The sequence below is a fragment of the Nocardia arseniciresistens genome, from assembly GCF_046764875.1.
GTDB lineage: Bacteria > Actinomycetota > Actinomycetes > Mycobacteriales > Mycobacteriaceae > Nocardia > Nocardia arseniciresistens.
On record NZ_JBKORD010000015.1, the window covers coordinates 173,015 to 258,213 of the forward strand.

The 85,199-nt window shown below is 64.6% G+C and carries 80 protein-coding genes and 4 pseudogenes (1 of these 84 cut by a window edge); 38 read left to right on the forward strand and 46 right to left on the reverse strand.

Annotation, left to right across the window (positions count from 1 at the left end; all coding sequences use genetic code 11):
- Nucleotides 1-285: the 5' portion of an alpha/beta fold hydrolase gene (locus tag ACLMAJ_RS26780; protein WP_412016591.1), read on the reverse strand. 534 nt of this gene lie to the left of the window's left edge; 285 of the gene's 819 nt are visible here — the first part of the coding sequence; its start codon is at nucleotides 283-285; the stop codon falls past the left edge of the window.
- Nucleotides 286-364: 79 nt separating this feature from the next.
- Between ACLMAJ_RS26780 and ACLMAJ_RS26785 the strand changes: the two genes are divergently transcribed.
- The gene (locus tag ACLMAJ_RS26785) at nucleotides 365-1,189 is read left to right on the forward strand and encodes a helix-turn-helix domain-containing protein (protein ID WP_412016592.1); all 825 of its coding nucleotides are present in this window, start codon (nucleotides 365-367) and stop codon (nucleotides 1,187-1,189) included.
- Nucleotides 1,190-1,664: 475 nt separating this feature from the next.
- Here ACLMAJ_RS26785 and ACLMAJ_RS26790 read toward each other — a convergent pair whose 3' ends face one another.
- The 5 genes from ACLMAJ_RS26790 to ACLMAJ_RS26810 all read right to left on the reverse strand — a co-directional run bounded on the left by ACLMAJ_RS26790 (nucleotide 1,665) and on the right by ACLMAJ_RS26810 (nucleotide 6,550).
- On the reverse strand, nucleotides 1,665-2,789 hold the full coding sequence (locus tag ACLMAJ_RS26790) for an NAD(P)H-dependent flavin oxidoreductase (RefSeq protein ID WP_412016593.1): 1,125 nt from the start codon (nucleotides 2,787-2,789) through the stop codon (nucleotides 1,665-1,667).
- A gap of 168 nt (nucleotides 2,790-2,957) precedes the next feature.
- Nucleotides 2,958-4,319, reverse strand: a complete 1,362-nt coding sequence (locus ACLMAJ_RS26795; RefSeq protein ID WP_412016594.1) for a WS/DGAT/MGAT family O-acyltransferase — start codon at nucleotides 4,317-4,319, stop codon at nucleotides 2,958-2,960.
- Nucleotides 4,320-4,449: 130 nt separating this feature from the next.
- Nucleotides 4,450-5,094 carry a class I SAM-dependent methyltransferase gene (locus tag ACLMAJ_RS26800; RefSeq protein WP_412016595.1) on the reverse strand — a complete coding sequence of 215 codons (645 nt, stop codon included), beginning with the start codon at nucleotides 5,092-5,094 and terminating at the stop codon, nucleotides 4,450-4,452.
- Nucleotides 5,095-5,135: 41 nt separating this feature from the next.
- Entirely contained in the window at nucleotides 5,136-5,564 is a 429-nt protein-coding gene (locus ACLMAJ_RS26805) for a nuclear transport factor 2 family protein (protein ID WP_412016596.1), read from the reverse strand.
- Between the two features lie 77 nt (nucleotides 5,565-5,641).
- Nucleotides 5,642-6,550, reverse strand: a complete 909-nt coding sequence (locus tag ACLMAJ_RS26810; RefSeq protein WP_412016597.1) for a DMT family transporter — start codon at nucleotides 6,548-6,550, stop codon at nucleotides 5,642-5,644.
- Nucleotides 6,551-6,828: 278 nt separating this feature from the next.
- Between ACLMAJ_RS26810 and ACLMAJ_RS26815 the strand changes: the two genes are divergently transcribed.
- Both ACLMAJ_RS26815 and ACLMAJ_RS26820 read left to right on the forward strand, forming a co-directional pair.
- Nucleotides 6,829-8,100 carry an SGNH/GDSL hydrolase family protein gene (locus ACLMAJ_RS26815; RefSeq protein WP_412016598.1) on the forward strand — a complete coding sequence of 424 codons (1,272 nt, stop codon included), beginning with the start codon at nucleotides 6,829-6,831 and terminating at the stop codon, nucleotides 8,098-8,100.
- Between the two features lie 126 nt (nucleotides 8,101-8,226).
- Nucleotides 8,227-9,369, forward strand: a complete 1,143-nt coding sequence (locus ACLMAJ_RS26820) for a N(5)-(carboxyethyl)ornithine synthase (protein ID WP_412016599.1) — start codon at nucleotides 8,227-8,229, stop codon at nucleotides 9,367-9,369.
- A gap of 72 nt (nucleotides 9,370-9,441) precedes the next feature.
- Here ACLMAJ_RS26820 and ACLMAJ_RS26825 read toward each other — a convergent pair whose 3' ends face one another.
- Together ACLMAJ_RS26825 and ACLMAJ_RS26830 are read right to left on the reverse strand one after the other, a co-directional pair.
- Nucleotides 9,442-11,181 (reverse strand): cutinase family protein, encoded by a 1,740-nt coding sequence (locus tag ACLMAJ_RS26825; protein WP_412016600.1) that lies wholly within the window; start codon nucleotides 11,179-11,181, stop codon nucleotides 9,442-9,444.
- Between the two features lie 281 nt (nucleotides 11,182-11,462).
- Nucleotides 11,463-12,455: a helix-turn-helix transcriptional regulator gene (locus ACLMAJ_RS26830; protein ID WP_412016601.1), complete on the reverse strand. Its 993-nt coding sequence runs from the start codon at nucleotides 12,453-12,455 to the stop codon at nucleotides 11,463-11,465.
- A gap of 62 nt (nucleotides 12,456-12,517) precedes the next feature.
- Here ACLMAJ_RS26830 and ACLMAJ_RS26835 point away from each other — a divergent pair, with 62 nt between their 5' ends.
- Both ACLMAJ_RS26835 and ACLMAJ_RS26840 read left to right on the forward strand, forming a co-directional pair.
- Complete coding sequence (locus ACLMAJ_RS26835; RefSeq protein ID WP_412016602.1) at nucleotides 12,518-13,090, forward strand: DinB family protein; 573 nt, start codon at nucleotides 12,518-12,520, stop codon at nucleotides 13,088-13,090.
- Nucleotides 13,091-13,099: 9 nt separating this feature from the next.
- On the forward strand, nucleotides 13,100-13,492 hold the full coding sequence (locus tag ACLMAJ_RS26840) for a RidA family protein (protein WP_412016603.1): 393 nt from the start codon (nucleotides 13,100-13,102) through the stop codon (nucleotides 13,490-13,492).
- A 183-nt stretch (nucleotides 13,493-13,675) separates the two neighbouring features.
- Here ACLMAJ_RS26840 and ACLMAJ_RS26845 read toward each other — a convergent pair whose 3' ends face one another.
- The 4 genes from ACLMAJ_RS26845 to ACLMAJ_RS26860 form a co-directional block, all read right to left on the reverse strand.
- A complete protein-coding gene (locus ACLMAJ_RS26845; protein WP_412016604.1) occupies nucleotides 13,676-14,113 on the reverse strand; it encodes an NUDIX hydrolase in 438 nt (145 codons plus the stop codon).
- An 81-nt stretch (nucleotides 14,114-14,194) separates the two neighbouring features.
- On the reverse strand, nucleotides 14,195-14,725 hold the full coding sequence (locus tag ACLMAJ_RS26850) for a hypothetical protein (protein ID WP_412016605.1): 531 nt from the start codon (nucleotides 14,723-14,725) through the stop codon (nucleotides 14,195-14,197).
- Nucleotides 14,726-15,240: 515 nt separating this feature from the next.
- Nucleotides 15,241-15,867 carry a DUF3558 domain-containing protein gene (locus ACLMAJ_RS26855; protein ID WP_412016606.1) on the reverse strand — a complete coding sequence of 209 codons (627 nt, stop codon included), beginning with the start codon at nucleotides 15,865-15,867 and terminating at the stop codon, nucleotides 15,241-15,243.
- 699 nt (nucleotides 15,868-16,566) lie between these two features.
- On the reverse strand, nucleotides 16,567-16,863 hold the full coding sequence (locus ACLMAJ_RS26860) for a helix-turn-helix domain-containing protein (protein WP_412016607.1): 297 nt from the start codon (nucleotides 16,861-16,863) through the stop codon (nucleotides 16,567-16,569).
- 278 nt (nucleotides 16,864-17,141) lie between these two features.
- Here ACLMAJ_RS26860 and ACLMAJ_RS26865 point away from each other — a divergent pair, with 278 nt between their 5' ends.
- Nucleotides 17,142-18,047 carry a hypothetical protein gene (locus tag ACLMAJ_RS26865; RefSeq protein WP_412016608.1) on the forward strand — a complete coding sequence of 302 codons (906 nt, stop codon included), beginning with the start codon at nucleotides 17,142-17,144 and terminating at the stop codon, nucleotides 18,045-18,047.
- A gap of 418 nt (nucleotides 18,048-18,465) precedes the next feature.
- Here the strand turns inward: ACLMAJ_RS26865 and ACLMAJ_RS26870 are convergent, their stop codons facing one another.
- A complete protein-coding gene (locus ACLMAJ_RS26870) occupies nucleotides 18,466-18,864 on the reverse strand; it encodes a TniQ family protein (RefSeq protein WP_412016683.1) in 399 nt (132 codons plus the stop codon).
- A gap of 101 nt (nucleotides 18,865-18,965) precedes the next feature.
- Between ACLMAJ_RS26870 and ACLMAJ_RS26875 the strand changes: the two genes are divergently transcribed.
- Complete coding sequence (locus tag ACLMAJ_RS26875) at nucleotides 18,966-19,145, forward strand: hypothetical protein (protein ID WP_412016609.1); 180 nt, start codon at nucleotides 18,966-18,968, stop codon at nucleotides 19,143-19,145.
- 90 nt (nucleotides 19,146-19,235) lie between these two features.
- Here ACLMAJ_RS26875 and ACLMAJ_RS26880 read toward each other — a convergent pair whose 3' ends face one another.
- From ACLMAJ_RS26880 to ACLMAJ_RS26895, 4 genes are read right to left on the reverse strand one after another with little or no spacing between them, the layout of a single operon-like run.
- Nucleotides 19,236-19,472, reverse strand: coding sequence for a hypothetical protein (locus tag ACLMAJ_RS26880; RefSeq protein ID WP_412016610.1), 237 nt, complete (start codon nucleotides 19,470-19,472; stop codon nucleotides 19,236-19,238).
- 9 nt (nucleotides 19,473-19,481) lie between these two features.
- Entirely contained in the window at nucleotides 19,482-20,921 is a 1,440-nt protein-coding gene (locus ACLMAJ_RS26885) for an ADP-ribosyltransferase family protein (protein WP_412016611.1), read from the reverse strand.
- The gene (locus tag ACLMAJ_RS26890) at nucleotides 20,918-21,208 is read right to left on the reverse strand and encodes a WXG100 family type VII secretion target (protein WP_412016612.1); all 291 of its coding nucleotides are present in this window, start codon (nucleotides 21,206-21,208) and stop codon (nucleotides 20,918-20,920) included. Before ACLMAJ_RS26890 ends, ACLMAJ_RS26885 begins: the two co-directional genes overlap by 4 nt.
- A 5-nt stretch (nucleotides 21,209-21,213) precedes the next feature.
- Nucleotides 21,214-21,513 carry a WXG100 family type VII secretion target gene (locus tag ACLMAJ_RS26895; protein ID WP_412016613.1) on the reverse strand — a complete coding sequence of 100 codons (300 nt, stop codon included), beginning with the start codon at nucleotides 21,511-21,513 and terminating at the stop codon, nucleotides 21,214-21,216.
- Nucleotides 21,514-21,916: 403 nt separating this feature from the next.
- Here ACLMAJ_RS26895 and ACLMAJ_RS26900 point away from each other — a divergent pair, with 403 nt between their 5' ends.
- Nucleotides 21,917-22,144 (forward strand): helix-turn-helix domain-containing protein, encoded by a 228-nt coding sequence (locus tag ACLMAJ_RS26900; RefSeq protein ID WP_412016684.1) that lies wholly within the window; start codon nucleotides 21,917-21,919, stop codon nucleotides 22,142-22,144.
- 217 nt (nucleotides 22,145-22,361) lie between these two features.
- On the opposite strand, the pseudogene ACLMAJ_RS26905 reads toward ACLMAJ_RS26900, so the two are convergent.
- Nucleotides 22,362-22,511, reverse strand: a pseudogene (locus ACLMAJ_RS26905) (IS256 family transposase); the annotation flags it as partial.
- A 205-nt stretch (nucleotides 22,512-22,716) separates the two neighbouring features.
- On the opposite strand from ACLMAJ_RS26905, the gene ACLMAJ_RS26910 reads away from it, so the two are divergent.
- The 6 genes from ACLMAJ_RS26910 to ACLMAJ_RS26935 all read left to right on the forward strand — a co-directional run bounded on the left by ACLMAJ_RS26910 (nucleotide 22,717) and on the right by ACLMAJ_RS26935 (nucleotide 28,277).
- Nucleotides 22,717-23,028, forward strand: a complete 312-nt coding sequence (locus ACLMAJ_RS26910; protein WP_412016614.1) for a hypothetical protein — start codon at nucleotides 22,717-22,719, stop codon at nucleotides 23,026-23,028.
- Nucleotides 23,025-23,915 (forward strand): hypothetical protein, encoded by an 891-nt coding sequence (locus ACLMAJ_RS26915; RefSeq protein WP_412016615.1) that lies wholly within the window; start codon nucleotides 23,025-23,027, stop codon nucleotides 23,913-23,915. Before ACLMAJ_RS26910 ends, ACLMAJ_RS26915 begins: the two co-directional genes overlap by 4 nt.
- 1,146 nt (nucleotides 23,916-25,061) lie before the next feature.
- Entirely contained in the window at nucleotides 25,062-25,412 is a 351-nt protein-coding gene (locus ACLMAJ_RS26920) for a hypothetical protein (RefSeq protein WP_412016616.1), read from the forward strand.
- A gap of 132 nt (nucleotides 25,413-25,544) precedes the next feature.
- Complete coding sequence (locus ACLMAJ_RS26925) at nucleotides 25,545-25,991, forward strand: YbaB/EbfC family nucleoid-associated protein (RefSeq protein ID WP_412016617.1); 447 nt, start codon at nucleotides 25,545-25,547, stop codon at nucleotides 25,989-25,991.
- Nucleotides 25,992-26,075: 84 nt separating this feature from the next.
- Nucleotides 26,076-26,399: a WXG100 family type VII secretion target gene (locus ACLMAJ_RS26930; protein WP_412016618.1), complete on the forward strand. Its 324-nt coding sequence runs from the start codon at nucleotides 26,076-26,078 to the stop codon at nucleotides 26,397-26,399.
- 12 nt (nucleotides 26,400-26,411) lie between these two features.
- Entirely contained in the window at nucleotides 26,412-28,277 is a 1,866-nt protein-coding gene (locus ACLMAJ_RS26935) for a WXG100-like domain-containing protein (protein ID WP_412016619.1), read from the forward strand.
- A 302-nt stretch (nucleotides 28,278-28,579) separates the two neighbouring features.
- Here ACLMAJ_RS26935 and ACLMAJ_RS26940 read toward each other — a convergent pair whose 3' ends face one another.
- The gene (locus ACLMAJ_RS26940) at nucleotides 28,580-29,047 is read right to left on the reverse strand and encodes a hypothetical protein (RefSeq protein WP_412016687.1); all 468 of its coding nucleotides are present in this window, start codon (nucleotides 29,045-29,047) and stop codon (nucleotides 28,580-28,582) included.
- A gap of 225 nt (nucleotides 29,048-29,272) precedes the next feature.
- Between ACLMAJ_RS26940 and ACLMAJ_RS26945 the strand changes: the two are divergent.
- The 7 genes and pseudogenes from ACLMAJ_RS26945 to ACLMAJ_RS26975 all read left to right on the forward strand — a co-directional run.
- Nucleotides 29,273-29,803: pseudogene (locus ACLMAJ_RS26945) on the forward strand (toxin glutamine deamidase domain-containing protein); the annotation flags it as partial.
- 100 nt (nucleotides 29,804-29,903) lie between these two features.
- Entirely contained in the window at nucleotides 29,904-30,434 is a 531-nt protein-coding gene (locus ACLMAJ_RS26950; RefSeq protein ID WP_412016688.1) for a hypothetical protein, read from the forward strand.
- A 431-nt stretch (nucleotides 30,435-30,865) separates the two neighbouring features.
- The gene (locus ACLMAJ_RS26955; RefSeq protein ID WP_412016689.1) at nucleotides 30,866-33,082 is read left to right on the forward strand and encodes a hypothetical protein; all 2,217 of its coding nucleotides are present in this window, start codon (nucleotides 30,866-30,868) and stop codon (nucleotides 33,080-33,082) included.
- 107 nt (nucleotides 33,083-33,189) lie between these two features.
- Nucleotides 33,190-33,663 carry a DUF6301 family protein gene (locus ACLMAJ_RS26960; RefSeq protein ID WP_412016620.1) on the forward strand — a complete coding sequence of 158 codons (474 nt, stop codon included), beginning with the start codon at nucleotides 33,190-33,192 and terminating at the stop codon, nucleotides 33,661-33,663.
- Complete coding sequence (locus ACLMAJ_RS26965; RefSeq protein ID WP_412016621.1) at nucleotides 33,663-34,109, forward strand: TY-Chap domain-containing protein; 447 nt, start codon at nucleotides 33,663-33,665, stop codon at nucleotides 34,107-34,109. The genes ACLMAJ_RS26960 and ACLMAJ_RS26965 overlap by 1 nt, the downstream gene beginning before the upstream one ends.
- Before the next feature lie 35 nt (nucleotides 34,110-34,144).
- On the forward strand, nucleotides 34,145-34,381 hold the full coding sequence (locus tag ACLMAJ_RS26970; RefSeq protein ID WP_412016622.1) for a hypothetical protein: 237 nt from the start codon (nucleotides 34,145-34,147) through the stop codon (nucleotides 34,379-34,381).
- Complete coding sequence (locus ACLMAJ_RS26975; protein ID WP_412016623.1) at nucleotides 34,378-35,475, forward strand: DUF6301 family protein; 1,098 nt, start codon at nucleotides 34,378-34,380, stop codon at nucleotides 35,473-35,475. The genes ACLMAJ_RS26970 and ACLMAJ_RS26975 overlap by 4 nt, the downstream gene beginning before the upstream one ends.
- Before the next feature lie 394 nt (nucleotides 35,476-35,869).
- Here ACLMAJ_RS26975 and ACLMAJ_RS26980 read toward each other — a convergent pair whose 3' ends face one another.
- The 4 genes from ACLMAJ_RS26980 to ACLMAJ_RS26995 form a co-directional block, all read right to left on the reverse strand.
- The gene (locus tag ACLMAJ_RS26980) at nucleotides 35,870-36,586 is read right to left on the reverse strand and encodes an ESX secretion-associated protein EspG (RefSeq protein ID WP_412016624.1); all 717 of its coding nucleotides are present in this window, start codon (nucleotides 36,584-36,586) and stop codon (nucleotides 35,870-35,872) included.
- A 1,321-nt stretch (nucleotides 36,587-37,907) separates the two neighbouring features.
- Nucleotides 37,908-38,588, reverse strand: a complete 681-nt coding sequence (locus tag ACLMAJ_RS26985) for a DUF3558 domain-containing protein (RefSeq protein ID WP_412016625.1) — start codon at nucleotides 38,586-38,588, stop codon at nucleotides 37,908-37,910.
- Nucleotides 38,585-38,968, reverse strand: a complete 384-nt coding sequence (locus tag ACLMAJ_RS26990; RefSeq protein ID WP_412016626.1) for a hypothetical protein — start codon at nucleotides 38,966-38,968, stop codon at nucleotides 38,585-38,587. Before ACLMAJ_RS26990 ends, ACLMAJ_RS26985 begins: the two co-directional genes overlap by 4 nt.
- Nucleotides 38,969-39,103: 135 nt before the next feature.
- Nucleotides 39,104-39,595 (reverse strand): DUF3558 domain-containing protein, encoded by a 492-nt coding sequence (locus tag ACLMAJ_RS26995; protein ID WP_412016627.1) that lies wholly within the window; start codon nucleotides 39,593-39,595, stop codon nucleotides 39,104-39,106.
- A gap of 178 nt (nucleotides 39,596-39,773) precedes the next feature.
- On the opposite strand from ACLMAJ_RS26995, the gene ACLMAJ_RS27000 reads away from it, so the two are divergent.
- Nucleotides 39,774-40,070, forward strand: coding sequence for a helix-turn-helix domain-containing protein (locus ACLMAJ_RS27000; RefSeq protein ID WP_412016628.1), 297 nt, complete (start codon nucleotides 39,774-39,776; stop codon nucleotides 40,068-40,070).
- Nucleotides 40,071-40,197: 127 nt separating this feature from the next.
- Here ACLMAJ_RS27000 and ACLMAJ_RS27005 read toward each other — a convergent pair whose 3' ends face one another.
- The gene (locus ACLMAJ_RS27005) at nucleotides 40,198-41,259 is read right to left on the reverse strand and encodes an IS110 family RNA-guided transposase (RefSeq protein WP_412016629.1); all 1,062 of its coding nucleotides are present in this window, start codon (nucleotides 41,257-41,259) and stop codon (nucleotides 40,198-40,200) included.
- A gap of 143 nt (nucleotides 41,260-41,402) precedes the next feature.
- Between ACLMAJ_RS27005 and ACLMAJ_RS27010 the strand changes: the two genes are divergently transcribed.
- Nucleotides 41,403-42,407, forward strand: a complete 1,005-nt coding sequence (locus ACLMAJ_RS27010; RefSeq protein ID WP_412016630.1) for an IS3 family transposase — start codon at nucleotides 41,403-41,405, stop codon at nucleotides 42,405-42,407.
- A 1,007-nt stretch (nucleotides 42,408-43,414) separates the two neighbouring features.
- Here ACLMAJ_RS27010 and ACLMAJ_RS27015 read toward each other — a convergent pair.
- From ACLMAJ_RS27015 to rpsF, 6 genes and pseudogenes are all read right to left on the reverse strand, one after another.
- Nucleotides 43,415-43,845 (reverse strand): annotated as a pseudogene (locus ACLMAJ_RS27015) (Tn3 family transposase); the annotation flags it as partial.
- Nucleotides 43,846-44,278: 433 nt separating this feature from the next.
- Nucleotides 44,279-48,184: a replicative DNA helicase gene (locus ACLMAJ_RS27020; protein WP_412016631.1), complete on the reverse strand. Its 3,906-nt coding sequence runs from the start codon at nucleotides 48,182-48,184 to the stop codon at nucleotides 44,279-44,281.
- 634 nt (nucleotides 48,185-48,818) lie between these two features.
- A complete protein-coding gene (gene rplI / locus ACLMAJ_RS27025) occupies nucleotides 48,819-49,271 on the reverse strand; it encodes a 50S ribosomal protein L9 (RefSeq protein ID WP_412016632.1) in 453 nt (150 codons plus the stop codon).
- A 17-nt stretch (nucleotides 49,272-49,288) separates the two neighbouring features.
- Nucleotides 49,289-49,540: a 30S ribosomal protein S18 gene (gene rpsR / locus ACLMAJ_RS27030; RefSeq protein WP_328407495.1), complete on the reverse strand. Its 252-nt coding sequence runs from the start codon at nucleotides 49,538-49,540 to the stop codon at nucleotides 49,289-49,291.
- 56 nt (nucleotides 49,541-49,596) lie between these two features.
- Complete coding sequence (locus tag ACLMAJ_RS27035; protein WP_412016633.1) at nucleotides 49,597-50,139, reverse strand: single-stranded DNA-binding protein; 543 nt, start codon at nucleotides 50,137-50,139, stop codon at nucleotides 49,597-49,599.
- A gap of 83 nt (nucleotides 50,140-50,222) precedes the next feature.
- Nucleotides 50,223-50,510, reverse strand: coding sequence for a 30S ribosomal protein S6 (gene rpsF, locus ACLMAJ_RS27040; RefSeq protein WP_412016634.1), 288 nt, complete (start codon nucleotides 50,508-50,510; stop codon nucleotides 50,223-50,225).
- Between the two features lie 229 nt (nucleotides 50,511-50,739).
- Here rpsF and ACLMAJ_RS27045 point away from each other — a divergent pair, with 229 nt between their 5' ends.
- Complete coding sequence (locus tag ACLMAJ_RS27045; protein ID WP_412016635.1) at nucleotides 50,740-52,140, forward strand: glycosyltransferase family 87 protein; 1,401 nt, start codon at nucleotides 50,740-50,742, stop codon at nucleotides 52,138-52,140.
- Here ACLMAJ_RS27045 and ACLMAJ_RS27050 read toward each other — a convergent pair whose 3' ends face one another.
- Nucleotides 52,141-52,680: a CGNR zinc finger domain-containing protein gene (locus ACLMAJ_RS27050; RefSeq protein ID WP_412016636.1), complete on the reverse strand. Its 540-nt coding sequence runs from the start codon at nucleotides 52,678-52,680 to the stop codon at nucleotides 52,141-52,143.
- 83 nt (nucleotides 52,681-52,763) lie between these two features.
- Between ACLMAJ_RS27050 and ACLMAJ_RS27055 the strand changes: the two genes are divergently transcribed.
- Complete coding sequence (locus ACLMAJ_RS27055) at nucleotides 52,764-53,663, forward strand: DMT family transporter (RefSeq protein ID WP_412016637.1); 900 nt, start codon at nucleotides 52,764-52,766, stop codon at nucleotides 53,661-53,663.
- A gap of 76 nt (nucleotides 53,664-53,739) precedes the next feature.
- On the opposite strand, the gene ACLMAJ_RS27060 is transcribed toward ACLMAJ_RS27055, so the two are convergent.
- Both ACLMAJ_RS27060 and ACLMAJ_RS27065 read right to left on the reverse strand, forming a co-directional pair.
- Nucleotides 53,740-54,837, reverse strand: a complete 1,098-nt coding sequence (locus ACLMAJ_RS27060; protein ID WP_412016638.1) for a DUF475 domain-containing protein — start codon at nucleotides 54,835-54,837, stop codon at nucleotides 53,740-53,742.
- 193 nt (nucleotides 54,838-55,030) lie between these two features.
- On the reverse strand, nucleotides 55,031-55,606 hold the full coding sequence (locus tag ACLMAJ_RS27065) for a TerD family protein (RefSeq protein WP_412016639.1): 576 nt from the start codon (nucleotides 55,604-55,606) through the stop codon (nucleotides 55,031-55,033).
- Between the two features lie 205 nt (nucleotides 55,607-55,811).
- On the opposite strand from ACLMAJ_RS27065, the gene ACLMAJ_RS27070 reads away from it, so the two are divergent.
- From ACLMAJ_RS27070 to ACLMAJ_RS27085, 4 genes are read left to right on the forward strand one after another with little or no spacing between them, the layout of a single operon-like run.
- Complete coding sequence (locus ACLMAJ_RS27070) at nucleotides 55,812-57,023, forward strand: hypothetical protein (RefSeq protein WP_412016640.1); 1,212 nt, start codon at nucleotides 55,812-55,814, stop codon at nucleotides 57,021-57,023.
- Nucleotides 57,024-57,036: 13 nt separating this feature from the next.
- Nucleotides 57,037-58,248: an HpcH/HpaI aldolase/citrate lyase family protein gene (locus ACLMAJ_RS27075; protein ID WP_412016641.1), complete on the forward strand. Its 1,212-nt coding sequence runs from the start codon at nucleotides 57,037-57,039 to the stop codon at nucleotides 58,246-58,248.
- Nucleotides 58,245-60,764: a phosphoribosyltransferase gene (locus ACLMAJ_RS27080; protein WP_412016642.1), complete on the forward strand. Its 2,520-nt coding sequence runs from the start codon at nucleotides 58,245-58,247 to the stop codon at nucleotides 60,762-60,764. Before ACLMAJ_RS27075 ends, ACLMAJ_RS27080 begins: the two co-directional genes overlap by 4 nt.
- Before the next feature lie 2 nt (nucleotides 60,765-60,766).
- Nucleotides 60,767-61,612, forward strand: coding sequence for an HAD family hydrolase (locus tag ACLMAJ_RS27085; RefSeq protein ID WP_412016643.1), 846 nt, complete (start codon nucleotides 60,767-60,769; stop codon nucleotides 61,610-61,612).
- A gap of 59 nt (nucleotides 61,613-61,671) precedes the next feature.
- Here ACLMAJ_RS27085 and ptsP read toward each other — a convergent pair whose 3' ends face one another.
- Genes ptsP through ACLMAJ_RS27105 form a run of 4 tightly spaced genes read right to left on the reverse strand, consistent with a single transcriptional unit; the run spans nucleotide 61,672 to nucleotide 66,540 of the window.
- On the reverse strand, nucleotides 61,672-64,164 hold the full coding sequence (gene ptsP, locus ACLMAJ_RS27090; protein WP_412016644.1) for a phosphoenolpyruvate--protein phosphotransferase: 2,493 nt from the start codon (nucleotides 64,162-64,164) through the stop codon (nucleotides 61,672-61,674).
- On the reverse strand, nucleotides 64,161-64,775 hold the full coding sequence (dhaL, locus tag ACLMAJ_RS27095; protein WP_412016645.1) for a dihydroxyacetone kinase subunit DhaL: 615 nt from the start codon (nucleotides 64,773-64,775) through the stop codon (nucleotides 64,161-64,163). Before dhaL ends, ptsP begins: the two co-directional genes overlap by 4 nt.
- 2 nt (nucleotides 64,776-64,777) lie before the next feature.
- On the reverse strand, nucleotides 64,778-65,779 hold the full coding sequence (dhaK, locus tag ACLMAJ_RS27100; RefSeq protein WP_412016646.1) for a dihydroxyacetone kinase subunit DhaK: 1,002 nt from the start codon (nucleotides 65,777-65,779) through the stop codon (nucleotides 64,778-64,780).
- 11 nt (nucleotides 65,780-65,790) lie between these two features.
- The gene (locus ACLMAJ_RS27105) at nucleotides 65,791-66,540 is read right to left on the reverse strand and encodes an MIP/aquaporin family protein (protein ID WP_412016647.1); all 750 of its coding nucleotides are present in this window, start codon (nucleotides 66,538-66,540) and stop codon (nucleotides 65,791-65,793) included.
- A 211-nt stretch (nucleotides 66,541-66,751) separates the two neighbouring features.
- On the opposite strand from ACLMAJ_RS27105, the gene ACLMAJ_RS27110 reads away from it, so the two are divergent.
- Complete coding sequence (locus tag ACLMAJ_RS27110; protein ID WP_412016648.1) at nucleotides 66,752-67,498, forward strand: IclR family transcriptional regulator; 747 nt, start codon at nucleotides 66,752-66,754, stop codon at nucleotides 67,496-67,498.
- Between the two features lie 7 nt (nucleotides 67,499-67,505).
- Here the strand turns inward: ACLMAJ_RS27110 and ACLMAJ_RS27115 are convergent, their stop codons facing one another.
- The 3 genes from ACLMAJ_RS27115 to ACLMAJ_RS27125 all read right to left on the reverse strand — a co-directional run bounded on the left by ACLMAJ_RS27115 (nucleotide 67,506) and on the right by ACLMAJ_RS27125 (nucleotide 69,401).
- Nucleotides 67,506-68,387 (reverse strand): protein kinase family protein, encoded by an 882-nt coding sequence (locus tag ACLMAJ_RS27115; RefSeq protein WP_412016649.1) that lies wholly within the window; start codon nucleotides 68,385-68,387, stop codon nucleotides 67,506-67,508.
- Between the two features lie 9 nt (nucleotides 68,388-68,396).
- A complete protein-coding gene (locus tag ACLMAJ_RS27120; protein WP_412016650.1) occupies nucleotides 68,397-68,678 on the reverse strand; it encodes a hypothetical protein in 282 nt (93 codons plus the stop codon).
- Nucleotides 68,679-68,792: 114 nt separating this feature from the next.
- Nucleotides 68,793-69,401: a CGNR zinc finger domain-containing protein gene (locus ACLMAJ_RS27125; RefSeq protein ID WP_412016651.1), complete on the reverse strand. Its 609-nt coding sequence runs from the start codon at nucleotides 69,399-69,401 to the stop codon at nucleotides 68,793-68,795.
- A gap of 87 nt (nucleotides 69,402-69,488) precedes the next feature.
- On the opposite strand from ACLMAJ_RS27125, the gene ACLMAJ_RS27130 reads away from it, so the two are divergent.
- Both ACLMAJ_RS27130 and ACLMAJ_RS27135 read left to right on the forward strand, forming a co-directional pair.
- The gene (locus ACLMAJ_RS27130) at nucleotides 69,489-70,277 is read left to right on the forward strand and encodes an MBL fold metallo-hydrolase (protein WP_412016652.1); all 789 of its coding nucleotides are present in this window, start codon (nucleotides 69,489-69,491) and stop codon (nucleotides 70,275-70,277) included.
- A 125-nt stretch (nucleotides 70,278-70,402) separates the two neighbouring features.
- Nucleotides 70,403-71,668: an MFS transporter gene (locus ACLMAJ_RS27135; RefSeq protein WP_412016653.1), complete on the forward strand. Its 1,266-nt coding sequence runs from the start codon at nucleotides 70,403-70,405 to the stop codon at nucleotides 71,666-71,668.
- 45 nt (nucleotides 71,669-71,713) lie between these two features.
- Here ACLMAJ_RS27135 and ACLMAJ_RS27140 read toward each other — a convergent pair whose 3' ends face one another.
- Genes ACLMAJ_RS27140 through ACLMAJ_RS27150 form a run of 3 tightly spaced genes read right to left on the reverse strand, consistent with a single transcriptional unit; the run spans nucleotide 71,714 to nucleotide 73,817 of the window.
- Entirely contained in the window at nucleotides 71,714-72,478 is a 765-nt protein-coding gene (locus ACLMAJ_RS27140) for an AIM24 family protein (protein WP_412016654.1), read from the reverse strand.
- Between the two features lie 3 nt (nucleotides 72,479-72,481).
- Nucleotides 72,482-73,183: an AIM24 family protein gene (locus ACLMAJ_RS27145; protein WP_412016655.1), complete on the reverse strand. Its 702-nt coding sequence runs from the start codon at nucleotides 73,181-73,183 to the stop codon at nucleotides 72,482-72,484.
- A 10-nt stretch (nucleotides 73,184-73,193) separates the two neighbouring features.
- Nucleotides 73,194-73,817, reverse strand: coding sequence for an AIM24 family protein (locus ACLMAJ_RS27150; RefSeq protein ID WP_412016656.1), 624 nt, complete (start codon nucleotides 73,815-73,817; stop codon nucleotides 73,194-73,196).
- Between the two features lie 210 nt (nucleotides 73,818-74,027).
- On the opposite strand from ACLMAJ_RS27150, the gene ACLMAJ_RS27155 reads away from it, so the two are divergent.
- Both ACLMAJ_RS27155 and ACLMAJ_RS27160 read left to right on the forward strand, forming a co-directional pair.
- Nucleotides 74,028-75,371, forward strand: coding sequence for a TerD family protein (locus tag ACLMAJ_RS27155; protein ID WP_412016657.1), 1,344 nt, complete (start codon nucleotides 74,028-74,030; stop codon nucleotides 75,369-75,371).
- 63 nt (nucleotides 75,372-75,434) lie between these two features.
- Nucleotides 75,435-76,994: a TerD family protein gene (locus ACLMAJ_RS27160; RefSeq protein ID WP_412016658.1), complete on the forward strand. Its 1,560-nt coding sequence runs from the start codon at nucleotides 75,435-75,437 to the stop codon at nucleotides 76,992-76,994.
- Between the two features lie 26 nt (nucleotides 76,995-77,020).
- Here ACLMAJ_RS27160 and ACLMAJ_RS27165 read toward each other — a convergent pair whose 3' ends face one another.
- The 3 genes from ACLMAJ_RS27165 to ACLMAJ_RS27175 form a co-directional block, all read right to left on the reverse strand.
- On the reverse strand, nucleotides 77,021-78,742 hold the full coding sequence (locus ACLMAJ_RS27165) for a glycosyltransferase family 87 protein (RefSeq protein ID WP_412016685.1): 1,722 nt from the start codon (nucleotides 78,740-78,742) through the stop codon (nucleotides 77,021-77,023).
- Between the two features lie 215 nt (nucleotides 78,743-78,957).
- Nucleotides 78,958-81,165, reverse strand: coding sequence for a transglycosylase domain-containing protein (locus ACLMAJ_RS27170; RefSeq protein ID WP_412016686.1), 2,208 nt, complete (start codon nucleotides 81,163-81,165; stop codon nucleotides 78,958-78,960).
- Nucleotides 81,166-81,856: 691 nt separating this feature from the next.
- On the reverse strand, nucleotides 81,857-82,273 hold the full coding sequence (locus tag ACLMAJ_RS27175; RefSeq protein WP_412016659.1) for a DUF5318 domain-containing protein: 417 nt from the start codon (nucleotides 82,271-82,273) through the stop codon (nucleotides 81,857-81,859).
- Nucleotides 82,274-82,385: 112 nt separating this feature from the next.
- Between ACLMAJ_RS27175 and ACLMAJ_RS27180 the strand changes: the two genes are divergently transcribed.
- The 4 genes and pseudogenes from ACLMAJ_RS27180 to ACLMAJ_RS27195 all read left to right on the forward strand — a co-directional run.
- A complete protein-coding gene (locus ACLMAJ_RS27180) occupies nucleotides 82,386-83,522 on the forward strand; it encodes a DUF1707 SHOCT-like domain-containing protein (RefSeq protein ID WP_412016660.1) in 1,137 nt (378 codons plus the stop codon).
- A gap of 8 nt (nucleotides 83,523-83,530) precedes the next feature.
- Nucleotides 83,531-84,367, forward strand: coding sequence for a DUF1707 SHOCT-like domain-containing protein (locus ACLMAJ_RS27185; protein WP_412016661.1), 837 nt, complete (start codon nucleotides 83,531-83,533; stop codon nucleotides 84,365-84,367).
- A 125-nt stretch (nucleotides 84,368-84,492) separates the two neighbouring features.
- Nucleotides 84,493-85,053: a PadR family transcriptional regulator gene (locus ACLMAJ_RS27190; RefSeq protein WP_412016662.1), complete on the forward strand. Its 561-nt coding sequence runs from the start codon at nucleotides 84,493-84,495 to the stop codon at nucleotides 85,051-85,053.
- Nucleotides 85,046-85,199, forward strand: a pseudogene (locus ACLMAJ_RS27195) (inositol-3-phosphate synthase); the annotation flags it as partial. The gene ACLMAJ_RS27190 and the pseudogene ACLMAJ_RS27195, both read left to right, overlap by 8 nt.

The window sequence follows — 85,199 nt, forward strand, 5'->3', positions numbered from 1 at the left end:
CAGATTTCGGAGGCCGAGCTCGTCCAACACTGTCGCTGTCCGATCCGCCTGCTGCGCAACGGCGTACGTCGACGCCGGCTTGGACTGGCCGCATCCCGGAAGGTCGATCGTGATCACCCGATACTCCGTGACGAGCGACGGCACCACCGGTGCCCACATCGAGCCGGTTGCGCCCGAGCCGTGGATGAGTAACAGGGGCGGTGCCGCCGGGTTCCCGTCGATGACGACGTGCAACCCGCGGACTGTCGTGCCATCGCGTGTCTGGGTGGGACTCGATTCGCTCATACCCGACAGCTTCGTCGTGGACTCGTCACGCCGTATTGGACGAATGTCACGTTACGCCGCTCCGGCTAGCCTGGGATGCATGACCGCAACGGGCCGATTGGACTGGAGTCGGGTCGACGTTACCGTTCCGGACCGACTACCGACTCCGAGAGTCCAGATGGCGGGTTTCCGTTACCACGACGTTGCCCCCGTTGACATCACGATGATCCCGCATCCTTTGGTCACGCTCCTGCTCGATCTCAGCGAGCACGGAGTCGTCTACGACGTTCTCGGGCGCCCGGTCACGGGGAACGCGATCGTCGGCCTCCGTGCCGGCGCCTTACGCATCACCAGCGCAGGGGTCGGCGACGTCCTGCAGATCCGCGTGTCCCCCGTCATCGCCGCAGCGATTCTCCGAGACACCGACATCATCGGCGGCACCGTGACACCGCTGCTGGAACTGTGGGGCAGCTGCGCTGCCATCTTGACCGAGCGACTCCGTTCGACGCCGTCGTGGGACGACCGGTTCGCAATCGCAGCCGCGTTCCTTCGCAGCCGGGTACCTCGCGGATTCGGTGTAGCACCCGAGATCGCGTACGCCTGGGACCAGACCGTCCGCACCAGAGGCCGGCTCCGCATCGAGACCCTTGCCGCAGAGACCGGCTGGACCCGCCAGCGACTCTGGTCTCGCTTCCGGACCTATATCGGGGTCTCGCCCAAGCATGCGTCCGAACTCGTCCGCTTCGACCATGCCGCCCATCTCCTAGCGACTGGGCGCTCGCCTGCGGATGCCGCCGTCGAGGCCGGCTACGCCGACCAATCCCATCTTCACCGGCGAATCAAGGCGATTACCGATATGACCCCCACCGTCGTCGCGAGGGCACCGTGGCTCGCTATAGACGAAGTCGCTTGGCCGACAACCTGATCCCCGCAGCCGAACGAACATCGAGGGCCTATTTGACGGGCACATGAGGACCGGAGTGAGCACCACTCGTCCCGCGAGGTCATCCTGCGGTCCCGCTAGATCTGCTGGGTCGCGATTCCCGTTGCGGGCCGGTCTGCTTCGTTCAGACTGCGCTTCGTGCCGACGCCGCCCCAAGTGCGCGTATGGCCTCCGCGGTCTCCCGCTGGGCTTCCGCCTGTGCGAGGGCAGCATGCATCGGGCGATTCTCGCACCGTCGCCCCCGTCGTGGGCAATACACACGCGCATGCTCATCGGGAGTGCCCCCTCGAGCCGGCGGCAGACGGCTCGCACTCGCTAAGGGTGTTCGGACCAAATGCTGGCGGCCCCAACGTGTGTGATGCCGCCCAGCTGGTCTGCTGGGCGGCATCATCGATCCGACATCAGAGGAGAAGCACTCGCGGCCGGGATGATCGGAATGAGAGTCCCGCAGTGAATCTCAGAGTGTGTCGTTGAGCTTGTTGAGGCGGTCGCACGCCTCCACGTATTCCTGGATCAAGCGGCCGACCACGTCCGCGGAGCGCTCCACTTTGTTCATCAAGCCGACCACCTGGCCGACCGGGTTGAAGTTCACGTCCTTGGCCGCCTCGGGATAGCGGTGGCCGCGCTTGACGCCGTCGAGGGCCACCATCATCTGTAGCGGCATGGGCAGTGGGTCGGGGTTCTCGGTCTGCTCCCACGCCTCGGTCCAGTCGTTCTTCAGCATGCGGCACGGCTTGCCGGTCCAGGACCGCGAGCGGACGGTGTCGTGACTGGTGGCGTCGATGTAGGTCTGCATCTGCGCGGGGGGCACGTTTGCTTCCTCGACGGTCAGCCACAGCGACCCGGTCCAGGCGCCCGCGGCGCCCATCGCCATGGCCGCGGCGACCTGACGGCCGTTGCCGATGCCACCCGCCGCGAGCATCGGCATGTCACCGATGGCGTCGACGACCTGCGGCCACAGCACCATCGACGCGATCTCGCCGCAATGCCCGCCGCCCTCGGTGCCCTGGCAGACGACGAAATCCAGGCCCGCCTTCTTGTGGTTGAGCGCGTGCTTCACCGATCCGCAGAGTGCGCCGATCAGGCGGCCGGAGTCCTGGATCTGCCGCACCACATCCGGCGGCGGGGTACCGAGCGCGTTGGCGACCAGCTTGGCCTTGGGATGGCGCAGGATCACCTCGATCTGCGGTGCCACCGTGGTCGCGGTCCAGCCGAGCAGTTGATTGTGGTGCTCGCTCTCGGGTAGCGGCGGGACATTGTGGTCGGTGAGGAGCTTCTCGGCGAAATCGCGGTGCCGCTGCGGAACCAGTTCCGCCAGTTTGGCTTCCAGCTCGTCGGGACTCAGCCCGTCGATGTCCTTGCCCTCGTACTTGGACGGGATGACGAGGTCGACGCCATACGCGCCGTTCACGTGCTCATCGAGCCACGCCAGCTCTACTTCCAGCTCCTCGGCGGTGAAGCCGACCGCGCCGAGCACGCCGAGGCCGCCTGCGTTGCTGACCGCGGCCGCCACGTCGCGGCAATGGGTGAAGGCGAAGATGGGGAACTCGATCCCCAGCCGATCGCAGATTTCGGTACGCATGGCGTGCTGGTCTCCCTAGCTAGAACGGGTTACAGGAAGGTGCTTGCCTTCACCGGCCGAATGGGCCGCATACCGCGAGTATCGCCATAGCGCGGCTGCGGGCCCGTCGACTGGCGAGTGCACCATATTTCGACAGTAACACGTTCTAGTTTTGCTCGGATAGACCTTCTAGAGAGCGGCCTGCTCCAGGTCGCGGAGTGAGTCGTCCAGGTGATCGAGCAGGCGGTGCAGCTGCGGCACGCTACGGCGGCAACCGACGAGGCCGAAGTCGAGATTGCCTCCGTTGGTGGTGAGGGTGATGTTCACCGCCTGGCCGTCCATCGGAATCGACATCGGGTAGGTGGCGTCGAGGCGGGCGCCGTTCCAATACTGCGGCTCACGCGCGCCGGGAACATTCGAGATGACGATATTGAACGGCGGGTTGGTCCAGGAGACGATGCCGGGTAGCAGGGTCAGTGCGAGCGGGCTGAGCATCACCGCCGACAACGCCATCGCCTGGGTGCTCGAGAGCGAGTTGTAGACCTCCTTGCTGCGGCGCATCGACTCGCTGACCACCTGGAGTCGCTCGATCGGGTCCTCGACATCGGTGGCCAGGTTGCACAGGATCGCGCCGATCTTGTTGCCGTCGGCATCCTCGTCATCGTCTTCGGACCGAAGTGACACCGGTACCATCGCGACCAATGGCTTGTCCGGCAAGGCATTTCGCTCGAGCAGATAGGCGCGCAGCGCACCGGCGGACATGGTGAGCACGACATCGTTGATGGTCGAGCCGGTCGCCTTCTTCACCTGCTTGACCCGCTCCAGCGGCCAGGACCGGACCGCGCACCGGCGCGCACCCCCGATGGGCACATTGAACATCGAGCGCGGTGCGTCGAACGGCAGCGTCAGTTGCTGCTGAACAAGCGCGGCTCGGGCTACCCGTAGTGCCGTGGGCGCGGAAGTGGCCGCCGACAACAAGTTTCGTGCCGCATTTCCGAACGTGGATCCTGATGGCGCGGCCCTGTGTGTGCGCTTCGAGCGCGGCAGGTGCCACGGCACTCGTATCGCGGTGGAATTCGGATCATTGGTCAATGTCCGCGCGAGCACGCGTTGCGCGGCGACACCGTCGATCAGTGCGTGGTGCATTTTCGAATAGAGCGCCAAGCGACCGTCACCCAAGCCCTCGATCAGGTGGATCTCCCACAGCGGCCGGTGGCGGTCGAGCAGCGTGCTGTGCAGCCGGGAGGCCAGGTCGAGCAACTGGTCGAATCGCCCCGGGGCGGGCAAGGCCGCCCGTCGGAGGTGGTATTCGAGCTCGACATCGCCCTCTTGGGTCCAGCCGAGCTGCGGCGCACCGAGCCAGGTGGCGGGGCGCTTACGGAATGTCGGGTGAAAATCCCTGTCCGCCACCAGCTTTTCGTAGGTCAGCCGGGCGAAATCCGGACCGGCGTCCTCCGGTGCTTCGAATAATTGCAAGGAGCCGACATGCATCGGGTGCTCACGCGATTCGCCGAGTAGGAAGATGGCATCGATCGGTGAAATGAGTTCCATGGTGTTGCCCCCTACGGCATTGGTGCGGTGTGGGTATGAACCGACCACGTTGTCGTACGGGTTCGCGCGGCCATGAAATCCTGCGCGACGTCTCGAACTTACCTGGCCCGAGTGGCTTGCGTTCGCCGAATCATCGATCCTTGACTGCCAGCAGGCAGCCCTGCTGAAAACGCTCGCCGGGCTCCGGTTCCCTGACCAGCTGCGCGATCGTCAAGAACCCGGCCGTGCGCAGTAGTTCGGTGAGCCGTCGCGGTGACCAGCGGTAGGCGCGAATAACCTTGTGGTCGAACGCTTCCACCACATCCGAAGCATCCGTCGCGAAAAACCCCAGCAGCGCGTGCCCTTCGGGGGCGAGTACCCGATGAAACTCGGTCAACACCTCGGGCACCCGTTCCGGCGGCAGGTGGATGATCGAATACCAGGCCACGATTCCCGCGAGGCTGTCGTCATCCAACGCCAGATTGTCCATCGACCCTTCATCGAACCGCAGCTTCGGATAGGTCTGCCGCGCGATCCGAATCATCTCCGGCGACAGATCGACGCCGAACGCGTCTATCCCCAGGCTCGTCAGGTACTCGGTTATCCGGCCAGGTCCGCATCCGATATCGGCAACCACACCGGAATCCTCGACTCCCACCAGCTCCGCGAAAACCCCGAGCATGGCGCGATCGAACGGCATCACCGCGAGCTTGTCCTTGACGAATTCCGTGTAGAGCTCCGCGACATCGTCGTAGGCGGCACGGGTGGAGGCAGCTTCCGCATTCGAATCCAACACGCTGCGCAGCCTAATGGGCGCGACCGAATGCGCAGGTACGCCTAAGGGGCGAATGCCTTGGCGACCGCGAGGCTGTCTTCGTAGACGTGATGGCGGGTGATCAGACCGTGCTCGACGGTCAGGTGCAGCGCGAACCGTGAGCGGTACGGCCGACCGGTGGCGCGGGCGGTCTGCCGGATCTCACCGAACACCACCGCGTGCGCACCGTCGATCACAATCCGCTCTATTCGAGTATCGGCCTGCTCGGGCACATGATGCTCGGCGATCTCGCGAAAGTGGGCCGCGGCGTCCGCGCGGGTCGATCGGTGCCGAATCCAGGGCGTCGCGGTGCGGCCGTGCTCGTCCTGCGGCCAGTCCAGCTTCCAGTCGGCGTCGTCGGCGTACAACTCGGCGATCCGCTCGTGATCGCCGGACCCGATTCGCCCCAGCAAATCCTCCACCACCGCGCGAGTGGTCGTGACTGACGGCAACACAGCTCCTCCGATCCGCACCGCGTCCCAGCGACGGTAGCGACCACCATTCTGGTCAGTGCTGGGGATCCTGACGATTACCTGTCAGGTAAAGGCGAAGCCGACACAGCGGGTACGGGATCCGGCTCCTCCGATGTGCTGCGGGTACGTGCGGTGCCGAGCACGCAGCCGAGGATGACAAGGGGGAATCCGATGGCCATGCCAATGGTCAGCGGTTCATCGAGCAAGGTCACGCCGAGCAGGATGGCTATCGCTGGGTTGATGTAGGTGATGACCGTCGCCCTGGCCGGACCGACCTCACCGATCAGCGCGAAGAACACCAGGAACGCTGCGGCCGTGCAGATCACCGCGAGGCCGAGCACCGACCACGCGGCGTCCGAGGTGAGGTGTGTCGGCAAGCGCAGGCTCGCGAACGGCACGTAGATCACCGCCGCCAGGATCAGCGATGCGGTGACAACGCCGAGCGGCGGCAGGTCCGCGAGCGCGCGATTGATGATGATCGGGCCGATCGCGTAGCCGACGGTGGTCAGCGCGATCGCGCCGATCGCGGCAGGCTGCGAGAGGTCGACGTCCAGCCCGACAAGCGCGGCGACGCCCGCGAATCCGACGATCAGTCCGATGGTGCGGCGCGCGTCGAAGCGATCGTGGCCGAGCTTCGTCACGATCACCACCGCGATGAGTGGCACGGCGGCGATCAGCAGTCCGACGGTGGAGCTGTTCAATGTGGTCTCCGCGTACCCGATCAAGAACCACGGCCCGGTGATCTCGACCAGTGTGTACAGCAGCAGCGGTCGCCACCGTCGAAATACCGGAGCAAGAGTCTTGCTGTACAACGCGATAGGCAACAGGATCAACGCGCCGATGAACGTCCGGCCGAACGCCACCACCATCGGATCGAGATCACGTACCGCTACCCGGATCATCGCGTAGGGCACACCCCAGATGACGCCCATGGACAGGAAGAGCACCCACCCGCGCCTGGTCATCGTGCTACCGCTTCTCTATCGAGCATGCTCCGCATCACTTTCTGGCCGAACGGACCCTGTCGGGAAAATCTCATCATCCGACACCGATTCGTCCCGGGCTTCCCACGACCGGCCGGTCGGCAGCGCAGGTCGCTGATCGTCGGACGATCACGATGGCGCAAATCCTTTCGTGTACCTGCTGATTCCCAGTCTAATGGGACTGGGGTTTCATTAAAACTCTAACCGTGCTACGGTCTCCTGGTCTTAATGGAACGGCATTCCCGATAACGGAGTTCGACATGACGATCATCACCGCTTCGCTGCGTAACTGGAAGAAACTGCTGGCTGCCACGGCCGTCGGAATCGCCGTCGCGGGCGCCATCGGAGTCGCGCATTCCCGCGGCACCGCCGAAGCGCACGACTGGAGCGCCGCGTGGGCGGTGCCGATGCAGCTGCCCACCGCGGGGTTCGAACCGAACTGGTCCACCGACGGTTTCGCCGACCAGACGGTGCGGCAGGTGGTCAGGGTGACCGGCGGCGGCACCGAAGCGCGGATCACGCTGTCCAATCGCTACGGCGCGGACACGTTGCGGATCAACGCCGCGACCATCGCCCGCACCGGTCAGGCCGCTGCGGTGGCGCCGGAGACGCTGCGGTCGCTGCGATTCGACGGCGCGGAATCGGTAACGATCGCGCCGGGCGACACGGCAACCAGCGACGCGGCCGAATTACCTCTCGCGCCCTTCGAATCGGCGACGGTGACGCTGTACCTGCCCGCGCACACCGGACCGGCGACCTTCCATGCCCAGGGCTACGCGACCAGCTACCGCGCGGGCGGCGATCACGCGGGCGACACCGGCGGCGCTGCCTTCACCGAGTCCACCCATTCCTGGTACTACCTGTCGGACCTCCAGGTCGCCGGCGCAACGAAGCCCGCAGGCACGGTCGTAGCCTTCGGCGACTCCATCACCGACGGTTACGGTGCGGGCAACGACACCAACAGCCGCTACCCGGATCTGCTCGCCGACCGGCTGGCCGCCGCCGGTGTGCCCCGCGTCGTCCTCAACTCCGGAATCGGCGGCAACCTGGTCCGCAATGACTCCTCCTGGTTCGGTGAAAGCGCGCTGAAGCGGTTCGACCGAGATGTGATCGCCAAGCCGGACGTATCCTCGGTGATCATTCTGGCCGGACTCAACGACATCGGCTTCTCCGAAATCGATCTTCCGAGCTACAAGCCCAATCCGACTGTGTCGGTTGATCAACTGATCGACGGCTACCGCGACCTGATCGCCCGCGCGCATCAGTCGGGAATCTCCGTGATCGGTGCGACCCTGCTGCCGATGAAGGGCGCCGAGTACTACAACGACACCTCGGCCGCGAAGATCCGCCAGCTCAACGAATGGATTCGCACCAGCGGCGAATACGACGCCGTTGTCGACTTCAACGCCGCACTTGCGGACCCGACAGACCACGAACGCCTCGCCCCCACCTACGACTCGGGTGACCATAAGCACCCCAACCCCGCGGGCTACGCGGCGATGGCGGCAGCGATCGACCTGAAAACCCTTTAGTACGAATCGATACCGCGTGCGGGCCGAGCAACCAGCTCCGCCCGCACGCCTGTGTGCGGGCGCGTTTGTCAGAGCGGAGCTCGCTATCGGCCGCTGAGCTCGGGGTTGTCCGAGTAGGCTCGTTTGGTGAAGCAACTAACTGTCGGACTCGTGGCTACCTCCCGTAAAGAGGCCGAGCACCGGCTGGCGATCCACCCGGCGCACTTCGACCGGATCGACCCGGGGCTTCGCAACCGCGTGCTACTCGAGCGTGGCTACGGCGAGCGGTTCGGTTACACCGACGAGCACCTGGCGCCGCTGGTCGGCGGACATCGCACCCGCGAGGAACTGTTCGCCGAATGCGACGTGTTGCTGTTTCCCAAGCCGCTTGCCGAAGATCTCGAGAACCTGCGCCAAGGTCAGGTTGTGTGGGGGTGGCCGCACTGTGTGCAGGACACGCGACTGACCCAATTGGCCATCGACCGCGGCCTGACCCTGATCGCCTGGGAGGCGATGAACCACTGGACCAAGGAAGGCAACTTCAGCGTCCACGTGTTCCACAAGAACAACGAGCTGGCCGGTTACTGCTCGGTCCTGCACGCACTACAGCTGCGCGGGTCGAGCGGGGATTACGGACGGCGGATGCGCGCGGCCGTGATCAGCTTCGGTGCTACCGCCCGCGGGGCCGTGCGCGCCCTCAACGCGCTCGGGATCAGCGACGTGACGGTGCTGACGCAGCGCAGCGTCTCGGCGGTCGCCTCGCCGTTCGCGTCGGTGCGGATGCAGCATTTCGCGCGCGATCCGAGGAACCCGAGCAAGACTCTCGCGCTGAAGGCGCCGGAACCGGGACCCCTCGCCGAGATGCTTGCCCAGTACGACGTGGTCGTCAACTGCATCCTCCAGGACACCGACGAACCGCTGATGTTCGTGCTGAACGAGGACCTGGACCTGTTCGCGCGCGGCACGCTGTTCGTCGACGTCTCCTGCGACGAGGGCATGGGCTTCGAATGGGCCCGTCCGACCTCATTCGCCGAGCCGATGTTCATCGTCGGCGATGACCTGCACTACTACGGTGTCGACCACAGCCCCTCGTTCCTGTGGAACTCCGCCACCTGGGAGAACTCCGAAGCCCTTCTGGAGTACCTGCCGATCGTGATGGCAGGCCCCGACGCGTGGGACGGCAGCGAGACGATCCGCCGCGCGATCGAAATCCGCGCTGGCAAAGTCCAGAACCTCCGGATCCTCTCGTTCCAGGGCCGTGCTGCCGCCTACCCGTACGTGGTCGCCTGACCTCTCATCCGACAGACATAAAAAGGACCCTGCCCGACTCGATGAGAGTTGGGCAGGGTCCCTGAATTTCGGCTACCGGTTGGAACCGGCGGTCGGGGGCGCGCTGGTGGTGGTGGTCGGCGCCGCGGATTCCGTCGTCGTGTTGGTGGGTTCGATGGCGGTCGGCTTCGCGGTCTCGGTGGGCGCCGCGACCGAGGAACGGGCCGGTGGGGCTACCGCCTCAGGTGCAGTTGTCGTGCTCGAGGTTTCGGACGGCGTCGTAGTCGGTGACGCGGTAGTCGTCGGCACAGCCGTAGTCGTCGGCGCAGCGGTAGTCGCCGTGGCCTTCGGTGCGCCGCTGACATCGGTCTTGGGCGGGGCAGTACTGGTGGTTGTCGGTGCGGCGGTCGCGCTCTTGGTCGGTTCGCTCTTCGCCAGGGGGGTCTCCACCGCCTTGTATACGGCGGCGAGGTCCGCCGCTTGCGGCTTCGCGGTCGTGTCGACCGGCTCGCCCGCCTGCGCCTGCTGCGCCAGGTGTGTCAGCCAAGCGGCCGCATACTCGGCGGAGGTCAGTGGCCTGCCCTCGGAAGAGTCGGCGTTGCGCCAGTAGTCGAAGTGGTGACCGGTGTGGTTCGGCCCGAGCGTCAGCTGGTACGGGTCGCTCATGACCACGGGGATCGTGTTCTGGTTCGTCACGATGAGACCGACGATCTCGTTCAGCACCTTCTGCGGCAGATAGGCCAGCGGCGCCATGTTGTTGGTCGCGATCGACTGCGCTTTCGCCGGGGTCGTCGGTGCCGCACCGGGCTTGTATCCCGGATCCGACACCTTCAGCAGCACATCGAGGAAGGTCTCGTTGCTCTGCATCCAGTTCGGCTGCGACTGGATATCCGCGAATGCCGCGAGCGCGACCCGGCCGAGCACGACAGCGACATCCTGCCCTGTCGCAGGCGTGAGCCCCTCGCGTTCGAGTCCGTCGACATTCAACTGCGTGCCTACATTGGCCACCAGTTGCAGCAGCGAAATGTTCTCCGGTGCCGCACAGGTGAGATCGCCCTCGGAGCAGAACGAAGCGATCTTTCCGTTCAGTGCGCCGAAGTCACCGCTGGTGCCGGGCAGCGCACCCTTACCCGATACCGGTTTCACGCCGTTCTGATACTGCTGATCGAAGCCGTCGGGATTGCTGAACGGGTCTTTGGCGCCGATGAACGGTCCGTCGCCCGCCGAGCGACCGGCGTCGGCGAGGATGACGACACCGAGAACATCGGCCGGATCGACGATCCCGTAGCCACCGCCGTTGTCGGCCTCCTGGTGTCCGATCTTCGTCGCGACGCGGCGCACGACATCGGCGCCCTCGCTGTATCCGACGATCGAGAACTTGGTGTCGGGGCAGGCCCGCGTGATCTCCCGCATCACCTGTTCCGTATTCGCGGCACCGGTATCGACGGCGTCTTCGTAGCTGGCCATGTTCGCCGGATACGCGATGTACACCGCGGCATACGAGCCGGGATCGACCGCGCCGGCCGGTGCGTTGACGACCGGATCGACCCACTCGCTGCTGTGGTCACCCGACAGCGCGGCGGGCAATTCTTCGCCGTTGGCCCCGACCAGCAACTTCGTGGTTCCCGCGACGGGGGTGTCGCCGCGTCCCGCCACCGAGATGGTCACCATGTCGTGGCATTCGGTGACCGACGTCGTGAGCTGTGTATCCCTGGTCTGCGGCGTCGATGTCAGTCCCCACGAGGCGGCGACGATAGCTGCCACCCCCAGCGCCGCAGGTGCGGCAACGGCCGAAGCGATTCGATGCCGCGAAAAGAACTCGCGAAGAGCCATGTCCTGATCCTCAATCCAATTGCCGACAAGTGGACGGACAAGCCCCCCGATGGCCCATGCGTCTCCAAGAGAGTCGTGGCCGGGGGCGCGATCGTTACTGGACCGGTGACTTACACGGGTTATCGCAGTGTTGCGATCGTTGGACCGCAACCGTCACGCAACCCCTGGCCTCGCCGATCTCGAAATCACCGCACCCATCGCCGGGGACCGTCGGGTTGTCGGGCAGGGGGGCCGAAGAGCGCTTCGAGGTCACCCATCCACGGAGCTCCACGGCGTCGCGCTCATGACTTCTCCGTATCCGGAACCGGTGAGATCGCCGCACCGGCCGCCAGCAGTTTCTGTGCCAGTGTGTGGCAACGTTTCGCGAGCTCAGGAGGGTCGAGTACCTCGAAGTCGTGCCCGAGCAGGAGTACATGCATGAGCACGGCGTCGAGATTGCTCGCGCCACTGAGTACCTCGCATAGCTCGCCCTCTCGCCGTCGTACGACCGCCGCCGCCGCCGGAATCTGCGCGCGCACCGTGTCGGCCGACGCGTGCACGAGAAAACGCGCCTGGTGCGGGTAGACCCGACTCGCCACTCCCTCTTGCACATAGGTCGCCGCGTCGGGCGCCGCACGCGGGCGGAATCGCCAGGTCCGTGCGGACACCTGGGTCATCTTGTCGACGCGGAAGCTGCGCCAGTCATCACGATCGAGGTCGTAGGCGAGCAGGTACCAACGCCGGTCGGAGGCGACCAGGCGGTAGGGCTCGACCCGACGTCGCCGCACCTCGCTCCCGGAGGGGTAGTCGAACTCGGCCTCGACCTCGTCGCGGCAGGCTCTCGCCAGCGTCATGAGCACCCCGGGGTCGACCGGCGCGCGGCCGCCGTCGAAAGACTCCACCGCGCCGGAGAGCGCGCGCACCTCGTGCCGCAGCCGGGTCGGTAGCACTCGGTCGAGCTTGGTCAGCGCCCGCAGCGCGGCGTCACCGGCGCTCGCCACCGCGCCACCCGCGCCGACCAACAGCGAGACCGCTGTGACGATCGCCTCCTCGTCGTCGAGAAGCAGCGGCGGCAGGTCTTGCCCAGCACCGAGTTGGTAGCCGCCGCCGACACCCTGGCTGGCATGCACCGGATAGCCGAGGGTGCGTAACCGTTCGACATCACGCCGTACCGTGCGCGGCGTGACCCCGAGCCGCTCGGCAAGCTCGGGACCGGTCCAGACCTGGCGTTGCTGCAGCAGCCCGAGCAGGGTGAGCACCCGCTCCGTCGTACCCCGCTCGTCGCCGTCCGCCATGTCACCCACCCTGCCAGAAATAGCGGACCGATCCTGTCCGCTAGGGGTGCCATGGTGGCCGCATGGATACCGACGAACTCGACTGGAACCGGACGCTGCGCGAGCAGTGGGAGTTCCACTGGAACCATCAGATCCGAGCCCGGCTCGACGGCCTCACCGACGACGAGTACTTCTGGTCGCCGGTGCCGGACGCCTGGAATGTGCGCCCGCGCGGCAGCTCGACAGCGCCCGTGCAGGCCGGCGCCGGGGAATTCACGATCGAATATGCCTTCCCCACACCGGTTCCCGCGCCCTTCACCACGATCGCCTGGCGACTCGGCCACGTCATCGTCGGCGTGCTCGCCGCGCGCAACGCCGCACATTTCGGCGCGCCCACGGCGTCCTACGAGACCTGGAAATACGCAGGCGGCGCTGCCGAAGCACTCAACCAGCTCGAAGCACAACTCGATCTATGGCTTGCCGGTGTGCGCGGCCTCGGCCAGGCCGGTCTCCGAGTCTCGGTCGGGGATAAAGAGCCCTTCCCCGAGCTGTCCATGGCCGATCTGGTGCAGCACATCCACCGCGAGCTGATCCACCACCTATCCGAGGTCTGCCTGTTGCGCGACCTCTACGTGCACACGAAGTCCGACACCTAGGAGAGGCCCATGACCATAAAGACGACACACCTCGACCCTGAGGAACTCCACAACAACCCCGCCTTCACACAGGGCGTGATCGCACCCGCTGCCCAGACGCTCTATGTCGGTGGCCAGCTGGGCACCGACAGTACCGGAAAGCTGCTCGACGGCATCGAAGCGCAAACCAAGCAGGCAATGCGAAACGTGCTGACCGTGCTCGCTGCCGCCGGCACCGGTCCCGAACATGTCGTCAAAATCAACATCTACCTCGTCGACGGAGTCGACGCACAAGTGGGATACGCGGCGTCGCAATCAATCTGGGGCAATCACCGCACAGCCATCACGGTCGTTTCCACCACAGGACACGGCCGCCCCGGCGCGCTCGTGGAGATCGACGCGATAGCGATCATCCCCGAATAGGACAACCCCACCGATCAAGACCCCGCCGAAGCCAAAGCTTGCGCCGAGGCTTCGGCGGGATCCCGAGGCCACTGCCCCCGTGTCAGTGATCGGCGTGAACTACCTGTTCGAGCCAGGGCTCGTCGAGGTCGAGGCGTTCGCCGTGCTCGACTGAGACGTGCGGGCACCAGGCTCGGTAGCGCCTCAGTGCTGAATCAAACCGCCGATCGGTACGGGAGCGACATGGCCGGTTGCCGGAAGCGCCCGGGCCAGGGCGAGGCCGATATCCACGAGTGACGACCGGCGCAGGCAGTCGACATCGGGGATCGGGGTCCACGTCGGCTCGGCGGTCTGACCGTTCGGTTCAGGCCGGAGCTGGCCGCCGGTGACACGGACGCGATAGAAAATGCCGATATTCTGATGCTCGGCTCCGGTACGCGCGGCGGTCGCTGGGATCACCCTCGAGTCCACGCCGAGCAGGCGTTCGACAATCCCGTGACAGCCGGTTTCTTCAGCGAGCTCCCGGGTCACCGCAACAAACGGATCCTCTCCGTGCTCGACCCTGCCACCCGGAAGAGTCCAGCTGGTCTCGCCCCCTGCGGTACGTGCCGCGCGAGCAGCACCTTCCCGTCCTCGATGCATACGGCATACGCCGCCAGCCTGAACTCATTCCTATAACCTCCTGCGGGAGGCCGCCTTCGGGTAACCCCGCCCCCGCTACTGTCACCAAATATCGGCCCAGACTGGTCGTTTGGGAATGTCGAACAATGCGGAATTCTTGTGGACCACAACGGGAATCGAGGAGCCGACGCTCAGTCGCTCGGCCAGTGCTCGCGCTTTGGCCTCGCGGAATTGAGGATAGAAGTACTGCTTTTGCACGCGGGCATCCGCATCCGAGTCCGGGTGTGGGAATTGGGCTTCGATCTGTACCCGCCACAAATCGAAGTTGAGCGTGCCCGAACGGTACTTGTATCGCAGATCCGACTCGACCACTACCGCAGATATCGCGATCCCAGTCCGCCGCAAGTAGTTCCGGCGCAGCCGCCATGCGGCGGCTAGCACGAGCAACCACGCACCTATGCCGAGTAGTGCGCTCACTGGAAGAAACAGCGCCATGGCGACTTGCGAACCGGTCCACCGGACTATCACGACACCCAGGTTCAGCGCGCCCGCCATGAAGGCCACCGCCGCTACGGGGACACCCAGCGTCCACACCAGCGACATCGGGCCGATCATCCTCCCAGAACGCCCCACACCAACTCCTCGAGCAAACTGGCAGTAAGCCATCGACTGTAACGGCACCTAAAACGCGAAGTCACGGCGTAACGCATCTCAGCGCCAGCGCCGCTCATCGGGGTAATCCTCGAATTCGTCCGGCCAGTCGCTGGGGCCGACCACGGTGGGACGCGGTATCCATACCGGCGACCATCGAGATGAATTCCTCGGTCACCTCGGTGGGACCGTCGAAGAGTTCGTCAATGTCTATGTTGGCCAGGCGGACGTTGGCGGTGCGTCAGCGGATCGTATTCGATTCCTGCCGCGCGAGTGATGCTCTTGATGGACTCGTTCACCCTGCCGAGGATCGGGAAACAGACCAGCAATGTCGCTGGGATTCGCCGCGAATGTCTCAGCCATCCGTATAGTGCCCTAACTCTTTACTTTTCCCCGAAGTGGAGTCGAACACCGTTGCCCCACCGCCGGACTCGCCCGTCCGGACTCTAGGCGTGCGGGCATGCTCCGTCAACGGGCATGGTCCGCAACTGGAAGTACTAGTTGGTGCCGAGTGACTCGCTGAAGGTTTCGGTGATCTGACGGATCTGGTCACATGCCGACGGCACGGCGACCGGACCCGGGGGCACAATCAGGCCAACCGTGAAAGTCCCGTCGGATGACTTGATCGACCCCCAGCAACCGCCGTCAACCTGCGGCGTCCGGTACGACACAGCCTCGCGCCCGCCGATCGGGTCGGAGTTGAATATGTTGTAGCTCGGGCTCTTCCGGATATCGTCAAGAGTCAAATCGCTCGACGTCACCGACACCCCGCCAGTGGGGTACTTCTCGCCATCGACAAGGGTCTCACGCCAGAATTGGCAGCCGATAGTTGTGAGAAGCCCGGAAATGCCTTCGGCTGTGGATCTTTCGCGAGTCGCCGGGTCGAATCCGACCCTGGTCACCAAATCATCGCCCACACTCACGCATGGATCGAACCGAACCTGCGCGGCCCCGATCTGCACCGGCGCCGGTGGAACGCTTACCTGCACAGAGGCGGTCGCCCTGGCTGACGTCGCGGCCGAAACCGTTGTGTCCGCGCCCTGGTCAGTGGAGCTACCAGCACAGGCGACCAGCGTCGTCGCACTCACCACCAGACAACCAGCGGCGAAGCTTCTTCTCATCATCGAAACCCTGATCGTTGAGGTCGCCGCCCTATCCCAGCGGGACCAGGTGGTCACTAGTCATCCGTGAGCATCGCAGATGCAAGCGCTAGCTAGCTGTAGGGTCTCAAAAAGCATGGCCAGTGCCGACGCTCTGAACCGCGGTTTCTGAGTTTGTCTCACAACGTGGCCACTGTAATCTGTCTCAAAAAGATGGCCATTCTTCAGATGTGGTGAGGGGCAGCGAGATCGCGCTGGAGTCCGCCATCCATGGCGCTTCGGACGAGTGTTCCGGCCTCGTCATCGTATCGTCACGTGATGGATCCTTCAGGCTGCGGAAAATGATTGCCGCTGCCCACATGTTGACTGGCTCGGGTGTCAAGGTCGTCGACCCTTACCAGTGATCGGGATCGTAGCAGCCTAGATTCGGATCCAGTCATCGCGTGCGAAATCGCTTGCCGCATAGCCCATATGACCAGGGCTGGGCGAATCGGATGGGTGGCCCAGACGGGCAGTGACAAGCCCTACGGACCCATGGGCGACCGAAACACATTTCAGCACGTCTGATGTCGCCCCCGGGGTTGCGCTCCGCCGAGAAGATCACCCACATCGTCGACCGCCGCACTCGCGGAGCCCATCACCCCGTAACGGCTTGCACTCGTGACCGTAGAACACACCGCATGGCTGTCGAACGGCAAGTAGCGAGGCGCTGGAGTTCGCGAATCAGCGGTACCTTTTGATGGTCGGCGGCGACAGGTGCTGTTCGGCATCAGCGAGCAATGTAGACGGCGTGGTCGAAAGCGCCTCAGCAAGATCCCACAGCCGGTCTATCTGAATGCCGCTGGTGCCCAACTCAATACGGGCGATGCTGGGCCGTGATAGGCCAGAGGCCGCAGCGAGGTCGTCCTGATTCATACCCACTGATTCGCGGGCACGGCGTATAGCAGCTCCGACGGCGTCCCGCCTCATTTTGCGCACCCTCCTCTGCTGCGGAGACAGCGACGCTTCCGGCACCGGCATACCCGCATCATCGCACGCAGCATTCGGCCCACTTGTGTGTCCGTTGCCAGACGATCAATCTACGGCACCCAAAGTATATCGCATGCGATACAAAACGCATGTGAGGATACGTGACCGCTGGATGACGCCATACTATGCTCGACCCGATCGCCGCGTGCGACCCTCTCGACCGGACTATCCAGCGGTCCGTGCAACCCGCACTCGGCGAGCGGGGACCCGCAGTTGACCGACTCGCTTTCGAGTGAATGCCCACATCACACGAGATCGGAGCTCAAGCGTTGTCCATAGTGATCCTGAAAGGACGCCACGAGGGTGTCGACCACGGTGCGCAATCGTGGCTGGCCGCTACCGAACTAGCCGGAAATGCCGATGCGACGTTGCGGTTGTCGCGAGCGGTCAATCCGCTTCGCTACGGCTTCACCAATCGAGAGCCACTGGACTTGGCGCAGTGCACCGGGGAAGCCGCCGAACACGTCATCGAGTTGCTGATCGCTGGGCAGGTGCCCACACCTGGCGCGGTGAGCACCGCTGTGGCGAACCCACCGAACATGAAGGTGGCCGGGATACGGGAATTAGAGCGCGCCGCATCGAAGCAACTCAGGGCGCTCGTTCGCGGCGATTACGACACCCTGGGTGAGGAGTTGTCATCCTCTGTCGCGCTGCACTGGGCCAACTACGGATTCGGCCCCACGTGGCAAGAAGCGTGCCAGTCGGACGCCGTTGTGAACTGGTGGACCTTCGCACTAGGAGAAGTACCCGAGTTTCGACTGGCCCGGAATCCGATGTTCACGATCCTGGATCAGTCTGGATGGATCGCATCGAATCCCGCCCCGCGATCGCTCTGCGCCGGTCGACGGTTTCACAACCGCTTCTATGGCGACCATGTCTCGCCAGCCTCGGCTACGACCATCGGATACCTGGTCGCCCGGTATGTCGGAATCTACCGACGGCTCCACAACGACCGAAGCCCGACATGGGCCGAGGTCACAGCCTCGACAGCTGACCGAAAAGGGATTCCACTGTTCTTCAACGCAGGCGACGGTCAGGCGCAACAGCGATGGTTGGTAACCCAAGGATGGATTCGCATCGAAGACGACCAACTCCGCCGAGGCGAACGCGCCAAGTCCGAAACTCGCCGACGCACGGCCCTGAGAAAGGCTTCCGCCGCGACGCAAGCGGCCTGAAACCCGAACTTGATTCACTGCTGGCGGCCACGTCACTGTTATGTGGCCGCCAGCTCGATCCCCGTGGCGCCCGTTGCCAGAGGCAATTGGGTGCATGCCCCCTCTGACGCGGAAATGCTGCTTTCGACAACGTGATGTTCCGGATGTCTTATCGACCGCACATACACGACAGTGTCCGAGCCTCGACATCTGCCGGACCTGCGACAGCATCGCCCACTAGTGCATGCGCTGCGCCGCTGACTGAACCCGACCACGAGACTTCGACTGCAGCGCATCCATATCCAGCCTGCAGATCAGGGGATCACCTCCCGACGACCCGGTCGTTGCGCCGGATTCCAGCAATGGGGCCCTTCCTGGCATTCCGTACGTTTGGAAAACACGAGTCTGCCGCGCGGCATCGGAGGGCGGGTGGATGACGTCAGATTGAGCGCCGCCGCCCGTCAGTTTCAGCAACGCATCGCGGGCATGCTGCGCTGTGGCTGTTCTCGAACTGTGGAACACCGTTGTAGCGGTATCGTCCCCGACCTTCCATGAAACGCCGAGCCAGCCCCGACGCGGCGGTCATAGCAGTCAACTCAGCCGCGGTCAGCCCGGTCCGCGCCTCCAGGTTCGGCAAGTACTGATGGCCGAGGCGGGTGAGTTGACCGGCCAACGACTCGAAGCCCAGACCCATCTGCTTAGCAGTGTCTGTGGGGGAAAGGCCGAACACCGATCCTGCGCAGTCGATCCAGCTCGACAGTGACTCTCCGGGCAGCGGACGAGGACACAGTGCCAACCTTGGAGGACGTGCAAAGGGCCGCGATTCAGGTACCTGCATCACGGCTATAAATCCTTCCACGGCAAGCACATTGGTGATCTCAGTGAGGGCACACCCCCGAGAAGCCCTCTCGGCCAACGGTATTACTGCGGTGCACCTGTATGCATCAGCGAGTCAGCGAGACCTTCGTCGACGTGATGTGGGCGGGCACCGATATCGACATTGTCGACAAGCCCGCCCGCACCGTGAGGGTGGCGATCGTGGTTGTTGCCGGTGCGCGCTGCGGCGGCGTGCCAGTGCAATTCGTCATAGACGCCCCCAGTTCGCAGGCTGCACGCTGAGCAAAGGTCAGACGAACCCGGGGTTATCCTCTTACTCAAGGGGCGCGGGCCCGCTGAGGAGCCCGCGCTGCGGGGTGGAGGGGGTTGGGGCTACTGGTCTTGGTCGCGGTCCTGCTGTATTCGCGCTTCGGCGTCGAGGTAGGTCTGTTCGAACTCGGTGCCCAGCAGGTCATCCCGGAACCGCGGGGGAAGGTCGCCAGGGTCGTACTCCGGCTCCCGCGCGTTCAGCTCAGCGAAAGCGGCCATGGCCTTGGCCATCAGCTCAGGCGGGATCGGATTATCGGGGTCAGAAGGCCTGAAGATTTTTCCGCCAATGCGTTCTTCCATGCTCTACTCCTACTTTCCGCGCTCGATCATTTGAATGACGGTACGTCCGGTGTTCCAGTCGGTGTACCTGTTGACGACATCGAATGGGGTTCCGGACTTGAAAAGAATCTCCGGGTTTCCGGGTGCGGACAATTGGGTGATGTCCTTGCCGGTCTGGGAGAAGATCTGCATCTCGACGTTGCCCTCCCGCACCCCGCCGCCTGCCTTGGCAAGGGGTGACGCGCTGGTGAAGGCGGGCTCGGTGACCTCGAAACCCTTCTCGTATCTCGCGAGTTGCTCGGGTGTCAGTTGCACCACCCGGGTTACCTGACCTTCGAAATTTGGGAGCTTGTCGAGCCCGGCATTGAGGTTGTCGATGTAGCGCTGTTGCTCAGCCGTGATTTTGCCGGACCGTAACGGGACATTGGCGAACTGGTGGCCGCTGCCGGTGTAGTCGGTGATCGCCGTCACTTCCTCCGTCGAGAGCTTCGCCGGAGCGCGGGCCGCGCCGAGTTCGCGCAGCCGTTGCAGCTCTTTCTGATTTTTTGCGACGTCGGCGAGCGTGGTCACGCCCTCGCCGATCTTCTTCTCCCGCTGCCAACCCTCGATGATGACCCGCAGGGGCCGCCCGAATTTGGCGGCGATCTGCACTGCGCGAGCCGTCGCGACCGCGACACCGATACCGAAGGTGACGGCGGAGGCGGCTAGGCCGATGGCGTAGGTGATCGCGAGCTCGCGCAGCAGCTCTTCAGCGAGTAGCTCGAGCTCTTTTTTCAGGGCCTCGCGCAGTTCGTCGAGGGCGCTGCGGTGCTGGGTCGCCGAGGTAGATAGCTCTTCGGCGGCTTGGGTGACACCTTGGACGTCCTCACGGATGTGGCGCAGATCCTCGGTAATCATTGCGATTTCGGGGGCAGCGATGCCCTCGAAGCTGGTGGCGATGCGGTCAAGGGTGGCGGCGAACTGCTCGACGGCCGCGGCGGTGGCGATGTCGTGCCACGTGTTGGCCATGTTCGTGAGCTTGGTGGCGTTGCCGTCCGGCACGGTGATGCCGATCTTCTCGCACAGCGACAGCGCTTCGAGCAGGCCACCGCCGCCACCGGCTGAGGGCAGCGGCGCCCGGCACAGGTAGGCGGGTGGGGGCAGTGGCGTGGGCACTGGCGGTGGGTCCCCGGCGCCCATGGTCGCGCGGTGTTCGGCGAGGTCGTAGTTGTAGCCCACGCGTTGCAAGATGGTCGCGTAATTGCCCGCGGCCTCGGCAATCAACGTCACCGATTGCAGAACCTTTTCGTTGCGTGCGTCGTAGCTCGCCGCCCACTTACGTGCTTCCTCATACGATCCGCACATCTCGCCACACTCCTGCAGTGCGGGCCATTTCGCGTCGACCGCTGCGAAGAAATCGTGGGCTGCGGTCGAGAGCGCGGTCGCGGCACCGTAGTAGGTCTGCACGTCGATATCCAGCGCTGTGGTCATTGTCCCAACATCCGCAGGTTGGCGGCGATACCGTCGCTGTAGGCACCGTGCGCGGCCACGGCGGCTTTGCGCATGAGCTCGATACCGTCGCGGGCATCCGCAGCGCCGGTTGCCCATTCGCGATGAGCTTCGGCGTGCTGGTCCGCCGCCGCCCCGCTCCAGGTGAGGTGCATCGCTGCCATCCGCTGATCCACACCGGATAGGGATTCCTCGAGGAACCCGCTCAGGCCCGCGATGCGGGCGGTGACGTTGTCGAGGTGGTCGAGGTCGACCCGAAACTCCGTCATGGCCCTCAGCTCAGATCCAGTGAGAACGTAGCCGACTTCGTGATGTCGGCGTGCGCCTGGTCGAGGTCGAGCACCGTCGTCACGCTCACCCCGAGTAAATCGCCCATATCGTGAAGTGCTTCAAGCACGCTGATCGCGCCGCGGCGGGTTTCTTCCCAGCCCGCCAGATAGGTATCGGCGGCGGTGCCCTGCCAGGACGCCATGAGCCCGGCGACTTCGGCGTCGGCGGAGCGGATGCCGTTGATGAGTGCTTGCGCGGTGTCCTGCACGTACCGGCCCGCGTCGGTCACCTCCGTGGGGACCAAACTGAAATCCTGCGCTGCAAGAGAAGTCGCAGGGGAATTCGTGGCTGTAGCCACTGTGTCTACCGTCCTCTCGCCCCCCCCGGGTTGAACTTGAATTGTTGGTCTCAATCACTTCGACGCGCCGCATGCCCGTTCGGTTCCACTGAAATCGAAACTCGCGCGGGAGGGCGCTACATGTCGGCCTGATACTCGAACCGCGTGAACCTTACGGCGTAGCCGAGCACCCCCGGTCAACCGGAGCATCACGGCATCGCGCCGGATACCGTTCACCGGCCGCTTCTGCCCCTTACCAGGCGTCGTGGCGGCCAATGAGTCCCCGCGGCAACGTCGCGGGTCCGCGCTGGACGTTTGTGGTTGGTTTCGTATGTCCGGCCCCGGCAAGCCTCCGCGCAATCCGACCGCTATGGCGTTCGGAGCGCGAGTGCGTGCCCGGCGCACCCAACTCAGCTGGAGCCAGGAAGCCGCTGCCCACGAATGTGGCGTTCACTGGACCTATCTCGGCCAAGTCGAGCGTGGTCGGCGCAGTCCACGGGTGGAAAACATCATGAGGTTCGCCGCAGGTTTGCAGACGACGCCGGGCCAACTGATGGACGGCCTACCTATGCCGTCAGCACCAGGAGATCCTGCCTGAACATATGTCGGCGTTGCCGTCGCGGTCATCACCAGCCGTCGGCCCCGGCCCGGGCATTCACTCGAGTCCGGTTCTGATGCCTAATCGGTGTCGATCGGATCGTCGGCCACGGCCTCAAGTTCGGTGGCGTCGACACCATGTGGCACGTCGACATAAGCCTACGTTCAGCTGCCGCAAGGAGTTTCGAATTAACGGTGGATCCGGGGCTCAGTGTTGGCTAGTTTCCGGACAGGGCGATGGCGAAGGCGTTCAACGCCGGTTTCGATCGCATCGCCCATCGTGCCCGACCGTGCCCGGTGGAGTCCAGCGATCGGGTCAACAGATATAGGCCGCGCTGAAAGCGCCAGTTCGCTGGGAAATGGTGGCGCTCAACGCCCGAGGAGTGCCATCCCCGGTGACGGCGGGTGATCTCGCACACCGAAGCCAGCACTGCTGCCATGCACAGGTAAAGACATTGCCAAGCAACGTCTTTCAAATCGAGGCGTTCCTTTCGGCTGTGTCATTCTCATGAAGCTGAGCGGTCTCGATGGGTTAGCCTTCCGTGGGGGGACATCGGAAGATGAGGAGAGGCAATGCTTTTCACCCCAGAGTCGGTGCATGGTATGGCAAGCACCATTGAACCGGCGGTTGATGCCACCCAGGGGCACGCGACACGGATCGCGGGAGCTGGTTTTGAGGCAGCTCATGCCGGGCAGGACTATTCGGAGCAGGGGAAGAAACTCGCGGCGGGAGTCGAGGGGATCGTCACGATGCTGCAGTCATGGTCCGAGGCTTCCGGCGCGACGGTGGAGGTTCTGCGGCAGGCGGTGACCACGACAGTGACCACCGATCAGGAGCATCGTGCCCAGATTGCCGCAGCCGAGGACGAGCTGGGAACGGCATGACGACTCCCCAACAGTATGAGCGGCAGTATCAAGCCAACCTGGACAAGGCGCAGCAGGACCTTGCGCGCTTCCTCAAGGAAGACGGCAACAGCGTCTTCGATAAGGCGATCTGGAACGACAAGCCGAAACTCACTGATTCCGACGTCAACAAACTGCTGGATCAGGCTGCTCCTGGGCTCGAGTGGTTCCGGTTGGCGCTCGTGCGCTACCACCGTGTGTGGGATGTGTTGAAGCTACCGGGATTCGACAGCATCGTCGTCGAGCCGCTGACTGTCGACGGTACGGCGGTCGGCGGTGAGCGCGTCGACACCATCAAGGATCCGAACGACGAGATGCGCCGCCTGGAGGGGACGTACTACGACCAACAACGCAGCATGAAGCTCGATAGCCTGCGGAGCCTGGCTACAGCGCTCGACGGTGCCTCCTCAGGGACTGATTCTCATCCCAGCACTACGGATATCACGACCGACCTGGCCGGCGTGAAGGATGCGGTGCCTGAGGCATGGAAGGGAAACGCCGGCGGAGCCGCCCAGGATTATTTGGCCGGATTGCATGCGCATGCCGATCAACAGAGCCAGTACTTGCAGGCGGTTGCGGCAGCTGTGAATGGGCTGCCAGACGTACTTCTGCAGATCGTGAGGGACAAGGCGGATTTCGTCGCCGCGTTCGACAGCTCCCAATGCCCGGTCGCTGGGCACGCCATGCGCCTCGGCGGTAGCGAAGACCCTGTAAGCACGATTATTTCCGTGGCGTCGGAAAGCACCACCTGGGGCTACCTTTACGGCGAGACGAACCAAAAGGCCGCAGACCAGTTTCACATGACCAACGTCGGTGCCGGTACCAGCGACGCTCCCAGAAGATCCGGGATGCGTGCAAACAATGGCTGACCGGTCATTTCGGTCCGGCGGTGCGGGAGGCTTTCAAGGCTTTTGTGCATCAATGCGCGCTGGCCGACTACTACATCCGCCGCGCCTATCAGCCGGTGATGGACCTGCCAAGCCGTTTCCCAAGCCGCAGGACCAGCAGACGACAACGCCCACATCGCAGACCGGCGCGGCGAGCACCGGCGTCCAGACGGCGGGGGCCAGTCCGACCACACCGGCGATGACGACCCAACCGACGTCACAAACCCCTACCTCGGCCACACCGACCACACCGCAAACGAATCCGCTGCAGACGATATTGACGAGCCTTGCCAGCCAGGCCGGACAGACAATGCAGCAGGGACTCAGCCAGCTCGGGACCGCCGTCCAACAGGGACCGACCGGCCTCGGCGGAACCCCGACCGGTCCAGGTTCAGCGATTGCCGGCACCGGCGAGCCATCCGCACCGAAGACGCTGGCGAACTTCACTCTCGCCGGCCAAAGTGTGGCGGTGACACAGACGCCGGATGGCACAGTCACCGCGACGATCACCGGTCCTGACGGCAAGTCGCAGCAGTACTCAATGGGGATCAAGGACGGCGTGCCGTTCTTTGCTCCGGTCGGAGAATCAACGACAACGCCCACGACAGCCCCCGACTCCGGGGCCCCCGCTGCCGGAGCCATAGCAGATAGCGGGGCAACAGAGCGGGTAGAGGCGCCGACGGCAGGACTGGCTGCGCCGATAACGCAGTCGGGAACGCCGATGGAGCTGACACCAGACAACGCGGTAACGAATTCCATGTCCGGCTCGCCCGTGATGGGACCGCAGGCAGCCGCGGGTCCGATGACAAGCGGGATGCCTGGAAGTAGCGCGGCCGGAGGCAAGAACGCAGGGGGCGGCGAACGCAGCTCCACCGGATTAGCGCTACCACAACCGATGTGGAACACCTCTCTGGGTTTCGGCGGGGTACTCGAAAGCCCTCTCGAGTCTGACGGCGCAACGCCACCGGCCCCTGTGTCGGCAACGGCCGAGTCACTGGACAGCGGATCGCAGGTGGTGGCTTCCGATACCGAAGCGCCTACTGTCCCGGCGTCGTTACCCGAGCCTGAGCCCGAGCCCGCCCCACGAAACGACGGCGTGAGGATCGAGATCGAGATGGGCGATAGGCGATGAACTACTCGGCCGAGATGGACCGAATCATCGCCGAATACACGGCGGCTTCGCGCACGGTTCTCAACCGGTTCCTAGACGCTGACGAGCGGACAGCTCGTGGCGGTGCCGAGGTCTTCGACGACGTCCGCCAAGAGCTGATCAGGCACGAACAACAGCACCAAGAGACCCCGGAAGAACGAGCGGCTGACGAGGCCTGTGCCGAGCGCGATCGACTGTTACGCGAAGCCGCCGACCGAGCTAGGGCTGCGGCCGATCACAAGAACAGCAGGGACAACTACGTGCTGCCGACTGATTGGACCGATGAGGATGAGGAAGGCTATGGCCCACCGAAGTCCTGGTTAGTCTAGCGATCTCTGAGCGAGCGGCTCTATTCAACTGCGCGCCAAGGTGTGTGGTTTTCGGGAGATGAAGTTGCGAGTTGATCTGGCCGGAACGTCCAAGTGCGTTCATCTCGGTTCGAACGAGTGATAGGGGCGGCAGTGGAGCCGAGCGACCGGGACCAGATTCGGTCGGCCAACGCTGAGCTGCGCTCGGCATTGGATGCGATCAACCACGAGTTCGATCGTGAGATCGATGAGTTGGGCGAGATCCAGCGCAAGCTGGCCGCGATGAAGGTGCATGCGACGACACCGAACAATCTCGCGCGAGTGACTGTGAATGCGTCCGGGGTGGTGACAGAGATAACGATCGCCGATGACGCCTACCGTCGCAGCACACCGCAGCAATTGACCCAGGACCTCAATGCCGCGATCCGTGGTGCAGTCGAGGCAGCGGCCACGGCCCGTGCAGAGGTGCTGTCGCCCATCAAGTCGGTCGTCGACGGTATTGCCGATCTCACTGAAATGGTGCCGGGCGCACCGAGTTTGCGGGAATTGCAGGCGACGCTGGCACGGACATCCCCCAGGCCGCGCGGGCAATCACGTTGAGTTGAACAAAATCATGGAACCAATGGCACCGCTGCTGCGTCAAAGATCAGAGACTGGCCCGAAACCTGATGAGGGAGTGCGACTGTGACCAAACTGTGGGCTGATCCGGACCGGCTACGTGCAGTATCGCCGCAGTTCGAGCAGTTGGGCGATGATGTGAATTCGGCCTTGGAGACTCTGCGGCAGGGCATTGAGTCCGAGGGGCGTTGCTGGGGTGAGGACAAGCCCGGAGAGCAGTTCGAGCAGAACTACCCCCAAGGCGACGGCCAGGGCAGCGTCGGGGAATGCCTTGCTGCGCTGGCGAACCTGGCGAACAAGCTGAAGACAACCGGTGATCACATCACCACCACCGCCAACGGCCTCCAGGCCCAAGATCAACATAACGCCGACCAGACCCGGGCGCTGTAGGGACAGACATCCATGACTCTGTGGTTCCCACATCTTCCAGGCCCGTTGGGATGGCTGGAGGACTTCCTTATCGGCCATTGGCCCGAGGGCGACGAAGACGCCATGCGCCGAACAGCCGAACACTGGTCGAATATGGCCAATGCCCTGCGGGAACTGGAGCGTCCTGCCGATCAAGCGATGAACACGGCCTTGTCCGCCATCGACGGCAAGATCCACGATGCTATGTCCACGTACTGGCAGGATGTCGCCGGCGGGGACGGCAGCGATCTGCAGGGCCTAATCAATGCCTGCGACAGCTTCGCCAAACAGCTCGAACACGGCGCCACCGATATCGAATACGCCAAGCTGTCCATCTACTTCTCGTTGGCCGCGATGCTGGCGATAGCCTTCGTGCCGGGTATCGGCGGGCTCGTCGACGCCGCCGCTGCCAAGGCCGTACAGCTCGTCATCCGAAAGACGGTGCAACAGCTGATCGACAAGCTCGCTGTTAAGGGAGCGGCGTTTCTCGCTGAGCGGGTCGGTGTGGAAGCAGCCAGCCGGTTGGGCGCGAATGCGGCGTCGGAACTGGCTTTCAAGGTTGGTACGGAAGCTGCCGGTGGCGCGGCTTTCGGCTCGGCTTTCGGTGCGGGCACGGATCTGGCCGCTCAGGGTGTCCAGATCGCTGAAGGCAATCGCGACGGCGTCGACTTGGGCTCAGTTGGCAGGGCCGCTGGCGCCGGGGCCGTTGCTGGTGCGGTGGCCGGGCCGATCGCGGCGAAGGCTGGCCAGAGTCTGGCCAGTACGTTGGGCACCGACCTCGGTTCGAATTCGCTGAGCGGAGTGCTGACCCGCGCAGTGGGTGCAGTACCCGGCAACGTCGCCGGCAACACCGCTGCCGCTGCCGCAGAGTCGGGGGGACACGTCGATTTCAGCACCGTTGCCGACGGTGCAGGTGCCGGATTCGGTCGTGCCAAACCGCATGAAGTTGTTCCGACGCATGCCGAGACCGGATCATTGGCCGGCACCCACATCGAGTCCCCCCCGACAGCCTCCGCATCCACACCGGCGACCCAAACCCCCACCGACACGGCACCCTCGTCCAACACAACACCCTCAGAGGCGAGCACCTCGTCGGCTGGCGCGACCACAACAGAAGTCCAGGACACCCCTGGTCCGACTTCCGCTTCGGCGGCTAGCCAAAACAATCCGACTGCGCCCCAACCCAATTCCACAAGTGCCGGCAATTCCGTCGATGCCCGTTTCCTTTCCTCTGACTCATCTGCTGCGCCCTCTGGTAGCACCGGAGGACATTCGACACTCGACCGTGCCCCTGTAGGCCAGGCACCGTCCGCGGCAACAACACCCGCGCCGGACCGACAAATCGTGCAAGGACCAGGGGCACCTGCGTCCAACGCGGCTCCTCTCGGCGGTGACCGTCCGGTACCAGCAAATACGGCTCGGACATCCACCGACATCCCTCAGCGTCCGGAGGGCGCACCCCGATCAGAGACGCCTGCCCCTACCGATCGCGGCCCGACCTCGCATCGCCCCACCGAAACCTCTCGTTCGCCCAGCGGCCTCGACACCCCGGAGCGGACGTCGGCAACACCCCCCGCACGCGAAACCACCAGCAACACCACACGTCTCGATTCCAGCCGCATCAGCCCACTGACCGGATATCTGCCAACGGGACCGGTGACCGGTCACCGCACCCGAACCCAGCAGCCAGCGGACCTGATAGTCACCTGCAGGGTCCGCGTGACACCGCCTCCCTGCCACGAGAGACCGCAAACTCGGAGTATTCGCGCAGCGAGGACGCGGGACAACGCGGCGGGACAGATCATGCTCCGGGCCAAATGCGAGAAAACGTGGCCCCAGAACGGGGTAGTCGCCTCCTAACCGACGTCGGGGAGCGCCGCGACACATCGATCCCCGAACCGATTGGTCATTCACCTCAGCCCCGAGTGCCCGGCCGAGGTGAGTCCGTCTTCCCCGACCCCGGCTCCCCCGAGCCGGCGGCGGGCCGCCGCCACCCATCAGGTCCTGAGATCCCGAGTGCTGGAGGCGATCCAGCGGCGCGAGTGCCCGAGTCGCATACGCCGGTCCCGGCTATGCCGCTACGACATGCGGGTCCCGCGGACCACTCACCGCCGCACCCGGATTCACGTGCACCGCAGCAGCGTGGCCCGCACGTGCCCATCTCAGATGAACCCCCGCATCTGAGCAGAGTGCTGAGGACGGATCAACCGGGCCCACACCAGGATCCGCGAACCCAACACCACGGTGACAATGTGCCGCGACGCCCGTCGCCCCAGGAGTTGCAGCAGGCACATCAGGTGCGCCAGGCACGTGAGTGGTACCGCCAGCAGCTGCCCGAGGGCGGCCATGCCACTCCGATGCTCACCGAGCATGGGTCGACTGCCAAGCCCGCCTACGATTTCCGGCGCTACCCCGATGCGCAGGAAGGCCCCATCGTGGTAGCTGGTATCAAGGTGCATGTCACCGCGGACCGCAGTGTGTCCCCGGAACAGGTGGCGCACCTGTGGGAGACAGCGCAGCTGGCAACGGATCTGACCTTTAATCATGGTCAGCGGTTGTTGTCCGGCGATCGGGTACTGATCGACTTGGTGCACACACCGGATCCGGCGGCGGCGAACCTCCACATCCATGTCAGTGAGACCTCCGGCCCCTGGCATCCCGACAGCCACACCGACGCGGTCGTCCAGCAGTTGCGCGAACATCTCGGTCTGCAGTCAGAGCCAGGCCAACGCGGACATAGGCTGGGCGCGGACGAGATTCGCCAGCTCAGCAACGACATCGCCAAGGCCAACACTCCATTTACACGAGTACCGCTCCCAAGCACACGAGAGATCGGCGGAGGCCGGCTGCAGCATGTGGAGGACGCTGCCTACCAGCATGCAGTCGAAGACGCGTTGCGCGATGGCAACAGATTCCTCGTCGGTGCCGACCCACGCACCAACCCCTATGGGCAGCTGATCAACGATGGCGGCCCGACCAAACCCGGTCGTGGCAACGACTGCAACGACAATGCGTTGGCCGCATTGTCATCGTTCAACGGTCGCCCCCAGGTAGCAGCAGCGCGATGGCCCGATCGCTTACCCGATGGCACTATCGATCACCGCAGCGGCGAACAAGGCGGCCCGCAGCGTGCCGAAGCGTGGATCGGTGACACCTGGCAGCATTTCCCTGACGGCAGGTCAGTTCGCGATCAATTCCAAGATTTGCACGACTGGATCGACAACTTAGGCCCTGGCTCGTCAGCCTATGTGTACAACACCTGGCACGCCCGTGACGCGGGTACGGGGGCCTTCCTCTACAACCCGGACGGTACCCCGAAGGTCGACGGAGCACACGCGACCGTCATCGTCTATCCGCACGGGTCGGCTGGACCCATATGGTGGGACCCGCAGCAACGGACCTTCTCCGAGTCACCGCCGGTCAATCTTGCCCACGGCTCGACCTCGTTGTCGTTCATGACCGTCGACCCTCACGGAGGATCCCGTAGTGCCACAACAGTTCCAAACCAAGGAACAGGTCCAGCAGTATCTGGCCCGCATCTTTCCGAGCCAGCAGTTCGAAGCGATCACTCCGATCGAGCACGGATGGATATGCCGCCCGAAACTCACCTCGGAGGAGATAGCGCGCGGTCAGGATTTGGGCCTGAGCACCTACATAGTGAACAAACAGACCGGAGTGGTCACCACGCACCCGAGTCTGCCCCCGTTCACGATCGGCCAGATGTACGACGAGGCGATCCGGACGGGCGATCCGGTCCAGGGCGGCCAGATCTACCCACCCCTGTGGCGGGTGAACATCCGACGCACGCGAGAGGATTCGCAGACGATCCAGTATCACGTGCTGGCACAGTCGATGGCGCAACCACCGGAACCGACCGCGGAATACCAGCTGACGATCGACAAGAACACCTTCGCTCATCAGCCGGCAGCGTCGATGGCAATGAACGTCGTCTCGTGGACGGAATGGCGCAGCCGTCAGGACGGAACCTGGCCGATGGAGGGGACCTTCGAGGAGTAGGCCCCGACTCACACCTCGACGGTCGACGTCCGGTGCCAGGCCAAAGTGGCGCTGAAATGCAACTGCCGGGCGGACACGAACCCAGTAATCCGTCAGAGAGGGAGAATACTGGGCGAACCACCGGCAACGCCGGCTTCGAGGTCCCTCGAAATCACATCACTGGTCCCGGTGAATCCTCGAGCGCCAGAACATCCGGTGCACGGGACCAAGCCCCCGCGTCCCCCGAGTCTCAGCGCTCGCGCAGTCATATCGAGCCCGCGGAAGGGACTCGGGATCAGCAGAACACCGCGAACACACAGCCCCTAGAATCGACCAACAGTCCGTACCAGATTCCGGGAGAAACCAACAACCGTCCCGACCCGGCAATACCGGAGCGGGACAATCTGCCGCCACCAGCGGGCATGTATCGCGGAGACGACGGGTGCCTGCGCGTGCAGGGAGACCCTTCCCATTCCTGGCGCGATCGCGAAAAAGGCAGATTACACGACTTTAGCGACCCGCCGGGCGTGTTCCGCAATAAGAACTATGTTCGGCACGACGAAAACGGGTTTGCCAGAAATCCCGACATAGAAAACGATAGTAAGCCCGTCTTTTTCGCAATCCCGGAAGGCCCCAAAGAGTCCTACCAGGTGAAAGACCAAGCGATTGCAGACAAGATTAAACTGGAGTCCGCGGAACGCCTGAAACAGCAGGCCACCCGCGATCCGGCCGGGCAAGAACTCGCCAGGCTCATCCCGAAGTTCAAGGATTTCGGAATATCAGAGGTTCGTCAACTCAAGGACAGTGAACTCGATAACGGCGTGATAGGTACCCTGGAACAACATATTCGCGAACATCCGAGCCTCAGCCCAAAGGAAAAGCTGGAGCGGTTGGCGGATGCTCGGGATCTCGAGGAAAACGCCAGGATTTGGAATGCCCAGGGCATTGAAATGGTAAATACCTCCAAGGGGTTGGGCGACCTGGGTGGTGACGCATATTTTCACGACAAAGAGATATTTCCGGAAGGTGTGCAGATTACACCTTTCGAGGGCGCTGCCGATGGCAGGGATATGGCCGACAGACTCTTGCTCGTGCCCAAGACCGACGCAACACCAACCAAGCTCATCAATGGCGAGCATAAGGGCGTCGGCTCTGAACTTGGTGCTGCGAATACTGATCATGGCCGTGCTCAGCAGATGTCTCCGGAGCATACGGCGAGAACATTGGCCCTCGACCGGAATCTCATTACAATTTTCAATGAGACCCCCGCGCAGATGAAGGCTCGCGGTCTCGATCCGAACAGTCCTGAGGGCGTCGCGTATGTAAAAGCCCGAGATGAATTGATCCAGGCGCACCGAGACGGCTCTCTGGTAATCGAGAACCATAAAGTTCATGTTGATATCAATGGCAATGTATCAGTAACCAAATACAGTCAATTCCGCGATGGCGACTTGGTTCCTGTGCCAATCCTCGGCGGTATCGAACGACCGCGAGTCCGCCTTCCCGAGCTCGTAGTCGAAGTGGAACGCGATCTGGCTCGAGAATATGCCCGGGAGATGGATCGCGCACTTGAGGGCATGCCTCCACGCGAACGGAAGGTTACCGAACTAGTTATAGATTTGGCGCGCGACACTCGAATATTGGATCCTCGAGCGGCAGAACTGCAGCGTCAGATACGCGAGTCGCTAACGACCATAAATAAAGCAGAAGAAAGAGGACTATCACTTGAGGAAAGAAGTCGGATTGTTGAGACTACGAAAGTCCGAATGATTCGGCTGCAGGAATTGGACATTGCGCGCAACGCCGAGCTTGTCCAACGTCTGAATTACGGCTCCGATTCCAAAAACATCGAGAAGATCTTGCAAATAGACACTTTATCGCAAGATGTGTCGGCGATAGCAAATATCGAAGCCGCCAACCGGGAGATCATCAAAGAGGCGCAGGCCTTGGTTTTGGAATACCGGGATGCGCAAACGAAAGAGCGCTCACGGTTCGTTGCCAACGTCCTCAAGCAGGCCCGCGAGATGGATCGGGCCTTCGCACAGGGCGGTGAGCCAGACCTGGCAAAGGTCCGCGCGAACCACGAGCGTGTTCAACACGCGATTGAGGTCGAACGAGCAAAAGAAGCTAATGCGCTCAAAGGACTGGGACTGGCCCCCTCTCATGCCCAACAGGTCACTGAATCGATCGAGGCTGCGCGCGCACGTGAGCTGGGTCTGGCACGCGATGAATTCGCACGAGAAATACTTCGGCAGGAACATAATCGCACGGTCAGAGAAAGCCACCTTTTACAGTTAACTCGTGAGCGGGCGCGGACTATGGATGTCCAGACGTATACGCTTTGCCTCAAACTCGAACCAACCGCTTACGATGCGCAATCGAGGTGTTTCACCTACGAGCCGGCCGGACAACCACCCGTGCGAGTTCCCTACGACTCCATGGAGCGCCGTCAGGCAGAGGCTATTAAGTCCATCGAGCGCGGCCGACCCATCCAAGCAGTCGAAGTCCAGTATCTGGTCGGGACCGGCCAAGCCGTGATCGCGTCGGAATCCGTGAGCGCACGCGAGTATGAGCGACAAGTCGAGCAACGAAACATTGAGAGGGTGCGGGCTGAACGCGAACGCGACCAAGCCCGTGCGCGAGCGAAGCTGGGCAGAGCACCGTCCTGAACGGGAAACATGTGCAGAGTCACATCGCGATCACCGTTCCGTCGAGGACGGATCCGAACGAAATCCGGCGATAGGAATAGGGTGAATCCATGACGGGATGGCGTGCGATGACCGACGACGAGATAGTCGAGTTGGCTACTGGCTTGCGGTCGTTGGACTGGTCGTGGCTGTTGCGAGATGTGCCCGCGATAGCGGCGAGGTTCGACTGGCAGGTGTTGATGGCCCGATCGAATTGGGTCATGCTCGACTGCGGTTTCGGGTTGAGCAGCGGTGGGGTACAAGGCCGCAGCGGGGAAGCCGAGTCCATCGAGTTGATGGTGACCGACTCCGCAAGCGAGGACGCGCCAGGCCGAGCAATGGTGCGTGATGCGTTCGTCAGGATGGCCGACGCCATAACCGGCGCCCTCGGCGAACCAACTGCCCGCATACCAGGCGAGTTCGCGCAAATCCGCTGGGCTTTCCCAAAAACAACATTGCGCCTGAAGAATCTCGCACATACTGTTCAACTGACGTATCAAACGAATGCCTCGTTGGCCGCTCTTGATAGATCCATAGAATTCGAAAAGCAGGACCTTACGTGATGGATTGGATAGAATTCACCGAGCGACTGTCCGAGCAGTTAGCTGTACTGCCCGCAGGAGCGATTGTGAAGATAGCAGAAGCGGGGCTCCCCACGGGCCGCCAGCGGTTCGCGCAGTTCGCGCAGACCGACAGCGAGCTGTTGGCCGAACTGGTAGGCGACGAGTTCCTCGAACCCACCGCACAGCCTGACGAAACGGGACATCGCCTGATCACCGAGGCAGGCTGGCAGGAACCCGATGCCGACCACGGCCCCTACTGGTGGATCGAACTGCCGTGGCCGGTCAATTCGGCCATATACCGCCAGTTGGCAGCAATGGTGGTGACCGGACTCCGTGACGCATTCCGAATCACCGACCTGGGGTCCTTGACCTACACCGCATGGAACAGGAACGAGGACGAACGCGACCTTCACCTGCCGCTGCTCGGGCTGGCACGTCAGGTTTGATCGGTTGTCATCGGAGCGTTCGGGACAAGAAGGGTATGACGTTGGCGCTGTATGCAGAGATCGAGAAGGTTGACGAGGACGAGGAGCGTGTTCGATACCGGTACACGGATATACAGGGCAGTCAGTACACTTTGGTCCTGAACAAGGCCACCGAGGTAATCGCGTCGGAGAACGGCGAGGACGATATGCTCTATCGGGCCGTTGCGAGAAAGATCGCAGCTGCGTGGCTGGATAGCGAAGCAACGCCCGAGCGTCTCGTAGTGCAGTCGTGAAGGCATCATCCGGCGGATTCGAATTGAAACTGATTCGGCGGTTTCGCCTGGTCGTAAGTGGTCGGCTCGATCAAGCCCAACTCGAGGAACTTCGAGCGGTCATCGGGCTTACCCCATCGGGTACTGCGGACGATCCAGTAGGCAGTGAATTGGGGTGCCGAACCCGAAACCACCCGCGATACACGTTAATTCACGCATCCACTATCACGCTGCTGCGCACCGGTGCCGATGAATGGTCCATCACCATTGATGCCATCCCCTATTTCGACATCGCGACATTGATCGGGCTCGTCGAAGTCGGCTGCCGCGCAGCAGGACTGACTGTCATCGGTCGGCATCTGACAGCGGGCGAAGCGCCCATCGACACAACGCCCAGCGCTGCCTCGCTGGAGCGTGCACGCAAAAAACTGGAAGAAACCGGGATGCGACTGTGGGACACGACCCTCACATTCGCCACCACACCCTCAGTCGAGGCACCGCAAGCCCGTATCACTTCCGAAGACGACGTGACATTCGACTACGCGGCGGCCACCGAATCGATGTTGACGCGCGACGTAGCCCGACCCGCGCCGAAACCCCTCTTCGTCGCCGACGACATACCCGTGGCGCAGCCCACGCCGCGACCAATCGGATGGCAGGGATTGTCCGACAACGAGATCGCCGATCTCGCCGAGAAACTGCGCACGCTGGTCTGGTCATGGCGGATGGACGATCTGCTGCGCTTGACGATCGTGTTCGGTTGGCGAGAAGTCGAGATCCACTCGGCGGACTGGGTTCAGTACGACACCGGTCCCGGCTCGGACACCGTCGATATCATCGGCCTCGATGGTGACGCGTTACGTGTCGAAGTCACCGTCAGCGCCGAGGCGGCTGATACGCCGGAGGGCCGCAGTAACACATTGGCGACTTATGCCCGGATGGCGGAGGTATTGACCGGTTCCATCGGCGAACCAACCGGTCGCTTCGATGACAGGGTTTCCGAATTCCGCTGGGCCGGTCCCCGAACAACCCTGCGGCTGATCGATTTTTACGACACGGTCCGGCTACAGGTGGTAACCAACGACTGGCTCAGCGCCCTCGACCAGGGGGATTGACAACTTGTCGACTAGCCAGCGTTGGTCGTCCCACATGCGGGCTTTCCCGTTGCCGATGTCGAGCAGCTCATCTGTGAATGGTGTCAAAGCCATGCTAATCATGATCACGTCCAGCAGAGGCGTCGGCCCGCCGCTGAGGTGGAGTCACCCGACCATCCCAAGCCGGCCCTCCAAGCTTGACCCGTTCAAGCCGTTCATCGACGAGGTGCTGCGGGAAGACCTGCGAGCGCCGAGCTCTGCGGAGTTGAACGATCGCCCCCGGGTGCTCGCCGTATGGACCCCGCCGGACCCCCTGGCATGCTGTTCGCCTACCGACGGGGTCACATCTAGGCTGTTCCAGCCCGTTTCGTGACCCTGGGTGCCAGTGATGGCGAGGTGAGTCTGTTGGGGCCGGTCAGCGGATTTGCGCCAGATGGGTGATCTGTTGAGCGAGCTCACTGTCGCCGACGGGGGTGAGGGTCATGTCGTGACCGATGGTGAGCAGATAACGGCCATCGTTGGTGAAGTCGAGCCATGTGCGGTGTCGTGGTGGCGGTGACATGGGGTCTGCTGGATCCACCGTGACGGTGAGGTAGCCGCGGGCGTCGATGGGGCGGCGTAGCACTTTCCGAAACCGTTTGGCGCTGCGGCTGTTCTCGGTTTCCTGCCACTGCCCGGGATCTGGAAACAACACTGTCTGCCGAGGCTCGCACATCGCGTCGAAGGTGCCCACGGGTGCCGAGCCGATCGCGGTGATCAGGTGTTTGGCGACGTTACGGGCGTGACAGGACACCACTGTTGCCGTATCGCTGGTCACGATGACGGCCGCGCCCCAGTCGGAGAAAGCGGCCCCGAAGGCCAGGATCGGGTTGGGTAGACGCTCACCGTCGGCGAAGCGGTCACCGAACATGGCGATGGTCGTGACGTCGGTACGGGCAAGAAACGTCAACGTCCCGGTCAGGTCCGGATCGCTGTTGGGCGGGAACCGCTCGGCGAGTTTCAATGCGGCCCTTGCGCTTTCGGTGCCGACCGTGCCTCGAGGTCCGAGGTTGATCGGATAGGGACGGCGATCGCGCCTGGCCTCGCCCGCCCAGACGTGAGTGAATTCGTCCGGGGTGAATACCCACCGCACTACTCATCCCCTCGCGGCGTGTTCTCGGTTTTTTTCGGTGAGAGGAGTTCATCATCGGTTGCGCCCCAACCGATCACAGCGGGCAATGCCGGATCGACCTGGTCGAGCTCCCGGTACTTGCGCCGCAAGTAGTCGGGGCTTCCCTTGGCGCGGTCGGAATCTGAACTTTGCCCACGCCCGGCTCCCGGCATACCGCCCATCGGTGCAGGCGAGCTGCTCGTCGTCGGGCGGACATTGGTTGGGTTGGTTCCGGGAGCTGACTGCGGTTGCCCTGGAACCGATGTTCCCGGTCCTCCCGGACGGCTATCGGGCGATCCTGGGGCGCCGGTGGGGACCCGAGGTGAGCTCGGTACGCCGGAGCCGGACGAGCCGGGGGTGGAAGGCACCACGCTCGCAGGTGATGGCTGCAGTTTGTCGGCAGGGGTGGTGCCTGTCGGGGGCGCCGGTGTGTTCGAGGTCGACGACGGTGTCGTTGCGGCGGGGTCGTCGAGTGACGACGACTTCGTCTGCGTAGGCGTCGATTGGCCGTCTGGTTGCGGATTTTCGCCAGTTGACGGCTCATCCGGCTTCCCGTCGGCGGGTTCACCATTCGTGCTGGACTCGCCGGGATTAGCGTCACCGTCGGCTTGAGGAGGGTCACCACCTGGCTGCTGACTGGCATCACTGGGGCTGTCCCCGCCGGGGCCGGGGGGCATCGGTACGAACCGCGGAACGCTGTCACCTGATGCAGGCAAGGTCGGGTTGTACACGAAGTTCATCGTGTCCTGAGCGGTCGCCGCGTCCGCGGCGACCGCTACGTTGTACGCCGTGCGTCGGTCCGCCCCGTTCGCGGCTTCCATCGCCGGATCGGTATCTTCCTGATAGGGCGGGGGTGGTGGCGGGATCGCGGCTTTGACCGTTTGTGCGGCGCTGGAATTCAGGTCCATCAGGCGCTGAACGGTCAGGGCTGTGTCATGCTGTTCGCCTCCGGCGGCTACGAACGCGTCGGTCGACTGTTGGGCGGTCGAGGCGAATGTTCCTGACCAGGAAGCGAATTCGCTCTGCACGTCTCGGGAGAATGTATCGAAGAGCTCGTGAAGCTTGGCGGCTCGTTTGCTCCACTCGCTTGCGATCTGTCCCATCGCACCGGGGTCTAGCTTCTCGTGCACCAGATCCCAGATCTGTTGGTGCCCATAGCTATCGAACGACTCCCGATCGGGAACATAGGCCGGATCGACCCCAGACGCTCCGAACCCACTCACATGAGCAAGCTGGCTCTGGTGCTGGCTGATGTCGTCAGCGATCTCTTTACTCGTCCGTCTACCCACGACGCCCTCTCGATTCAGCTGTCCCCGATACGCGGAATGATCCCACGCACCAAATCGACTATCCCCGAACATCTTTCGGGTGCCGGTCCGGTGAGGTGATCCGCGAAGATGATGCGGTCGAAGCCGATGTACCCCACCTTGGTCTGCAACAGAACAGTGCATCCGGTGCTGGGCATCTGCGGCCGTACGATCAACGCAGCGTGACCGTCGATCGTCGTGTCCTGGATCTGAGCACTGTCGTTGGTGAACTTCGCACGGCCCTCGTCCAAGGTGCGGTTGCCCGACAGGATGCCGAGGGTGTAGGCCTTGTCGGGCGACTTAAATGCACAGCCCAGGAACGTGTACTCGGCGTGGATGTCGGTCGACCGTTTGCGTGAGCGCGGATCATATCCGAGATGGCTGATCGTGTCGTCATCGATCCAGGTGCAGGGGTCGAACGCGACGTCCGGGCGGTTCTGGTTCTGCTGCTTCGGTGGCTGCAGGTCGGGCGCGGTCAACGTCGGAAACGGTGGCCGGCCTGCCGTGCTCGCCGCGGTCGAGCCTGATCCGGAGGCCGTCGCGGCAGTGGAACTGGCCACCGGGTTTCCAACTCCTGTCGAGGAGCATCCAGCTGCCATCAACGCGCCCAAGGCCAGAATCGAGGCAGCCGAAAAACGGCGGAAAATCTTGGGCCGCAACGCTTTTACTACTGTCACGCGGGATCCTCGAGTTGGTCGGCCGCGACTTTGATCGCTGCGCGGTTCGCGGCGTCGGCGTCTTCGAACTGTTTTCCGGCCGCCAAATAGGCTGCCTTGTACCGCAAGACCGTCTCCCGGAACGCGGTCAACGCGTCGATGTACTCGCGCCCTTTCGCGCTGAACCCCTTCGCCAACGCATGTCCGGACGGAAGATCGGGAAAGCCTGTCACGTTGGCCAGACTCCAGGCCGCCGCGATCTCGTCTTGCAATTCATCCGCTAGCGTGTCGCAGGAGGCTGCGAGCCGTTTGGCGCCGTCCTCGGGTATCTGAAACAGTTCGGCCTTGGCGGCATCGTAGGCCGCTTGGGCGTTCTTCTGCCCTTTGTCCGGTAGTGCCATGACCGCACCCCCCCCTCCGCTCTCGACGCCGGGGATGGCTAACCCAGCTTCGGTGGGAAAAGCGTATCAGTGCGCGCGTGCCGACATTCGGCGCTGACCTACCGCCCTGGTCGGGCTAGTTACTCATTTTCGTACTCAGCGCGGCAGCAGTGGGACAACGACGTTCGCGACCTCGATAGCGCGGTCGTGGGGGGCGACACGGCTTCGTGGCTCCAATCGCAGCACCTCAATGCTGAACGAGCCCAGGATGGAGGCGAAGATCAGGTTGCAGCGATCGCCGGCCCTGTCGGATGCCCGACGGTATCGCAGGCCGGGGCGGCCCGCGATCGTGATCGGGACAAACTCTGCACCGGATTCCTTGTGTGTGAAGTCGTCGACTGTGTAGACCTGCGACCACACATCGACCGAGTAGATCCGCGGATGTCCGTGACCCCCACGTCGTCTGAACCCGTCGATCCGGCCGATACCGCCGATGTCTGAGCTGAGTGTGGACGGATCGACGCCGATCTGCCGCCAGACGTCGTCGCCGATCAGGGTCGGATCCCACAGTGCATCGGCGGCTGCCTGTCTGTCGGTAGCACTGCCGCGGACGACGAGGACTGTGCTGGCATCTGCTTTGTCCTGCACGCCGTGCCTCCTAAGTACCGCCAGCCGGGGAAGGTGGCGCTCCCATGGACTCTCGGCGAGAATATGCATTCTAACGTGCCTCTTGTATCGCATGCGATATGTTTGCGCTATCATACATATGCCGTGCCGCACAGCGAGCTCACGGGATTGGTCAGGTGAGGCGTGCGATGATGCGGCCATGCCGGTGCCGGAAGCCTCGCTGTCCCCACAACAGCGGAGGGTGCGCAAGATGAGGCGGGACGCGGTCGGCGCCGCCATTCGTCGCGTCCGTGAGTCAGATGGGATGACCCGAGACGATCTGGCGAAGCTGTCCGGCGTATCGCAACCAGCTCTCGCTCGCATCGAGCTGGGAACCAGCAGCGTCCAGATCGACCGGTTGTGGGATCTCGCCGAGGCATTGTCCACAACGCCCTCGGCACTACTGGCCGACGCAGAGAAGCACCTGTCACCGACCACAACGACTGGGCGCCGCTGATTCTGCCCGGATAATCTGCGTGGCGACGCACCCTCGGCCGCCGCGAATACCAGCTCCCGACAAACGTTCTCGCCGTAGCGATATCGTCAACGACGATCAGCTTTCAGGACTGACGCTCCTATAGATGTCAAGCGGTCATGGCCTGGTAGTCGGAGCGTAAGGCGCGGAAGACTTCTCGCGCGAAATAACGCTTGAGGCAGCGCAAGATTTCCGGTGTCGTCTTGCCGTCGCGCTTGCGCCGGGCGGCGTATGTTTTGGTGTTCTCGTGGTAGCGCATGCGGACGATAACTGCGGTGTGCAGGGCCTGGTTGGCTTGCCGGTCGCCGCCGCGGTGCAGCCGGTGGCGGGTGGTTTTGCCTGATGAGGCGGGGATCGGCGCGACGCCGCAGAGGCGGGCGAACGCGGCTTCGGAGGTGAGACGATCAGGGTTGTCGCCGATCGAAATGACGAGGGCCGCAGCGGTATCCGGGCCGAGTGCGAACACGCCCATGGTGTTCGGTGCGACCTGTTCGAGGGCCTTTCCCAGCTGCTGTTTGAGCCGGTCTGCGTGGGCTCGCGAGTCGTTGATGCGCTCGGCGAGTGAACGCAGCGCGAGTTTGGTGGCCTCGATCGGATCGGTCAGGCGGTGCAGGTCAGGGTCGAATGCGGTGCAGGTGGCGATCAGCCGGGCGCGGGGCATCTTGCGCAGCTGGCCGCGAAGTTCTTCCGGGCTGGTGGTGATCAGGGCGCGCAGTGCGTTGAGGGCGATCGACATGGCCTTGACAGCATTGTTGCGGGCCACGCGCATCGCCCGGACGGCTTCGATGGCGCCATCTCGGTTCTTCGGAGCGGTGATGTCGGATCCATCGAGCAAGCGCCGCGCGGCGGCGTAGGCATCTATCGCGTCGGATTTGCCCTGGGCGCGGCGCAGCCGCCGGTTCGGGCGAGGCACCTCGGCGACGTTGTAGCCGTGCCGGCGCAAGTGCCGTGCCAGTTCCACCCCATATGAGCCGGTGCCTTCGATTCCGACTTGCGCGATCTGGCCGTAAGTGTTGATCCATTGCTCGATTGCTTCGTAACCGCTTGCTGTCGTCTGGAATTCGCGATCGGCGAGTCGTCTGCCGTGTTCGTTGACAATGGCGACGTGATGAGTGTCGGCGTGAGTGTCGACTCCGGCGAAGACAGTCTGCGCGGTGGGATTCGTTAACATGTATCAGTCCTTCCTGGCGCTGTTCGGCGGCGGTTTCCCGATGCCGGCAGCGGAGGTCGGACAGGCCAGTCAGGGGACGCGATCTCGACGCGGCATGCTCCTATCAGGTCACTCCCTCCACGGCAGGACCCCGGGGATTCTGCGTGGTCGGCGGGCCGCCATCGGCGCCAGCGGATCGACGGGTCCCTCGAAAGACACGGTCCGGAGACCGGTCAGGAAAATTCAGAGTCAGATCCGCCGGGCCGCTGGCGACCCGCCCTCATGATCATGCCTGGAAAATTCTGAGCCCAGCGGCCAAGCGTCGAGCTGTCGGCATGCTCCAGCAGGTCAAGGGCATGTCGGAACGGTTCGCGTGCAAGGTGGTTGGGCTGCACAGGTCCACGTATCGGCGGCTGCCGGCCGCGCAAACCCCCGCCGACCCCGACGCCGGGGTGCGGGCGTGGCTGCGTTCCTACGCCGCCAAGAATCCGTGCCACGGGTTTCGGCGGGCATGGGCGGCGTTGCGGTTCGATGAGGGCCATCCGGTGAACAAGAAACGCATCCACCGGCTCTGGCGTGAAGAAGGTTTGCAGGTCCGCGCGCACTCGCCACGGAAACGGGCCGGGCAGTCATCGGTCCCGGTCATCGCCGCAGATGCTCCGAAGGTGGTGTGGGCGTTGGATTTCCAATTCGACTCGACCCTCGATGGGCGGGCGGTGAAGATCGCGTCGATGGTCGATGAACACACCCGCGAATCCCTGCTGCACATGACCGAACGTTCGATCACCGCCGAGCGCTTGGTCGCCGAACTCGAGCAGGTATTCGCCGCTACCGGCGGGCCGCCGAAGGTGCTGCGGATGGACAACGGCCCGGAGATGATTTCTATTGCGCTGCAACAGTTCTGCGCCGACCGGGTCGGGATCTCCTACATCCCGCCCGGAACACCGTGGAACAACGGCTACATCGAGTCGTTCAACCGGCGGTTGCGTCACGAATGCCTCAACCGCAACCATTGGACCAGCCTGCTCGAAGCCCGCGTCGTGATCGGCGATTTCAAAACCGATCACAACCAACGACATCGGCACTCAGCGCTGGGCTACCTGACCCCAGCCGAGTACGCTGCCCGCTGCAGTCACACCCACCACCCCGTGGCCTGCGACATCAACTGAACCGATCGAACCCCGGACTCAAACACCGGGCGGTCGCATCATCGGGGACCGGCCAATGGCCTATACGGTCCTCAGGTGGCGTAGGTTCGCCGCCGCGATGAGTTCGCGGGCGGCCCAGTTGACGGTGCCGGCCGCTCGCGCGACTCCTCCACGGCTTGCCGTCGAGCTGGTTCCGAAGACGAGGTGGGGCGTCAACTTGCGTTCGGAGTTGCCCTCGAGAGAGTGGAACCGACTCCGAGGAATCGTGTGCGAGGCGGCGGGCCACCGATGTGAGATCTGCGATGGTGTCGGGCGGCGAGCTCCGGACTGCAACGAGGTCTGGGAATACGATGACGAGCGGCAGATCCAACGTTTGGTCCGGCTCGAGGCGCTCTGCGCAGCCTGCCACGCCGTCAAGCACATAGGCCGGGAGTATGCCGGAGGCCGTGGAGAGCAGGCCCGCAGCCATCTTGCCGCGGTAAATGGGTGGACCGCAACGCAAACCGATCTGTACCTCATGCGACAGTTCGAGCAGTGGCGTACCCGGTCGGTGAACGAGTGGACGTTCGATCTCGCAGCTCTTTCCCAATACGGTCCTCCGTTGCCGCCCTCGATACGCAGGAAGCGATGCGCGAGTTGCGATGAACTCTGTACCCCGGACCAGCTCAGGCTTGACGAGGTGAAACGGCTCCTCTGTGAGGACTGCTTCGAAGAGGAGTCCAGCGGTTGGGGGTATGAGATGTGGCCCGACCACGAGTTGCCCCCGATTGGGATGGGCGATCCGATCGATTAGGTCCCGGTCGAATGGGTGTGAGCGGCGCAAATATGTCGCTACACCCCACATCGCCACTGCGGCTCGCAGGTCGCATGGTGTGAGGTGTGAGGGCAACACGAAAGTGTCAGTGGCCAGGCGATATCAGAATGTCGGTGAATCCGTCTCCCTACAGTGCGGACGGCGTCGGGCACGGTGATCGAGCGCATTGCTGCGCGCGGTATCGACCAGGGAGCGAACTTTCCCCGTGGTTGCTGCTAAGCACATCGTCATCGATCCGACGGCCCGCCCGGCGCATCTGCTCGATCGCGAGCCCGTAATACTCTGTGGTCCAAGCGATACAGCGTTCGTCGCGAGAGTCAGGCACCATGCCTGTTCGGCTTGCCCTTCCAGATGCCGTGCCCGGATCGTGCCTTCGTGGGCGTAGAGCAGGTCCCGGCGCAGTGCGTGCAGGGATTCGCCCCTGTTCAGCTGGCGGGCGATCTTGCGGCGATAGCCCGGATCGGACAGATACCGGGCAGCGTAGATCGTGTGCCGCATCGCCCCGTACTCCTTGAGCGCTGCGGCCAGGGCGTTCTGCCGACCCGAGGCGGACAGCTTGCCGACCAGCAGCGACGCGGTGGCGTGCCCGAACTTCAATGATCCGGCCAGCCGCAGCAGCAGGTCGTCATAGTGTTCGGCGATCAGTCATCAAAACCGGAAAGAACTCTGGCCAGCATCCTTCGGTCGCCTCGCTCTACCGTGCGCTCGCCGAAACCAGCAACAGCCAGGCCTGACCCGGCACCCCTCGAAGGTCCTGCAACATCGCACGGTCGCACGGTCGCACGGTCGCACGGTCGCACGGTCGCACGGTCGCACGGTCCCGCCACGAGACAGCGTGATCTCGTTCTCCCAGCTCACGGCATTGGCATCCTCGTGTCGCTACCGGGCCCACTACTGACATTTCGTGTCGCCATCGACTGACAGCTGATGGCGTATCCGCAGGTCAGCCCACTGACATTCTGATGTCGCCTCTCAGCTCCGAGCGGGGCCGGATCTGTCTCAAAACCATGGCCAATTGGCCATCGAGTGGCCATGGTTTTTGAGATTTGGCCACGACTTTTGAGAACCTACAAGCCCTCTAGCCTCGTGCCATGTCCACGAACCGGCTGAGGTGCAGCTGGTGGGCGACGGTGATGGTGGCGGTCGGACCGTTACGGTGCTTGCCGAGAATCAGGTCGGCCTCGCCGCCGCGGGGGTCGTCGCGTTCGATGGCGTCGGGGCGGTGCAGCAGGATTACCATGTCGGCATCTTGTTCCAGGGAATTGTGCACTGAAATGCCTTGTGCCACAAAGTTATGTGTGCCAGGGACGGTGCCATCGTAGACATCCTGTTCACCGAGGCTGGTGATTTCGACGATCCGGTCCCAGAAGACGTCGTTGACGGCCAACATTTCGATTTCGGCGTCGTCGAGGACAGCGGCTACTCGGGCCAAGCGGGAGCGGCTCGGAGAGCGCTTCCACATAGTCGAGCCGCAGAAGCGGGACCCCATTGCTGCCGAGAATTCGTGGTGGGTCATGTGTTTGGTGGCGAGCAGGCTTCGGACCTTGGTCCAGACTTCCTTAGGGACTGTGTCGACATTTGTGTTGCGGGCCAGCGGTTCCAGCTCGGTCAACGCCGATCGTGCTGCGTTGCCGCGAGCACCGTGTACGCCGATGTCGCGCAGGAATGTTGTCTGGTTGTCGGCGCCGTCGATCGTGAGGTGCCAGCAATCTCGATACCCAGCCTTGGGGACCTTCCTGATTCGTGCGTGTACGCCGAGCCGAAGCAGTAGTTGCGCCACATCATCGATGAGGCGTCGGCTGGTCGACGCGTAGTAGACACGCGCCTGACCTCCCTTGGCATCCCAGCGTACGGAGCCGTCTGTCGCCCACAGGTGGTGCAGAAATAGGGCAACCTGATCGTTGGCCAATGCGAAAATTGGCTGGGGCACGAACTTTTCGTAGCTGCGCAAACCGAACAGGCCGAGCCCGTCGAGCCAGGCTGCGATCGGGTTGCGCTTGCCATGGGTGAGACGCTCGGGCGCACGCAATCGCAGAGTTGTCACTCGGGCGGCTGGGTAGTTATCCCGCGCTGCGGTAACGCCGAAGTGAGTCGCCGCTTCTGTGACAGCGGCCAGGTTCTCTTCGTCGATGCTGGCGTAGCGGATCGGCTGGCGCTTGACACATGAACCGTCACCGATCATGTGCGCGAGCAGGATGACCTCGGCCTCCGGGATCCTCGTGGTGTGCACGGGCTCGGGCACGAGACGCGGAGTTGCCAGACGGTCGTCAACGGACAACTTCTCCAGCGGAAGCCAACCGTCGACAGTCAGGAACGGGTGGTTGGCGGTTGCCTCGACTTCGCGGCCGGAGGCGAGGCGAAGCCGGAACACCTCCTTGCGACCGCTCGGGAAGACCTTCACCATCGGTCGCGCCACCATGCGCATCCGCTCGTCCAGCGACCACACCAGTGGCTGTTCGCCAGTGGCTAGCAGCTCGCCGAGGGTGGTCTCGCCGCCGGTGTCAGCCCGCAGAATGCGAGTCGAGGCGGGCAGGCATCCCGATTCGCGCAGGTCGGACACCATAGGGCGCTTATCTGTTCGCTGTTCCGGACCACGGTTCAGCTGACTGATCGCGACCACCGGAACCTCGAGTTCCTTGGCGAGCAGCTTCAAATTTCGCGAGAAGTCCGAGACTTCCTGCTGCCGGGATTCGACCTTTTTACCGGAGGTCATCAGCTGGAGGTAGTCGACGACAACGAGTTTCAAATCGTGGCGCTGCTTTAGCCGCCGCGCCTTGGCTCGAATTTCCATCATTGTCAGGTTCGGTGAGTCGTCGACAAACAACGGCGCCTCACTGATCTCACTCATCCGCCGCGCGAGTTTTGTCCAGTCGTCATCACTCATTCGGCCGGAGCGCATATCGCCGAGCTTGATTTTCGCTTCCGCCGAGAGCAGGCGCATTACGATCTCCGTGCGGCTCATCTCCAAGGAGAAGATGACGCTCGGAAGCCCATGCTTGATCGAGCAACTACGCATGAAATCCATGCCGAGTGTGGAGTTGTGAGTCGGCACCATAGCCTGTCCGGCCAGGTATAGATGGTCGGCGTTGTCGACCTCGACGCATCGCACCGGCACGCTGTCGATCCTGCGGACGTCCACGATGTACCGCGAGCCGGATCGTGCTGTACTGCGGCTCGCTCGTCGCTCCTTATGCAGTAGCGCTTTTCGATAGAGCCCGAATACTTCGTCGTCGGTCGAGAACGTCATTGTGTAAGCGGTCGACGATTTCTCGGACCGGCCGCGGACACGCTTTGTGGAAACATGGCAGCGGTATCCGAGGCCTACCACGAGCTCCTGGACATCGAGGAACAGTCGCTCATTGGTCACCGCGAACTGAACGGAGCCACCGTGGGTCACGGTTCCATCGGTGTCGAGCAATCCCGCGAGCAGCGCGCGCCGTTGATGCTCGGAGGCCCGCAAGTACTCGAGGGGGATGTGCTTGTCGCCGAGAACACCAATGGTTCGCAGTCGTGCCTGCACGCTGCCCACACTGTTTCGGCACGACTGGCACAGCCGAAGTCCGATAGAGGGGCCACCACACTGCGCGCAGGTCGGTGCCGCGACGGGTGCGGAGTAGAAGCGCGCCTTGCCTCCGCACGATCGACCACAGGTTCGAACCTCGCTGGTGAACGGTACGAACTCCTTACCGCACACTGTGCATTCGCGCGGCGAGACCGGCTCGTAGTCGGGCAACCGCAGCTGATAGCGCAAGTGAGCTGATTGCGAAGGGATCGCAACGATCCCCTCCGCTTCGACGCAAGCGATGATCTCAGGGTCCGCGCTCGTGAGCTGTGCTGCTGCGGCCGTTCCGTCTCCGAGCCAGGCTCCGAGCGTGTACGGCGGCACCAGCAGGTCGCGGGTAGGCAGCTGTAGCGGGCGTGCGTTCGTCACCGAATGGTTGAGCCTGCGGTCAGCGGTGTTGCATCGCACAGTGTCCGCGATTTCCGCGGTGGTATGGACTGCGGCGAACGTGCGCTGATTGCGGCAGCCGTTGTTGCCAGCAGCCGCTTGTTGCGCGGAGCGTCGCGAGGCCCGTGTCTCGGTGAGCCACTGATGCTCTCCGTCCGCGACGAGAACTGTTCCGTCGGAAAACTCGACCTCGTAGCAGGGCCGGTCGGTCATGACATCGGTCGCGGCGACAACACGGGTCGGGCGGCCATGTGCGTCGAGGAGTTCGTCACCAACACAGACCTCACCCATCGTGGTCCAACCGATGGGCGTTGCTAGCGGAGTATCCAGCGCAAGGGCCTTACCAACACCTGGTCGAGCCGCGACGATGATCATCTGGCCCGGGTGCAGGCCGTTGGTCACCTCGTCGAGTTCGGTGAAGCCGGTGGGGACGCCGAGGGAGATGCCGCCTCGGCTTGCGATGGAGTCGATTTCGTCCATCGTGGGCTGCAGGAGTTCTTCGAGGGGGAGGAAGTCTTCGGTGGTGCGGCGTTCGGTGACCTCGTAGACCTCGGCCTGGGCGCGGTCGACAACCTCGGCGATGTCCTGGCCGTCGGCGCCTGCGTAGCCGTACTGGACGATGCGGGTGCCTGCCTCGACGAGGCGGCGCAGGATGGCCTTCTCGGCGACGATCTCGGCGTAATAGCTGGCGTTGGCCGCGGTCGGGACGGTTTGGGTGAGGGTGACGATGTAGGGCGGGCCGCCGATGCGCTTGAGTTCGCCGCGGCGATCGAGACCTGCGGCGACGGTCACCGGGTCGGCGGGCTCGCCGCGACCGTAGAGATCGAGGATCGTGTCGAAGATGGCCTGGTGTGCCGGCCGGTAGAAGTCGCCTGGCCGCAGCGCCTCGATGACGTCGGCGATGGCGTCCTTGCTGAGCAGCATGCCGCCGAGTACCGACTGTTCGGCCGCCAAGTCGTGTGGAGGCTGCCTGCCGAAGTCCTCGCCAGGCGGTTCGGAGTACTCCGCGTGTCCGCGATCGTCGACGACTGCCACGAGACTCGACCGTCCTTTCCCCACGACCCGGATTCACACTATTGATGACTCGTTGTACTCCCGGGTACCGACACGTTCGGCGCGCCGCTGCGGGTGCGGGTGTCTCCGTCCGCGGGCGCCGTCAGCGGGTTCCAGCAACCGTTGCGGCAAGGTACCGAATCATGACGTTCCTGTTGGTTCGTTCACGACATTGCGACGAACCTAGGCGACCGGAAGGGCAGTCGCCAAACCGCACTGTGCACATACCTGTGGATAACTTGGGGAATGTTTATCTAACGGTGTGCACCCCCTGTGCACTACTTGGGGAAAACCCAGGTCGCTACATTCAAACTCGCTGATAGATATCGATTTCTGAATCTGTCCACGTGTGGATGAATATCGTGTCGGCGTGTCTGTCCAGTTGAACAGCCGGGCGTGTTGGGTTGAACAGTGTGGATCACCGATATGGCCTGGATCACATTTCGGGCGGTTGGTTTTCTCGACGATCCACAAGTGGAATAACAGGTGGTAGAGCGGTTGCCGCAGTTTGCCGAGAATGATCCGGATCACTCTTTGCGTCAGGTGGCAAATATTTAGCTATTACAGTCGAAGGCCACTCCCGTGCAGAAACACGAGAGTGGCCTTCGGAGCGAACTCAGTTCCCGGCGACCTGAAGGTCGAACTTGGCGATCACGTCGGGGTGCAGGTGCACCACAACGTCATGCTTGCCGGTCGTCTTGATGTGCGACTTCGGCAGCTCGATGCTGCGCTTGTCGACAACGGGGCCGCCCGCCGACTTGATGGCCGCGGCGACATCCGCCTGGGACACCGAGCCGAACAGCTTGCCGGTGCCACCGGTCTTCACCGAAAGCGACACGGCTTCGAGGCCTTCGATGGCCTGCTTCAGCTCGTTGGCGTGATCGAGGTTGCGCACCTTGCGGGCGTCCTGCGCCCGGCGGATGCCCTCGACCTGCTTTTCGGCGCCACGGCTGGCAACGATCGCCAGGCCGCGGGGGAGCAGGTAGTTGCGGCCGTAGCCGTCCTTGACTTCCACGGTGTCGCCGGGAGCACCGAGGTTGTCCACATCAGCAGTCAGAATCAACTTCATCGCGATGCCTCCCTGTCTCAGCGAGCCGTAGACACGTAAGGCAGCAGAGCGACCTCACGCGAGTTCTTCACGGCAACGGCAACATCGCGCTGGTGCTGCACGCAGTTACCGGTCACCCGGCGAGCGCGGATCTTGCCGCGATCACTGACGTACTTACGCAGCAGCTGCGTGTCCTTGTAATCGATATTGACGGTGCCGGTCTTGGCTTCCTTGCAGAAGGTGCAAGCCTTCTTCTTCAGCACCTTTTCGCGCGCTGGCGCTTTAGGCATGTCTTACTCCGTAATCACTGATGGCCCATGTGAATCCGGGCCGATGAATGCCGTTCTCAGAACGGCGGTTCGTCGTCTACGCGGCTGTTGGAACCTGCCGCAGGTGCGCTGCCCCAAGGGTCTTCCTCGGCGCCGCCGGAACGGCCGCCGCCACCACTGCCACCGGCAGGGGCGAAGTTGCCACCGCCGCCACCGCTGCCACCGGAACCGAATCCGCCACCACCGCCGCCACCGCGATTGGCCTTGACGACCTTCGCGGTTGCGTAGCGGAGCGAGGGACCGACCTCGTCGACCTCGAGTTCGACGACCGTGCGCTTCTCACCCTGTGCGGTTTCGTAAGAACGCTGCTTCAGTCGTCCGCTCACGATGACGCGAGCGCCTCGGGTCAGGCTTTCAGCGACGTTTTCCGCGGCTTCGCGCCAGACATTGCAGCGCAAGAAAAGCGCTTCGCCGTCTTTCCACTCATTCGAATTACGGTCGAACATGCGGGGAGTCGAAGCGACGGTGAAATTCGCCACCGCTGCGCCCGCGGGCGTGAATCGAAGCTCGGGGTCGGCCGTCAAGTTTCCGATGACGGTGATGACCGTGTCGCCTGCCATGTGGTTCCTCCTGCTCGGTTGCAGTCCGCAATGCACTCACTGTTGCGCTAGAGCCTAGAGATAAGCACCGACGCAATCGAGAGTTACTTGCCGTGGCGCAGAACCTTGGTGCGCAGCACCGTCTCGTTCAGGCCGAGCTGGCGGTCGAGTTCCTTGACCGTGGCGGGCTCAGCGGTCAGATCGACAACCGCGTAGATGCCTTCGGCCTGCTTGGCGATCTCGTAAGCAAGACGGCGGCGGCCCCAGATGTCGACCTTGTCGACCTTGCCGCCCTCGGTACGAACCACGCCGAGCATGGTCTCGAGGGACGGAGCTACGGTGCGCTCGTCCAGACTGGGATCGAGGATAACCATCACTTCGTAATGACGCACGGACCAATCACCTCCTGTGGACTAGGAAACGGCCACGGACTTTCCGTGGCAGGAGGGTCGTTGCGTCAGCAACCCGACAAGGCTACATGAGCAGGTACTGAGCCACGAAACGCCCCCATCTCTCCGCGACTTTTGCCGGTCGAGGGGAGGCCGAGAGGATGTCGCGACCGGTGGTCGTATTCGCGGGGGACACGGGCAAGGCCCGGCTGCGCCACTTAGGGTGGTTGTCATGCCGACCGGACTGGCCGCCAGCGACAGGATCGCGGGCCGTGTGACACGCGCTGCGGCGCTCGCCGCGGTCGTGGTGTTGCTGTGTGGGCTCACGCTGGGGCTGGCATATCTGAACAAGGCGCGCTGCGCGGGCGCGCCGTTCGGCGAGGACGGGCGCAGTTCGGCGTTCGATGTGCTCAAGGATTCGGATGTCTGTTATTCCGACATCCAGTTCTTGTGGCTGGGGCGCGACATCGACAACCATGTCTTTCCTTATATCGACGGCGGCATTACCGAGGACGGGACGCTGACGGGGGGCGCGGTCGAATATCCGGTGCTCAGCGGTGTGCTGATGTGGCTCGGCGCGGTCGGCGCCCACGATGACGCCGATTTCCTGCTGCACTCCGCGTTGCTGTTGGCGCCGTTCGCGTTGCTGACCGCGTGGCTGCTTGTCCGACTGGCCGGTCGTGCTGCCCTGCTGTGGGCCGCGGGGCCGCCATTGGTGCTCTACGCATTCCACAACTGGGAGCTACCGGTGGTGTGCACGGCGGTCGCCGCCGTGTACGTGGTCACCGCGATGACTCGATATTCGTTGCGTACCAGGGGAATGCTCGCCGCGATCCTGCTCGGTATCGGCTTCTGTTTCAAGCTGTACCCCGGCATCTTCGTACTGCCGTTGCTGGTCTACGTGCTCACCGGCGGCCAGCGCGATATGGCCTCTGACGGCGATCCGAAGGCGGTGCGGCCGGATATGCGCGGCGCGGTGATGACGGCGGCTGCCGCCATCGGCACTGTCGTCGCGGTGAATCTGCCTTTCGCGCTTGCCGGTTACGAGGGCTGGCGGGCGTCGATCACCTTCCAGCAGTTGCGCCAGGCCGACATCACCACGAATTCCATTTGGTACTGGGGACTTCGGCAGCTCTTCGGACAGGACATCGAGAGCGAGACGGCATTTCAGCACGCGGTCTCGATCGCGTCGCCGACCTTGGTGATCGCCTCCTTCGCGCTCGCGATGTGGTTGGGCTGGAAGCGATTCACGATGACGGGCACCTTTCCCTGGGTCGGGGTCAGCGGCGCGATGCTGTGCGGATTCCTGTTGTTCCACAAGGTGCATTCGCCGCAGTACACGTTGTGGCTGATTCCGTTCCTGGTGTTGCTCGAGGTTCCGTGGTCGGCGATCGGCGCCTACCTGGTAGCGGACGCGGCCATCGGCATCGGCGTGTTCCGATATTTCTATTCGATCGGTTCGGGCGCCTCGGTGGATCAGATGGAGAACGTGGTCCAGTTTGGCGTCTGGGGCCGCGCCATCCTGCTCGTGGTGTTCTTCTTCCTGTTCGTGCGGGCGAGACCGCGCGGATACCGGCTCGCGCCGCCGCCGATCCCGCATTTCGAACGCGGCGATATGGTGCCCGTGGCCTAGTCAGTCGGCCGCCTGCCTGGCGCGGAAAGCGGCGCTCTTGGCGCGATTGCCGCACAGGGTCATATCGCACCAGCGGCGCGACTTGCCGCGTGAGGTGTCGATGTAAAGACGGGTGCACTCGGGGCGGCCGCATTCCTTGATCAGCTGCCGGTCGGGTCCGCCGAGCATTTCGACTGCGGCGCGGGCGACGGCCGCGATGGCGGCGTCCGGAGTGCCCGTGCGGATCAGTGTGGCATCGGATTGCAATGCGAGCCAGGGGAGTTCGCCGACGGCCAGCTCGTTGACGATCCCGCGGTCGGCATCGGTGAACGGATCGTCGCGAGCGGCGGCGAGGGCCAGTCGATATACGGCCTCGCGCAGGCGCACGGCGCGGTCGAGTATCGCTGCGTCGCAGGGCGGTTCGCCGTCGAGTAGATCGGCGGCGACGAACCAGTCGGCGAGATCCGCTGGTGTGCAGAGGTGGTCGTCGAACGTCGTGGCACGGGCCTTGACCGTGCCTGCGAAGTCCAGCGCGAGATTACCGCTTACGAAGGCGAACACCTCCTCATAGTAACCGCCTTGACAGGTTAGGCAAATAAGTGCGACGGTAGTAACTGCTTAAGACGGTTATCTCGGGAGGTCTCGTGCAGGATCGAATCGCGACGGCGGTCATGCAGCCACTGTTCGTGCTGTTGTGGAGCAGCGCGTTCATCGCGGGGATCATCGGAGTCGGTGCCGCACCACCGCTGATGGTTTTGTTCGCGCGGTTCGCCATCGCCGGAGTGCTGCTGGCGCTGTACGCCCGTGCGGTGGGTGCCCATTGGCCACGCGGTGTCGAGCTCCGGCATGTGGTCGTCGCGGGTCTGTTGATGCAGATCGTGCAGTTCGGCGCGTTCTACACCGCGATGAGCCACCACGTTTCCGGTGCGGTAATCGCCTTGGTGCAGGGATTGAATCCGGTGGTTATCGCGTTGTTCGCCGGGGTCATCGGCGAATCTGTCACGGTGCGACAGTGGTTCGGCTTCGGGATCGGCGGCGTCGGCGTCGGGTTGGCCGTGCTCGACCAGTCGACGATGTCGATGGTCGGTCTGCTGCTATGCGTGCTCGGCTTGCTCGGCTTGAGCATCGGGACGATCTACCAGAAGCGATTCGTTCCTCGGGTCGACCCGCGCGCGGCGACCGCTGTGCACGTCTTGGCGAGCGCGCCGATCGCGGGTGTGCTGGCCGTGGCCGCCGGTCAACTGCATGTCTGGGACATGAGCCGGTTCGCGCAGGCGCTGACCTGGATGGTGCTGATGAACTCGATGGTCGCGTTCCTGCTGCTCAACCACATGCTCCAGCGTTGGGATGTGACGCGGGTCGGCAGGCTGTTCTTCGCTACCCCCGCGGTGACCGCGATCCTCGCCTGGCTGCTCGTCGATCAACCGTTGCGACCGTTGACCGTCGCTGGACTCGCTGTCGGTGTGATCGGCATGGTCCTCGCGTCGCGCCGACCCGCGGTCGCGGTCGAACAGCGCCAGGCTGTTGCGACGGCCGTGCGCTGAGCTTCGTACACACAAGAAAGCGGCAATGGCTGGGATCAGCCATTGCCGCTGAAAAGTTGTTGCTGTCAGCCCGATCTCAGCCGACCGGCGTCGGTTCCCGTTCGGCCTCGACTTCTTCGGCATCCGCGCGACGGTTGCGAATGAGGCTGGTGATGAATGCCGCGCCGATGAACGCGACACCGATGAGGCCGGTGATGATTTCGTTGATGTGCACGCCGATCGAGATGAACAGGATGACCGCAAGCGCGCCGATCGCCCAGTGGGCACCGTGCTCCAGGTATACGAACTCCGACAGGGTGCCCTTGCGCACCAGGTATACCGTGATGGAGCGGACGAACATGGCGCCGATCAGGCCGAGGCCGAGCGCGATGATGATCGGGTCGGAGGTGATGGCGAAGGCGCTGATCACGCCGTCGAAGGAGAACGACGCGTCGAGCACTTCCAGGTACAGGAACAGGAAGAACCCGGCCTTGCCCGCGGCCTTGGCGAGCTCCGAAGGACCTTCGGTGTTCTCCTCGGTGTGGAACATCGAGCCGAGGCCGTCCACCACAATGTAGGTGATCATGCCGAGCAGTCCTGCCACCAGCACGGTGGCGCGATCGTCGTCGGCGGCGATGATCTCCGCGGTCAGGACCAGCGCGACGCCGGAGACGACTACCGAGAGCATGTCGAGCTTGCCGATTCGGGCGAGCGGCCGCTCCAGCCAGGACAGCCAGGTGATGTCGCGTTCCTCGAAGATGAAGTTCAGGAACAGCAGCAGCAAGAACATGCCGCCGAATGCGGCGATCTGCGGGTGCGCGTCGGTGAGCAAGGTCTCATAGCTCTTGCTGCCGTCGGCGAAGGTCGCGGCGTCGTCGGCGGGCGGGTTCAGCGCCAGGTCGAAGGCTTTCACCGGGTTGAGGCCCGCGGTCACCCACACGATCGCGAGCGGGAAGACCAGCCGCATGCCGAACACGGCGATCACCACGCCGATGGTGAGGAAGATCTTCTGCCAGAACTCGCTCATCCGTTGCAGCACAGTCGCATTGATGACCGCGTTGTCGAACGACAGCGAGACCTCCATGATGCCGAGGATCGCGGCGAGCGCGAGCGCGGTCGGTCCGCCGTACAGGAACGCCACAATAAGTGAGACCACCGTGACGATGAAGGACATGCCGAAAATGCGCAGGACCACGCGGGGACCTTTCCTATGCGGCGGCCCGGACGTTCGTCCGAGCGCGTATGAGTGATGAGACCGAGTTGGTGACGGCTTTACTCCAGCGTGGCCGCTGAATCGGCTGTTGTCCAACGATGTGGCGTGCGCACCGGCGCGTTGCCGCACGAACAGGGGGCCCGTTGCCCGGGCCCCCTGACCACGCGAGGTCGTGCTAGACGTTCACGCCGTAGTCCTTGGCGATACCGGACAGGCCGGAAGCGTAGCCCTGACCGATCGCGCGGAACTTCCACTCGGCCCCGTTGCGGTACAGCTCACCGAAGACCATGGCGGTCTCGGTGGAGGCGTCCTCGGTGAGGTCGTAGCGGGCGAGTTCGCTGCCGTTGCTGCGATCGGTGACGCGAATGTAGGCGTTGCGCACCTGACCGAAGGACTGCTGGCGGCCCTCCGCGTCGTAGATCGAAACGGGGAAGAAGATGCTCTCGATTGTCGGCGGGGTCGCCGCGAGGTCGACGTTGATGACCTCGTCATCGCCCTCGCCCTCACCGGTCTTGTTGTCACCGGTGTGCTCGATCGCACCTTCGGGGGACTTGAGGTTGTTGAAGAAGACGAAGTGCTGGTCCGTCAGCACCTTCTTGTCCGCACCGGTCGCGATGGCGCTGGCATCGAGGTCGAAGTCGGTACCCGTGGTCGAGCGAATGTCCCACCCGAGGCCGACTGCGACGGCGGTAAGATTCGGCGCCGCCTTGGTCAGCGAGACGTTGCCGCCCTTGGACAAACTGACACCCATGCGGAATTCCCTTTCAATAGACGTATGAGGTTCCCAGCATGTCCGAATCGCCGGGTACGACATACGACAGTAGTAGGTTTCGGCGAACTTGCGTAGGAACCCGTCCAACCCCTGTGGAACTGGAACATCTCGCATACCGGGCGAAGTCTGCCGATAGTCGCGCTTGGCGCGAGCGCGGGCGAGTCCACCGCTTACCATCGGGGGCGTGGCAGGCCGCAGGCGTGGATGGTTTCGGTCGTCCGGGAGCAATGAGTGGATTCAGCAGGCTCGACCCGCGCTGACGGCCGCGTTCCTCGATATGGATCGACGTCAGAGCGCGGCCGAAGCGGCCGTGCACGCCTCGGAGGAAGTGTTCCCGGATCGCCGGATGAGCGCGCACTGGGAAGCGGCGCGTAGCCGGTGTTATGACGCCGCCGGCGCGTATCTGGCGTTGAACGACGAGTTGGATACCGCCGAGCGCGACGGGACCCCGATTCCGCAGGGGCAGGCCCGCGCCGACGCCCTGGTCCGGCAGCTGAACGCGGCGGCAGGGGTGGTGGACGAGTTCTACCGAGGCAACCAGGCCCAGCTCGAGAACGCGGTCGTCGTATACGGAACGGTGCCGCAGCTGGCCCAGCAGGTGAAGATCACGGCCGCGGGCGTCCGTAGGCAGGCCGCCGAGTCCGAATACGTTGACTACCCCTCGGTGCGCCGACTATCGGCCGCAGTCGATGAGGCCCTGATCACACTGGAAGCCGCCGGTCCCGCCGCCGCGGCCGTCCGGGACGCCGCTAATCGCCTCGAAGCGGTGACCAAGGAACTGACAGAAGCGTTGGCGCAGGCCCCATCTCGGCAGCAGGCCGCGAGCACCGCGATCAGTTCGGCGAGCACCAGGCTGTCGGCTGTGCGGACCAGGGCCGAAGGGCTGGCCCCCGCATTCTCGGCACTGCTTCGCGAGTTCAATGCTGCGAGTTCGGCGGATCTGGCTGACAATGGGCGGGAAAGCCAGCGAGCCATCGATGCGGCGGACGCAGCCCTCGTGCGGGCGCGCGTGGCGTTGGCCAAGGACAACCCGGAGTCTGCACTTGATCTGACCACATCCGCGCGCGGGTCGCTGAGCGAGGCCGAGCAGCAGGTCGACGCCGTGACCAAGCGGTTGACCATGCTGCGCGAAGTCCGGGACAACCCGCAAGAGAAGACCAAGGCCGTACGATTTCGACTGCGGGACGCGCAAATGCTCGCGGTGGGCCGGGGGCTCACTACCGAGTGGGGCTCTGTGCTCGACGCACAGGTGGATCGAATCGACAGAATCGCCGCGACACTGTCAGGGCGGCACCCCGACTACTGGGCCTATGTGACGGAGCTGGATTCCATCGCCGACTTCATAGCCGGCGTAGTGGATCGAATGAGAAAACAGCCAGGACCACGACAAGGATGAGGATGGGGCAACGATGACCGCAGGCGTCGCCGTCCCGCAGGTTGTTTCCCTGCGGAAACAACTGCCGCTGCGCCATTTTCGGCAGTTGCACGGCCCCGAGGCGCGGCATCTCTTTCACCGTCAGCCCGAACCGTTCGGTGACCACGCCGATCGGGAGCTGCTGGCGATCGCCCTCGGCGCCACGTTGTACGCGCCCGCGACCCGGCCCGATCTGGCGGTGACGATCGGCAAACGCGCGGCGCGCGGCGTGTGCTCGATGGTGATCGACCTCGAGGACGCCGTCGCCGACCACGAGTTGGAATCCGCGAAGCGGCAGACCGTCGCGACCCTGGATCTGCTCGCGACCAGCGAGGATCCGAATCCGCTTCTGTTCGTCCGTGTGCGTGACGCGGACGCGGTCACCGAGATTGTCGAGCAGCTCGGGCCGGGCGCCGCGGTGCTCACCGGGTTCGTCTTCCCCAAGTTCGACAGCACCACCGGGCCGAAATATCTGGATGCGCTGGAGCGGGCCGCCGGGCTGCTCGACCGGCCGCTGTACGGGATGCCGGTGCTCGAGTCGCCGGAGTTGGTGCATCGGCAGACCCGCGACGACGAACTGACGCAGATCGCGGCACTGCTCGCGCAGCACCGGGAGCGAGTGCTCGCGGTCCGGGTCGGTGCCACGGACATGTGCTCGACCTTCGGTATCCGGCGTGACCGGGATCTGACGATCTACGACGTGCGAGTTGTCGCGGATGTCATCGCCGATATCGTTAATTACCTTGGGCGAGTGGATGGTACGGGGTTCGTGATCACCGGCCCCGTCTGGGAGTACTTCGCCGACCACGAGCGGATGTTCCGGCCGCTGCTGCGCACCGCGCCCTTCGCGGAGTCCGACGCGGTGCCGTTCCGGCAGTATCTGGTCAGCCGGGATCTGGACGGGTTGCTGCGTGAGATCACGCTGGACCGGGCCAACGGTATCCAAGGCAAAACGGTGATCCATCCGTCGCATGTCGCCGCGGTGCACGCATTGTCGGTGGTGACGCACGAGGAGTACTCCGACGCGCTCGACATCCTGCAGGTCGACGTGGGTGGCGTCGCGGCATCGGAGTACCGCAACAAGATGAACGAGATGCGGCCGCATCGGAGTTGGGCGCGGCAGACATTGCTGCGGGCGCGCGTGTTCGGTGTCGCCAACAAGGGAGTGTCGTTCGTGGATCTGCTATCGGCGTTGGTGAAGGTATGAGCGGCACCGATGTCGAGGTCATCGGCTCCGGAATTCCCTGGGCGACGAAGACCCTCGGTTTGGAGCTGTTCCACGACGATTCCTACGGACCGGTCGATCTCGACGCGGCGGTCAGTGCGCTACCTGCCGAACTGTCGATCGAGTCGCTGATCCAGCCTGGCCTGCGGCGCAACCCGCGACGCGCGCACCTGCTGGTATCGACCGTGCTCGGCAAACATCTTCCGACGGACCCTCGGGTCGTGATCGACGCGGGCAACCGGCTCGGTGATCTGGTGCGCGAGGTGCTCGGCGAGCGCGAGGCGGTGGTGCTCGGGTTCGCCGAGACCGCGACGGGGCTCGGGCATTGCGTGGCGGCGCGGATCGAGGCGGGTTGCTACCTCCATTCGACCCGGCGGGATGTCGCCGAAGCGCAGACGCTCACCGGCTTCGAGGAAGGGCATTCGCACGCCACCTCGCACCAACTGCAACCCGCACCGGCCGACATCTTCGCAAATGATCTTCCGCTCGTCCTGGTCGATGACGAAATCTCCACCGGTGCAACAGCACTCGATGCGATTCGGGCATTGCACGCCTTCTCGCCGAGGCCGTTCTACGTGCTCGCCTCGCTGGTGGATATGCGCACCGAGGCCGATCGTGGCGCCTTCGAGGCGGCGGCGCGGCATATCGGGGCAAGGATCGACACCGTGTGCCTGGCGTCGGGCCGCACTACGCTGCCGGACGGTTTGGTGGACGCGGTGACCGCGCTACCCGAATCGGAGCTCAATCCCATTGCTGAGCGGCGGGGTTCGTTCAGTCGAGTCGAACTACCGTGGCCCGCATCGGTACCGGAGGGCGGCAGGCACGGGATCCTGCGCTCGGACACCGAGGCATTCGATACCGCCGTCACCGCGGCGACCGAGGTGATGCGGTCGAGGCTCGTCGCGGATTTCCATGGCAGGCCCGTGATCGTGCTCGCACACGAAGAGCTGATGTACATGCCACTGCGGATAGCGACGGAACTCGCCGAGTCCGGCACGCCGACCAGGTATCAGACCACCACCCGGTCACCCGCCTACGTACTGGACGAGCCCGGGTACCCGCTGCGCCGTGGATTCCGATTCCTGGCACCGGAAGCCGGTCAGGAGCAGCCTCGCTATCTGTACAACGCGCACTGGGCCGTGGAGTTCTCCGGTTCGGAAGATCCGTTCTCGGGTGTGGACTTCGCAGATCCGGTCCTGGTCGTTGTCGTCGATTCCCCCGCCGATACGACGGAGCTCGTCGCGGATGGCGGGCTGGTCGATGTGTTGACCGCTTCGGGTGCGGATGTGGTGGTGGCAGTCCTTTCGGGTGCCGATCCGCGCTTGCTGCATACCGAGCGAAGTGATTCCGCCCGGCCGATCACAGCGCGGGGGCTGCCCGAGCCGTTGTACGGGCCGGAGTTCGGATCGTATGCGGCCGATGAGGTTTCGTGGCTGCTCAAGGACCTGTCGGAGGCCGATCTCGAGGCGGATGTCGCCGAGCGGGAGCGTCGGTACCAGTCCGGTCTCGCGAATTACGCCGAGTCGCTGCCGATCGAGTACCAGCCCGACGCCGACTATCGGGAGCTTTTCGAGAGAATCCTGGCGCAGAGTGCGGAACGGCTCGCGCTCGCGGTGGCGACGGTATCGGAACTTGTTGTCGCTGAGCGCGGTAACGACATCGTGCTGGTATCGCTGGCGCGGGCGGGCACCCCGATCGGGATTCTGATCCGGCGCTGGCTGAAGTACGGTCGCGACGGCGATCTGCCGAGCCTGACCGCGCCGCATTACGCGGTATCGATCGTGCGCAATCGCGGCATAGATACGGTTGCTCTGGATTACCTTGCCCGACATCATGATCCGGCGTCGGTGGTATTCGTCGATGGTTGGACGGGCAAAGGGGCGATCACACGCGAACTGACCGATGCTCTCGACGCCTATCACGCGGCCACTGGCATACGGTTCAACGACGAATTGGTGGTGCTCGCCGACCCCGGCCATTGTGCGCGCACCTACGGCACTCGTGACGACTTTCTCATCGCCTCGGCATGTCTGAATTCGACGGTGTCCGGATTGGTTTCGCGGACCGTGTTGAACGACACCCTGATCGGTCCGAATGAATTCCATGGCGCGAAGTTCTATCGCGACCTGATCGGCGACGATGTCTCCGTCCACCTGCTCGACACCGTGACCGCCGCCTTCGACGCCGTCCGGGACCGCGTGCCTGCCTCGCTCGCGGCGATTCAGGCGAGCGACCGTACGCCGACCTGGACCGGCTTGGCCTCGGTAGAGCAGGTTCGCGCCGAATACAGCGTCGGCAGCGTGAATTTCGTGAAGCCCGGGGTCGGCGAGACCACCCGGGTGCTGATGCGGCGGGTGCCATGGCTGGTGCTGGTCCGCGAGGCGGACGCACCGGAACATGCGCACATTCGGCTGCTCGCGGCGGCGCGCGACGTTCCTGTCGAGGTCGTGCCCGACCTGGCTTACTCATGTATGGGACTGATCAAGGATGTGCAGTAGTGATGGATCTATCCAGACCACGAAGACAAACGCTTGTTGCCACCGACCTGGACCGAACGATGATCTACTCGCGCAACGCATTCAGCGCCATTTCCGAGGTGCCGATGGTCTGCGTCGAACATCTCGAGGGCGCGCCACTGTCATTCATGACGACCGCGGCTGCGCTGCGGATGCAGACGTTGACCGAACCGGCCGCGGTCATTCCGACGACCACCCGCACCATCAAGCAGTTCAACCGCATCCAACTACCCGGTGCCCCATGGCGTTACGCCATCACGAGCAATGGCGGAAACATCCTCGTCGACGGCGTTCCCGATCTGCGCTGGCGCATCGACATCGACGACAAGGTGTGCGCCAACGGCGCCACTCTCTCGGAAGTGGTCACCGAACTACGTGCCCGCATGGATGATTCGTGGGCCACCAAGTTCCGGGTCGCCGACGATCTCTTCTGCTACCTCGTGGTGAAGCCGAAGGCGGTCCCCGATGGCTTCCTTGCCGAATGGGACGACTGGTGCCGCGCCCGTGGCTGGTCGGCCTCCCAACAGGGCCGCAAGATCTACGCCATGCCGACGGCGGTCTGCAAAAGCATCGCCGTCCAGGAAGTCCGCCGCCGACTGATGAATTCCGGCGAACTCTCCCACGAATCCAAGACATTGGCGGCAGGCGACGGAGCCCTGGACGCCGACATGCTCCGCGCCGCAGACTCCGCTATCCGCCCCCGCCACGGTGAACTCGAAACACTCAACTGGACTCACCCCAACCTCACCATTACCAAAGCCTCCGGCATCATGGCCGGTGAGGAAATCATCAACTGGTTCATCAAGGCAGCGCCGCCGCAGTCCGAATAGGCAGGGCGGTTGGCATATGTGCCACCGGGAACCGCCGCAAGCTGCTGTTAGCCAGAGCTTTATGTGGATATCGCGCGGACTTCGGTTGCCGATGCGCACTGCATGGCGCGGGCTGCTGCTGATCGGCATTCGGTGAGGTCGAGGTTGCGGACCGCGGCCTTGATGAGCGGGATCGCGGGTGGGGCGACGCTGAGTTCGTGTACGCCGAGGCCGAGTAATAGTGCCGCTGCTACCGGGTCGGCGGCGGCTTCTCCGCAGACCGCTACCCGTGCGGAGCCCGCTGCCTCGCAGACCATGGCGATCAGTCGGAGCACGCCGGGGTCGAGGGGGTCGGCGAGGGTGCTGAGGGCTTCGTTGCCTCGTTCGGCGGCCAGGGCGTATTGGGTGAGGTCGTTGGTTCCGATGCTGAAGAAGTCGACGTGGTCGGCGAAGGACGCCGTCTTTGCCGCTGCCGCAGGCACTTCCACCATGATGCCCACCTCCGGCGTGACACCCGCTGGTGCGACCTCGTCGAGGATGCGACGGGCCTGTAGTAGTTCCTCGAGTTGGGTGACCATGGGGAACATCACGCTCACCGGGTGGTCGGCGGCGACTCGGCAGATGGCGGTCAGTTGGTCGCGCAGCAATTCTGGGCGGGCCAGGGCGAGACGAATGCCGCGGACGCCGAGGAAGGGATTGGCCTCTATCGGTTGTTCGATGTACGGAAGTGGTTTGTCTCCACCGACATCGAGGGTGCGCAGCACAACGCGGCGTCCGCCGAATGCCTCGGCTATGGCCCGGTACACCTGCTCCTGTTCGTCTGTGGAGGGTGCGTCGTCGCGTCCGAGGAACAGGAATTCGGTACGCACCAATCCGGCCAGGTCGGCGCCGTTGCCTACGGCTTCGAGCGCGTCGAGGTCACCGCCGATATTCGCGGCGATGTGGATGGTCGTGCCATCGCGGGTGATCGCCGGTTTGTCGGCCTCGGCTTCGGCTGCTCTGCGTTGTTCGCGGTGCCAGTTCGCCAGTCCGGTGAATTCGGCGAGGGTCGCCGCACCGGGGTCGAGCGCGAGTCTGCCGGTGCCGCCGTCCAGCGCGACAACAGTCCCCTCCGGGACGGTAAGCACTTGCGGGCCGGCACCGACCAGGGCCGGTATGCCGCGCGAGCGAGCGAGGATGGTGCTGTGTGAGGTCGGGCTGCCCTGTGCCAGCACGATTCCGGTGACCAGGTCGCGGTCGAGTCCGGCCACTTGCGCCGGTGTCAGATCTGCGGCGACGAGAATTCCTGCGCGACTGATCATCTCGGTGGAATGGCCGAGCATGGCAGCGAGCACCTGGTCGCGAATCGCGCGCAGATCCGCGGCGCGTGCTCGCTGGTAGTCGTCGGTGAGCCGGTCCAGTTCCGCAGCAGCGGATTCCAGCACCCGCGCCCACACTGCGGGAGCGGAACCCGCGGTATCGATGCCCTGCTGGACCGCGCCGATCAGCTCGTCATCTTCGAGTAGCAGCAGATGCGCCTCGAAGATCTCGGCTTCCGCGCCCGCATGTGCGCGAGTGCGCTCGATGTCGGCGCGCACCGCCGCGATTGCGGTGTCGAGTAGTTCTCGCTCCACTTCTGGTGGGCCGGAGGGATGTTCGGGTACGACGAGTTCGGAGTGCTCGATCCGCCAGATCGGGCCGATGCCGATGCCCGCAGACGCGGGAAACGGTCCTCCGCCAAGGCCGGTGGGCGTACAACCAGCATTGGCAGCCTGGTCGGCGGGCGTGTGGCCCGCGTTGGACTCGCGGCCGGTGGACGCGCAACGGTCCGACGAATCCTGGATGGCGGCTGATGTACTCGGCGTTTCGTCGAATCGCCGTGCGGCGAGGGCGAGTACGCGGCCAACGGCGGCGTCCGCATCCGAACCGGTTGCCACTACCTCGATCTCGTGACCCGGAAGTCCGCCGAGCGCGGCGATCCGGCTCAAACTCGTCCCCGATGCGGGGCCGGCGCCGGTGGTCAGGTTACGCAGACGGACGGTCGCGGGGAGGGCGCGGACCTCGGCGACGAGCCGCGCCGCTGGGCGGGCGTGCAGTCCATGGTGATTCATGATGACAAACACGCCGGTCGCGGCCTTTTCGGACTGGTAGGTATCGATACGCGCTCCAGCGGGGTCCGAGGGCGTAGTTGCCGGTCCATGGAGATGAGTCTGCTTGCCCGCCAACGCGTTCTCCGCCTCATCCGCGGCTTCGTCCAGATCGGCCCCACCTGCCGCCGCGACCGAAGCGGCGATCAGCCCTTCTACGAACGGCGCGGAGCACAGGCGGACCCGATGCGGAGAGTCGAGCAGTTCCAAGGCGAGTTCTGCGGAGAGCACGGCGCTGCCCAGGTCCATCAAAACTAGTGCGCCGTCGCCGGAGTCGGCGTTGGCGATCGCGTCCGCGACTGCCACCGCATCGGTGCCGAGAGTGTGCTCATCGAGCCCGGCCGCCACCTCGATGCGGATCGGCTGGTTGTGCAGCATCTCGGTGGCCAGCGCGACGGCGGCGGTGGCGAGGGCATGACTGTGTGAGACGACGACGATGCCGATCATTTGACCGCCTGTTTCGCGGCAAGCACCAGCAGTGTTGCGCTGGTGGCCCCGGGATCTTGGTGTCCGACACTGCGTTCGCCGAGGTAGGAGGCGCGGCCCTTGCGTGCGAGCATCGGGATGGTGCCGTCGCGTCCCGCCGCTGCCGCGGCTACCGCGGCAGCGAGTGCGTCGGCGAGGGAATCTCCCGCGGCGAGGTGCTCGTCGAGTGCGTCGGCGGCGGGCGCCAACGCGTCGAACATCGTCTTGTCACCGGATTCCGCCTTGCCGCGCGCGACGATCCCGTCGAGTCCGGCGCGAAAGGCCTTCGCGAAACTCGGCGCGTCGAACTCGGTGTCGCCCGCCGCGGCGGCGCAGCGCAGGAAGAACGTGCCGTAGAGCGGGCCGCTCGCGCCGCCGATCGATCGAATCAGCGTCATACCAACAAGTTTCAGCTGTTCGGACGGCGTCGTCGGTGCGTCCTCCGCGAAGGCCGCGACAACCGCCGCGGTTCCGCGCTGCATGTTGCTGCCGTGATCGGCGTCGCCGATGGCCGCGTCGAGCTCGGTGAGTTCGTCGGTATGTTCGTCGACCAGTTCGGCGAAGCGGCGCACCCATTGAATCGGATCGATCATCATCAGACTCCCCAGCGCAGGGCGGGTGTGCGCACCGGCGCATCCCACAGATTCAGTAGGTCGTCGTCGACCTTGGTCAGCGTCACCGAGCATCCCGCCATCTCCAGCGACGTGATGTACGGGCCGACCAGCGAGCGGGCGATCCCGATCCCGTGGCCGCCGAGGATGCGGGCCACCTCGTCGTACATGACATACAGCTCCAGCAGCGGCGTGCCACCCATCCCGTTCACGAAGCAGATCACGGTGTCGCCCTTGACGAACGGCAGGTCACTGAGGATGGGTTCCATCAGCATCGCGGCGATCTCCCGCGCGGGCGCGAGCGGCGCACGATGCCTGCCGGGTTCGCCGTGGATGCCGACGCCGATCTCCATCTCGGTCTCGCCGAGCTCGAATGTCGGCTTGCCGGCGGCGGGGACGGTGCACGAGGTCAACGCCATACCCATGCTGCGCGAGTTGGCGTTCACGGTGCGTGCGACCTCGGCGACCTCGGCAAGAGACCTGCCACATTCGGCGGCGGCGCCCGCGATCTTCTCCACCGCAACGGTGGCGCCGACGCCGCGGCGGCCCGCGGTGAAGAGGCTGTCCTGCACGGCCACATCGTCGTTCACGACGACCGCGGTGACCTCGACCCCGGTCTCGGCGGCGGCGAGTTCGGCGGCCATCTCGAAGTTCATGATGTCGCCGGTGTAGTTCTTGATGATGTGCAGGACGCCCGCGCCCGAGTCGACGGCGGTGGTCGCGGCGAGGATCTGGTCGGGGACCGGAGAGGTGAAGACTTCCCCCGCACACGCGGCGTCGAGCATGCCGAGTCCGACGAAACCACCGTGTAGTGGTTCATGCCCGGAGCCGCCGCCGGACAGCAGCGCGACCTTGCCGGGGATCGGCGCCTCGGCGCGAAAGACCACCTTGTTCTCGATGTCGACCCGCAGCTCGGGATGGGCTGCGGCCATGCCTGACAGCGCTTCTCGGACGACGTCGGCCGGATCGTTGATCAGCTTCTTCATCGGTTCTCCTGTTATGCGGCGGTCTCGAGCGCGTCGTGCTGCGCGCCGGCCGAGGTCTTGATGTGGGTCAGCGCGCGGGCCGCGAGTGCGGCGGTGACACCGGCGAGGAATTCGGCGGCGAGATACACCGGGGCCTGACTCCAGGCCACCTCGCCGCCCCACACCTGTTGTACGAGCATCGGGCCGAGTGTCCGTGCCGGGTTGATCGACGCGCCGGTGGCGGGTGCGACGGGGATGATCGCCGCGAACACCACGAGTCCGATGGCGACGCCGGCGAAGCCGGGTGCCGCGGCGCGGTGGACGACGAGCAGCACCGTCAGCACCAGAATGAAGGTGCCGACGAACTCGGCGATGAACGCCTGGCCCGCGCCGACACCCTCGCCGTACGCGGCGATACCGAGGCCGAGCTTGCTCGCACGGTCGCCGAGAACGCCGATGATGGCGAACGCGCCGAGCACCGCCCCCGCGATCTGGGCGGCGAGGTAGGCGGGGACCTGCCGCCATGGGAATTGGCCGTTCATGGCGAGCGCCACGGTCACCGCCGGATTGATGTGATTTCCTGAGACGTGCCCGAAGGCATACACGGTGGCGAGGACCACGGTGCCGAATGCCAGCGAGATCATGCCGAGGTCGGCCATGGTGAACGGTGCGTCGCCGTTCACCATGAGTGTGGCAGGTACCGATCCGACGCCGATGAAGACGAGGAACGCCGTGCCGAGCACTTCCGCCGCAAGTTTCTGCGGCGTCCGCAGTCCATCCATGGGAGACTCCCGAGATTGTTTCGAACGATATTCGACAATGTCGAATGTGATTCGTAGAGTACGTGGATGTTGCGCAGGTCACAAGAGGTCGAGCCGCTTGCGATTGCTTGCAGGTCGCTCGAGAGGGTCAGGTTGCGATTGCTTGCAGGTCGCTCGAGAGGGTCAGGTTGCGATTGCTTGCAGGTCGCTCGAAAGGCATGGAGGAAGTCGCGTGATCCAGTCGGTTGACCGGGCCGTCCGCATTCTGTTCGCGCTACAAGGCGCGCGGCGGATGACGCTGTCCGAACTCGCGGCGGAGCTCGGTCTCGCGGCGACGACGGTGCACGGCATCGTCAGGACGCTCGCCGCCCACGGTGTCGTCGTGCAGGAACATGGTGGCGGCCGCTATCAGCTGGGGCCGGCGGTGCTGCGCCTCGGCAACGTCTATCTCGACACGCTCGACCTGCGGGCGCGAGCTCTCACCTGGTCGCACGAATTGGCAAGGACCACTGGGCTTACCGTCCGGGTCGGTGTGCTCTTCGGTGACAACGTGGTCATCATCCACCACGAACCCCGACCGGACGGCAGTCGGCAGATGCCTGAGGTGGGTATTGAAATACCTTCCCATGCAAGTGCTTTGGGGAAGGCGATGCTCGCTTTCGTGGCTCCGCTCGAGGCTGCCACGTTGCGAAGCATGACCGGCGAGACGATCACCTCGCCGGAGGCTTTCCGTGAACACCTGAGTCCGGTCGCGACTTCCGGTATCGCCTACGAATGCGACGAAGCCGTACTCGGCGAATCCTGTGTCGCCGGAGCGATTTTCGACCGCACCGGCACCGTCGTCGGCGCGGTCGGCGCGGTCATTCCGACACCGGATTGGCCGCCCTCCGACGCGACTGTCGATGCGGTGCGGACCACCGCCCGCACCATCTCACGCGAACTCGGCTCCGCCCGATGGCCGGTCACTCCCGATCGTTGATGGGTGGTCAAAGGTCCCAGCTGTACGAGAGGTCCCAATCGGGGATCATGCGGTGCTTTTTCACTGCCGCGAGTCTGGTCAATACGCCCTCGATCGCACTATCGCTCAGTCCGATATCGCCGAGTGCGCTGCGTACTTGCTCCGGCCGAACCGCGTCGACGGCGCTGAGAACATCCTCACGCAGTGGGCGCTTGCCTTCGTAGAACCTCACGGAGTCGGAGAGGTTGCGGAAGTGATCGCCGCCACGCGCGGCATCCGGCTTTTCGGGGAACGAGTATCCGTGATCGAATGCGACCAGATCGTCCTCGCTGTTCGGTCGGCCGTCGCCATGGTCTTTCGGTCGATAATTTTCATGGTGGCCGTCCGCGTTGCCGATCACATAGTGGAGTACAGCCACCTGCTGCTGGTGTAGCTCCGAGTATTTGTTCCATTTCTTTACTCCCCGTTTGAGCTTCACGAACTGCTGCACAAACCCCGCACCATGTGGAGCCCGAGTGCCGTCTATCAGGGCGCCGGGGGGCACGCGGCCGAATCCGAACAGCTGATCCATGCGGAAGGCTCCGAGTTCTCGTTTCGCCAGTTCGCCCTGTACATGAGGAATCCAATCCATCTCCCCGAATTTCTCTCCGGAAGCAGGCTTGTAGACGTTCACTTTGTTGTCTTGGGAGCGCATGATAAAAACGTCATTATTATGGGGTGGAAGTTTCTTGGTCATTCGATGTTCGCTCACCAAGCGGCGTGCCTGCATCTCCTGCTCAGCGGCGCTGGGTGTATAAGATGTGCGTGGGTCACCGGCCCCGTGGCTTGCCGAGGTTCGGCTTGCTTTCGTGAATGCTTCGCCAACGCGGTTGGTGATACGACGAAACCCATCGGCGATCGGATTTACCATGGAACGGAATTACTGCTCGACTTCTGGCGGCCATGGCGATGGTGAGGTGCTGGATTCATCGACGATAAAGCAGTAGCTCATCCGAAAAGGTTGCAGCAGTGCTCTCATGAAGGCAGGGCCGTTGGCGGCCATTGCATATTCCGCCTCATCGAGCAGTTTTATGCCGTCGTTGTACCATCGCTCGGCCAGCGGGCAGCCCTGCTCGTCGCTCAACGTGAGTTCTGCGCTGCCGTCCGCTGTCAGCCTGAACTCCGCTACGCGTTGCGGCTCGCTTCCCACGATTTCGTACACACCGACCAGGGTTGGGCACTCTCGTGCCGCGGATGCCATCGGAACATGCTCTCATCAATTCCCCGACCGCGCTCCGGCCGCCGATCCGCAGCCGGCGACTTCTGAATCGGTCGCTCAGCGGTTTTTTAGTGTGCCTTCGAGTGTGCGGCGGGCGTAGGCGCGGGCGGCGCGGGCGCGGTCGCCGCAGCGAATGGAGCACCAGTGGCGGCGGCCATGGCGCAACAGGTAGCGATTGCAGGGGGTGGAGTCGCAAGTGGTGAGGTAGTCGGCGTCGGGGCCGGTGAGGAGGTCGGCGGTGTTGGCGGCGAGGGTCGCGAGAGCGCGATCGAGGATCTCGTTGGGGGGACATATCGCCGCACGGTAGGGGCCGTTGTGCTCGTCCCAGTGCAGCAGGGCGGCCGTGGGGATCCTGCTCAGCGCGTCATTGACGGCGGACAGGGCCACGGGCAGGGCGGGAATCCCGGCAACGCGGGCGGCGAACAATACCCGGATGTGTTCGCGCAGCGCGCGCAACTGTGCGGTGCACATCTCCTGGATTCCGGCGTCGGCCGGAGCCAGGCCGCGCTCGGTGAGCCACTGGTTTGTCGACTCGGGGGTGCTGAGGAGGTCGATGAACTGCCCGCCGGGCAGTGCGATGGCGCTGTTGACGAAGTCGAGAGCGAGATAGTGCTCTGCGCCGGGCGCGGGCGGTAGCGCGGGCTCGGCGGTCAGGGTCTCCCTCATGGATCTCATGCTACAACTTGCATTTATCCGTGAGAAACACTTACCGTTCTCACGGATAGATCGAGCTTCATCCGTGAGGAGTTTTTCGTGGCCGTTACCGAAACAACCAATGAGCAGGTCCGCGTCCGCGTCTTCGGTGGCCCGACCGCCCTCATCGAATACGGCGGGCTCAGGTTCCTCACCGACCCGACGTTCGACGCTCCCGGCGACTACCGGCAGCCGGGCGGCTTGCTCACCAAGACAGCGCCCTCCGCAGCCGCACCGGCCGACCTCGGCCGCATCGACGTGGTCTTGCTCTCCCATGACGAGCACCCCGACAACCTCGACAACTCCGGCCGGGCCATGCTCTCCGACGTCCCGCTCACCCTCACCACGACCGGGGCAGGGCAGCGCCTCGGGAATGGGGCACGGGGGCTGGCCGACTGGGAGTCGATCGAGCTGGACCGCCCCGGCGGCGGCACGATCACCGTGACTGGCGCGCCCGCCATACATGGGCCCGGCCCCCGCGAGGAGGTTGAACCGTTCACCGGTCAGGTCGTCGGATTCGTGCTGACCGGGCGGGACCTGCCCACCGTCTACGTCAGCGGCGACAACGCCTCGCTCGAGGCGGTGCGGGAGATCGCCGAGCGCTTCGGGCCGGTGGACACCGCCGTCCTCTTCGCAGGGGCTCCCCGCTTCCCTGTCCTGTTCGAGGGTGCGCCGATCGTCCTCGACAGCCCCCAGGTCGTCGAGGCCGCCGAGATCCTCGGTGCCCGCCGGGTGGTTCCCGTCCACTATGACAGCTGGGCCCACTTCACCGAGGGCCGTGACGAACTGGTAGCCGCTTTCACCGATGCTGGGCTGGTTGACCGCCTGGACCTGGGCGATCTGGGCTGATTGGGCAGGGCGGAGCGCGTACGCCGGGGCCCGTAGCCCGCCTCATCGCCTCCCGTTGGACTCACTCGCCGCAACCGCGGCGTGGCACCGTCCGGCCGGGGCACATCTACCGAAAGTGCTCTCTCGTGACAACTTCCGTGCCTGTCCACCTCGAGGACCTCCCGCGCTCGCAGGCGCAGCGCCGCATCCTGATCGTCCTGGTCGCCGCGCAAGGGCTCAGCGGCGCGGGGCTGGCGGCCGGTGTGACGGTCGGTGCCCTGCTCGCGCAGGACATGCTCAGCTCCACCGGCCTCGCCGGGCTGCCCAGTGCCCTCGGCACCGCCGGTTCCGCGCTCGCGGCCGTCGCCGTCGGACGCATTTCTCAAGCCCGCGGCCGCCGCCTCGGCCTTGTCACCGGTTATCTGATCGGTGCGATCGGCAGCGCGGGCGTCATCGCCGCTGCTGTCGCCGACAACCCCGTGCTGCTGTTCCTCGCGCTGTTCGTCTACGGCGCGGGCACCTCCACCAACCTCCAAGCTCGCTATGCCGGAGCCGATTTGGCCGCTCCCGCGCATCGCGCCCGGGCCGTGTCCACCGTGCTGGTCGCCACCACCCTCGGCGGCGTGGTCGGCCCCAACCTCACCGCGCTCACCAGCGAGCTCGCGCACACCATCGGCATCCCGGACCTGTCAGGGCCGTTCCTGCTGGCCGGTGTCGCCTATGCCACGGCCGCCTCGGTCCTGGCCATCTGGCTGCGCCCCGATCCGCTGCTACTTGCCCGCACCATGGCGGCCGAAGGCGCCGCCGTGGCGGACCTGCCGCCGGGCGATCCAAGCGGCCTGCCGCAGCCCGCGGTCGAAAGGCGCAGCTCCGGCCTGCTGGTCGGCGTGCTGGTCATGGCGATCACCCAGCTCGTCATGGTCGCGATCATGACGATGACGCCCGTTCACATGCACGACCACGGCCACGGCACCGCCGCCGCGGGCCTCGTCATCGCCATCCACATCGGCGCGATGTACTTGCCGTCGCCCCTGACCGGTTGGCTCGTCGACCGCTGTGGCCGCCTCACGATCGCCGCTGCCGCCGGGTTGGCCCTGCTCGCCGCGGGAATTGTTGCCGCCGGCGCCCCGGACGACTCCGTCGCCTCGTTCGCGGTGGCCCTCGCACTGCTGGGCCTGGGCTGGAACTTCGGCCTCATCGCGGGCACCGCGATCATTACCGACGCTGTTGCGCTGGCCACCCGCGCCAAAACCCAGGGCTTGGTCGATGTCTCCATCGCCATCGCGGGCGCCATCGGTGGCATGGCTTCGGGACTCGTCGTCGCCGCAGCGGGCTACCCGCTCTTGGCCTTCGGCGGTGGCATTCTGGCACTGGTTATGGTGCCCGCGGTCGTCGTCGCACGCCGCCGATGAGGGTACCTTCGCATTCGCGTACGGCCAGGCGCGGTCCGGGGCGGCTCAACTGTGTTGCTGGCCGCTCAACTGCTGGACGATGACGCCCTGTAGCCGTTGCAGGCCGCCGACGGTCATGCCGCTCTGCAATTGGCCCTCGATGGTACGAACCAGCATGGAATCGCTGAGGACCTTCTCGCTCGACTGGATCAAAACCGTTCCGGCGCCGGTGAAGTCGAACTGTCGTTCCTCACCGGAGTTGACGCCGAACCGTGCCGCGCCGGCGGCCAGGAAATTCGAAACCCAGCGCTGGTCGTAGTGATGGCTCGGCGCGGGGCAATCCGCCCAGCCGACAAGGGATTCCGGATCGACCCGCAGTGGCGGCTCGGCGAAGATGACCGGGCCGTTGGACGAGGCAAGGAATTTGCCGCTGCCGATGAGGGTGAGGAAGCCGGGGACGATGGACTGGTTCAGCGACAGACCCGGTTCGAAGGCGAGCAGGTTCGCGGCGCGGATGGTGAGATTGCCGTTGTCCTCCAGGTCATAGGAATTGATGTCGTAACCACGGTCGCCGATGATCAGTTTGCCGTGGCCCTCGGCGACCACATAGTCGCCGGTGAACAGCGGTGCGGAGAACTGCTGGGACACCATGTGCAGCAGCCCGCCCTGTAGGCCGTGGGTGAGGGTCTGGAAGCGCATATCGCCGTAGTAAGCGATCATCGCGCCCTTGCGCATGAACCACGGCTTGATCAGGTCGATGCAGTAGGCGTAGCTGTTGCCCGGAATGTTGTCGCTCTCACCGAGATTCGCCGGGTTCAAAATCTGAGTCATGGCTCACAACTTCTCTTCGGAGGCCTGCACATAGACGACACCCTGTCCGACGCAATGCAATTGCATCGCCTCGCCGGCGCCACGTCCCACCGCGTCGCGCCAGCTCATCGCCGTCTTCAGCTCGGTCTGCACATTGCCGTAGGTGGCGACGAACGCCTGGGGATCGACCACGATCGGATTCGGCCCGCCCACCGGAAGTTCCAGGAACCCGCCGTGCGCGAGCAGCACCGCCGAACCCTGGCCCGACAGCTGGGTGGTGAACATGCCCTGCCCGGTCAGTGCGCCGCTCGCGGCGCCGCGCAGTGCACCCATGATGCCGCCACCACCGCCGCTGCCGCCACCCGAACTCATCACCGAGACAATCGAACTCTGTAGGGCCGCGGTGTTGGCGAGTAGCCGCGACGCTTCGACGCGCAGCGTCGCCCCCTGCTGCATCTGGACGACGTGCACCTCGAGTCCCGCGAATCCGTAGTGCACCTCGCCGGTACCCTGCGCGAGCATGGTGCGCTCGTGCTCGCCCGCCATCATGCGACCTGCCATCCGCATCAGACCGCCACCGCCGCCCATGCCCTGGCCGCCCGGAATCTGGTGCGGCGCAAAGGAAATGTCACCGGTGTAGAACAGCATCGCGCCGCTGCGCGCGACAACACCGCCCGCCATCCCGACGTTGACCTTGACGACCTTGCCGTTGACCTTCTCGAACATCGCCCGCCCTCTACCGTTCCGCCGGCTGGATCAACACGAGACCCTGACCGTCCCAGCGCAGCGAAAACGCCTCGCCCGCATCCTGGCCGACGAAGCTGCGCCACGACACGTCGGTCACGAACGAATGATTGATATTGCCGCGCGCGGCGACGAACGCATCGGGGTCGACGACCAGCGGGTACTGCGGCGACACCTCGAGGTGGATCAGCGGCCCACCCGCGGAGAGCAGCGCGACCTGACCCTGCCCGGTCACCGTGGTGGTGAACAGACCCGCTCCGGAGGAGGCGCCACGCACTCCGGCGAAACGGACATCGGTACGCAGGTTTCCGGCAAAGGCGAGCAGCTGTTGCGATTCGACCTGCAGCGTCTCGTTGTTCAGATCGATGACGGTGACGTGCTGACCGTTCACGGCGAGGAAAACCCTGCCGTTGCCGGCGCACTCCATCAGCGACAGCTTCTCGCCGGTGGCTCGCCGCTTGAGGCCCGCGATGACGCCGTCCCCGCCCCCGAAGCCGGCCGACTTGAACTGCACATTTCCTTCGTAGGCGACCATCGAGCCGGAGATCGCGCGGATACTAGTTCCGGCGAGATGGGCCTCGATCACCTTTTTCGACTGCTCGAACAGTTGCGCCATAAGGGAGTTTGCCTGCTGTCTCGATCGGGAACACGGGAGTATTCGCCATATTCCAACTTCCTGCGGTCACTTTAACGGACACAGCAGGGCACGGCCCCGCATTGGCCCGCGGGGAGGTTTGCTTTCGCAACATTCGGTGTCACGGCGGCGTCCACCCGGTTCGCTTCTCGTAGAGTGGCAACGTACGCACCGACAAGCGAAGGGTCGACCTTGTCCGCAACACTCGCCAAGGGCCAGAACGGTCCACTGGCCACCAACGACGTGGTGATCTCCGTCCAGCTCACCGCACCAGCGGATTTGTCCGCGCTGCTGGTTACCGAGCGGGGCAAGGTCCGTTCCGATGCGGACTTCGTCTTCTTCAATCAGCCGAACGGGCCCGGTGTGAATCTGCAGCCCGCGCCGTCCGGGCAACCGGCGTCGCTGGCGGTGTCGCTGAACGCGGTGCCCGCCGATATCGATCAGATCCGCGCGGTGATCACCCTCGACGACACCTCGAGCAGCTTCGGCCGCTTTCCGGCACCGACTGCGGTTGTCTCGGATTCGACCGGTAATCGGTTGTACGAGTACCAGGTTGATGGTTTGCAGAGCGAGTCGATCGTGATCGCGCTCGAGCTGTATCGCCGACAGGGCTCATGGAAGGTCCGCGCCGTCGGGCAGGGTTACGCGGGTGGTTTCGCGGCGCTGGTCACCGACCACGGCGTGACCGTCGACGAGGCGCCCGCCGCGGCACCGCAGGCCGCGCCGCCGCCCCCGGCTCAGCCCGCGCCCGCCTACCCGACCCAGCCTGCGCCGCAGTACGCGCCGACCCAGGCGAACCCGGCGGGGCCCGGCTACCCGCCGCCCCCGACCGCGGGTTATCCGCCGCCGGGGCCCGGTTACCCGCCGCCGCCCGGACCGGGCCAGGGTGCCCCGCCGCCAACCCAGCAGGCCGTGCCGCAGCAGGCGCACGCCGAGGTGAGCCTGAGCAAGGACCGGCCGGTCAGCCTGCAAAAGGGCCAGAGGGTCACCCTCCGCAAGGAGGGGGGCACCGCGCTGACCTTCGTCAAGATGGGTCTGGGCTGGGATCCCGTGCAGAGCCGCGGCATGTTCGGCAACCGGACCGTCGACGTCGACCTCGACGCCTCGGTCGCGATGTTCGCCGACGCGAACCTCGTCGACGTCGCCTACTACGGGCAGCTGACCTCCAAGGACGGCTCCGTCCGGCATCAGGGCGACAACCTCACGGGGGAGGGCGAGGGCGACGACGAGGTGATCCTCGTCGACCTGACCCGTATCCCCGCCCATGTCAGCACGCTGCTTTTCATGGTGACCTCCTACAAGGGGCACACCTTCGAACAGATCCAGAACGCGTTCTGCCGCTTGGTCGACGGTGGCAACAATGCCGAACTGGCTCGATACACCATGGCGGGCGGCATGCGGTTCACCGCGATGGCGATGGCCAAGGTGTACCGCGTCGGAAACGACTGGAAGATGCAGGCCCTCGGTGAGGGTTTCCAGGCCAAGCACCCGGGCGAGGCGGTTCCGCAGCTCGGCAGGTTCCTCTCGGCCGATTGAAGAACAGCGCGAATAACGGGGGCAGTCAGCATGATTCAGCTCAAGGCCGGTCAAAATATCCCTTTGACCGGCGATGTCGTCCGACTTATCACGAAAGCCAGTGCCGCGCTGGATATTTCGGCGCTAGTGGTGGCGGAGAACTTGCGGGTGCTCGCGCCCGAGGACTTCGTGTTCCATAACCGTCCGCGGGCGCAGGGCGTCACGCTGTCGGATGGCTCGGTGACGATCCGGCTCGCCGAGGTTCGTGCCGACGCCAACGCGGTGCTGCTGGTGGCCAGCGCCGCGTCCGACGGGCAGGCGGGGTTGGGGTCGGTGACCGCGCAACTGGTCGAAAACGACGTGGTCGCAGCGGAATTCGCGATCACACCGTTGGCTGGGGAGACGGCGCTCATCTGCCTGGAGGTGTACAGGCGCGGCACCGGCTGGAAGCTACGCGCGGTCGGCCAGGGCTACGCGGGTGGATTCACGCAGCTGCTGACCGCGCACGGTGTCGAGGTCCACGATGTGGCGGCCGACGGCGCTTCGCAGGCCGATCCTGGGTCGGCGGGCGCGCGATCCGACGGTCAGGACACCATCTCGGGACCGCAGGCTCGTGATGCCCGTGCGGGCGAACCCGTGCCGGTGGAGGTCGCGCACGGCCTGGACCGTCTGTGGATGATCTTCGAGGACGCTTCACGATCGGCCGCCGCGCTCATCTCCGCGCGCGACTACGCCGCCCAACGGCTCGATAACGAATTGTCCGCCGCGGTATCGGATCCCACCACGAGGAATACCCCCGCCGCCGAGACAGCTCGGCAGGCGGCGCAGCGGCGCAGTGATGAGCTGATCGCCGTCGCGGAGGGCAACCACCAGCGCGACAGCGAACATCTCATTCGCGAACTCGCCGATGCGGACCGGCGGCTTCCCCCTTCGCTGGCGTCCTGGGAGTCGCCGGTGTGGGATGCCCCGCCCTCGGCGAGCGACGGCATCCGGCTCGGCGAGCTGTACGCGATCGAGCGTGGGCCGCTGCGGGTGCCGTACTGCGTTCCGGTTCCGTTGAATCGACCGCTGTGGATCGATACCGAATCCAGCAGTGCGGCAGCACCTGTCGTCGGCGCGCTGCTCGCGCGGCTGCTCGCGGCCGATCCGGTTCGGCGCGTTCGGGTCGACATGATCGATCTGACCGGGGCGTTCCGTGGGCTCGTCGGTCCGTTGACGCCGGTGCTGAACGGACCGCCCGTCACCGACCACACCGACATCTCGGCCAGGTTGCAAGCTCTCGTCGATGCGGCGGAATTAGCCGAACTGGCCTATGAAGGCGGGGTTTTCACCCCTCCTGTCGAACATCGGGTGCTGCTCGCCGCGGACTTCCCGCACGGCTACCAGACCTCGGACGCGCAACGCATCGGTGCTCTGATGGTCCGCGGCGACCTGATCGGGCTCTCGACCATGATCGTCGGCAGCGATGAATCCGATTCCAGCGACCCGATAGTCGCGACGCTGTCACAGGCATGCAGGCATCTGCCGACGATCGACGGCACTCCACTGTTCGATCCGTGGACCGGAAGTCCATGGCAGCTGGATCTGGATCTGTTGCCACGGGAGCCCGAGCGTCAGGCGCGCTACCTGCGTGCGCGGCAATGACCTGCGCGGGTCGGCACCGGGCATGTTCAGGTGCGGGCCAACGCAACCCGTGGGCGCAGCGCTTCGGGCAGCCACGGTAGTAGCGGGTCGGGAGTGCGATCGACGATGCCGCCGACCGGGTCATCGATGAAGTCGCGGCGCACCAGGTCCTCGTCGGGCCGATAGATCTGTCGAATGATCAGCACACAGAGCCCGAGCACCGCGAGATCGCGCAGCACGACCGTCCCGGTGAACCACTGCTCGGGTAGACCCTTACGGTCGAGGCCGAGGTAGTAGAACATTCGCGGCACCCACACGAGTGCGTCGACGGCCATCCACGCCAACAGGATTCGCCGGTGCGGCAGCGCGAGGGCGGCGATCGGAACCAGCCACAGTGAATACTGCGGGCTCCACACTTTGTTCGTCAGCAGGAACGCGGCAACCACCAGGAAGCACAGCTGCGCGAGCCGTGGCCGCCGTGGCGCTGTGAGGGCGATATAGCCGATCACCAGGCAGGCCAGCACGAAAACCAGCAGCGACACCACGTTGAGGATGGAAGGCTGCTGATTGTGGGCGAGATCCCCGTCGAAGCCGAGCCAGCCGGTGAACGAGGTGATCACGTTGTAGATCGAGTCCGGGTCGGCGTGCCGGGTGGTGTTGAGCCGGAAGAATTCGCGCCATCCGGTCGGATACAGCAGGGCGATCGGCACATTCACCGCCAGCCAGGTCGCCGCCGCGCCCGTGACCGTGACAGCGGCCGCACCGAGCGGCCGTGCGCTGAGTAGCTGCATGCGGTCACGCACCCAGGCCAGCGCGGTGTCGAGGTTGTCGATATCGCGGGCGCGCAGCCCGGCCTGGGCACTCGGTACCCGGTGCAACGGGTCCGCGCGCAGGCACAAGACCACGATCGGGCCGAGCAGCAGCAGTGGGTACAACTTGGCCGCGCCCCCGAGCCCGAGTAGCACACCGGCCAGCAGCGGACGCCTGCGTGCCCAGGCCAACAGGCCGGTCGCCGCGCATGCCGTTGCCAGCGCATCGAAATTGGTGAAGGCGTGCACGATCACCAAGGGGGAGCAGGCGACCATCGCCGCGTCCCAGATTCGGCGCCCCGCCAGCTTGGCGGATGCCCAGACGGTGACAAGCCACGCCAAGGCAAGGCCGAATGCGACGACATTGAAATAGATGACCACTTGCAGCGCACCGGGCAGCGGCAGCGCGTCCCAGGTCTTGGCGACCTCCATGGCGACGTATTGATAAAGGCCAGAGAGCACCGGGTACTCCATGTACCTTGTCTCGGTGCCGCCATCGGGTGTCTGCTCGGTCCAGGATTTCTTATACGGGAACGCGCCCTCGTTCAGCCGTTCCGCCCCGAATAGCGGCACGGTGTCCGAATAGCACATGGCTATGTATTGGCGGCCGTCGGTCCAATCGAGGGTGAGCGAGCCTTCCGAGGTGGTGGTCTGTTGGATGCAGGGCGCTTTCGCTGTCCAACCGAGGGCGAGAAATATCAGCGCGACGGCAAGCAGCACCCGCATCGGAGTCCAGAACCTCACCCGGCCGATCAGGGCGTGGTCACCGACAGGGCCGCCGACGACTGTGCACAGCTGTGCGGTCAGCGAATCGTTGCGGCTGGGCCGATCTCGACCATCGGCCGACCGGAGATCCGGCGCGAGCGGGGCAGGGGCGGTGTAGTTTGTCCCGCCGGACTGCCCCCCATTGAACTTCGGCGCGCTCCCCGCCCCCGCCTCGTTCATCAGCTGCTGATCCATCACGGCATCCGAGGCTACCGGCCGTGGCTTTCGGCCCAGGTGGAGCGGGTCATGTTCACTCATTATGGATCGCGTCCGTCGCGGCCGGTCATGGCCGTGAATCGAGCTCCTGCGGTAGGTCCACAGGTGCTGGTTACCGAGCGAACGGGACCGGCCCCTTGTGGGCCGGTCCCGTCCGTCATCGTTCTATTCGCCCTGTCCGGCCGCGGTCCGAACTATCGGTTGCGCGTCGGCTGCGTGCCGTTACCCGACTGCCCGTCACCGGACTGCCCCTCACCCGAGTTCCCGTTGCCGGGGCGCGGTGCTCCGGTGACCGTCGGCGATGAGCCGTCGGCGGGCGCGACCGGCTGGCCTGGCAGCGGTCCCGGTCCGTTCTCCTGTCGTTGCGGACGTTGCTGTGGCTGCGGCGCGGGCTGCACGCCCGGTACCGGGATGGTGATGCCGGGCAGAATCTCCACCTGGCTCGGTACGACCACAACCGGTGGCAGGAACGGCGCGTCGGTGGTCGAGGGTGCGGTGTAGGGCGCGCTCCACTCCGGCACACCGGCTTGGCCCTTGATCGGGCCGGGCTTCGGGAAGGCCTCGTTGGGGGTGCCCTGTAGGGCACCGTCCATGGTGGCCTTCCAGATGTCGGAAGGCAGGCCGGAGCCGTAGATCATGCCGCCGCTGTAGTTACGCAGCGCCGTGTTGTCGATGCTGCCCACCCAGACCGCGGTCGAGAGCGACGGGGTGTAGCCGACCATCCAGGCGTCCTTGTTCTCGCCGGTGTCGAGCAGCTGTGCGGTACCGGTCTTGGTCGCGGACTCGCGGCCGCCGGCCAGGTTGTGGTTGCGCGACCAGGCCGCGATGGGCTTCATCGCCGCGGTCACGTTGTCGGCCACCGCTTCCGAGACCCGCCGCTCGCCCGCCACGTCACCGCGGTCGAGCAGCACCTGACCTGCGGCGGTGACGACCTTGGATACGAAATGCGGCGCGTGGTAGGTGCCCGACGCGGCCAAAGTCGCGTAGGCAGATGCCATATCGAGTGCGCGCGTCTGGTACTGGCCGAGCACGATGCCGTTGTTCGGGCCGGAGCCGTCCGGTTCGGTCAGCGACTTGCCGACGCCCGGGATGGTCTCCGGGATGCCGAGCTTGTGCGCCATAGCGGCGATCTTCTGCGGGCCGTTGGGCATGTCGATCTGCATCCGGTAGAAGCTGGTGTTGAGCGACCGCTTCAGTGCCTCGGCGATCGTGCAGGTACCGCACTGCTCGCCCTCGACATTGGTGATCTTGATGCCGTTGACGGTCAGCGGTGAGCTGTCGTACATCTGCGACAGCGGAATGCCGAGCTCGAGGTTTTCCGCGAGACCGAAGACCTTGAACGACGATCCCGGCTGCAGGCCCGCGTTGGCGAAGTCGTAGCCCTGTCCGTCGTCGCCACCGTAGTAGGCACGCACCGCACCGGAACGCGGATCCACCGAAACCACCGCGGTGCGCAGCTGCTCCGGTTCACCCTGCATCTTCTTGGTCGCCGCCTCGACGGCCGACTGCTGCGCCTTCTGGTCGATCGTGGTGGTGATCGAAAGGCCGGCGGTGTTGAGCTCCTGCTCGCTGATGCCCGCGGTGGCGAGTTCCTTGAGTACCTGCGTCTTGATCAGGCCCTCCGGTCCGCTGTCCAGGCTCTTGTCCTTGGTCGTCGATACCGGCACCACCTGCGGGAACTGCGCGGTCTGGCGCTCTTCCGGCTTGAGGTTGCCGCCGGCGACCATGCCGTCGAGCACATAACCCCATCGGGTCTTCGCGCCCTCCGGGTTCTTCTCCGGGTCGAGGCCGGACGGCTGCTGAATGGTGGCGGCGAGCACCGCGCCCTCGGACGCCGTCAATTCCTGGACCGGTTTGCCGAAGTAGGCCTTGGCCGCCGCGTCGATGCCGTACGCACCGCGGCCGAAGTAGATGGTGTTCAAGTAGGCGGCGAGGATCTCGTCCTTGCTCCATTGCCGCGCCATCTTCGCCGAGATGACCAGCTCGTGCATCTTCCTCGTCAGCGAGCGTTCGTCACCGACCAGCGCGTTCTTCACATACTGCTGGGTGATCGTCGAACCACCGCCCGCGCTCTCCTTGCCGAGGACATTGTCCCTTGCCGCGCGGGCGAAGCCGGAGATGGAGAAGCCGGGGTTGGTGTAGAAATCCCGGTCCTCCGCGGCGATCACCGCGTTGCGCACATGCGGGGGAATCTGCTCGATGGTCACATCGGTGCGGTTGCCCTCTGGCGGCACCACCTTGCTGAGCACCGTGTTGCCGTCGGAGGCCAGGATCGTCGCGACCTGGTTGGTTTGCAGATCGCCTGGTTTGGGCACAGAGACGGTGGTGTAGGCGACAAGGAAGATCGCACTCGGCACCACGATGGCCAGCGCGAGGCCGATATAGATGACCCGGCGAACGATCCGCCACGGCGACTTCTTTTTCTTCGCCCCGGGGCCGCGCCTGCTCGGTCCGCCGTCTCCGCCGTCACCGCCGCCGCGGCGCGGCGGTGGACCGGACGGTGGCGCGCCCGCGGATCGTTGTCTGCGTTCACCATTGGCTCCCACGCCGGCTCCGCGCGCGCCGTCGATAGGGGCAGGCCGCTCCACGGCGGGGCGGGGTGCGGTGGCGGGCCGGGATCCGGCGGGTGCCGTCGAGCGACGGTTGCGCTCGGCCACCGCCTCGGTCAGCGAACCGGGCCGCTGGATCTTATGGGTCGGCTGGACGGCATTGGGCGCTCCCGCGGGCAGGGGGCGGCCCTGCGGCTGCGGGGGGCGCTGTGGCGGCGGCCCTTGGCGGCGCGGCGGCTGCGGACCGCGCGGCTCGCCCGGGTACTGGCCACCCTGCGGCGGTCGCTGACCGCCAGGCGGAGGCACCGGTCGCCTGCCGCCGGGTGGGGGACCGGCAGGCCGCTGATTCGGGTTCGGAGGTGGTGAACTTCGCTGAGTACGGCCGCCGTGCGGTTCATCGCCGTAAGGGGAAGGCTCGTAGGGCGAATTCACTGACAAGATCTCCATAACTGGTAACGGGCTGTGTGGCTCGATGCGGTCATGATCACCGCGGCGGACGCGTGCAGGCTCCGCATGTCATCCGACGGGCGGATGACCAGGCACATTATTCGGCGGCGCGCCGCTTGGCTCGGGTACCCGTGCGACGGCGCGTTGGCGCGGGAGCGGTACCGAGCACGTAGGACTGCACCAGATGGTTCCAGCTGCAGCTCCGGCACACCTCGACGACATGGACCGAGAACTCCTCGCGAGTTTCGTTCAGTCGTATCAGTTCCTCGGGCGTGCGGGCCGAACCCGCCATCGCTCCGAGGCCGTCGCCGTAGACCCAGGATACGAGTGTGAGCTGTTCTTTCCTGCAGATAGGGCATGTGACCTCGCTCCCCCGGCCGTGGAACTTCGCCGCACGTAGCAGGTAAGGATTCGCATCACATACCTCGGCGACATCGACACGGCCCGCATAGACGTCGGCCAGCAGCGACCGGCGCCGGAGCGCATAGTCGACTACTTGCCGCTGAATTCGCACGAGAACCAGAGTAGCGGTGATGTAAACGGGCCGCGCTGGGCTGTGAGTATTGCCGGAGTGGTAACAGGTCCGATCATGGGCGGCGCCTGGTCAGGCCGACTACTATGCGTCTGTGTCCACAGCAGCATCCGGGCGCACGCGAGCGCGTGACCTCGACCGCGCGAATACCTGTGGCGTGCTGGATGCCGCATACGCCGAAGGTCAGCTCGGCGCCGACGAGTATCACGACCGAACGGCGCAGGTCACGACCGCGAAGACGCTCGGCGAGCTGGAGCGGGTCGTCGGTGATCTGCAAACGCCGGCAGCCGTCCGCGATCTCATCGCCGCCCAGCCATCCCCGCCGCGAAATCTGTTGCGCCGCCCCAGATCCGCGGATGGTTACCCTGATCACACTCGGGCCCGCGACGCCGATCGTGCCACCACGGTCGAGCTATTGGACGGTGCTCGTCGCGATGGCCAGCTCACCGAGGAAGAACACGAGACCCTCACCGAGTTGGCCGCGGAGGCCACGACGCTCGGCGATCTGGCCGGACTCGTCGACGATCTGCAACGTCCGAACGATGCGACGCCGTTGCCGCAGCCGCCGCACTCGAATCGTCGCAGGTGGTATCTGGTCGCGGTCGCCGCCACGGCCGCGTGCGCGGCTATTGCCGCCTTCACGCTGACAAGCCGCGGCCCGGAGCCCGAGCCCCGGCCCGTCGAGCAGGTCGGCGCACCACCGCCCGCCGCGGTGCCGGCGCCCGAGCCGGAGGCCGTGCGGCCTGTGGTCGTTGCGACACCCGATCTCCTTACCGGCGAGGGACTTACGCTGTTTCTGGAGCGGTATCGCGCGAAATTCGGTGATCTGCAAGTCGACGACCTGACCCTGTACGACAGCTATGCGCTCTTTTCGCGCGCCGTGCCCGGCCAGCCGAATCGCGGGATCAAATATGACTACCGCGGTGGATTCGAGCAGGAGAGTGCTGTCACCGGCCGCAAGGCCGATAAGCCCGCGAATGATCTGGCCGGTCTGAACCTCGCGGCGCTTTCCGATGTGTTGGCGAGCGCGGTCGCGACGCTCCGGATACCGGACGGGGCTGTCACACATATAGGTTTCGAGGTCGACGAATCCGGAACGTATGGCCGCTACGGCATCGCCAAAGGCGGGCCGTACATCGAGATTTTCGCGAGCAATAAGTTCAACGAGGGCGGCCATCTGCTGCTGACTCCTGCGGGCGAGGTCCTTCGCGCCTGGCCGTTCGAAGGGTAAGGCGCGCAATGGCTGCGACCCGATACAGCGGAATCCGGGCCCGCGATACCGATCGGGCGGATGTTTGCGGCCTTCTCGACGCCGCGCTCACCGACGGTCAGCTCACCGAGGAAGAACATGCCGCCCGCACCGCACAGGCGATGCGCGCCAAGTCCTTCGGCGAGCTGGACGACATCTTCGGGGACCTGCAGATTCCGGACGATCTGGTGGACGCCCCCGTGGTCAGGGTCGATCGCCGCCGCCCACGACGCTGGCTGGCGCCGTTGGCCGTTGTCGTCGCGGCGGCGGTGGCGGGCGCGGTGGTCGGCGGGATTACCCGCGGTGTGGCGGATTCGCCGAAACTACCGGGATTGCCTGGGGCGCGGGGACATTCGGAGCCGTCCGAACACGTGCCGATGCTCACCACGGGCGCGGGTCTGGGGTATTTCATTGCCGAGTATCGCGCCGAGTTCGGTGATACCAAGGCCGATGAGGTCACGCTGTATCCCGAATATGTTCTGGTCACGCGACCGGCGAGGGACAACCCGGCCGCGACGGCCAGATATCACTACGACGGAAATTTCGATAAGTCGACCACCACGCCCGGGCGCAAACCCGATGTGCGGACCTTGGATCTCGCCACCATGGATGTGCCCGCGCTCGCGGGACTGCTGGCAGGCGCTGCGCAGACGACGAAGGTCCAGGGCGGCACCGTGACGCATGCGGCTGCCGAGTTCGATTCCAGCGCCACGGCGGGTGCCGGACCTGTCTTCCGGATGCACACCACAAACCAGGCAGGGGCCTCGGGATCCCTGATCGTGTCGTTCGCCGGGGAGCCGCTCCGGGTAAATGTGACCACCGGCTGACCCTCCAGCACCTGCGTAAACACCTCAACTATCGGTTACGACTATCCCTGGTTATATCGCTCCGATATAGTGGGAAGTCGCATCCACCGGTTAGGTCTGTACATAAGTCAGGGAGGTGAAGCCCGATGCTCGAGCTGGCAATCCTCGGGCTGCTCCTCGAAGCGCCCATGCACGGGTACGAGCTGCGCAAGCGGCTGACCGGGTTGCTCGGGCCGTTTCGGGCCTTCTCCTACGGGTCGCTCTACCCGACGCTGCGCAGGATGCAGGCGGACGGGCTGATCGCGGAAGAGAACGTGCCGGGCGTGGTCGCGATGCGACGCGCACGGCGGGTCTATCAGCTGACACCGGTCGGACGGGAGCGGTTCACCGAACTGCTCGCCGACACCGGCCCGCAGAACTACACCGACGACGGCTTCGGCGTCCACCTGGCGTTTTTCAATCGCACCCCCGCGGAAGCGCGGATGCGGATTCTGGAGGGCAGGCGGCGGCAGGTCGAGGAGCGCCGAGAGGGGCTGCGGGAGGCGATCAAAAAGGCCAGCGGGTCACTGGATCGCTACACCCGCCAGCTCCACCAACTCGGTCTGGAATCAAGCGAGCGCGAAGTGCGCTGGCTCAACGAATTGATTGCCGCGGAGCAATCGACGAATGCGGCACCACAGAAAGAGGGAAACATCGGCCATGACTGAAACGAACCAGGCTGACACAGTTCGCGTGGCCATCGTGGGCGTGGGCAACTGCGCATCTTCTTTGGTCCAGGGTGTGCAGTACTACAAGGACGCCGACGAAACCGCGACCGTGCCCGGCCTTATGCACGTCAAGTTCGGTAAGTACC

Excerpts from the sequence above, each read along its gene's own strand:
- ACLMAJ_RS26785 (WP_412016592.1), top strand. The coding sequence starts at position 365 with ATGACCGCAACGGGCCGATTGGACTGGAGTCGGGTCGACGTTACCGTT.
- ACLMAJ_RS26790 (WP_412016593.1), bottom strand. The coding sequence starts at position 2,789 with ATGCGTACCGAAATCTGCGATCGGCTGGGGATCGAGTTCCCCATCTTC.
- ACLMAJ_RS26795 (WP_412016594.1), bottom strand. The coding sequence starts at position 4,319 with ATGGAACTCATTTCACCGATCGATGCCATCTTCCTACTCGGCGAATCG.
- ACLMAJ_RS26810 (WP_412016597.1), bottom strand. The coding sequence starts at position 6,550 with ATGACCAGGCGCGGGTGGGTGCTCTTCCTGTCCATGGGCGTCATCTGG.
- ACLMAJ_RS26815 (WP_412016598.1), top strand. The coding sequence starts at position 6,829 with ATGACGATCATCACCGCTTCGCTGCGTAACTGGAAGAAACTGCTGGCT.
- ACLMAJ_RS26825 (WP_412016600.1), bottom strand. The coding sequence starts at position 11,181 with ATGGCTCTTCGCGAGTTCTTTTCGCGGCATCGAATCGCTTCGGCCGTT.
- ACLMAJ_RS26830 (WP_412016601.1), bottom strand. The coding sequence starts at position 12,455 with ATGGCGGACGGCGACGAGCGGGGTACGACGGAGCGGGTGCTCACCCTG.
- ACLMAJ_RS26835 (WP_412016602.1), top strand. The coding sequence starts at position 12,518 with ATGGATACCGACGAACTCGACTGGAACCGGACGCTGCGCGAGCAGTGG.
- ACLMAJ_RS26840 (WP_412016603.1), top strand. The coding sequence starts at position 13,100 with ATGACCATAAAGACGACACACCTCGACCCTGAGGAACTCCACAACAAC.
- ACLMAJ_RS26845 (WP_412016604.1), bottom strand. The coding sequence starts at position 14,113 with ATGCATCGAGGACGGGAAGGTGCTGCTCGCGCGGCACGTACCGCAGGG.
- ACLMAJ_RS26855 (WP_412016606.1), bottom strand. The coding sequence starts at position 15,867 with ATGATGAGAAGAAGCTTCGCCGCTGGTTGTCTGGTGGTGAGTGCGACG.
- ACLMAJ_RS26860 (WP_412016607.1), bottom strand. The coding sequence starts at position 16,863 with ATGCCGGTGCCGGAAGCGTCGCTGTCTCCGCAGCAGAGGAGGGTGCGC.
- ACLMAJ_RS26870 (WP_412016683.1), bottom strand. The coding sequence starts at position 18,864 with ATGCAGGTACCTGAATCGCGGCCCTTTGCACGTCCTCCAAGGTTGGCA.
- ACLMAJ_RS26875 (WP_412016609.1), top strand. The coding sequence starts at position 18,966 with ATGCATCAGCGAGTCAGCGAGACCTTCGTCGACGTGATGTGGGCGGGC.
- ACLMAJ_RS26880 (WP_412016610.1), bottom strand. The coding sequence starts at position 19,472 with ATGGAAGAACGCATTGGCGGAAAAATCTTCAGGCCTTCTGACCCCGAT.
- ACLMAJ_RS26885 (WP_412016611.1), bottom strand. The coding sequence starts at position 20,921 with ATGACCACAGCGCTGGATATCGACGTGCAGACCTACTACGGTGCCGCG.
- ACLMAJ_RS26890 (WP_412016612.1), bottom strand. The coding sequence starts at position 21,208 with ATGACGGAGTTTCGGGTCGACCTCGACCACCTCGACAACGTCACCGCC.
- ACLMAJ_RS26900 (WP_412016684.1), top strand. The coding sequence starts at position 21,917 with ATGGCGTTCGGAGCGCGAGTGCGTGCCCGGCGCACCCAACTCAGCTGG.
- ACLMAJ_RS26910 (WP_412016614.1), top strand. The coding sequence starts at position 22,717 with ATGCTTTTCACCCCAGAGTCGGTGCATGGTATGGCAAGCACCATTGAA.
- ACLMAJ_RS26915 (WP_412016615.1), top strand. The coding sequence starts at position 23,025 with ATGACGACTCCCCAACAGTATGAGCGGCAGTATCAAGCCAACCTGGAC.
- ACLMAJ_RS26920 (WP_412016616.1), top strand. The coding sequence starts at position 25,062 with ATGAACTACTCGGCCGAGATGGACCGAATCATCGCCGAATACACGGCG.
- ACLMAJ_RS26935 (WP_412016619.1), top strand. The coding sequence starts at position 26,412 with ATGACTCTGTGGTTCCCACATCTTCCAGGCCCGTTGGGATGGCTGGAG.
- ACLMAJ_RS26940 (WP_412016687.1), bottom strand. The coding sequence starts at position 29,047 with ATGGATGTGGAGGTTCGCCGCCGCCGGATCCGGTGTGTGCACCAAGTC.
- ACLMAJ_RS26960 (WP_412016620.1), top strand. The coding sequence starts at position 33,190 with ATGACCGACGACGAGATAGTCGAGTTGGCTACTGGCTTGCGGTCGTTG.
- ACLMAJ_RS26965 (WP_412016621.1), top strand. The coding sequence starts at position 33,663 with ATGGATTGGATAGAATTCACCGAGCGACTGTCCGAGCAGTTAGCTGTA.
- ACLMAJ_RS26970 (WP_412016622.1), top strand. The coding sequence starts at position 34,145 with ATGACGTTGGCGCTGTATGCAGAGATCGAGAAGGTTGACGAGGACGAG.
- ACLMAJ_RS26990 (WP_412016626.1), bottom strand. The coding sequence starts at position 38,968 with ATGGCACTACCGGACAAAGGGCAGAAGAACGCCCAAGCGGCCTACGAT.
- ACLMAJ_RS27000 (WP_412016628.1), top strand. The coding sequence starts at position 39,774 with ATGCCGGTGCCGGAAGCCTCGCTGTCCCCACAACAGCGGAGGGTGCGC.
- ACLMAJ_RS27005 (WP_412016629.1), bottom strand. The coding sequence starts at position 41,259 with ATGTTAACGAATCCCACCGCGCAGACTGTCTTCGCCGGAGTCGACACT.
- rplI (WP_412016632.1), bottom strand. The coding sequence starts at position 49,271 with ATGAAGTTGATTCTGACTGCTGATGTGGACAACCTCGGTGCTCCCGGC.
- rpsR (WP_328407495.1), bottom strand. The coding sequence starts at position 49,540 with ATGCCTAAAGCGCCAGCGCGCGAAAAGGTGCTGAAGAAGAAGGCTTGC.
- ACLMAJ_RS27035 (WP_412016633.1), bottom strand. The coding sequence starts at position 50,139 with ATGGCAGGCGACACGGTCATCACCGTCATCGGAAACTTGACGGCCGAC.
- ACLMAJ_RS27045 (WP_412016635.1), top strand. The coding sequence starts at position 50,740 with ATGCCGACCGGACTGGCCGCCAGCGACAGGATCGCGGGCCGTGTGACA.
- ACLMAJ_RS27065 (WP_412016639.1), bottom strand. The coding sequence starts at position 55,606 with ATGGGTGTCAGTTTGTCCAAGGGCGGCAACGTCTCGCTGACCAAGGCG.
- ACLMAJ_RS27075 (WP_412016641.1), top strand. The coding sequence starts at position 57,037 with ATGACCGCAGGCGTCGCCGTCCCGCAGGTTGTTTCCCTGCGGAAACAA.
- ACLMAJ_RS27080 (WP_412016642.1), top strand. The coding sequence starts at position 58,245 with ATGAGCGGCACCGATGTCGAGGTCATCGGCTCCGGAATTCCCTGGGCG.
- ACLMAJ_RS27085 (WP_412016643.1), top strand. The coding sequence starts at position 60,767 with ATGGATCTATCCAGACCACGAAGACAAACGCTTGTTGCCACCGACCTG.
- ptsP (WP_412016644.1), bottom strand. The coding sequence starts at position 64,164 with ATGATCGGCATCGTCGTCGTCTCACACAGTCATGCCCTCGCCACCGCC.
- dhaL (WP_412016645.1), bottom strand. The coding sequence starts at position 64,775 with ATGATCGATCCGATTCAATGGGTGCGCCGCTTCGCCGAACTGGTCGAC.
- dhaK (WP_412016646.1), bottom strand. The coding sequence starts at position 65,779 with ATGAAGAAGCTGATCAACGATCCGGCCGACGTCGTCCGAGAAGCGCTG.
- ACLMAJ_RS27105 (WP_412016647.1), bottom strand. The coding sequence starts at position 66,540 with ATGGATGGACTGCGGACGCCGCAGAAACTTGCGGCGGAAGTGCTCGGC.
- ACLMAJ_RS27115 (WP_412016649.1), bottom strand. The coding sequence starts at position 68,387 with ATGGTAAATCCGATCGCCGATGGGTTTCGTCGTATCACCAACCGCGTT.
- ACLMAJ_RS27125 (WP_412016651.1), bottom strand. The coding sequence starts at position 69,401 with ATGAGGGAGACCCTGACCGCCGAGCCCGCGCTACCGCCCGCGCCCGGC.
- ACLMAJ_RS27140 (WP_412016654.1), bottom strand. The coding sequence starts at position 72,478 with ATGACTCAGATTTTGAACCCGGCGAATCTCGGTGAGAGCGACAACATT.
- ACLMAJ_RS27145 (WP_412016655.1), bottom strand. The coding sequence starts at position 73,183 with ATGTTCGAGAAGGTCAACGGCAAGGTCGTCAAGGTCAACGTCGGGATG.
- ACLMAJ_RS27150 (WP_412016656.1), bottom strand. The coding sequence starts at position 73,817 with ATGGCGCAACTGTTCGAGCAGTCGAAAAAGGTGATCGAGGCCCATCTC.
- ACLMAJ_RS27165 (WP_412016685.1), bottom strand. The coding sequence starts at position 78,742 with ATGGATCAGCAGCTGATGAACGAGGCGGGGGCGGGGAGCGCGCCGAAG.
- ACLMAJ_RS27185 (WP_412016661.1), top strand. The coding sequence starts at position 83,531 with ATGGCTGCGACCCGATACAGCGGAATCCGGGCCCGCGATACCGATCGG.
- ACLMAJ_RS27190 (WP_412016662.1), top strand. The coding sequence starts at position 84,493 with ATGCTCGAGCTGGCAATCCTCGGGCTGCTCCTCGAAGCGCCCATGCAC.